Origin of the sequence: Sphingopyxis sp. Geo48 (assembly GCF_949769155.1) — a bacterium.
In the GTDB taxonomy this organism is placed as follows: domain Bacteria; phylum Pseudomonadota; class Alphaproteobacteria; order Sphingomonadales; family Sphingomonadaceae; genus Sphingopyxis.
In genome coordinates this window covers 57,672-142,095 of the sequence record NZ_CATKPA010000006.1, presented here as the reverse complement: position 1 = coordinate 142,095, position 84,424 = coordinate 57,672, and the positions used below count along the sequence as shown (strand labels likewise).

At 63.8% G+C, this 84,424-nt stretch carries 73 protein-coding genes, 1 tRNA gene and 5 pseudogenes (1 of these 79 running past the window's edge); 42 read left to right on the top strand and 37 right to left on the bottom strand.

From position 1 onward, the window contains the following. The 8 genes and pseudogenes from QOL79_RS17400 to QOL79_RS17365 form a co-directional block, all read right to left on the bottom strand. Positions 1 to 270 (bottom strand): annotated as a pseudogene (locus tag QOL79_RS17400) (integrase core domain-containing protein); the annotation flags it as partial. Positions 271 to 282: 12 nt separating this feature from the next. Continuing rightward, positions 283 to 1,800, bottom strand: a complete 1,518-nt coding sequence (gene tnpC, locus QOL79_RS17395) for an IS66 family transposase (protein WP_054588696.1) — start codon at positions 1,798 to 1,800, stop codon at positions 283 to 285. 31 nt (positions 1,801 to 1,831) lie between these two features. Further along, on the bottom strand, positions 1,832 to 2,188 hold the full coding sequence (gene tnpB / locus QOL79_RS17390; RefSeq protein ID WP_039575394.1) for an IS66 family insertion sequence element accessory protein TnpB: 357 nt from the start codon (positions 2,186 to 2,188) through the stop codon (positions 1,832 to 1,834). Next, positions 2,185 to 2,628: an IS66-like element accessory protein TnpA gene (tnpA, locus tag QOL79_RS17385; RefSeq protein ID WP_052208271.1), complete on the bottom strand. Its 444-nt coding sequence runs from the start codon at positions 2,626 to 2,628 to the stop codon at positions 2,185 to 2,187. The genes tnpB and tnpA overlap by 4 nt, the downstream gene beginning before the upstream one ends. 86 nt (positions 2,629 to 2,714) lie before the next feature. Continuing rightward, positions 2,715 to 3,401, bottom strand: a pseudogene (locus QOL79_RS17380) (DDE-type integrase/transposase/recombinase); the annotation flags it as partial. A 98-nt stretch (positions 3,402 to 3,499) separates the two neighbouring features. Beyond that, complete coding sequence (locus QOL79_RS17375) at positions 3,500 to 4,177, bottom strand: TetR/AcrR family transcriptional regulator (RefSeq protein ID WP_039575391.1); 678 nt, start codon at positions 4,175 to 4,177, stop codon at positions 3,500 to 3,502. Between the two features lie 171 nt (positions 4,178 to 4,348). After that, positions 4,349 to 5,962, bottom strand: coding sequence for a long-chain fatty acid--CoA ligase (locus QOL79_RS17370; protein ID WP_137865749.1), 1,614 nt, complete (start codon positions 5,960 to 5,962; stop codon positions 4,349 to 4,351). Between the two features lie 214 nt (positions 5,963 to 6,176). After that, positions 6,177 to 7,190, bottom strand: coding sequence for a serine hydrolase domain-containing protein (locus tag QOL79_RS17365; protein ID WP_052208266.1), 1,014 nt, complete (start codon positions 7,188 to 7,190; stop codon positions 6,177 to 6,179). Between the two features lie 133 nt (positions 7,191 to 7,323). Here QOL79_RS17365 and QOL79_RS17360 point away from each other — a divergent pair, with 133 nt between their 5' ends. The 5 genes from QOL79_RS17360 (at position 7,324) to QOL79_RS17340 (ending at position 14,606) form a co-directional block, all read left to right on the top strand. Beyond that, a complete protein-coding gene (locus QOL79_RS17360) occupies positions 7,324 to 8,064 on the top strand; it encodes a GntR family transcriptional regulator (RefSeq protein ID WP_052208263.1) in 741 nt (246 codons plus the stop codon). Beyond that, complete coding sequence (locus QOL79_RS17355; RefSeq protein ID WP_054588695.1) at positions 8,061 to 9,365, top strand: hypothetical protein; 1,305 nt, start codon at positions 8,061 to 8,063, stop codon at positions 9,363 to 9,365. The genes QOL79_RS17360 and QOL79_RS17355 overlap by 4 nt, the downstream gene beginning before the upstream one ends. A 277-nt stretch (positions 9,366 to 9,642) precedes the next feature. Beyond that, positions 9,643 to 11,709, top strand: a complete 2,067-nt coding sequence (locus QOL79_RS17350; RefSeq protein ID WP_176473446.1) for a TonB-dependent receptor — start codon at positions 9,643 to 9,645, stop codon at positions 11,707 to 11,709. A gap of 55 nt (positions 11,710 to 11,764) precedes the next feature. After that, positions 11,765 to 13,312 (top strand): carboxylesterase/lipase family protein, encoded by a 1,548-nt coding sequence (locus QOL79_RS17345; protein WP_054588693.1) that lies wholly within the window; start codon positions 11,765 to 11,767, stop codon positions 13,310 to 13,312. A gap of 61 nt (positions 13,313 to 13,373) precedes the next feature. Beyond that, on the top strand, positions 13,374 to 14,606 hold the full coding sequence (locus QOL79_RS17340) for a serine hydrolase domain-containing protein (protein WP_136173728.1): 1,233 nt from the start codon (positions 13,374 to 13,376) through the stop codon (positions 14,604 to 14,606). Between the two features lie 285 nt (positions 14,607 to 14,891). Here QOL79_RS17340 and QOL79_RS17335 read toward each other — a convergent pair whose 3' ends face one another. Then, the gene (locus QOL79_RS17335; RefSeq protein WP_054588691.1) at positions 14,892 to 15,302 is read right to left on the bottom strand and encodes a hotdog fold thioesterase; all 411 of its coding nucleotides are present in this window, start codon (positions 15,300 to 15,302) and stop codon (positions 14,892 to 14,894) included. Next, positions 15,299 to 16,177, bottom strand: coding sequence for an alpha/beta fold hydrolase (locus QOL79_RS17330; protein WP_039575377.1), 879 nt, complete (start codon positions 16,175 to 16,177; stop codon positions 15,299 to 15,301). Before QOL79_RS17330 ends, QOL79_RS17335 begins: the two co-directional genes overlap by 4 nt. A gap of 68 nt (positions 16,178 to 16,245) precedes the next feature. On the opposite strand from QOL79_RS17330, the gene QOL79_RS17325 reads away from it, so the two are divergent. Together QOL79_RS17325 and QOL79_RS17320 are read left to right on the top strand one after the other, a co-directional pair. Next, on the top strand, positions 16,246 to 16,746 hold the full coding sequence (locus QOL79_RS17325) for a MarR family winged helix-turn-helix transcriptional regulator (protein WP_223181259.1): 501 nt from the start codon (positions 16,246 to 16,248) through the stop codon (positions 16,744 to 16,746). A 489-nt stretch (positions 16,747 to 17,235) separates the two neighbouring features. Further along, a pseudogene (locus QOL79_RS17320) lies at positions 17,236 to 18,218 on the top strand (helix-turn-helix domain-containing protein); the annotation flags it as partial. A 197-nt stretch (positions 18,219 to 18,415) separates the two neighbouring features. On the opposite strand, the gene QOL79_RS17315 reads toward QOL79_RS17320, so the two are convergent. Together QOL79_RS17315 and QOL79_RS17310 are read right to left on the bottom strand one after the other, a co-directional pair. Then, positions 18,416 to 18,745: a 2Fe-2S iron-sulfur cluster-binding protein gene (locus QOL79_RS17315; RefSeq protein WP_228383639.1), complete on the bottom strand. Its 330-nt coding sequence runs from the start codon at positions 18,743 to 18,745 to the stop codon at positions 18,416 to 18,418. A 26-nt stretch (positions 18,746 to 18,771) separates the two neighbouring features. After that, positions 18,772 to 20,034 carry a cytochrome P450 gene (locus QOL79_RS17310; protein WP_039575372.1) on the bottom strand — a complete coding sequence of 421 codons (1,263 nt, stop codon included), beginning with the start codon at positions 20,032 to 20,034 and terminating at the stop codon, positions 18,772 to 18,774. 190 nt (positions 20,035 to 20,224) lie between these two features. Here QOL79_RS17310 and QOL79_RS17305 point away from each other — a divergent pair, with 190 nt between their 5' ends. From QOL79_RS17305 to QOL79_RS17265, 9 genes are read left to right on the top strand one after another with little or no spacing between them, the layout of a single operon-like run. After that, complete coding sequence (locus QOL79_RS17305) at positions 20,225 to 20,965, top strand: FadR/GntR family transcriptional regulator (protein ID WP_039575369.1); 741 nt, start codon at positions 20,225 to 20,227, stop codon at positions 20,963 to 20,965. Positions 20,966 to 21,009: 44 nt separating this feature from the next. After that, entirely contained in the window at positions 21,010 to 22,152 is a 1,143-nt protein-coding gene (locus QOL79_RS17300) for an NAD(P)H-dependent flavin oxidoreductase (protein ID WP_054588690.1), read from the top strand. A gap of 24 nt (positions 22,153 to 22,176) precedes the next feature. Then, positions 22,177 to 23,367 carry a thiolase C-terminal domain-containing protein gene (locus QOL79_RS17295; RefSeq protein WP_054588689.1) on the top strand — a complete coding sequence of 397 codons (1,191 nt, stop codon included), beginning with the start codon at positions 22,177 to 22,179 and terminating at the stop codon, positions 23,365 to 23,367. Beyond that, positions 23,364 to 23,825 carry a Zn-ribbon domain-containing OB-fold protein gene (locus QOL79_RS17290; RefSeq protein ID WP_054588688.1) on the top strand — a complete coding sequence of 154 codons (462 nt, stop codon included), beginning with the start codon at positions 23,364 to 23,366 and terminating at the stop codon, positions 23,823 to 23,825. The genes QOL79_RS17295 and QOL79_RS17290 overlap by 4 nt, the downstream gene beginning before the upstream one ends. Positions 23,826 to 23,832: 7 nt before the next feature. After that, the gene (locus tag QOL79_RS17285) at positions 23,833 to 25,053 is read left to right on the top strand and encodes an acyl-CoA dehydrogenase family protein (RefSeq protein ID WP_054588687.1); all 1,221 of its coding nucleotides are present in this window, start codon (positions 23,833 to 23,835) and stop codon (positions 25,051 to 25,053) included. After that, positions 25,053 to 26,144: an acyl-CoA dehydrogenase family protein gene (locus QOL79_RS17280; RefSeq protein WP_054588686.1), complete on the top strand. Its 1,092-nt coding sequence runs from the start codon at positions 25,053 to 25,055 to the stop codon at positions 26,142 to 26,144. Before QOL79_RS17285 ends, QOL79_RS17280 begins: the two co-directional genes overlap by 1 nt. A gap of 58 nt (positions 26,145 to 26,202) precedes the next feature. Then, a complete protein-coding gene (locus QOL79_RS17275; RefSeq protein ID WP_054588685.1) occupies positions 26,203 to 27,816 on the top strand; it encodes an acyl-CoA synthetase in 1,614 nt (537 codons plus the stop codon). Continuing rightward, positions 27,813 to 29,447 (top strand): flavin-containing monooxygenase, encoded by a 1,635-nt coding sequence (locus QOL79_RS17270; protein ID WP_283420268.1) that lies wholly within the window; start codon positions 27,813 to 27,815, stop codon positions 29,445 to 29,447. Before QOL79_RS17275 ends, QOL79_RS17270 begins: the two co-directional genes overlap by 4 nt. Further along, positions 29,447 to 30,442, top strand: coding sequence for an alpha/beta fold hydrolase (locus QOL79_RS17265; RefSeq protein WP_039575348.1), 996 nt, complete (start codon positions 29,447 to 29,449; stop codon positions 30,440 to 30,442). The genes QOL79_RS17270 and QOL79_RS17265 overlap by 1 nt, the downstream gene beginning before the upstream one ends. Positions 30,443 to 30,631: 189 nt before the next feature. On the opposite strand, the pseudogene tnpC (QOL79_RS17260) reads toward QOL79_RS17265, so the two are convergent. The 3 genes and pseudogenes from tnpC (QOL79_RS17260) to QOL79_RS17245 form a co-directional block, all read right to left on the bottom strand. Next, positions 30,632 to 31,797 (bottom strand): annotated as a pseudogene (gene tnpC / locus QOL79_RS17260) (IS66 family transposase); the annotation flags it as partial. Positions 31,798 to 31,819: 22 nt separating this feature from the next. After that, a pseudogene (locus QOL79_RS19615) lies at positions 31,820 to 32,377 on the bottom strand (transposase); the annotation flags it as partial. 487 nt (positions 32,378 to 32,864) lie between these two features. Then, a complete protein-coding gene (locus tag QOL79_RS17245) occupies positions 32,865 to 33,086 on the bottom strand; it encodes a hypothetical protein (protein WP_137871680.1) in 222 nt (73 codons plus the stop codon). 162 nt (positions 33,087 to 33,248) lie between these two features. Between QOL79_RS17245 and QOL79_RS17240 the strand changes: the two genes are divergently transcribed. Then, the gene (locus QOL79_RS17240) at positions 33,249 to 34,436 is read left to right on the top strand and encodes a tyrosine-type recombinase/integrase (protein WP_058457234.1); all 1,188 of its coding nucleotides are present in this window, start codon (positions 33,249 to 33,251) and stop codon (positions 34,434 to 34,436) included. Positions 34,437 to 34,643: 207 nt separating this feature from the next. Here QOL79_RS17240 and QOL79_RS17235 read toward each other — a convergent pair whose 3' ends face one another. The 5 genes from QOL79_RS17235 to QOL79_RS17215 all read right to left on the bottom strand — a co-directional run bounded on the left by QOL79_RS17235 (position 34,644) and on the right by QOL79_RS17215 (position 39,559). Beyond that, the gene (locus QOL79_RS17235; protein ID WP_058457235.1) at positions 34,644 to 36,317 is read right to left on the bottom strand and encodes a phage/plasmid primase, P4 family; all 1,674 of its coding nucleotides are present in this window, start codon (positions 36,315 to 36,317) and stop codon (positions 34,644 to 34,646) included. 17 nt (positions 36,318 to 36,334) lie between these two features. Beyond that, positions 36,335 to 37,225 (bottom strand): hypothetical protein, encoded by an 891-nt coding sequence (locus QOL79_RS17230; protein ID WP_058457236.1) that lies wholly within the window; start codon positions 37,223 to 37,225, stop codon positions 36,335 to 36,337. Between the two features lie 46 nt (positions 37,226 to 37,271). Continuing rightward, complete coding sequence (locus QOL79_RS17225; RefSeq protein WP_058457237.1) at positions 37,272 to 37,526, bottom strand: hypothetical protein; 255 nt, start codon at positions 37,524 to 37,526, stop codon at positions 37,272 to 37,274. 1,055 nt (positions 37,527 to 38,581) lie between these two features. After that, entirely contained in the window at positions 38,582 to 38,722 is a 141-nt protein-coding gene (locus QOL79_RS17220) for a hypothetical protein (RefSeq protein WP_156416593.1), read from the bottom strand. A 177-nt stretch (positions 38,723 to 38,899) separates the two neighbouring features. Then, positions 38,900 to 39,559 carry a recombinase family protein gene (locus QOL79_RS17215; RefSeq protein ID WP_058457240.1) on the bottom strand — a complete coding sequence of 220 codons (660 nt, stop codon included), beginning with the start codon at positions 39,557 to 39,559 and terminating at the stop codon, positions 38,900 to 38,902. Positions 39,560 to 39,983: 424 nt separating this feature from the next. On the opposite strand from QOL79_RS17215, the gene QOL79_RS17210 reads away from it, so the two are divergent. The 3 genes from QOL79_RS17210 (at position 39,984) to QOL79_RS17200 (ending at position 40,891) form a co-directional block, all read left to right on the top strand. Beyond that, positions 39,984 to 40,382: a hypothetical protein gene (locus QOL79_RS17210; RefSeq protein WP_058457241.1), complete on the top strand. Its 399-nt coding sequence runs from the start codon at positions 39,984 to 39,986 to the stop codon at positions 40,380 to 40,382. A 55-nt stretch (positions 40,383 to 40,437) separates the two neighbouring features. Continuing rightward, on the top strand, positions 40,438 to 40,698 hold the full coding sequence (locus tag QOL79_RS17205; RefSeq protein WP_156416594.1) for a hypothetical protein: 261 nt from the start codon (positions 40,438 to 40,440) through the stop codon (positions 40,696 to 40,698). A gap of 117 nt (positions 40,699 to 40,815) precedes the next feature. Further along, positions 40,816 to 40,891 (top strand) — tRNA-Thr (locus tag QOL79_RS17200). A gap of 30 nt (positions 40,892 to 40,921) precedes the next feature. Here the strand turns inward: QOL79_RS17200 and QOL79_RS17195 are convergent. The 7 genes from QOL79_RS17195 to QOL79_RS17165 form a co-directional block, all read right to left on the bottom strand. Next, the gene (locus tag QOL79_RS17195) at positions 40,922 to 42,076 is read right to left on the bottom strand and encodes an acyl-CoA dehydrogenase family protein (RefSeq protein ID WP_058457242.1); all 1,155 of its coding nucleotides are present in this window, start codon (positions 42,074 to 42,076) and stop codon (positions 40,922 to 40,924) included. Between the two features lie 13 nt (positions 42,077 to 42,089). Continuing rightward, positions 42,090 to 42,938: an HTD2 family dehydratase gene (locus tag QOL79_RS17190; RefSeq protein ID WP_283420267.1), complete on the bottom strand. Its 849-nt coding sequence runs from the start codon at positions 42,936 to 42,938 to the stop codon at positions 42,090 to 42,092. Continuing rightward, on the bottom strand, positions 42,938 to 44,533 hold the full coding sequence (locus QOL79_RS17185) for an acyl-CoA dehydrogenase family protein (RefSeq protein ID WP_283420266.1): 1,596 nt from the start codon (positions 44,531 to 44,533) through the stop codon (positions 42,938 to 42,940). The genes QOL79_RS17190 and QOL79_RS17185 overlap by 1 nt, the downstream gene beginning before the upstream one ends. 153 nt (positions 44,534 to 44,686) lie before the next feature. Beyond that, positions 44,687 to 45,901, bottom strand: a complete 1,215-nt coding sequence (locus tag QOL79_RS17180) for an acetyl-CoA C-acetyltransferase (protein ID WP_283420265.1) — start codon at positions 45,899 to 45,901, stop codon at positions 44,687 to 44,689. A 150-nt stretch (positions 45,902 to 46,051) separates the two neighbouring features. After that, positions 46,052 to 47,248 carry a CoA transferase gene (locus QOL79_RS17175; protein WP_283420264.1) on the bottom strand — a complete coding sequence of 399 codons (1,197 nt, stop codon included), beginning with the start codon at positions 47,246 to 47,248 and terminating at the stop codon, positions 46,052 to 46,054. A gap of 219 nt (positions 47,249 to 47,467) precedes the next feature. Further along, on the bottom strand, positions 47,468 to 48,634 hold the full coding sequence (locus tag QOL79_RS17170; RefSeq protein ID WP_058457247.1) for an acyl-CoA dehydrogenase family protein: 1,167 nt from the start codon (positions 48,632 to 48,634) through the stop codon (positions 47,468 to 47,470). 10 nt (positions 48,635 to 48,644) lie between these two features. After that, positions 48,645 to 49,562, bottom strand: coding sequence for an SDR family NAD(P)-dependent oxidoreductase (locus tag QOL79_RS17165; RefSeq protein WP_283420263.1), 918 nt, complete (start codon positions 49,560 to 49,562; stop codon positions 48,645 to 48,647). A 106-nt stretch (positions 49,563 to 49,668) separates the two neighbouring features. Here QOL79_RS17165 and QOL79_RS17160 point away from each other — a divergent pair, with 106 nt between their 5' ends. After that, complete coding sequence (locus tag QOL79_RS17160; RefSeq protein ID WP_283420262.1) at positions 49,669 to 50,409, top strand: helix-turn-helix domain-containing protein; 741 nt, start codon at positions 49,669 to 49,671, stop codon at positions 50,407 to 50,409. 76 nt (positions 50,410 to 50,485) lie between these two features. Further along, the gene (locus QOL79_RS17155; protein WP_058457250.1) at positions 50,486 to 51,718 is read left to right on the top strand and encodes an NAD(P)/FAD-dependent oxidoreductase; all 1,233 of its coding nucleotides are present in this window, start codon (positions 50,486 to 50,488) and stop codon (positions 51,716 to 51,718) included. On the opposite strand, the gene QOL79_RS17150 is transcribed toward QOL79_RS17155, so the two are convergent. Continuing rightward, positions 51,715 to 52,347: a DUF4126 domain-containing protein gene (locus QOL79_RS17150; RefSeq protein ID WP_283420261.1), complete on the bottom strand. Its 633-nt coding sequence runs from the start codon at positions 52,345 to 52,347 to the stop codon at positions 51,715 to 51,717. The two genes, QOL79_RS17155 and QOL79_RS17150, sit on opposite strands and share 4 nt — an antisense overlap. 121 nt (positions 52,348 to 52,468) lie before the next feature. On the opposite strand from QOL79_RS17150, the gene QOL79_RS17145 reads away from it, so the two are divergent. After that, positions 52,469 to 53,260 (top strand): NUDIX hydrolase, encoded by a 792-nt coding sequence (locus QOL79_RS17145; RefSeq protein WP_204991621.1) that lies wholly within the window; start codon positions 52,469 to 52,471, stop codon positions 53,258 to 53,260. Positions 53,261 to 53,435: 175 nt separating this feature from the next. Next, entirely contained in the window at positions 53,436 to 53,663 is a 228-nt protein-coding gene (locus QOL79_RS17140) for a hypothetical protein (protein ID WP_058457253.1), read from the top strand. 149 nt (positions 53,664 to 53,812) lie between these two features. Here QOL79_RS17140 and QOL79_RS17135 read toward each other — a convergent pair whose 3' ends face one another. Then, positions 53,813 to 54,670: a carbon-nitrogen hydrolase family protein gene (locus tag QOL79_RS17135; RefSeq protein WP_283420260.1), complete on the bottom strand. Its 858-nt coding sequence runs from the start codon at positions 54,668 to 54,670 to the stop codon at positions 53,813 to 53,815. An 86-nt stretch (positions 54,671 to 54,756) separates the two neighbouring features. On the opposite strand from QOL79_RS17135, the gene QOL79_RS17130 reads away from it, so the two are divergent. Next, complete coding sequence (locus QOL79_RS17130; RefSeq protein ID WP_283420259.1) at positions 54,757 to 57,693, top strand: M16 family metallopeptidase; 2,937 nt, start codon at positions 54,757 to 54,759, stop codon at positions 57,691 to 57,693. Between the two features lie 2 nt (positions 57,694 to 57,695). On the opposite strand, the gene QOL79_RS17125 is transcribed toward QOL79_RS17130, so the two are convergent. After that, a complete protein-coding gene (locus QOL79_RS17125; protein ID WP_283420258.1) occupies positions 57,696 to 59,465 on the bottom strand; it encodes a cation:proton antiporter domain-containing protein in 1,770 nt (589 codons plus the stop codon). A 64-nt stretch (positions 59,466 to 59,529) separates the two neighbouring features. Then, complete coding sequence (locus QOL79_RS17120) at positions 59,530 to 60,744, bottom strand: NADP-dependent isocitrate dehydrogenase (RefSeq protein WP_058457257.1); 1,215 nt, start codon at positions 60,742 to 60,744, stop codon at positions 59,530 to 59,532. Positions 60,745 to 60,906: 162 nt separating this feature from the next. Between QOL79_RS17120 and QOL79_RS17115 the strand changes: the two genes are divergently transcribed. Further along, entirely contained in the window at positions 60,907 to 61,641 is a 735-nt protein-coding gene (locus QOL79_RS17115) for a phosphatidylserine decarboxylase (protein ID WP_058457258.1), read from the top strand. 1 nt (position 61,642) lies between these two features. Continuing rightward, the gene (locus QOL79_RS17110) at positions 61,643 to 62,416 is read left to right on the top strand and encodes a CDP-alcohol phosphatidyltransferase family protein (protein ID WP_231729150.1); all 774 of its coding nucleotides are present in this window, start codon (positions 61,643 to 61,645) and stop codon (positions 62,414 to 62,416) included. Here QOL79_RS17110 and QOL79_RS17105 read toward each other — a convergent pair. Continuing rightward, complete coding sequence (locus QOL79_RS17105; protein WP_058457259.1) at positions 62,400 to 62,648, bottom strand: hypothetical protein; 249 nt, start codon at positions 62,646 to 62,648, stop codon at positions 62,400 to 62,402. The genes QOL79_RS17110 and QOL79_RS17105 overlap by 17 nt on opposite strands. Positions 62,649 to 62,956: 308 nt before the next feature. Here QOL79_RS17105 and rpsB point away from each other — a divergent pair, with 308 nt between their 5' ends. The 12 genes from rpsB to rpmE all read left to right on the top strand — a co-directional run bounded on the left by rpsB (position 62,957) and on the right by rpmE (position 74,443). Continuing rightward, positions 62,957 to 63,805: a 30S ribosomal protein S2 gene (gene rpsB, locus QOL79_RS17100; RefSeq protein ID WP_283420257.1), complete on the top strand. Its 849-nt coding sequence runs from the start codon at positions 62,957 to 62,959 to the stop codon at positions 63,803 to 63,805. A 136-nt stretch (positions 63,806 to 63,941) separates the two neighbouring features. Further along, positions 63,942 to 64,868, top strand: coding sequence for a translation elongation factor Ts (tsf, locus tag QOL79_RS17095; RefSeq protein WP_282949915.1), 927 nt, complete (start codon positions 63,942 to 63,944; stop codon positions 64,866 to 64,868). A gap of 115 nt (positions 64,869 to 64,983) precedes the next feature. Then, positions 64,984 to 65,706, top strand: coding sequence for a UMP kinase (gene pyrH, locus QOL79_RS17090; protein ID WP_058457262.1), 723 nt, complete (start codon positions 64,984 to 64,986; stop codon positions 65,704 to 65,706). Positions 65,707 to 65,729: 23 nt separating this feature from the next. Beyond that, entirely contained in the window at positions 65,730 to 66,284 is a 555-nt protein-coding gene (gene frr, locus QOL79_RS17085; protein WP_283420256.1) for a ribosome recycling factor, read from the top strand. A 147-nt stretch (positions 66,285 to 66,431) separates the two neighbouring features. Beyond that, complete coding sequence (uppS, locus tag QOL79_RS17080) at positions 66,432 to 67,118, top strand: polyprenyl diphosphate synthase (protein ID WP_282949916.1); 687 nt, start codon at positions 66,432 to 66,434, stop codon at positions 67,116 to 67,118. A gap of 3 nt (positions 67,119 to 67,121) precedes the next feature. Continuing rightward, on the top strand, positions 67,122 to 67,796 hold the full coding sequence (locus tag QOL79_RS17075; protein WP_283420255.1) for a phosphatidate cytidylyltransferase: 675 nt from the start codon (positions 67,122 to 67,124) through the stop codon (positions 67,794 to 67,796). A 1-nt stretch (position 67,797) separates the two neighbouring features. Next, positions 67,798 to 68,961 carry a 1-deoxy-D-xylulose-5-phosphate reductoisomerase gene (locus QOL79_RS17070; protein WP_283420254.1) on the top strand — a complete coding sequence of 388 codons (1,164 nt, stop codon included), beginning with the start codon at positions 67,798 to 67,800 and terminating at the stop codon, positions 68,959 to 68,961. After that, complete coding sequence (rseP, locus tag QOL79_RS17065) at positions 68,954 to 70,084, top strand: RIP metalloprotease RseP (RefSeq protein WP_283420253.1); 1,131 nt, start codon at positions 68,954 to 68,956, stop codon at positions 70,082 to 70,084. Before QOL79_RS17070 ends, rseP begins: the two co-directional genes overlap by 8 nt. A gap of 72 nt (positions 70,085 to 70,156) precedes the next feature. Further along, positions 70,157 to 72,838, top strand: a complete 2,682-nt coding sequence (bamA, locus tag QOL79_RS17060; protein WP_282949919.1) for an outer membrane protein assembly factor BamA — start codon at positions 70,157 to 70,159, stop codon at positions 72,836 to 72,838. Beyond that, positions 72,838 to 73,524, top strand: a complete 687-nt coding sequence (locus QOL79_RS17055; RefSeq protein ID WP_058457607.1) for an OmpH family outer membrane protein — start codon at positions 72,838 to 72,840, stop codon at positions 73,522 to 73,524. The genes bamA and QOL79_RS17055 overlap by 1 nt, the downstream gene beginning before the upstream one ends. A 5-nt stretch (positions 73,525 to 73,529) precedes the next feature. After that, entirely contained in the window at positions 73,530 to 74,009 is a 480-nt protein-coding gene (fabZ, locus tag QOL79_RS17050) for a 3-hydroxyacyl-ACP dehydratase FabZ (protein ID WP_283420252.1), read from the top strand. 206 nt (positions 74,010 to 74,215) lie between these two features. Further along, the gene (gene rpmE / locus QOL79_RS17045) at positions 74,216 to 74,443 is read left to right on the top strand and encodes a 50S ribosomal protein L31 (protein ID WP_058457605.1); all 228 of its coding nucleotides are present in this window, start codon (positions 74,216 to 74,218) and stop codon (positions 74,441 to 74,443) included. 9 nt (positions 74,444 to 74,452) lie between these two features. On the opposite strand, the gene QOL79_RS17040 is transcribed toward rpmE, so the two are convergent. Next, on the bottom strand, positions 74,453 to 75,925 hold the full coding sequence (locus QOL79_RS17040) for a glycerol kinase (RefSeq protein ID WP_283420251.1): 1,473 nt from the start codon (positions 75,923 to 75,925) through the stop codon (positions 74,453 to 74,455). 310 nt (positions 75,926 to 76,235) lie between these two features. Here QOL79_RS17040 and QOL79_RS17035 point away from each other — a divergent pair, with 310 nt between their 5' ends. The 3 genes from QOL79_RS17035 to QOL79_RS17025 all read left to right on the top strand — a co-directional run bounded on the left by QOL79_RS17035 (position 76,236) and on the right by QOL79_RS17025 (position 80,561). After that, complete coding sequence (locus QOL79_RS17035; protein ID WP_283420250.1) at positions 76,236 to 77,615, top strand: DEAD/DEAH box helicase; 1,380 nt, start codon at positions 76,236 to 76,238, stop codon at positions 77,613 to 77,615. A gap of 181 nt (positions 77,616 to 77,796) precedes the next feature. Then, complete coding sequence (locus tag QOL79_RS17030; RefSeq protein ID WP_283420249.1) at positions 77,797 to 79,464, top strand: MFS transporter; 1,668 nt, start codon at positions 77,797 to 77,799, stop codon at positions 79,462 to 79,464. Positions 79,465 to 79,520: 56 nt separating this feature from the next. Then, positions 79,521 to 80,561: an alpha/beta fold hydrolase gene (locus QOL79_RS17025; RefSeq protein ID WP_283420248.1), complete on the top strand. Its 1,041-nt coding sequence runs from the start codon at positions 79,521 to 79,523 to the stop codon at positions 80,559 to 80,561. Here the strand turns inward: QOL79_RS17025 and QOL79_RS17020 are convergent. The 4 genes from QOL79_RS17020 to QOL79_RS17005 form a co-directional block, all read right to left on the bottom strand. After that, positions 80,515 to 81,267: an alpha/beta fold hydrolase gene (locus QOL79_RS17020; protein WP_283420247.1), complete on the bottom strand. Its 753-nt coding sequence runs from the start codon at positions 81,265 to 81,267 to the stop codon at positions 80,515 to 80,517. The two genes, QOL79_RS17025 and QOL79_RS17020, sit on opposite strands and share 47 nt — an antisense overlap. A 46-nt stretch (positions 81,268 to 81,313) precedes the next feature. After that, positions 81,314 to 81,553: a hypothetical protein gene (locus QOL79_RS17015; protein ID WP_058457611.1), complete on the bottom strand. Its 240-nt coding sequence runs from the start codon at positions 81,551 to 81,553 to the stop codon at positions 81,314 to 81,316. Positions 81,554 to 82,189: 636 nt separating this feature from the next. Next, complete coding sequence (locus tag QOL79_RS17010) at positions 82,190 to 83,437, bottom strand: N-succinylarginine dihydrolase (protein WP_283420246.1); 1,248 nt, start codon at positions 83,435 to 83,437, stop codon at positions 82,190 to 82,192. 3 nt (positions 83,438 to 83,440) lie between these two features. Continuing rightward, positions 83,441 to 84,424, bottom strand: partial view of an arginine N-succinyltransferase gene (locus QOL79_RS17005; RefSeq protein WP_058457598.1) — the 3' portion only. 18 nt of this gene lie beyond the right edge of the window; 984 of the gene's 1,002 nt are visible here — the last part of the coding sequence; its start codon lies beyond the right edge, outside the window; the stop codon is at positions 83,441 to 83,443.

Here is an 84,424-nt window from a genome sequence, read left to right as displayed (position 1 = left end):
GGTGTTTAGTCCCAGCATGTGATGGTGTGGCTCCATATTGAAGATATCCGGCTTGGATTTCCAGAGTTCTTCGATGGCCTCATAGGGTGTCTTGAAGCGCAGTGCCTTCAACTGCTTGGCAAAGTTGTAAGCGACCAACCAGTCGCGGACATGGCGGCGCAGCTCGTTGATCGACGTGTAATGGAAAGATTTGACGGTGGCCTCCTTGATGGTGCGCACCATCCTTTCGGCCTGACCGTTGGTCCATGGGTGATAGGGTTTGGTGAGGCGTAACCGGTGTTTTCAGGCTACGACGGTCCATGGCATGAGATCACCGACGCTGTTGGCGGGATAACCGTTGGCGAGGCTGGTGAGGGTTTCGGTCAGCCATTGGTGGGGGTTGATGGTGCTGAGCTTGCAACATTCGATGAGCGTGGCGATCACCGCCCAGTTGTCGCCGCCCTCGTCGGAACCGGCAAACAGGGCATTTTTGCGATTGCGAGCCAGCGGCCTGATCGATCGTTCGACGGTATTGGAGTCGAGGTCGATGCGACCGTCATCGATGAAGCGTGAGAGGCCGTCCCAGCGGGTGAGTGCGTAGCGGATCGCTTCGCCGAGCTTGCTCTTGGCGCTGACCTGGCGGCCACGGGCGGCAAGATATTGGTGAAGATCGTCGATGATGACGCGGCTGCGTCCGGCCCGAGCGGCACGACGCTGCTCGGCCGAGAGGCCGCGCACATCGTCCTCGATGGCGTAAAGCAAGGCGATGCGGCGCAGCACCTCGGTAGCGACCGGGGATGTATCAGCCAGTTCGTAGAATTTGCGACGCACATGCGCCCAGCAGAAAGCGAGCCTGATCTGCTGGCGCCGCCGGGGGAGCGCGGCGTAGCCGCCATAGCCATCGACCTGTAGGATGCCCGCAAAATCACCAAGATGGAACTGGGGACGCTCGGCCTTGCGATCTGGCGCATAGACATAGGCGACGATCGGCGGATCGCAGCCGCCCCATGGTCGGTCGTCGCGGGCATAGGCCCAGAGCTGGCCGGTCTTGGTCCGCCCGCGTCCGGGATCGAGCACCGGGGCGGTCGTCTCGTCGGCGAACAGCCGCTCGGATCGTCGTAGCTCGTCGAGAATGTGGTCACGCAAGGGGCGCAGATACCAGGCCGCTCGCCCGACCCAGTCGGCCAAAGTGGATCGGTCGAGCCGGATGCCCTGCCGGGCGTATATCTGGGCCTGCCGGTAAAGCGGCAGGTGATCGGCATACTTGGATACCAGCACCTGGGCGATCAGTGCCTCGGTCGGAATGCCGCCCTCAATGATCCGCGCCGGCGCCGGCGGCTGCACGATCGCGCTCTCGCACGAACGGCAGCCATAACGCGGCCGCCGGGTGACCACGACGCGGAAGGTGGTCGGCACCACATCGAGGCGCTCGGCGACATCCTCGCCGACCTGGTGGAGGGCGCCGCCGCAGCAGGGGCAAGCATTGCTCTCGACGTCAACGATCTGTTCGATCCGCTCGAGATGCGCGGGCAGCGAACCGCGGTTGGTCTTGCGCACAGGATCACTGCGAGGCCGTCCGGCCTTCGCTTCGCTGGCGGCCTCGGCTTCCGCGAGCGCCGTCTCGGCATCCTCAAGGCCCAGCTGCAACTGATCCTGATCGAGCTGCTCGGAACGGCGGCCGAACCGATGACGCCGAAAAGCCTCGATGATCGCCCTCAGGCGTTCGGCTTCCGCGTCGGCACTCTCGAGCTTGCGGGCCTGTTCGAGGACGAGCGCGCGTAACGCGTCAACATCGTCCGGCAGGTCCGCTTCCATGAGCATGGGAGCAGTGAATCAGTCTGGGAACGCCCCGTCAACAGGCAATCTGCGGGGCCTGCGGGCGGCGCCCGCCATGCACCCGGCGCCAATCCAGACCCTCCAGAAGCGCGCCGAGTTGCGCTGAGGTCACACGCATCACGCCGTCCTGGATGCCCGGCCACCGGAAGCCGCCGGACTCCAGCTTCTTGGCCATCAGGCACAGGCCAGTGCCGTCCCACCAGACCAGCTTGATCCGGTCAGCACGCTTTGCCCGGAACACGTAGATCACGCCTGAATATGGGTCGCCGCCATACTCGGCGCCGACCAGCGCGGCCAGGGCGTCAGGTCCCTTGCGAAAATCCACCGGACGCGTCGCCACCATCACGCGCGCGCCAGCGCCAGGTCCGATCATCGCGTTGCCTTGAGTGCTTCAATCACCGCTGCGATCACAGCCGCATCGGCCCCGCGTCCGATCTTCACCGCCACGCCGTCAATCTCCAGCTCGACAGCACTGACTGTGGGACGCCGACGGCGACGGCCGCGCCTGGCGACAGGGGCTGGATCACCCGAAGGGAGCGGTTCGATCACCGCCGGCACGAACGCAGGCGTCGCTGGAAGCGTCAGCCCTTGGTCCTCCAGCTTCTTGCGCAGATCCCGGCGCCAAGCGAATAGTTGCGACGGAGCAAGCCCATGACGGCGCGCCACCGCGCAGGCCGTCTCCTGACCCGAATAGCTCTCCGCGACGATCGACGCCTTTACCTCAGGCGACCACTCCCGACGCTGGCCCGCACCTGTGAAAACCTCAAAACGCCGAACCACGCTGGTGCCAGCATCATCACATGTCATCATCATAGCATCAGCATCCTCCAGCCTGATCGGGCTAGCGAAAATCGACGCCACGCTTCACTCCCGCAAGGTGGCAGGGAAACACCGGTTACGGTGAGGCGATGCTCGATGCCGTTCTGCTCGCAGACACGGCCGAAGATATGGCCGATCCATCCCAGTGTGCCGCCCTGGTCACGCTGCACGAACTGCACGCCGTTGTCGGTCAGGATGGTGTGGATCCTGTAGGGAACCGTCTTGATCAGCACGCGCAGGAAGGCTGCCGCGGCGAGCTTGGTCGCCCGTCGATAGATGCGGGCGAACACCAGCTTCGAGGTGCGGTCCACCGCGACATAGAGGAATCCTTTGCCGCCTTCGTAGCGCAGTTCGGCGATATCGATGTGGAAATAGCCGATCTCGTACTTCTTGAACTTCTTCGGCTTCTCGCGATCCGCCTTCGGCAATCGGCTGATCCCGTGCCGCTGCAGGCAGCGGTGAAGCGACGAGCGCGTCAGGTTCGGGATCACGTCCTTCAACGCGATGAAGACGTCATCGAGCGGCAGCCGGGCCTGCACCCTGAGCGCCACGATCGCGGCTTCTTCCATCGGCGACAGCACGGTGCTGCGCCGTTCCTTCGGCCCCACCGGCATGTCCTCGACCGACGGCCGGCTGCGCCACTTGATCACCGTCTTCTCGTTGATCCCGTACCGCTTCGCGAGCTGCGCGACCGGAGCTTGCGATCGCTGTAGCTCCGCTCGAACGGCGTGCGTGGTCTTGGCGCTGCCGTGTAGAAGCTGGCCCATAATCCCTCCCGCTGTGACGATGACAAGCTTACACCATCACATGCTGGGACTAAACACCTAGTCGTGACAACTGCCCAGCCCGAGATGAAGCGGGAATGTTATGGATGGCTCCCCTTCTGGGAGGGGCGGCAGCCGTACACAAATAGATCCACAGCTTGCCTCATTCGGGCTGAAGAGGTTTCATTGTGACTGGTCACTCCCACTCCAAGAGCGGCCCGACGAAAAGGTGACAAAATGACGCTGGATATAAACTGCTCCGCAGCAAAATTCGCGTCTGACACCCTGATTTCTCCCCTCTCCTCGGCTTTGCGCAAAACCTCTGCCACCAATCTCGTCGTGCGTCCTACGCCGAATTCGTAAAGGTTTCGCGCTAAAGCGGGAAAACGTGCAGCCTCAGCCATTACAACGCGTTCCAACGCGACATGAATGTCGGTAAGCATCCAGGATAGCAGTTCATCGGACAGCTCTTCAAGCTCGGGCCGAACGTCGCCATGTTCGGGAACGTGCTGTTCGAGGAAGGAGAGCCGATCCTCGATTTCCCTGAGTATTACCGCCTCGAAAAGCAGCTTTTTGCTCCCGTAACGGGCGTACAAAGTGCGCTTGGAGATGCCTGCTTTTGCAGCAATCCGTTCCGCCGTTGAACGACCGAATCCGTCGGCAAAGAAGACATCGCGGGCGACACGGAGAATTTTCCTCGAAAGTGCTTGCGAGGCTTGTCGAGTAGGCCTCCCTGTTCGTCCGGAAGCTTGTTCTTTGGTTTTTTGGGTCGACGTCATGCCTCATCTTGGCCATACCTTGTCCGCGCTGCAAGCGTAGAGCGCTTTGCATTGTATAGCCCGCCCCCGCGAGATTGCCCGGGCTTATGCAAGACCCACGAGGCCCGCTGAACTTTGCCTGCCTGAAAGGATCGCTGCCGTTCGCAGGGAATGGACGCAGTGTGATCTCATCTAGGCGAGTTGGTTACGATACGCTTCGCGTAAGGCCTTTTTGTCGATCTTTCCCGTTGCAGTGAGCGGTACTGTCGCGAACAGGATGTCGTCCGGCAGCCACCAACGAACAACCTTCGTCTCCAGATGCGCGCGAATTGCGTCGGCTGTGACGGCTTGACCTTCATGCGTTTCAATCACGAGAAGGGGTCGCTCTTCCCATTTTGGATGATATACGCCAACGACCGCGGCGACCCGGACGCCGGGGTACCCAACCGCCGCATTCTCGATATCAATCGAGCTGATCCATTCGCCCCCGGACTTGATCACGTCTTTCGCGCGGTCGGTCAGCCGGAGAAAGCCGAAGCGATCGATCGTACCTATGTCCCCGGTGTCGAACCAGCCATCGCTCCCGGCGCCCTCAAAATCGGGGAAATAGCGATCGACGACCCACGGTCCGCGGACCTGGAGCGCACCCGCCTGCTCACCGTCCCAGGGGAGCGGCGTGCCATCGCCGTCGATAATGCGCAGTTCGATGCCAAATTGCATGCGACCCTGCTTCGTCAGCAGGAGATCGTTCGCGAAATCCTCGCCTTCGGCCATCAGGAGCGGGGAGGGCGTCGAAATCACGCCGAGAGGATTGGTTTCGGTCATGCCCCAGAGCTGGAGCACAGTGACACCATATTTGGCGCGGAATGTCTCGGCCATCGCCCGCGGGACGGCCGAGCCGCCAATCACGAGGCGCTTGAGATTGCCGACCCCCGTCCCCGTGGTGTCGAGATGAGCGAGGTACATGGTCCAGATCGTGGGCACACCGCCCGAAAAGGTGACGCCCTCTTCGTTGATCAGATCGGCGAGACTGGCACCGTCCATCCTGTCGCAAGGAAGCACTAGCTTGCAGCCGTTAATCGCTGCCGTGAACGGAAGTCCCCATGCCGTCGCATGATACATGGACGAGCAGGGCATGATGACATCAAAAGCGCTGAACCCGAAGGCACTGCTCAGACCGGCCGCCATCCCGTGGAGAACGATTGATCGGTGGCTGTATAGGACGCCCTTGGGGTCGCCCGTCGTCCCCGAAGTGTAGCAAAGAAATGCGGCTGCCTTTTCATCGAAGCTCGGCCAGGTGAGGGCCCCGTCCTGGCGTGCCAGCAACGCTTCATAGTTCAACGCGTCAGCAACATCTGGCGCGGTCGCTCCGCGATCCGCGAGAAGGACATAACGCTCGATACCTGGAAGGAGAGGGCGCAGCCGTGCGACGAGCTCGGCTAGATTGGGCTCGAAGAAGAGAATGCGGCTGCCTGCATGAGCGATAGTAAAGGCGATTTGCTCGTCGCTGAGACGCGGGTTGGCAGTGTGCAATACAGCGCCCATGCCCGGCGCCGCATAGAAGAGTTCGAGGTGGCGGTGCGTGTTCCAGGCGAGCGACGAGACGCGGTCGCCCGTTGCAATCCCGAGGACACCAAGGGCCTGCGCAGCCTGACGCGCACGCTGATCGCAGCGGTGCCAGTCATACCGCCAAACCGGCTCATCGACAGCCTTCGAGACGATCTCCCTCTCGCCGTGCGCGCGCGCGGCATATTCCAATATTCCGCTGATCAGCAGCGGCGCGTCCTGCATCAATCCCCGTAACATGCTGCATCCTTCTTCGCCCCACTGCGGCGTCGCGTGCAAGGTTCCGCCCCTCGGGTATGATTGCCGCGCGGGCTGTCAATAACCGTCATCATTTTGGTCCAGCGGCAAACTCCACGTGCCGCGTTTCCATTCGGCCAGCAATTCTCAATGATCATATTGCAGCGGCACGGCCTAGGTTCGATCGGCCCCGACATGTTTTCGGCCGCGTTTCAAATTAGTCACTCGCCGCTTTCAGCAACAGTGACAGGAACCGCCAATCGGACCAATCGCCTTTTTCCCCCGCCGCCAAAGCCGCCAGATCGAGTTTCGCCTGCCTAACGATTGTAAGCCGAAGCGACGGAATGATATAGAGGCGTTGATCGCCCGCGCCGGCGGCGACGACCATATCCGCCGGGAGTTCGTTGGCATGACTGGTGATATCGGTGGACCGGGTAACAATATCGACAGCCGGCGTGCTACGGGGCAACCACCAGGTGAGACCGTAGGCCGGATTGGCCTGGCTACCCTTGAACAGCTCGGCGAACGCCAGTTCATCGACAAGCGGCTTGCCGTCGAGCTTCCCACCGCCGCGGACGAACTCGCCGATCTTCGCCCACTCGGACGCTGCCAGCACGAGGCCCTGCGGCATGAGCGGTGCGCCATCGGGGCCGCTGCGCCAACTGCCTATGGTAACCCCAAGCGGAGTGAGAATGCGCCGCTCCACATAATGGCGAGCGTTGCCGTCTTGGCCCTTGGCAACGAGCTTGCGCCGCATGATCTCTCCAAAGATTTGCATCGGGGCGGGACCATATTGGAATTTGCTGCCCGGCGCCGCCGTGAGCGGTGCCTTCACCGAGTCCAGATACCCTTGGGCCCTGCCGACGGTCGATGCCTGGCCGCCCGTCATCGACAGCAATTGCCGAAGCGTGATCTGTTCCTTTTTGGGGTCGCCCCTCCATTCAGCGAGTGTCTCCGATGCCCGCTCGTCGAGGGTTAGAAGTCCATCCTGTGCGCCCGCCGCCGCCATCAGCCCGACAAGGCTCTTGGTGCCCGACCAGAGTTCCTGCGGCGTCGCGATGTCTGCCGATCGGCAGCGCACTTTGCCATCTTCAAGTATCAGCAGCGCAACGCCGGAATTAGCCTCAGAATAGGCGATCGCTTCGGCACAGCCGGGAAGAGGGGCGGGTTCGCCTGCCGCGGCTGGCTGTGCCGCAACCGCGGCTGCGAAAAAGAGGATGGTGCGCTTCAAGATCCGACTCCGATTTTCCGATGCTTGTCATTCTCCATATTATCGATAATAAATTCATTCGCAATCATCGATTGCTCGTGTGCGCTGCCCGATTAGGATGGCGCCGCGAGCAGGGAAAGCCGAACGGAGAGACATGGCCGCGACGAAGACCGACGACGACAGCGCGCCGACGCAGGACCGCGTGATCGCGCGCCTTTTGACCGACGACATCGTCGAATGGCGGATTCCGCCCGGATCGTGGCTGCGCGAGCGCGAAATCGCCGCGCGCTTCGGAGTGAGCCATGCGCCGGTGCGCGAGGCGTTCCGGCATCTCGCGCGGATCGGGCTTGTCAAGGTCGTGCCGTGGCGCGGCACCTATGTGATCGATATCGACGAGCATGCTGCGAACGAGGTCTATGAACTGTGGAAATCGCTGTTCGGCGTCGTTTGTCGCCTTGCGGCCGCCGAAATGACCGACCGCGACGGGCGCGAACTGATGCACCGGCTTGTCGAATATAAGGATGTCACCCAGCGCACCGACAATACGTTCGAGCATATCAAGGTCTCGAACCGCATCGGTCGCTTTATCGCCAAACGCAGCAATGCGCCGCTCGCGCTCGAGCTCCTCGATCGGGTCGCGCTGCTCGCGCGCTGGCAGCACAATGTCTATACTGACAGCTATATCGAGACGCATGGCAACGAGGCGGCGAAGCGATCGGCCATCCTCTACGACGCGCTTTGCCGCCATATCGTCGCGCGCGATGGCGATGCCGCCGATGCGGTGGCGCGCGATCTGATCGGGGTTACTCAGAATAGTTTTGGGCGCGCACTCGAGGAATATAAGGCCCGCCACGCAAAGCCTAAGCCCAGCCGCCGCCGCGCAAAAGTGACATGAGCCGTCTCCCGACCGACCGCCGCACCTTGCTTAAGGCGGGCCTCGCGGCGCCGATCGCATTGCAGGTTGACTCCGCTGCCGCTGTATCCCTGGATTTGACCATGTTCGGCCCCGGACGCCTCTTCGCCGACGTCCAAAGCTATGCCGAGGCCGGCAACAAGCAGTCGGGCGGCGCGGGCGATCGCTGGACCGCCGACTGGACAGCGAAGCGGCTGTTCAGTGCCGGATTCGAAGTGGATCGCCAGACGTTTGACGTGCCTTGGTTCGAGGCGTCGCATTGCGAACTTACGCTCGGCGACCACACGATACCGCTCGTCGCACAGCCGCTCGCCGTCGAAACCGGCGAGGCCGGTCTCGCTGCGCCGCTGCGCCTCGCAGAAATCCCTGAACGCCTCGACGGCGCGATCGCCGTCGTGCGCCTGCCTTTCCGCCGCTGGTCGAGCCTCGTAGATCGTGCAGTGCGCGAGCCGCTCGCCGATGCGCTTGCGCGCGGTGCGAACGGGGTCATTCTCATTACGACTGGGCCGACGGGCGAGGCCTTGCTCCTCAATGTCCCGGCCGGTCATCCTGTATCGGACAAGCCACTTGCCTTGCTCGCGCCGCGACTCGCCGCCCCGGTGATTGAAGCCGCGCGCCACGGTGCCGCGGCGAAATTAGCGCTTCGCGGGCGCGGTGGGATTCGGGCAGCGCAGAATATAATCGGGCGACGCGTTCGCTCCGGTCGCCCTTGGCTCGTCGTCTCTACGCCGCGTTCAGGCTGGACCGATTGCGCCGGCGAGCGGGGGCCGGGTATCGCGATGTGGCTCGCGCTTGCCGACTGGATGCCCCGAGCGTTTCCGCAACACAGCCTGCTCTTCCTGTGCAACAGCGGGCATGAATATGAGAATCTCGGTGCGAGCCATATCGCCGACAAGGTGGGTCCAGCCCCCGGCGAGACCGCTTTCTGGTTTCATCTCGGCGCCAATGCGGCAGCACGTGACTATCAGGAAATGCCGGGGCGCTTGCTGCCGCTGCCAAGCGCCGATCCCTATCGTTTTCTCATGACATCGCCCGAATTCGTGACGTGTGCGCGCGAGATATTCAAAGGCCAGCCGGGGTTGGAAATGGCCTATCCTTCGGCGGAAGGCACAGCGGGCGAACTCTCGGAAGTGATAAAGGCCGGCTACGTGCGTCATGCCGGCATCTTTGGCGCACACCGTCATCACCACGCTGTGACCGACGATTTATCGACGGTCACACCTGACCCCCTTGCCGCTACGGCGCGGGGCGTCCGCGACCTGCTGAGCGCCGTCGTCTCTTAGACCAGCGAACCACCTGCAAAGACATTGCGCTTTCCGGCTTGACTTGCCGACGGTTTTGCACAAAATTATCGATAATAATTGCGATAACAAGATGGGGAGAGTGACCATGGGACGCAGAGCGAACCTTCTTTTCTGCACGGCCGCGATTTGGGTAGCCGTCGCTCCGCCTGCTTTCGCTCAAGACGCACCGTCCGAAGCTCTTCCGGACGCGGCTGAAGCGGATGATGATGGCGCCATAGTCGTAACGGCGCGCCGCCGCGAAGAGCGGCTGGCCGATGTGCCGACCGCGGCGTCGGTCATCGATATCACGTCGCTCACCGATCGCGGCGGCGCCACGGGCAGCGGCGAACTCCTCGCCGATCAGCCAAGCGTTCGCTTCAACAATCTGAACTCGTCCGTCACGTCGGAGATCTCGATCCGCGCTTCGTCGACCGCGCGTGCCACCAATGGCGACCCGAGCGTCGGGCTCTATCGCAACGGTGCCTATATCGCCGGCGGTCCGGTGGGCGGTCGCAACTTCACGCGGCTCGACCTGCTCGACATCGGCCGCGTCGAGGTTCTGCGCGGGACGCAGGGCGCGCTGTACGGCCGCAACGCGGTCGGCGGCGCGATCAATATCATCTCGGCCGAGCCCGAATTCGATCTCTCGGGCTGGGCGAGCGCGCGCTATGGCTTCGAGAACAACAGCTTCCAGACGCAGGGCGCGATCAATGTCCCGCTCGCCGATGGCCTGGCGATCCGCATCAGCGGCGATCTCGTCGAGCAGGACAAGGGCTTCTTCTACAATCCCGACAACGACGTCTATTTCGACCAGCAGAAGGGCCACGGACTGCGCGGCCAGATCCGGCTGAAGCGCGGGCCGGTCGACGCGATCATCACGGCCGAGACCCAGCGGCTGACCACGCCGACGATCCATTACCAGATATCCATTCCCGCGGGCACGCCAGGCTTTCCCGGCGGTTATACGCAGGATCGCTTTCGCTACCCCTGGAACACCGCGCCGCGCGCCAGCCAGGACGTGGACGGCCTTCAGGCGCTCGTCCGCGTGGATCTGGGCGGTGCCGACCTGACGTCGACAACCTCCTTTCGCAAGCGCACGTCCGAATATGATCTCGACAATGACGCGATCAGCCCCGCCGAGCTGGCGCGTGCGCGCGCCGCGGGGCAGATCGGCGCTCTCACGCCGCTCGATGCCAGCACCGCGTCCTACGTCGTCGACACGACCGACAATTTTTCGCAGGATATTCATGTCAGCGGGGCGAGCGATCGCTTCACATGGCTGGTCGGCGCCGAAATGCTGTTGCTCGACAGCGATTTCTCGGTGGCGACGACGCGCACGCCGACGCTCGCCAATCCGTCGCCGGGCAATATCGCGCCCGCGCGGCTGCATTTCGAAAGCTATGCGGCCTATGGCTCGCTCGGTTTCGACATCACCGACAGCCTCAACCTGACCGGCGAACTGCGCTATACCCGCGACAGCCGGAGCATCTCGGCGCGGCTTTACGATTTGGGGACTGGCCTGCCCACCGGCGGGCCATCGCGGATCATCGACGACAGCATCAACGCCGACAATCTCTCCTACAATGCGACCCTCTCGTACAAGCTCACGTCGAACATCCTCGCCTATGGCAAGGTCGGCAGCAGCTATCGGGCCGGCGGGTTCAACACGCGCCTCTCCGATCCGCGCGCGCCGAGTCCTGTGCAGGTGCTGTTCGGCAACGAAAACAGCACGTCTTACGAAGTCGGCATCAAGGGCAGTCCGATCCGCCGCGGCTATTTCGCAATCGCGGGCTATTACACCGAGCTTGAAGACCTGATCGCGCAGGTCGACGATGGCTGCGCGCTCACCAATCCGGCGTGCCCGATCGCCGCGGTCGCCTATCTAACCAACGCAGGCGATGCGAAAAGCTGGGGTATCGAGGCCGAATATAGCCAGGGCTTCGATCTCGGCGAAGGCAATGGCCGCCTCGCCTTGAGTGGCTCGCGGCAAGAGGGCAAGGTCAAGAGCGGCCGCTATGACGGGCTGGACCTTGCGCAGGTTCCCGACTGGCTCGCCTCGGCCAACCTCAATCTGCGCTACCCGGTCACCAAGGATGTCGCGCTGACCAGCAATGTCCTGATCAGTGGTCAATGGGGCGGCAAACAGGAGCTGACAGCGACCTCGGTCGACCTCGATGATTATGTCCTCGTCAATCTTCGGGTCGGCGTCGACTTCGGCAAGATCAGCGTCAGCGCGTTCGCGAACAACGTCTTCGACAAGGTTTATTTCGTCGCGCAGGCGCCGACGATCAACCGGTACAGCCAGCCTCGCGTCGTCGGCGTCGAAGGACGCATTTCTTTCTAGGTCGCGCTCCCGTCCGCGGCCTCCAGCCGCTGGTCGGGAAGGGTAGGAGGGCGCAATGCGGCATTTGGTGATGGCAGCACTGTTCGGTGCCGCGATGCTGACCGGATCGGTGTCTGTCGCGGCGGCGGAGACGGCCCCCGCGGCGACAATCGCGCAGGGGCGCCTTGCGGGCGCGCGCACGGGGGACGTCGAGCGCTTCCTTGATATTCCTTTCGCCGCCGCACCGGTCGGCGCTCTTCGCTGGCGGGCGCCGCAGGCACCGCCGCGCTGGCGGGGCGTCCGCGATGCCGCAAAACTCGGCCCGGCTTGTCCGCAGACGGTGCGCCCCGCACTTGTCGCGGGCGGGGTAGCCGAGCATCAGTCTGAGGATTGCCTCCAGCTGAACATCTGGCGCCCGGCGGGGGCGCGAAAGCTGCCAGTGATGGTCTGGATCCATGGCGGCGCCCATGTGGTCGGTTCGGGCACCTTCCCGGTTTTCGACGGCACCGCCTTCGCGCGGCAAGGTGTGGTTTTGGTGACGATCAACTATCGGTTGGGCGCGCTCGGTTATTTCGCCCATCCCGCGCTCAGCGCGGCCAAGCCGCGCGGCGAGGCGCTCGCCAATTACGGCCTGATGGACCAATTGGCCGCCCTGCGGTGGGTGAAGAAAAATATCGCCGCATTTGGTGGCGATCCGCGCCAGATCACCTTGTTCGGCGAATCCGCCGGGGCGATCGGAGTGACGACGATCCTTGCCCAGCCCGAAGCCAAAGGCCTGTTCGCCAAGGCGATCGTTCAGTCGGGCGTTGGTCTCCTCGATCCGCGCCCGCTTGGCGAGCAAGAAGCGCTAGGCGCGGCGTTGGCAGCGCGCGCAGGTGCGCCGCCTTCAGCATCGCTCGACGCGCTTCGCGCGCTGCCCGCCGCCGCGCTCGTTGCCGCTGGCGAGGTCCGGACGCCGGGCGCGATGACCGGCCCCATCCTCGACGGCGACCTGGTACGCGAAGCGCCTTGGCGCGTCTTTGCGCGTAGCGAGCCGATCGACGTTCCGCTCCTCGTCGGCGCGAACAGCAACGAGGCGAGCGTCATCCTTGCCATGGGCGTGCCGCCATCCCCCGCGCTCGCCTATCTAGGGCGCGACCAGGCGGCGGGCCGGGCCGCCTATGGCATGGGGCTGGCCGATGATGAACTGGCGCGCCAGGTGTTGGGCGACGCCTGGTTCGTCGCCCCGGCGCGCTGGCTCGCGGCCCGGACGGCGGGAGGGGCGCCTTCGTATCTCTATCATTTCGACTATGTCGCAGCGGCGCGGCGCGACCGCGCCAAGGGCGCCGCGCACGGGTCTGAAATCCCCTATCTGTTCGGGACGCTCGACTATTTCGCGTCGGTCGCCGGCGCCGTCGGTGACGAGGATCGCCGCTTCGGCGAAGGCATCGCCGCCTGCTGGGTTGGCTTCGCCAAGACGGGCGTTCCTGGCTGCGCACTCGTTCGCGACTGGCCGCGTTACGATGCGGCAAGCGACCGTCTCGCAAAATTTGCGCCCGAGTCTGGCGTCGTCGCCGGCTTTCGCAAGGCGCAGCTCGACCATCTGCTCAATGTTCACTTCGGGAACGGCCAGCCCAGGCCCTAGCCCGTCCGGCCGCGCTAGGCCCTCCGTTTCGACGATGTGCAACGAAGCTGGGAGAGAGAAAATGGCTGGAAGAACGAAATGGATGTGGCTTGCCGCTGGTGCGGCGATGGCTGGGGCTGCGGCCTTTGCGGCGCAGGGCGGGTTCGGGGGCAACGGCGGCGGCGAGGCGCGTCCCATGGTGCAGCTTCCGCCTGCGGCGCCCGCTGCTAAAGCGTCGACGTCGGCGGCATCGGCGCCCGCGGCCGCCAGCCTTTCGGCCACCGTCGGCGGTTATACCTATGACTGGACCGCGTTACAGTCGGCAATCGACGCTGATACCGAGGTCGATAACGGCTATTTCATCGTCGGGAATGCTTCGGATCCCGACTATCTCTTCGCTTACGAGAAGGGCAGCTTTGGTATCGATCGGGTGACCCCGCTTGCGTCGGCCTCCAAATGGTTCGCCGGCGCGCTGGGGATGCGCATGGTGCAGGCTGGCATCGCGACGCTCGACGATCCGATGCGGCCGCCGCTTGCCTTCTGGACCACGATCGGAACGAAGAAGGATGTCCAACTCAAGCATGCGCTGTCGATGACGTCGGGCTTCAATGCGAGCCCGCTCGTTGGCGGCTGTCAGCTGCTTCCGGCCATGACGCTCTACAATTGCGCGAAGAGCATCCACGATTTGCGCTATGATATTTTGCGCCCGGGCAACGCGCCCGGCGCGCAATATAGCTATGGACCGCACGGCCTTCAGGTCGCCGCTGCCTATCTGGAGGCAAAGGATATAAGCATCGCGCCCGGCACGTCACCGGCACGCCAGCGCAATTTTCACGAACTGTTCGCGCAGCATGTGACGACCCCGCTCGGGATGACGAGCACGACCTGGTATGACCCTGCGGGAAGCGCTCCCACCAACCCGTGGGTCGCGGGCGGCGCCTATTCGACGCCGCGCGACTATGCGAAACTTCTGCGTGCCTTCCTTGGCGGCAGCTTTATTACCGATATGACAAGCTTCACCCAGCAACGTACCGCAGGCTTGCCGCGCGTTTTCGTGCCGGCGAGCGCGGGCAATTGGGAATATGCGCTCGGCTCCTTTGTCGAATGCGACACGCCTTCGGCCTGCGCGACGTCCAAGATCAATTCCTCACCGGGTGCCTATGGTTGGACCGGCTGGATCGATCGCGAGACCGGCTATTACGCTTTGATCGCCACCGAAATATCGAGCGGAGGCGACCGGAAAGGCGTCGAGCTCGAACAGGTCATGCAGGATCTGATCGAGGATGCGATCGCGAATCGCACCCCGGCGCCCTGACCTGACCCAGCAGTCTAGTCACGCAGCACAGGAGAACTTGATCTCCATGCGCTGCGTGGCTGGCCTGTCGGACTAGGCAAAGTCGACGGCTCAAAGGCGAGCGGCCAAACCCGCGTGTGACCGGCAGGGAGCCGATTTGACTGAATGGCCGATGCGCGGCCGTCCGGTCGTGGGTTCGGCCTAGGGACACGTCGCCAAAAAGCGTGTCGCTGCCGCCACTGCCTCGGCTCCGAAAGCTGCTGGGCATGCATCTGGCCGCGCAGATTGGCTCGCCTCGGGCGGTTATCAGGCGACGTAGGCCCCTCTACCACTCGCCACCAAGGTTCCGTCTGCGGCTAGGATCCGGGTAGCCGCGACGCTTATCTGCCGCCCTAATTTCACCGGGCTGCCGATCGCGCGAAGCGGCCCCAGCTTGGCCGGTCGGTGAAAATCCACATGGAGGTCCGCCGTCGCCCGCGCAGCACCCCCCATCGCGATGATCGTATAGAGGCCGGTCAGATCGATCAAAGCCGATACGATGCCACCATGCGCCGCGCCGACCGTCGGATTTGAGATGATTTCGTCTCGCCAAGGCATGGAGATCACCAACTCGTTGGCGCCGACCTCAGCGATGCTGAGCCCGAGCCAGCGGTGAAAAGGGGCCAGCGCCAATAGGTCACGTAATTCCTCAAGCCCCGGGACGGCGGGGGCATTCATGATTTCATTTCCGCTTCATGGATGCCGAGCAAAAACTCTAGGATCGATTGCCCGAAAGCGTCGTTCTCGTCCCCCACCACCATATGAGTCGCATTCGCAATGTCGCTATACGCCATATGAGGGACAAGGCCCTGGAAATGCTTGACGGCTTCCAGCGAGACGAGATCGCTTGACCCGCCGCGGATCAGATGCACCGGCAAGGTCAAGCAGGCAGCGGCCGCGCTGAGCTCGGTGCGGCCATGGTCGCTGGAAACGCCGCCGCCCTGCTGCGTCACTCTTTCGATGAAGGCGGGGTCCCAGTGCCAATAGAAGCGTTCATCGTCCTTGCGGCGCAGATAGTGTGCTAGCCCGGCCGAAGCCTTCCGGCTGGGGCGATGGGGCAGATAGTCGGCAATGACCTGTGCGGCCTCTTCCACCGACGCAAAACCATCGCGCGCATGCGCCGCCATGAAACCGACCACGCGGGCGACGCCGCTCGGTTCCATCTGAGGTGTGACGTCGACCAGCGTCAGCGATCCGAAACTTCCCGGTGCGCATTTTCCCTCGGCGATGATCCCGGCCAGGCCACCAAGAGACGCGCCAATCAGCGCCGGTTTGCTCGCCGTCGCCGCAGCGATCTCGACGAGATCGGCCGCAAAATCGGAGATATCATAGGCTCCGTCGCTGGCCCATGCACTCTCGCCGTGCCCGCGCATATCGACTGCGATGGTCCGGAAACCATGGCTCGCGAGCCGGTGGGCTACCGCCCTCCATGCCCTTCGGGTCTGTCCGCCGCCGTGCGCGAGGATTACCGGTAATCCGAGTTCCGGGCCATCAACCGACGCTGCGATTTCATGGCCCGCTTTCCCGGCAAGCGTGATCGACTGATCAATCATTCCACGATCATACTATATCATATCTTACAGTAAAGGGTTTTCAGAATATGATGTTGGCTCTACAGTCCATGACGATGGTTGAACCTCGCAATACAAGCGGCATCTCTCCCGCGAAAAGTCTTCTGACGGCCTCAGACGAGTTTGTCTTTCTCATCGAGGAAGTGCCCCGCAAACTGCGTCGGAAGTTTGATGCCTCAACGGCGCGCTTCGGATTGACGCGAACCCAGTGGCGCGCGCTCGTCTATATCTATCGGACCCCGGGCATGACCCAAACCGACCTCTCCAAATGCCTCGAACTGGAGCGTGCCAGCGTTGGCCATGTTGTCGACCAGCTGGAAAGAATGGTGCTCGCGGAACGGCGCGCTGCCAAGGGCGACCGGCGCGTCTGGGAACTTCATCTTTTGCCCCGAGCGATCGAAATCCTGCCTCAGCTGCGCGCCGAAGCCGACATGATCTACGCGCGACTGCTCCATATGATTTCCCCAACTGAGATACGCGCGATGCGCTCATTGCTGACGAAAATGTCCGGCAATCTCGAAAGCGGATCGGAAGACATGCCTCCTCGATAGGAGCCGTGGAAGATTTGAAATGGCCGACGCCATTCATCGTCAGCAAGCCGATATCCCCAACTGGCACCGCTCGCGTCTGAGGCGGCGCGCCGCGGCCGTTCTGCCCCCGCTGCATCAGGTTGCCAGCACTGACGGCTAACTAATTGCGAATATCGCGGCACGGAGCCCTACCTGCCTCCCGCCGTGTTGCAGAATAGTCCGATCGAGCCGGCAATCGTTCGGCGGTGAGCGCCCTCCCGCGAGGCGGGCCGCTCTTGGCTTCGCGTGCCAGCGCCAATTGACCGACGAGCTATTTCGTGCAACGAGTTGTCTACCAAGAAACGAACCTCTGCGTGGAGACCGACATGGCTCAACCCGAGCGCTTCATGTGAGGGCGGATTGCCGGTGCTGTCCGCCGTCAGCACCAATGGCACAGATTTGAGGTTGTGATTTAAGGAGGATTTGGGCTTCGTCGTAGTGACTAAGGAACGAGGATGAAGCCCATCCTCCTTGAAAAAATCGGCGCCGAAGGCCCCTGCTGAGCGGCTGGTGAAGGACATACGGCGTGCGACGCGCCGGCACTTCTCTGCAGAGGACAAAATCAGGATCGTGCTGGAAGGCCTGCGCGGCGAGGACAGCATCGCCGAGCTGTGCTGCAAGGATGTCATCGCCCAGAGCTTGTATTACACGTGGTCGAAGGAGTTCATGGAGGCGGGCAAGCGGCGCTTGGCGGGCGACACCGCCCGTGCCGCGACCACCGGCGAGGTGCACGACCTGCGCCGCGAAGCCCGTGCCCTTAAGGAATGCGTGGCCAATCTGACGCTGGAAAACCGGTTGCTCAAAAAAAGCATGATCGCGGATAGGGCCGACGACGAATGAGGTAACCCGCATCCGAGAAGCTGGAGATCATTCGGATCGTCGAGCAGTCGCACCTGCCGGCCAAGCGCACGCTGGAGCAGTTGGGCATCCCGCGCCGGACCTTCTAACGCTGGTACGACCGCTACCTCGAGCGCGGGCCGGAGGCGCTGGAGGATCGGCCATCGGCCCCGAGGCGGGTGTGGAACCGCATCTGCGATGATATCCAGCAGCAGATCATCGACATGGCGTTGGATACAACCGACCTGTCACCCCGCGAGCTCGCGGTGCGCTTCACCGACGAGAAGCGCTACTTCGTGTCGGAAGCCACGGTTTACCGTATGTTGAAAGCCCATGACCTGATCGCCAGTCCGGCCTTCATCGTGATCAAGGCCGCCGACGGGTTCCACACCAAGACGACGCGGTCGAACGAGATGTGGCAGACCGACTTCACCTACTTCAAGATCATCGGCTGGGGCTTGGTGTACCTGTCGACCGTGCTCGACGACTTCTCCCGTTATGTCATCCTTTGGAAGCTGTGTACCACCATGCGGGCCGGGGATGTCACCGACACGCTGGAGCTGTCCCTCGAAGCTTCCGGATGCGCGTCGGCCAGGATGATCCACAAGCCGAAGCTGCCAATGGGCCCGGCCAGCATATTGCCCGCGCCCCTTAATTCGTCAGGGAAATGGGCGGCGAGGAATTGCCGCATTTCGGTGCGAAATGCGTCTTCGCTCGTCTAGACATCAGGTTCTAGCTGAGTTGGCACTGAAACCTCCGTTCAAAACTGAATTTGCGACGCCGCACGCGCACGACAGGGCTGCGCTCTGTCTGGTCAGTATTGCTGCTCGGGAACGTGCAAAATCAAACCTTCCACTCCTTCCACCATGGGTATCTGGCAGGCGAGGCGACTGTATTCGTTGGCACCTTCGGCAAATTGCAGAAGCTCTGCCTCCGCTGCCCCTTCGACCAGGCGACCAACCCTGTCGATCCAGGCCGGATCGACATGGACATGGCAGGTCGCACAGGCGCAGACACCGCCGCAATCGCCGTCGATGCCCGGTACATCATTGAAGAGCGCCGCCTCGCGTGCGGTTTCGCCCTCGGCAATTTCGACTTCCCGCCGCGTTCCATCGCTGGATACGAACGTCACTTTGACCATCATACACTCCGTATTTCTGCTTCAGCAAATCAGCGCGCGTGCAGCCGCACCGGCAGATTGGTGATCCCGCGCACAAGGTTTGAGAAAAGGCGCTCGGGCTCGCCGGTCACTTCGACCTTGGCGAACCGCTTGTGAATTTCTTCCCAGATGATCCGCAACTGCAGTTCTGCCAGCCTGTTACCCATGCATCGATGGATGCCATAACCGAATGACAGGTGATGGCGCGGATTCTTGCGGTCGATGATGAACCGGTCAGCCCGGTCGATGACCGTTTCGTCGCGGTTGCCCGACAGGTACCACATCACGACCTTGTCGCCCTTCTTGATCTGCTTGCCGCCAATCTCCCAGTCCTGCAGCGCAGTGCGGCGCATGTGAGTCAGCGGCGTCTGCCAGCGGATGATTTCCGGCACCATGCTGGCGATCAACGAAGGGTCGTCATTCAGTTTGCGATATTCATCGGGGTTCTGATTGAGCGCCAGCACACCGCCGCTTATCGAATTGCGCGTGGTGTCGTTGCCGCCCACGATCAGCAGCAGCAGGTTACCCAGAAATTCGAGGAAGGGCATATCCCGTGTCGCCGGGGAATGCGCCATTATGGAAATCAGATCGTTCTTCGGTTCTTCGTTGATGCGCTGCTCCCACAGTCCTTTGAAATACATCGCGCACTCGATGAGTTCTTCACGCCTCGCTTCGTACGATTCGACGATGCCGGTTTCAGGGGCGGCCGTTGTGACGTCGGACCAGCGCGTGAGCTTGCGGCGTTCCTCCCACGGGAAATCGAATAGGGTAGCAAGGGTCATCGTGGTCAATTCAACTGAGACCTTGTCAACCCAATCAAATTCCTCGCCTATCGGCAGATCATCGAGAATCTGACACGCTCGTTCGCGGATTGTCGGTTCGAGCAACAGCAAGTTGGACGGCGCTACAGCGGGGGTGACGGCCTTGCGTTGCTGGTCGTGCTTTGGAGGATCCATAGCGATGAACATTTCAAGTTCGAGCGCGCCTTCCACCGAATGCATGTCCTGAATGGCGATACCGCCGAGCTTTGCCTCCGACGAAAAGACTTTGTGGTTGGTGTCGACAGCCATGATATCGTCGAACTTGGTGATCGACCAGTAAGGCCCAACATAGCTTTCGCGGCAATAGTGGACCGGCTCCTCTTTGCGCAGCCGGTCGAAATACAGGCCGATCGTGTCCTGCTGAAAAAGACTCGGCCGTGCGACATCAATTTCGTCGATCGGAATGGCTGCAACTTTTCCGGCAGTATCCAGCTCCATCGTGTCGATGCTCATGTCTCGTCCTCCATCCCAGGCAAGCAGACTCACCTTGCTATCAAACAGGTAGATGTTTCGCAGGGTGTGGTCAATAAAGCTTATAAGGATTGTTGCGACATTTGACCGCACTGCAAACTTCATAGACTGATGCTGGACATGCCATCCGATAAACTCTTATAAGGTTTTATCAGAGGAGCGATTCCCAGTGATGCAACCGAAGGTCGATGATTCGAGGAAGGCCAAGCGTGCGCTCACGCTTGCGCAGGACATCGTACGCGATATCGAAGCCGGGGCGCATGTTGCGGGCGACAGGTTGGCGCGCGAGGACGAAATGCTTGCGCGATACGATGTCGCCCGAGCGACCTTGCGCGAAGCGCTTCGCTTCCTTGAACTCCAAGGCGTTATCCATCTTCAACTAGGTCGCGGTGGCGGGCCGGTGGTCGCTCGCCCGCAGACTGGCGATTTCGCAAACAGCCTCTCGCTGATCCTGCATTTCATGGAGGCGGACTTGAGGGGCTTGCTCGAATTGCGCGAAGCGATTGCGGCGGATGTTGCAGCCTATGCCGCCCAGCGCGCGACCACGGGTGATCTGAGCGCACTTGCCGATTGCCTCAAAGAGCTGGAGCGAAACGAAGCGAGCAGCCAGTTCGAGGAACTGAATCGCCGTTTTCACGATATGCTCGGCTGGGCCAGCGGCAATCCGCTTTTCGGCCTTCTGACTTCCGCGTTGCATATGCTTACCCGCGAATTCTCGCTCTCGCTGGGGTATTCGGCGCAAGAGCGTGCGGTCCAGTTGCGTTTCTTGCGCCGCGTCCTTGAAGCTGTGCGCAAGGGCGATGCCGAAGGAGCGCGGCAGGCTATGGCGCGTCTCGTGGCGGGCTCCGCCTCCTATCTCGCACAGAGAAGCCCTGAGCTTGTGTCCCAGAAGGTCAGGTGGGGACAGACGTAAAAAACGGGCGCCGGTGGGTGGCGCTGGATGGAGAGGGTATTACGATGGCACTCAAGAGCCGCATATGCGAAATTCTCGGGATCGAATACCCGATCCTTCTGGCCGGAATGGGCGGGGCGAGTGTCCCCGCGCTCGCGGCCGCAGTATCGAATGCCGGGGGACTTGGCGTTCTTGGCGCTGCGGCCTGCTCGCCAGACCAGTTGCGCAGCTGGATCCGCCAGACCCGCGAACTGACCGATAAGCCATTTGGGGTCGACACCCTTCTGCCTGCCTCCGTCAGGCGCGGTTCGGCACCGCAGAGCGGCGCCTCGCTCGAAAACCCGATGGCACTGCTTGGCGAATATCAGCAGTTCACCCGCGATTTCATGGAACGCGAGGATCTGCCCGAAGTGGATGCCGCAATGGCCATGCGCGCGGCTGGCGCGCCGGAAATGGGCAAGGGCGGTCCGCAGCTGTTCACGCGGGAGTTTTTCGAGGCGCAGATGGAAGTGGTAATCGAGGAAAAGGTGCCAGTCTATGCCGCCGGCCTCGGCAATCCCGGACCGTGGATGGACCGCCTTCATTCCAATGGCACCAGGGTCATGGCGGTGATCGGCAAGGTCAAGCACGCCCAGCAGGTGGTCGATTCCGGCATCGACATGATTGTGGCGCAGGGCCACGATGGCGGCGGGCACAACTCCCCGATCGGAACCTTCTCGCTGATTCCGCAGGTAGTCGACGCGGTGGGCGATCGGGTTCCCGTGATCGGAGCAGGTGGAATCTCCGATGGCCGCGGAGTCGCCGCAGCGATGATGCTGGGCGCTCTGGGCGCGTGGGTCGGAACGGCGTTCCTGGCAACCGAAGAGGCAGGGATTGAACGGTTCCAAAAGGAAGCAATAACCGACGGCGGCGATGCAGATACCGTCGTTAGCCGTTCGTTGACCGGCAAGCCTGCGCGCATGATCCGCAACAAATGGGCCGATGCTTGGGTTGCGGCGGGCAAGGAGCCGCTTCCGATGCCTTACCAGTCGATGATTTCAGGGCCGGTCATGGCTTCGGGCATAAAGGCTCAGCGCAAGGATATCATGCCCGGCTTCGCGGGGCAGGGAATTGGATTGATCCATTCGATCCGTCCAGCGGCAGAGGTCATGCGCGATCTTGTCGAAGGGGCCGAAAGGGCGCTGGCCGATGCCAGATTCTATTCCTGAATTGCGGCAAGACGGGTACGCTGTATGAACGCTTCGCAGACCTTATCCTTTGCCGACAAGGCCGCCATAACCGGTGTGGGCGAAACCGCATTCGTCAAGGGCACCGAACGGACCGCGGTGGACATGATGCTGGAAGCCTCGCGCCGCGCAATCTCAGATGCCGGGCTGAAACCTTGCGACATCGACGGCATGGTGCCGCCGCCGATCTATACGACCTCGGAGGAAATGGCCGCCAATCTCGGCATTGATGTGCTGCGCTATGCGGCCACCGTTCACATGGGCGGCGCCAGCCCGACGACGGCGCTGCAGAACGCGGCAATGGCGATCGCCAGCGGGCTTTGCGATCACGTGCTGGTGACGCTCGGTTGGAACGGCTATTCCGCCCTCAGGCCCAAGCCGGGTGCCCCGCCCACTCGGGCGATGAACATGAACACGCTGACCAATACCATCCAGGGCTATTACATCCCCTATGGTGTGTTCCTGCCGGTGCAGATGTATGCTTGGCTGGCGACCCGTCACTCGAAGCTTTACGGCGTGGGCGCGGATGCGATGGCAGCGGTAGCGCTAGCCTGCCGGCGTCACGCGCAGTTGAATCCGCGCGCCTTTACCTATGGGCGCGAACTCGACGCGGAAACCTATCATTCGGCGCGCTGGATATCCGAGCCCTTCCGCCTTTACGATTGCTGCCTTGAAACCGATGGCGCCTGCGCGGTAGTCATATCGCGAATGGATCGGGCCAGGGATATGCCGCATGTGCCCGTCAGCATCGCCGGTGCCGCGGAAGGCCACCCCTATCCCGCCGACGACATCCCCTCGCGGCCCGATCCCTTCAAGATTGGCCTCAGCTATGCTGCCCCGCGCGCTTTCGACATGGCGGGCGTCAAGCGCGAGGACATGGATTTCCTGCAGATTTACGACTGCTTTACCTATGTCGTTCTGCTGCAACTGGAAGCGATGGGCTATTGCGAACCGGGTGCACAGTTCGAATTCGTCGCCAATGGCCAGATTGAGCTGGGTGGCCGCTATCCGATCAACACCCATGGCGGCTTGCTCAGTGAGGCGCATGTCTGGGGACTCAACCACGTGGTCGAGGCAGTGCGCCAGCTTCGTCACGACTGCGGCGAGCGCCAGGTGCTGGGAGCCCAAACTGGTCTTGTGACCGGCTGGGGTGACCTTGGCGATGGAAGCATTGCCATTCTCAGGAGGTTTGCATGAGCAGCGAGAGCGATCTGCCTCCCAAAATGCGGCCCTCCGCGCAGGTTGCGCCGCCCAAACCGCGACCTCGCCCGCAAGACCCGGTTGAGCAGGAATTCTGGAAGCGGTGCCAAGACGGCAATCTCTATTTCCAGCGCTGCGGCGGCTGCGGCTGCTTCCGCCACCTACCGCGCTATATGTGCGCAAAGTGCGGCTCGCCGGAATTCTCCTGGGAACGCAGCAGTGGCAAGGGCACGCTGTTTTCCTGGACCGTTACCCACCAGGCCCTCCACCCGGCTTTTGCCGACGAAATTCCCTTCGTGGCGGCGGTGGTGGAATTGGAAGAGGGCGTACGCATGGCCACGCGCCTGATTGGTTGCGATCACGAGCGCCTAGCGCTCGACCTTCCGGTGGAAGTGGAATTCGAATTGATCGGTGAGGACTTCCGCCTTCCTGTTTTCCGCCTGCGTGAAAGTTAGAAGCGTCATGGATCTTGATTACGGGCCCGAATACGATGTCTTCCGCAAGCAAGTGCGGGCTTTCATCGAAGCGCACCGCCATCTCGCGCCGCCTTCTGCTGACCGGGCGGCCCGACCTTCGTCCAAGGCAGTCGAATGGCAGAAGCTGTTGATCGAGCATGGGTATACCGCGCGAACGATCCCGCAGGAGTATGGAGGCTATGGAGCGGAGCCGGACATTCTCCAATCGCGCATCATCGCAGAGGAATTTGCGCGGGCCAGGGTGCCGGGCGGGCTTTCTAATCAGGGAATCTCGATGTTCGTGCCGACCCTGCTTGAACTCGGCACCGAGGAACAGAAACGGCGCTGGATCGAACCCACGTTGAAAGGCGATATCGTATGGTGCCAGGGCTATTCCGAACCCGGTGCCGGGTCGGACCTAGCCAACCTCAAGACCAGCGCGCACATCGAAAACGGCGAATTTGTTATCAATGGCCAGAAGATCTGGACCAGCACCGCCAAGCAGGCCGACATGATCTTTTGCCTGGTCAGGACCGAACCTGACGCACCCAAACATGGCGGCATTTCCTACCTGATCTTTTCGATGGACACGCAGGGCATCGAGGTTCGCCCCTTGAAGACGATGACCGGTCACGCCGAGTTCAACGAGACGTTCTTCACCGATGTGCGCGTCCCCATGCACCAGATCGTCGGCCAGCGGGGCCAGGGCTGGTTCGTCGCGAACGCAACCCTAGGCCATGAGCGCGGAATGCTGGGCGATCCCGACGCGCTCGAAAACCGGCTGCAGGCGCTGATCGCACTGATGCAGGAAGAGCGTTTGGGCCAGGGTCGCGCGATCGACAATCCGGTACTGCGCGACCGGCTAGTGGCACTTCAGGCCGAAGTAGCGGCGATGAAATACAATGGGATGCGCATCCTTTCGAACAGCCTTAGGGGAGAGCCGGGCGGCATGGCGAAGCTGATCGTCAAGTTGCAAAGCTGTGAACTCGCTCACCAGATATCCGCGCTGGCAATCGACGCCATGGGCGAACTGGGCATACTCTATCACCACAGCCCGCGTGAGCGGGACGGCGGGGCGTGGCAATGGAACTATATGTTCCAACTCGGTCTCATCATCGGCGGCGGGACCGCTCAGATCCAGAAGAACATCATCGCCGAACGCGGCCTTGAAATGCCACGTGAGCCGAACCCCGCGGACATGGCGCGACAGAAGCAGGGAGCAGACTGATGGACTTTGGACTTTCGCAGGACCAGCAGATGTTGCGCGACGCCGTTTCGCGGTGCCTCGCCGATACCAGCCCGCTCAGTCACGTCCGCGAATGTGCGGAGCGGGACAATCCGTTGAGCGACCAGGTGTTGCGCGCCCTCCACGATCTGGGCGTTGCCGGAATGCTCGTCCCCGAAGAGCATGGCGGGCTCGGCATGACCTTGCTCGACGCGGCGGTGGTGGCGGAACAGCTTGGCTATGCGGTCGCACCGGTGCCGTTTCTCGCCAGTCAGGTTCTCGCACCGATCGCCTTGCGCGAAGCTGGCAACGAGGAGCAAAAGGCCCACTGGCTGCCAAAGATAGCGAGCGGCGAGGCGCGTGTCGGTGTCGCGATTTCCGAGACGATCGAGGTGCGCGACGGCGCGGGAGTTTCCTCTGCCGGCGGGAAGCTCAACGGCACCGCCCTGTTCGCGCTCGATTTCGAAGGAGCTGATGCCTACGTCGTCGCCGATTCCGGTGGCAGGCTGCACCTTGTCGGTGCCAAGGCGTCCGGGCTGGAAGCTATCGCGTTGACGACCATCGATCGCACCCGTAGCGTCGGGGAATTGCGGTTTGACGGGGACGAAGCGGAACCACTGGCTGACGATGGCGGAGCTACAGTGGCCCGGCTGCGCGATGCGGGCCGCGTGATCCTCGCCGCAGACAGCCTTGGCGCAGGTCAGGCCATGATCGAAAGGGCTGTCGATTATGCTGGTCAGCGCGAACAGTTCGGCCGCCTGATCGGTAGTTTCCAGGCCGTAAAGCATATGTGCGCCGAGATGGCCGCGCGGCATGAACCGTGCCGTTCGCTCGTCTGGTACGCCGCCCACGCCTTCGACGCGGTGCCGAATGAGGCATCACTGCTTGCCTGCCATGCCAAATCGCACACGGCCGAGGTCTATCGATTTGTCGCACGCACTTCCACCGAAGTGCACGGCGGAATGGGATTCACCGACCTGCTTGGCCTGCATTACTGGTTCAAACGGATCGGATTCGACCGGCAGGTTCTGGGTGGGCCAGAAGCGGTCCGGGCGGAGGCTGCGGCACTTCAGGGCTGGACCAAAGCTGCGTGATGTTTCTTCCAAGGGAAGTGCGCCAAAGCCGCCACCCCGTTCGGAGAGGGGAACTAATGTGATCGACTGGAATCTCGGCGACATTCTCGACGCTATCGAGCCCGTCATGCCAAAGGATGCGCCGGCCCTGATACACGGCGACCGGATCATCACCTGGCCCGAAATGTCGGGACGTTCGAACAATGTTGCCCGCGCGCTCCGGCAGCGCGGAGCCGGCAATGGGGCCAAGGTTGCCTTTTATATGCGCAACCGACCCGAATATGGCGAGTTGATGGCAGCCTGCTTCAAGGGGCGCCTGATCCATGTGAACATCAATTACCGCTATGTCGCCGAGGAGGTCTTCTATATCTTCGACGATTCCGATAGCGAAGTGATCGTCTACAGCTCGGAATTCCGCGACTGTATCGTCGAGCTCAAGGATCGGCTCGAGAAGGTTCACACCTTTGTGGAAATTGGCGAGGCTTCGCAAATCGCGCCTTTTGCGATCCCTTACGAAACACTCGCGCAAGAAGGCGACGGATCGGCGCTCGGCATAGTGCGCTCTCCCGAAGATCAGCTCTTCATCTATACCGGCGGCACGACGGGCATGCCCAAGGGCGTGATGTGGCATCACGACCAAATGCGCAAAGCACAGCTCGAGGCCCAGAAGCTGCTCGCCCCCGTTCCTCAGACACTCGAAGAACACGTCGCGTTGATCACAAGTCAAGGGCCCGGCAACCGCACCCTGCCATCCTGCCCGATGATGCACGGGACCGGCTTCATCACCGCGATCGGCACACTTATGTCGGGCGGCGCCATCGTTACACTCGCAGACTCGTCCTTCGATGCGACGGAGTTGTGGGAAACAGTTGATAAGCATAAGGTGCAAAGCATCGCAATTGTGGGCGATGCCTTTGCCAAGCCAATGCTGCAGGCGCTGGACCGGAATCCCGGCCGCTGGGATACCAGCAGCCTCGTCACCATCGTTTCATCCGGCGTGATGTGGAGCAAGGAAGTCAAGGCTGGGCTGTGCAAGCATATCCCCCAGGTGGTGCTGATGGACAGCTTCGGCGCTTCCGAAGGGCTCGGCTTCGGCCGCTCCATCACAACCGCGCAAGGGGGCACCAACACCGCGAAATTTGCGATTGGCGAATTCTGTCATGTCTTTGATGAAAACGACCAGAAAGTGACGCCGGGAAGCGGCGTACCGGGATTTATCGCCCTCATGGGTGCGATCCCAGCGGGTTATTACAAGGATCCCGAGAAATCCGCCAAGACCTTCCGCACAATCGATGGGGTCCGCTATTCGATTCCGGGCGACTGGTGCACGGTCGAGGCCGATGGCAGCCTGACCTTGCTGGGCCGTGGCAGCGTTTGCATCAACACTGCTGGCGAGAAAGTTTACCCCGAGGAAGTCGAGGAGATTCTCAAGACCCATCCCGCGATTGGTGACGCGCTGGTCGTGGACGTGCCAAACGAAAAATGGGGTCAGGCCGTCACCGCCGTCGTCCACCTCAGCGGCGACGTTGCGTTCGACGAGCAAGCCGTCAAGGATCATGTGCGGGGGCAGTTGGCAGGCTACAAAACACCGAAGGCCATATATCCAACGAAGATCCCCCTGCGCGCATCGAACGGCAAGGCCGACTATGCAACGGCGAAGGCAATTGCCGAGAGCCTGACTGCCGCTTCATGACGAATCAGACTTCGCCCGATTATGACGCTGTGATCATCGGTGCTGGCTTCAGCGGGATCTACTTGCTCCACAAGTTGCGGGACGCCGGGTTCAACGTGCTGCTGGTCGATGCTGCGACCGATCCGGGCGGCATCTGGCACTGGAATTGCTATCCCGGCGCACGCGTGGATTCGCAGATTCCGCTCTATGAATTCTCGATCCCCGAAGTGTGGCGGACATGGACTTGGAGTGAGCGCTTTCCCGGCTGGGAAGAACTCAGGGCCTATTTCCGCCATGTCAGCGATACGCTGAACCTTTGGCCGCTGATGCGGATGGGATCGAGGGTCGAAAGCGCCGATTTTGATGCAGGGCGGGGACTATGGAATCTACAGCTTGAGGGCGGGCAATCCGTATCGACACGCTTCTTGCTCCCAGCCCTCGGTTTTGCGTCGAAGCCGTATATCCCCGACATTCCGGGCATTGAGGATTTCGAGGGCGAATGGTGCCACACGGCGCGCTGGTCGCAGGAGGGTATTGATCTCGATGGGCGCAAAGTTGCCCTGATCGGAACCGGAGCGAGCGGTGTGCAGGTCGCCCAAGAAGCAGCCAAGCGGGCTGAAGCGCTGATCCTGTTCCAAAGAACCCCGATCCTGGCCCTGCCGATGCGGCAGGAGCGGCTGACGCGGGAGGATCAGGAACGCGAAAAGCACAGCTATCCTGCCCTTTTCGAACAGCGCAGGCAGACGAGCGGAGGATTTGAAAGCCAGTCACTTGAAGTCTCGGCGCTCGAAGTCGACGAGATTGAGCGCAATGCCCACTTCGAAGATTTATGGCAGCGAGGCGGATTGAGGTTCTGGTACCACAACTTCGCCGACTTGCTTACCAATCGCGCAGCCAATCGCCACGCCTACGATTTCTGGCGCGACAAGGTTCGCGCGCGGATCGCCGATCCCGATCTGGCCGAGAAACTCGCCCCATCCGAACCGCCGCATCCGTTCGGCACGAAGCGACCTTCGCTGGAACAGGGATATTACGAGATTTTCGCGCAGGACAATGTTGCGCTGGTTGATCTGAAGGCAAACCCGATCACCCGTGTCGGGCCGCACGCAATCACAACCGCAGACGGCGAGGTCGAATGCGATCTCATCGTTTTCGCCACCGGCTTCGACGCGGGGCGGGGCGGGTTGATCGACATGAACATCACCGGCAGGGGCGGCCTGTTACTGTCGCAAGCTTGGGACAACGGGCTGCGCGCCTATCTGGGAATGGCGGTATCGGGTTTCCCCAACATGCTGTTCGCTTACGGACCCCTGAGCCCCTCGGGTTTTTCCAACGGCCCGACAAGCGCGGAAATGCAGGGCGACTGGATCTGCGATTTCATGGTCTGGCTGCGAAACAACGGTTACGATCTTTTCGACGCCGATCCGCAAGCAGAGGCGGACTGGACCGAAATGGTCGCTCAGGTTGGCGCTATGACGCTCTTTCCCGAAGCGGACTCCTGGTACATGGGCGCAAACATCCCGGGTAAGAAGCGCCAACTCATCAATTTTCCAAGCGTGTCGACCTATGCTGCGATTTGCGGCGATGTGGCACGCGATGCCTACCGCGGCTTTGCCGCCAGCACACCAGCGAACAAGGACAGCGCAACCTGATGAATGAGATGTTCAGAATAAGTGACTTTCCAGTGGACATTGATCCTGTTTGGGCTGGCGACGGCTCACATCTGCCCGAATGGTTCGTGTCGGCGCTCAAGGTGCCCCGCGAAGAAGGTTATGTGGAAATAGATGGGGCCAAGGCGCACTATTTCCGCTGGGGTGACCCCAGCAAGCCCAAGGTATTGATGACCCATGGCTTTCTGGCACATGCGCGCTGCTTTGCCTTCATTGCACCGTTTCTGGCAGAAGATTATGACGTGGTGGCGTTTGATCTGGCCGGCATGGGCGACAGCGACATGCGTGGTCGCGCCGACCTCTTGGCGAGAGGGGGCGAGTTTCGCGAGATTGCCGAGGCGCTGAATATGTTTGCGGATGGCCAAAAGCCGACAATCATCGCGCACAGCTTCGGGTCGGGCGCAGCCCTGACAGCCGTGACCCAGTGGCCCGAGGCCTTTGCCGGAGTGGTGGTTTGCGATCTCATGATCATGCGGCCCGCTCTCCTGGAAGAGTACTGGAACCTCAGGCGGTCAAGCCCTGGTTCCGGCGATCCGGACAAGCCCAGCAAGCGTTATCCTTGCTATGAAACGGCACGTAAGCGGTACATCCTTTCCCCGCCCCAGCCGGTCGGCGAGCCATTCCTTCTGGACTACATGGCCTATCATTCCCTGCGACAGGATGGAGACGAGTGGACGTGGAAGTTTTCAACCGAGGTCTTTCGGAGGAGCAACAAGCCCAACGAATGGCTCACCATGGGCGAGCGTCTGGTGCAGGCACCGGGCCGGAAGGCCATCGTGCACGGCGGTATGAGCCAACTCTTCACCCCGGAATCGGCCGAATACGTCCGCGAGCTGGGTGGAGGTGACATTCCGATCATCGCGGTGCCTGAAGCCCGTCACCATCTGATGCTCGATCAGCCTTTGGCCTTTGTAACCGCACTCCGCAGCATTCTTGCCCTTTGGGATACGCACACTGCACCGCCACTTGCAGCCTGATCCTGGTTGTCCTTCGCCCCGGGTTCCCGCAGGTGCGGTGCTTGCCAGACCTTGCCTGCCGGGAAAGGGAGCTGCCACTCAGCGTTCGCCGGCCATGCCGTTGCGGCGTTCAAGCCATCGTTCGCGCCGCACCAGATAGAACGGGAAGGCGAAACAGTGCCAAGCAGCGAAAGCATGTAACCGGTGTTTTCAGGCCACGGTGGACCATGGCATGAGTTGGGCGAGATTGTTGGCGGGATGACCGTTGGCAAGTTTCACGAGGGTCTGGGTCATCCACCCGTGCGGGTTGACGCCGCTGATCTTGCAGTTTTCGATGAGCGTGGCGATCACCGCCCAGTTGTCGCCGCCTTCGTCGGAACCGGCAAACAGGGCATCTTTGCGATTCAATGCGAGGGGGCGGATCGAGCGTTCGACGGTATTGGAGTCGAGCTCGATGCGGCCGTCGTCGATGAACCGGGACAGTCCATCCCAGCGGGTGAGCGCATAGCGGATCGCCTCGCCGAGCTTGCTCTTGGCGCTGACTTGGCGGCCAGGGGCGGCAAGATATTGATGAAGATCACCGACGATGACGCGGCTGCGTTCGGTCCGAGCGGCACAGCGTTGCTCGGCGGGTGAACCGCGCACCTCGTCCTCGACACCATAGAGCAAGGCAATGCGGCGCAGCACTTCGGTGGCGACCGGCGACGTGTCGGCCAGTTCGTAGAACTTGCGGCGGACGTGCGCCCAGCAGAAAGCGAGCCGGATCTGCTGGCGCCGCCGGGCGAGCGCGGCGTAGCCGCCATAGCCATCGACCTGCAGGATGCCCGCGAAATCACCAAGGTGCGTGTGAGGGCGTTTTGCCTTGCGATCTGGCGCATAGACATAGGCAACGATCGGCGGATCGCAGCCGCCCCATGGTCGATCATCGCGAGCATAGGCCCAGAGCTGTCCTGTCTTGGTCGGCCCGCGCCCGGATCGAGGACCGGGGCGGTTATCTCGTCGGCGAACAACCGCTCGGATCGTCGTAGCTCGTCGAGAATGTGGTCACGCAAGGGGCGCAGATACCAGGCCGCTCGCCCGACCCAGTCGGCCAAAGTGGATCGGTCGAGCCGGATGCCCTGCCGGGCGTATATCTGGGCCTGCCGGTAAAGCGGCAGGTGATCGGCATACTTGGATACCAGCACCTGGGCGATCAGTGCCTCGGTGGGAGTACCGCCCTCGATGATCCGCGCTGGCGCCGGAGCCTGCACGATCGCGCTCTCGCACGAACGGCAGCCATAACGCGGCCGCCGGGTGACCAGGACGCGGAAGGTGGTCGGCACCACATCGAGGCGCTCGGCCACATCCTCGCCGATCTTCCGAATGTGCCGATGGCAGGATCACACCCTCGGCCTCAAGCTGTTTACGCAAATCCCGCCGCCAGGCGTATAGCTGCGAGGGATCCAGCCCATGCCGGCGCGCCACAGGACTGACGCCCTTGCGGCCCGAATAGCACTCCGCGACAATCGAGGCCTCCACCTCGGGCGGCCACTCCCGCCGCTTGCCCGCGCCGATGAACACCTCAAGGCGGCGCGCCAAGCTGGCCGCCGGACGCCCACCCAGCGCCAGCCTAAGGTGATGTACGATAGAATCCAGGCGGGCCGTACGCCGGGCAAATGTTGCAGTCACATCTGGAGGAAAGCGTTCAACGAAGATCCGCGTGGTGCAGCGGGATGTGGCGCAGCGAAAACGCCGGGCGACAAGAGTAATCCGAACCGGTCGGCCATGAGAGAGTAGATCGGCGAGTGTACAGTGATATCGACTGTGGACACGCGCAGATGGGCGGCAGCAGTTCGGGTAAATCGAAACTCGAAATCGGGATCGCCGGGTGATCCGTATCTGATCGGCGGCATACTCGACCTTGTCGATCACCAATCCTGTTGGCGCAATGGCTTCGCGAAAACCTCTCCCATGCATGGCGATCTCCTCCTTCGGGGAAAAACTCGCCACTATCAACGCACTTGCACCAAAAGTGAGTCAGAGCCCCATTCTGGCGCTAATCCACATCCTAACGCGAAGGGCTCGGGCGCTTTAGCGTACGAAAGCCTCTGATGGGGGAACCCGCGTGGGCTCTGGGATTGAGCTATGGGATTTGTTTTGGCCTGGTCGGAAGGGCACCGTACATAGTTGCAAGACGACCCGGGCGACAGCGCGAGGCGCGAACTCGACCGTTATGATCGACGCTCAAAGCCTCCATTTGTCGTCCTTTGGCGGATGTGCGGCAACTCTCTGAGGCGATCGGCGCAAGGCGGCCCGTTGGCCAGCGCCGGGCGCGCGCGGTCGTTCTTGGGAATGGGGGCAATTGCCGCACTGGCCGAACTCGAACGCGTGGTCTCGACCTTATTGGCCTCGTCAACAGGACTGGGCCGCAATAGCTAGCAAGTTGCCAGCTCGAATTCGACGCTCATAAAATGATTACTCGGTCGGCGATTTTTCTGCCGGCGAGCTTGAAAAGCTGCGACTGCGATCGCGAGCGAATTTGCAACCAAAAATCGGCTTCCGATATCGTCCAGCCCTTGCCAAATTTTGTGATGGTTTCTATGATGGTTTCAGCGGTATCTCGTTGTTGATTGCATCGGATTTCCGCCGCTTTGATGCCCAGTTCAGTTCCTCTTCTGGGCACCATTTACCTGTTCGGCGATATGCGCCAACAGTTGAAAAAACCAAGGAAATCTGCGATAAAGTGGCCTGATCTGGCCGCTGTTGTCCGCCTCCATTCGCCCGCAACCGGGCAAAAGTGGGGGCCATGATGGGGGCCAAATCCAAACTAGCTTTTGGAGTGGCCCCCATGCCCCTGAGTGACATTGCAATCCGCGCGGCCAAGCCTGGCCCCAAACCCATCAAGCTATCGGACGAACGCGGGCTGTTCCTGCTGGTGCAGCCGTCCGGCGGCAAACTCTGGCGCTTGAAGTATCGGATTGCGGGCAAGGAAAAGAAGCTCTCGCTTGGCCGCTATCCCGATGTGGCGCTGAAGGAAGCCCGCGAACGCTGCACTGAAGCGCGCAAGCTGATTGCCTCTGGCATCGATCCATCGGAACAAAAGCGCACAGAGCGGCTGGACGCCACGCTACGGGCGGAAAACACGTTCAAAGCAGTGGCCGAAGAATACATCGAAAAGTCGGACAGGGAAGGCCGTGCGGCTGTCACCATTGGCAAAGCGCGCTGGCTGCTATCGTTGCTTGAACCGGCCTTGGGGTCGCGCCCGGTCGATGAAATCAGCCCGGTTGAATTGCTTGGGGCGCTCAAGAAAGTGGAGGCCAAGGGGCATCTGGAGACAGCGCGGCGAATGCGGTCCTTCGCCAGCCGGGTGTTCCGCTATGCCGTGGCCACGGCCCGCGCCAAAGCTGATCCAGCCGCTACATTGCGCGGCGCATTGGTGGCCCCCAAAGTCACGCACCATGCGGCCATCCTTGATGCCAAGGGCGTGGGCGCGTTGCTTCGGGCGATAGATGGCTATGACGGCCAACCCATGACGCAACTGGCGCTGAAGCTCGCTCCCCATGTGTTCGTGCGCCCCGGCGAATTGCGGCAAGCCGAATGGGAGGAAATCGATTTGGAGGCGGGCGTCTGGAAAATCGCAGCGTCCAAGATGAAAATGCGCCAGCCACACATGGTCCCGCTTTCCCGCCAAGCAATTGCTATCCTGCAAGCGGCACAAGCCCTGACAGGCCGTCATCGCTATGTGTTCGCTTCGCTCTATCCCGGTAAACGGCCCATGTCGGAAAACACAATCAACGCGGCACTTCGGCGGCTGGGCTATTCCGGCGATGAAATGACGGCGCACGGTTTCCGCGCAATGGCCAGCACGCTGCTAAACGAAAGCGGCAAGTGGAATCCCGATGCCATTGAACGGGCGCTGGCGCACAAGGCGGCGGATGGCTTGCGCGGTGCCTATCATCGCGGCGCACATTGGGCGGAGCGGGTGGAAATGGCGCAATGGTGGTCCGACTATCTCGACACTTTGCGCGCTGCTTGATGCAAGTTTGGGTCCCTCTGGCGGGGGCATCCGTATGGCGGGGGCGCGGAGCCGCTGATTCAGATTCCACCGGGAATCGGCCATAGGATCACCGAAAATGATTTCAGGGCGCGAAGGGCGCTTCAAGGCTTGTTTCCCGTAACCCTCCCTGAATTGCGTTTTCAGACAAGGTTTTGGCGAACTGCTTTAGTAGCGCCCTTCGTGCCCTCACAAATCGCCGAAACTCACATCGATTCCCAAGAGATAGCTCTTGCCGTTGCTCTTCAGCCGCCGGAACCCCCTCGTGCCCATCATGCGGACGAAGGCGGGGCGCGTCATCGGAGTCATGCCAAGCATGGCGAAGTGATTCTGGTAGGAGGCAAAAATGGTAGCGATGCTGCACCGGGCATCCGGCCTCATATCGCATTCGGTTGCCAGCCAGTCCCCGATAACGTCGGTGTCGTCGCGATACATCGCCGTTTCCTGCAAGATTGACGGCGGCACCTGAAGGCCGATCTTTTGCCAGCGCAGGCAACCGGCAATGCACCAATTCAGAATGCCGCTGCCTTCCGCCTCCAGCAATTGCCGGTCAAGGTCGCGCACCCGTTCATCCGGTGCGAACTGGCGAGCGAATGGCAACAGGATTAGCCGCCGCCACATTCCGTCCCCTGCATCGCGGATGGCAGGGCGATGATTGCCGCGAACCCAAAGCGTATGCGTCGGATAGAAATCGAACGCTTCACCATAAAGGGCACGGGTTGGGATGGCTTCGCGCGAAACGATTTCCTTGATCCGCTGATCGTTGAACGTGTCGGCCTGTCCAACTTCATTGACCAACGCCAGCCGTGCCCCAAGCAAGCGGTGCTTGAAGCGCGAAGCCTCCCCCTCGTTCTTTGTCACTGCCAGCAATTCCGAACCGACTGTAACGGCATATTCGCCAAACACCGCAGCCAGCACGTTCGCCATGACGCTTTTGCCGTTGGCCCCGGCCCCCTGCATGAACAGGAATACCTCTTCATCGACAAGCCCGGTAAGTGAATATCCGGCGAACCGCTGGAGGAAGGCAACCTGTTCCTGATCCGCCAGAATGTCAGACAGGAACGCTTCCCATCGCGGGCAGGTGGCATTCGGATCATAGGCCACGCCAACGCATTTGCTGATCCGGTGCGCGGGCGAAGGGGCCAGCCATTTGCCCGCGCGCAAATCGATGGCCCCGCCTTCGACGCCAAGCAAAAGCGGGTTGCGGTCAAAGGCTGTAGGATCAGCAACAGTCATGCCCTGTTCGGCCTTCGCCATATCGATCATGGCGGCAATGCGGGGCGCGGATCGATGGACCTTCAAGGCCTGGCCATAGTCCGCTTTGCTGCCGTCGCTTGGGTTGGCAGAGAGCTTCGCGCCAGCTTCCCGCAAGTTGGCATCTGCTACCGCTTTGGCGGCGGTCACTTCCTGCCCGGTTTCACACAGTCGCCAGATGCCATTGGCATATTCGCGCCATTTCCCGGTCGCGCGGTCATGGATCAGGCGGCCCCGATTGGCGGCGGCGAAGCGGTGGCCGTTGTCGATATCGCCAAGCGTTTCGGCATAGATGTTGGCGTCGGGGTCAATCCAGCCGTTGCGGGCGGCGGCATAGTAGATGCTCCGAACAGTGCGCCCGCCTTCGCGGCTGGCACTGGCGCTTTTCCAGACGGCGGCAAAAGCCCGTTCGTCCCAAAGATGCGGAGCTGTCATGCTCCATTCGCGGGCGATTTCTTCGGCGCAGCTCCAGCCGGTCGAATGAATGGCCAACAAGACAAGCAGCCAGTCATTGCGCGAACAATCGGCGGAAACGGTTTCCAGCGCGGATTTCAGGCGGGCAATCTCGCTATCGGTTTCGTCCAGCTCCCGTTCGTCGGGTTCCGCCACGGCTGGCTGCACGCGCTTCAGGAAGGCATCGGGTAAATGCGAAAGGAAAAGCGCACTGGAGGGGTCTGCCCCATCCTGCCAGCGATAGCGCCCGCCGCTGTGGTGACGGCTAGCTTCGCAATGCGGTCAGCGGTCGAGGGGGGCGGGACTTCTCGGGCCAGTTCCCTACATTCGGGAGGGTGGGAATTGGCCCGAAGGCTGCTTTCCGGGGGGTCGATTGTGGGACTTTCGGAGTTTCGGGCCAGTTCCCCTATACTATTACATAGTAGGTAAGAGGGGGTGTCCCCCCGCTTTTCCCGCTCCATTCCCGCGAACATGATCTGCAATGCGTCGAGGGGTATCCGCTGCCGCTTCCCGTTCATCGAAAGCCGGACACATTCGCGCCCATAATGGTTTTCGATACGGAACGTCTGGCTGCCGATCGTCAGCATATTCCCGGTGCGCGTCCCGATCCCGGCGAAGGGGATTGCCGCGGGCGCAGCGCGCGCCTTGGCGGCGGCGACGGCCTTTCGGACGGTGGACAGGCTCTTGATGGTGGAGGGGTCCAGATGCGCGCCCTGCTGGGTGAATGTTGCGGCGATCTTTTCCCGGAGGCCTTTCGATACTGCCCGGCTAAAGAAGCGGTCGGGGTCGAAGTCGCTCCCGAGCTTGGCATTGAGGCGCAGCACGTCGTCCCGATTGGTCGAGGCCAAGGCGGCGTCGCTGTTGAACCACAGGATGACTAGGGCGAGGATCGCTGCGTCATATCCCTTTGGCTTTGGCGGATAGGCCACCGGCTCACTGATAACCCGGATGCGCTTCGCTTCGGGATGCTGCGCCTTGTAAGCGTTCACCCCGTCGATACCTTGCCACTTGGCGGCGTTCCGTATCTGCTTGCGGTGATGCTCCATCCGGTCCCGCTGCGTCATCTTCGATAGGTCCGGGCCGTGGCATATGCCGTCCGGGACGAGGGGGTTATCGGATTGCACGAAAGACCTTGGGCGCGCCCTTGCGGTTAGCTTGCATGAAGTCAGCAAGTAAGGCCGGGTCGTCCATGATGTTGCCGATGACGAACAGGATCAGGCTCATATGTTCATCGTCGGACAAGAAGGGGATGCGTTCATCAGCGAAAAGTGTTTGGCCGAATATGATCGGGATAGCCCAATCGAAGAAGGTCTGGCGGTTAGCGTCGATGACAGCACGGTATTTGCAGGCCGGTACGGCGAGCATATTCTATTCTCCTATAGGTAAGGGCGGCAGTCAGCCGATGGCCGGGGTGTACCCCCAGGGATTATTGATGTCGGGATTATCGGCATTGAACCGGGCGAGCATCGCCTTGTGCTCCGACCTTGGGCCGGTGATGTTCCAATGCGCCCAATGCGGGGAGGGTCCACCGACAATGTCAAGCCGATCTAGGGCGAACCGCATAGCCTGTGCGTCCCCGGCTGGGTCGTGGTCGTCCATCTATCGAGCCGAGGGGAAGCGTTCATGCGGGTTGTCCCGGTTGAACATGGCGATCATATCCCTGTGCTGTGCGCCACGTCCGCTAATGTCGCGGAGCGCCCAATCGGGGTACGGAATGCGGAGCAGGTCCAGCATCGCACGGCAAGCAGCCATGCGCGCCCGATTGCGCCGGAAATAGTCGGCAAGGCCGGGGTCGTTCCGCAAAGCATCTAGACCAGCGGCGGAAATGGGCAGGGTGCCCGAATTAGTCATGGTGTCCTTTCGATTGTTTTCATGTGTATCAAAGCCGAGACAGCTATCCCCCGCGCTCGCCTGTGTCCGGCCCGGCTCAATCCGGGGCGCAAGCGCGCCAGCACAGACAGCGCAGACGGGGAGGCCCAAGGCGCGGCCCCTCCCTGCCGCCCACAGGAGAATGTAGGACAGCGGCAGGGAGGGGCCGACGGCCCAAGGAAAATCGCGATGCGCGTTCAACGGAAAAGCCCGCGCGTCGAGACTAAGGATTTAAGTCGGTGAGTGCGCCCGCTTGCGGCCCGGCTGACGCGGTTGCAGCGGAGCGGGGACGGGGACGCCAAGGGCTTCAAGAGCATGGCGCATCCCGGAGCGATAGGACCGCTCGCGGCCTGCGTATCGAGCGACTGCATCGGGGTCTGATAGCTTGCTGGCGTCAATGGTGATGAGCATGGGAAGTCCTCTCGCGGGTGCTGATGTTGTGTCGGTATCAGAATAGGGCAGCCGCAATAGGCCGACGCCTTGCCGGGCGCTGGGCCGCGTTCTCTATGTCAATAGTGGTATCAATCCGACTGACGCATTTCCCCCGGCCCTCAAGAGACCTTAAAGGCCACCAGCGCCGCAAAAAAGATCGGCGGAATGAGGAACGCTATCACCGTGGCGAAAGCCAGCCGGGGCGATCCCCGCTCGTTGAAGGATTTGACGATAGCCACGAGGGCAGACCAGCGTTGCACGGACTTCTCCTTATAAAGGGTCAAATCAATCCGTGCCGGGTGTCGGGGACAATTATGTCCCTAGTTTTCAAGAAAGCCAACCATGAAGAGAGGCCATTTCCACCCGTTTGTCTCGCGCCCGTGTGCCGACCCGTGGACAACTTCAAAAGGGGCGCCCCTATCCAGCCGCGCCAGCCCTCACGCGGCCAGCCGACTAAGCGCCCGATGCAGATTGGCAGGATGCCACTTGCCCCCGGCTGGCGAAGGAATGCCTTCATCGTTCAAGGCTGCGATCATCCGGCGAACGGATAGGCCGCTGTCCTTCATGGCCTGTAGGCGATCAGCAAGAGGCTCTAGGCGCTCCATTGCCGCTGCCTTGTTCGCCGCTGCCAGCGCCTTGCCGTTGGTCCCCAGCACGGTCCCCTTCGCTTTGGCCGCGGCAAGGGCTGCCTTCGTCCGCTGCGATATAATCTCGCCTTCCCGCTCCGCGAGGGCCGCATAGAGATGAAGCTGGAAGCGATCAGCGTTCGGCATGTCCGCCACGGCGAAATCAACCCCGGTCTCCATGAGGCCTGAAATGAAATGGACGTTGCGGGCAAGGCGGTCCAGCTTGGCGAGCACTAGCTTGGCCTTCGTCCGCTTCGCTTCTGTGAGCGCGGCAAGAAGCTGTGGACGCTTGGCGAGGGCATTGCTGCCTTTGCCGGTTTCAATCTCTTGGTACTCCCCGACGATATCCAGCCCCGATGCAGCGGCATAGCGCGCCACGGCTTCACGCTGGGCTTCTAGGCCAAGACCGCTGCGTCCCTGCCGGTCAGTCGATACACGGAGATAGGCAATGGCTTTGCTCGGGGTAGGCATGAAATCGCTCCTAGGCGTTCACAAGTTATCGAACGTTTATGCGTGAACAGTCAGGGATGCAAGAGGGTTTGACGCTGGGCCGCGCCCGATCATCGGCAGGGGATGAAGCCGGGCAATCGCCGGGCGCGCGCTGTATGGAGCCGGGGGCGCCCCCCACGGGGGGTAACTGCCGTGTCTATGGTCAGAGTTGCCCCCTCGCATGAGGATACCGATTTTCGATTTAGGCTAGTTGGCCATTGTTGCGTTCCCGACGGCAAAATAATACCGGCGGTGGATGTTTGAGATATTCTTACCCATGCTTCTCATCGCTTCTCCAGAGGCGCTAGGCCTTAACTCGCTTGTCGCGGAGTATCCCCAGCGCCTTTTTTGCCATGCGGATAGGTTGGCAATGATTATCGAGGCCCTAGCGGCTGGCGACCGATAGATGCCGGATACCAATTTGCTCTCCTTTTTCTTGCTAATGTTGCTGCCCGCAATTTTCCTGTCTGGCTACTTTTTCGGGCGGAGAGCGGGCAGGCGCTGGTTCATGGCTGCGTCGGCAGGAAAGGGCGAAGTCGCATCCCTAACTTACCCCGAAGTCGCATATAGGGTGCGCCGGGTTAACGCCTATTTCTTCAGTTGGATGCGGGCCGCCGAAAAATGCGAGCTTGTGAAGTACGGCAAGATACCGGACGCTGCCTTGCAGCAAAAAGCCCGTTTTATGCTGACCGCGTCTATCGCCGTTGCTGCGAGTAAACTGCACGATGAGGCACTGGCCTGCATGAGGGATCAACAGCCCGAACATGATGATACTGAATTTCGGTTTGGGGACCCCAGAATTTAAGTTGTTGGCAACCCGTCGCTCATACGCGCAACTTGTTTGTAGCTAGGAGGTCGCATTGCGTTGGTTGCTGTTGTTGTCGCCCCTGATCCTGTCCGCCTGTGGCGAACCGCGGTCAGCCGTATTGTTCCGCCAATTCCAAGTTCTCGCCAAGGGAGGGGCAACGCAGCAAGAGCTTTGCGCCAAGGCCAAAGAGGTTGCGGATGCCTATGTGGTCGAGGACAACACCGAGAGCTACGCGACTTGGCGGCAAATAGCGGACATACGTTGTGGCTGGGCTGCACTAGAAAAATGGAAGGCGGAGCAATCAGGCGGATAAGGGGGCTTGCGCTAGGTACTCCATTCGACTAGTCCACCGCCGCAACGTAGCTGACCCAAACCCACGGTTTTCCGCCAGATTTGACTTTTGGCGAAAAATCCTCTTCTGGGCACCAGTGCCGCTTTAGCTCAGTTGGTAGAGCACATCATTCGTAATGATGGGGCCACAGGTTCGAGTCCTGTAAGCGGCACCATAGCTTCCCCAAATTCTCCGCGCGTCCCGCTCAGAAGCTCTTGGGGAGTTTCAGCACATGCGTTGCGACGTGGCTCAGGATCAGGTTCGTGCTGATCGGCGCGACCTGATAGAGGCGCGTTTCGCGGAACTTGCGTTCGATGTCATATTCCTCGGCGAAGCCGAAGCCGCCGTGCGTCTGGATGCACATATCGGCGGCGTACCAGCTTGCCTCCGACGCAAGCATTTTCGCCATGTTGGCTTCGGTGCCGCAAGGCTCGCCCGCCTCGAACATCGCCGCCGCCTTGTCGACCATCGCCGCGGCCGCCGAAATCTGGACGTGCGCACGCGCGATCGGGAACTGGATGCCCTGATTCTCCCCGATGGGGCGCCCGAATACCTCGCGCTCCGAGGCGTAGGCGGCGGCGCGGTCGATAAAGAAGCGGCCGTCGCCGATGCATTCGCTGGCGATCAGGATGCGCTCGGCATTCATGCCGTCGAGAATATAGCGGAAGCCCTTGCCTTCCTCCCCGATCAGGTTTGCGGCGGGAACGCGCAGGTCGTCGAAGAAAAGCTCGGTCGTCGCATGGTTGAGCATCGTGCGGATCGGCCGGATGGTGAGGCCGTTGCCGACCGCCTCGCGCATGTCGACGAGCAGCACGCTCATTCCGTCGGACGATTTCTGGGCCTGATCGCGCGGGGTGGTACGGACGAGCAGGACCATCAGGTCGCTGTGCTCGGCGCGGCTGATCCAGATCTTCTGGCCCGAAACGATATAATCGTCGCCGTCGCGGCGCGCGAAGGTCTTGATCCGCGTCGTGTCGGTGCCGCTCGTCGGTTCGGTGACGCCGAAGGCCTGCAGGCGAAGCGCCCCGCTCGCGATGCCGGGCAGGTAGCGCGCCTTCTGCTCGGGCGAGCCGTGCTTCAGGATCGTCCCCATCGTGTACATCTGCGCGTGGCAGGCGCCGCCGTTGCAGCCCGAACGATGGATCTCCTCGAGGATCGCGGTCGCCGCCGACAGGCCGAGCCCGGCGCCGCCATATTCTTCGGGCACGAGCACCGACAGGAAACCCGCTTCGGTCAGGGTACGGACGAAGTCGGTCGGATAGATGCGATCGCGGTCGAGCGCCTGCCAATAGCTGCCGGGGAATTCGGCGCACAGGCGGCGAACGGATTCGCGAATTTCGGGGTGCAATGGTTCGGACATCGATATTTCTCTTTCAGTTGGCCGTCGCCGCCATCACCTGTCGGCGATCGGCGGCAAAAGCGGCGAGGGCGATGGTGTCGTCGTCGCGACGAAGGACGAGATGGAGCGGATCACCGCAGATCGCGGGGGACAGGCCGCGGAAGGCGAAGCGTTGGAGCATGTTGTCCCCGAGATGTAGCGCCGCAAGGTCGAGCAGGAGCGTCGCGGTGAGTGGGCCGTGGACGACGAGGCCGCGGTAGCCCTCTTCGTGGGTCGCATAGGGCAGGTCATAATGAATGCGGTGGCTGTTGAAGGTCAGCGCCGAGTAACGGAACAGCAGCGCTTCGGACGGGACGAGCATCCGGTGCGCTTCCCAGCCCGATGCGTCGAACTTGCCCTCGCCGGGCGGGGGAGGGGCAGCGGGAGCGCCGGCGGGCGCGGGCTCGCGGAAGACGATCGACTGGATTTCGCGCACCGCGAGGGCGCCGTCCCCACGGGTTTCGTGAGCAATTTCGGCGAAGACGAGCTTGCCCGTGCCGCCCTGCTTTTCGGTGATCGAGGCGACGCGCGAACTGCGCATGATCGACTGGCGGGGGCGCAAGGGCGCGAGGAATTCGACCTTGCTCGCCGCCCACATGCGGCGCGGCAGGGGGATGGGGGGCAGGAAGCTGTCGTCGCTGTCCTCGCGCACCGGATGGCCGTCGGCGCCGAGGGTCGCGGTCGGCGCGTCGGGCAGGCAAAGGCACCAGTGATACGCCTGCGGGACGCTGCCGTCGGCGGGCGCGCTACGGTCGAGCGTCGCTAGCCAGCGCGCGACCGCGGCGGGATCGATATGATCGTGGCGGACATCCTCGCGGCCGATCCAGGCCTGCCAGTCGCTCATCAATTGCGTCCTCCGGTCAGTCCGCGCGCGATCACCTGCGCCTGAATCTCGGCTGCGCCCTCGAAGATGTTGAGGATGCGCGCGTCGCAGAGGATACGGCTGATCTCATACTCAAGGGCATAGCCGTTGCCGCCATGGATCTGCAGCGCGGCATCGGCGTTCGACCAGGCGGCGCGCGCGCCGAGCAGCTTCGCCATGCCCGCCTCGATATCGCAGCGCTTGCCCGAATCCTTCGCGCGCGCGGCTGCGTAGCTCAGCTCGCGCGCGGTTATGAAATCGACGAGGCTCATAGCGAGCTTGTCGGCGACGCGCGGGAAATGGATGATCGCCTTGCCGAACTGCTTGCGGGTCAGTGCATAGTCGAGCCCGAGTTCGAGCGCGCGGCGCGCGACGCCGACGGCGCGCGCGGCGGTCTGGATGCGGGCGCCCTCGAAGGTGCGCATCAGCTGCTTGAAGCCTTGCCCCTCCTCGCCGCCGAGCAGCGCGTCGGCGGGTGCCGTAAGCCCCTCGAACTGCAGCGCATATTCGCGCATCCCGCGATAGCCGAGTACCTCGATCTCGCTGCCGGTCATCCCGGCTGCAGGAAAGGGATCGCTCTCGGTCCCGCGCGGCTTGGGGACGAGCAGCATCGACAGGCCGGCATAGCCCTTCGCATCGGGCAGGGTGCGGGCGAGCAGGGTCATCAGGTCCGAGCGCGCGGCGTGGGTGATCCAGGTCTTCGCGCCGTCGATGATCCAGCGGTCGCCCTCGCGACGCGCCTTGGTTTGCAGCGCGCCGAGGTCGGAGCCGACGTCGGGTTCGGTGAACACCGCCGTCGGCAGGATCTCGCCGCTGGCGATCCGCGGCAGCCATTCGGTCTTTTGCGCGTCGGTGCCGCCCATCGCGATCAATTCGCCCGCAATCTCCGACCGCGTGCCGAGCGACCCGGCGCCGATCCAGCCGCGCGACAGCTCTTCGGTGACGATGCACATGACGAGCTTGCCGAGGCCGAGCCCGCCATATTCCTCGGGAATACAGACACCAAAGGTGCCTAGCTCAGCCATCGCCTGCACCGTTGCATCGGGGACCAGGTCGTTCGCGAGGTGCCAAGCGTGGGCGTGCGGGACGATCGCGGCGTCGGTGAAGCGGCGATATTGTTCGCGGATCGCGTCGAGGTCGGCGTCGTGGAGCGTCTCGCTCGGCCAATGGCCTTCGGCGAGCGCGGCGGCGACGCTGGCGCGGGTCGTGGCGTGGTCGGTATTCAGCAGGTCGGCGCAGGCGTCGGCAAGCGTGCGGGCTGCGGCGGTGAGGCCGAGGTCGGCGGGGCGGAAGATTTCGTTCTGCCCCATCGGCAGGCCGCCGGTCAGCTGGCCGATGCTTTCGGCGAAAGCGAGGGCGGCGATTTTGTCGTCGAGGGGATTGGAGTTCTGGCCGGACTCGTACCACGCGAGCGTTGCTTCGAGCGCAGCAACGGTGGTCGCGACCCATGCGAAGCCGTGCGCGGCGCGTTGTTCGCTGTCGATCGGCCTTGCAGTCAGTCGCTCGGCAAGCGCAGCCTGCGCTGCGCCGCGATAGGCCTGCGCTGCGATCAGAGCGCCGTTCAGATCCGCACGCATCGTCAGAGCCTGCCTCCTATTCCTTCGTCACCCCGGACTTGATCCGGGGTCCATGCCATCGGCGGCGCAATGGACCCCGGATCAAGTCCGGGGTGACGAGGAAGAAGGGCTTGTTCCAATTTGATCGCCTGTTCCTTGCCCATTCACACCTGCTCAGGCGGCGCGCTCGAAGATCGCGGCGATGCCCTGACCACCGCCGATGCACATGGTTTCAAGGCCGTAGCGGCCGTCCCTGCGGACGAGTTCGCGCGTCAGGTTGGCGAGGATGCGGCCGCCCGTCGCACCGATCGGGTGGCCGAGCGAGATGCCCGAGCCGTTGACGTTGAGGATTTCGTTCCGGCTGTCGTCGTCGCTCCAGCCCCAACCCTTGAGCACCGCGAGCACTTGCGGCGCGAAGGCTTCGTTGAGTTCGACGAGGTCGATGTCGCCCCAGCCGAGGCCGTTGCGCGCGAAGAGGCGTTCGACTGCGGGGACGGGGCCGATGCCCATGCGGCTGGGGTCGCAACCCGCGGCGGCCGAGCTGTGGTACCAGGCAATGGGGGTCAGGCCGAGTTCGTCGAGCTTGTCCTCGGCGACGACGAGGCACGCGGCAGCGGCGTCGTTCTGCTGGCTCGCGTTGCCTGCGGTGACGACGCCGCCTTCGAGTGCCTTGAGCTTGCCGAGCGATTCGAGCGTCGCGTCGGCGCGGTAGCCCTCGTCATGCGCGAAGACGACGGGGTCGCCCTTCTTCTGCGGGACCGAGACGGGGACGAGTTCGTCGTCGAACAGGCCCTTCGCCCAGGCGGCGGCAGCGCGCTGGTGGCTGCGGACGGCATAGGCGTCGCATGCTTCGCGGCTGATGCCATAGTCCTTGGCGAGATTTTCGGCGGTCTCGATCATGCCGGTGATGACGCCGAAGCGCTCGACCGGCTGCGACATGACGCGGCCGCGCGTCAGCCGGTCATGGAGGGTGAGGTTGCCCGCGCGAATGCCCTTGCGGACGTCGGTCGTATAATGTTCGACGTTCGACATCGATTCGACGCCGCCCGCGACGACGACGTCGGACATGCCGGTCTGGACCATCATCGCGGCGTTGACGACCGCCTGAAGACCCGAGCCGCAGCGGCGATCGAGCTGGTAACCGGGCACCTCGAGCGGCAGGCCCGCGGCGAGCCACGACCAGTGGCCGATCGCGGGGGCTTCGGCATTGCCGTAGCCTTGCGAAAAGACGACGTCGTCGACGCGCGTGGGATCGATCTTCGTGCGCTCGATCAGCGCCTTCAGGATAACGGCGCCGAGATCGCCGGCGGTGATCGACGAGAGCGAGCCGCCGAACTTGCCGACGGCGGTGCGGATCGGGGCGACGATGGCGGCGCGGCGAAGGGTCATTTGGGGTCTCCGGTTTGGGCGATTAGTTCGGGGATTGGGTTGCGTTTAGCCCCTTCGTCACCCCGGACTTGATCCGGGGTCCAGCTCAGACAGGTTGGAAGGCTGGACCCCGGATCAAGTCCGGGGTGACGAGGAAGGGGAGATGCGAGGTCAGCCGACACCGACAATCCCCGCATCGATCAGGTGGGCGATTTCGCCCGAGGACAGCGAAAGGCGCGAGGACAGTATTTCTTCGCTGTGCTGGCCGTTGAGGGGCGCAGGGCGCGGGGGCTCGCGGTCCGCCTGCGGGATGGTGGCGAAGGCGCCCGCGGCGGGATAGACGAAGCCGCTGGGGTTCGGCGCTGCGCCGAAAATAGGGTTATTCGCCACGAGCGCCGGGTCGTTCGCGGCGTCGTGCATCGTGCGATACGGCGAATGGACGATCCCGCCGGCGTCGAAGGCGGCGGCGAGGTCGGCGTGGTCGCGCGCGGCGATGGCTTGCTCGAACAACGGATAGAGCGCGTCGCGATGGTCGAAGCGGAGGCCATCGTCCCTGGCGAAGGACACGCCGCGCGCGCTTTCGATGCTCGCGATGGCATCGCCGAGGTTCAGCGCCGCCACCAAATTGGCCCACTGGCGCGGGGTGACGACGACGATCATCGTCCGCGCGCCGTCGCGGGTCACGAAGTCGCGGCCGAAGAGGCCATAGACCGCATTGCCGAGCCGCGGGCGATTCTCGCCCGAGTAAAGGACTTCGGCGATACCCCCGAGATTGGCGACGGTGCCAATCGCGACATCGGACAAGGGGATGCGCACCTCGCCGCCCTCTCCGCTGACACTCCGCCGCTGGATCGCCGCGAGCAATGCGAAGGCGGCGTAGGCGCCGGTGAGCAGATCCCAAGCGGGCAGCACATGGTTGACCGGTTCGGGCCCGGCGCCGGTGAGCATCGGATAGCCGACGCTGTTGTTCACGGTGTAGTCGAGCGCGGGCGAGCCGTCGGCCCAGCCCATCACACGGACGGTGATCAGATCGGGGCGGCCCTCGGCGAGCTTGGCGTGCGAGAGGAAGCCGTCGACCGGGAAGTTGGTGATGAACTGGCCCGTCGCGCGGACCAGCTCCTGTAACAATTTGCGCCCCTCGGGCCGGGAAAGATCGAGCGCGACCGACTTTTTCGCGCGGTTGAGGTTTTCCCAATAGAGCGAGTTATTCTCTGCGGTGACCGGCCAGCGACGGAAATCGGGGCCGCCGCCGATCTGGTCGACGCGGATCACCTCGGCGCCGAACTGCGCGCAATAGAGCCCGGCCGTGGGCGAGGCGACGAAGGAGGAGGCTTCGATGACCGAGAGGCCGGAGAGGAGGTTATACATGGACCGGGCCCACCCCCCCTGTGTTCCCCCGCGAAGGCGGGGGTCCATCACCCGAGCTATCGTCTTGCCATCGCCGTCCGCCACATAACGCGAGGGCAGGTGATGGACCAGTATCGGGTTGAACTTGCCCCGCATGTTCAAGGATCGTCCGGGGGACGATCCGACCCGACACTCCTTCGCGGGGGAACACGCTGGAAAGGGATTGGGAGAAAATCACCTTCAAGCCGCCGCGAACTCGCGCAGCATATGCTTGGCGATCTGGAGCTGCAGGATCTGCGTCGTGCCTTCGTAGATGCGATAGATGCGCGCATCGCGGAAGAAGCGTTCGGCGTCATATTCGGCGAGATAGCCGGCGCCGCCATAGACCTGCACGCAGGCGTCGACGACGCGGCCGCACATTTCGCTCGCGAAGACCTTGAACGCCGCGGCCTTGCGCAGGACATTCTCGCCCGCGTCGGCGCGGCGCGTGACATCCTCCATCATGCATTCGGCGGCGTAGATGTCGATCTCGCTCTGCGCGAGCATTTGCTGGATCAGCTGGAAGTTGGCGATCGGTTCGCCGAACGCCTTGCGCTCGGTCGCGTAGCGTACCGCGCTGTCGAGCGCGCGGCGGGCGTAGGCGGTCGCCGCGGCGCCGACCGACATGCGGCCGTTGTCGAGGCTCATCATCGCATAGGCGAAGCCCTTGCCGAGCTCGCCGCCGAGCAGCGCCTCGCCGCCGACGCGGACATCGTCCATCACGACGTCGGCAATATGACTGCCCGACTGGCCCATCTTCTTGTCCGACTTGCCGATCGTGATGCCGGGGACGTCGAAGGGCACGACGAAGGCCGAGACATGCGCGTTCTTCGGCAGATTCTCCTTGCTCGTCCGCGCCATGATCAGGCCGACTTTGGCGAAGGGCGAGTTGGTGATGTAGCGTTTGGTGCCGTTGAGGACCCAGCCGTTGTCGGTCTGCGTCGCGGTGGTCTGGAGCCCCGCCGAATCCGACCCCGATCCGGGTTCGGTCAGCCCGAAGCAGGCGATTTCGCCGGCGGCGACGCGCGGCAGCCATTCGGCCTTCTGCGCTTCGGTGCCGCCATTTTTCAGCGCCGAGGCGAACATGCCGATATTGATCGAGATGATCGAGCGGAACGCCGGCATTGCATAGCTGATCGTGTGGATCGTCTTGATATACTGGCTGACGTTCATTCCCGCGCCGCCATATTCTTCGGGAATCGTCAGGCCGAACAGGCCCATGTCGCGCATTTCGGCGAGGATGTCGTCGGGGATCGCGTCGCTCTCGACGATCTCCTTTTCGGCGGGGAGAAGGCGCTCGCGCACATAGCGCTGAAGCTGTTCGATGAACTGGTCGAAAACATCCGCGTCCATGCCGGGGTTGCTCATGGGCTTTTCCTCAGATCGGGTCGTAGGGGAAGACATGCGCCGAAACCTCGTCGGCGCGTGCAAAGGAGGGGCGGAAGGCCGGGATCAGCTCGTTGGCAATCGCTTCGGCGGTCCAGCCTTCGAGCTTCGCCATCGATCGCACGGGACGCGGTTTCGAAAAGAGCGTGATCTCGTTCTTGCGCACGCTGAATATCTGGTTCGTCACATCTTTCGACAGGTCCGATGCGAGGTAGGCGACGAGCGGAGCGATCTTGTCGGCCGACATTTCCTGGATGCGCTTGACGCGCTCCTGCTCGGCGGGGGTCGTCGCGGGGATCGAGGCGGTCATGCGGCTCCACGCGAAGGGGGCGATGCAGTTGGAGCGCACGCCGGCGCGCGCCATGTCGAGCGCGATCGATTGCGACAGCGCGACGACGCCGAGCTTGGCGGCAGAATAGTTCGCCTGCCCGATGTTGCCAATGAGGCCGCTGGTCGAGGTGAAATGGATGAAGCTGCCCGACTGCTGTTCGCGGAAATAGGGCGTCGCGGCCTTCGAGACGTTGAAGACGCCGGTGAGGTTCACCTCGATAACGCTCTTCCAGTCCTCATAGCTCATCTTGTGCCAGATGGTGTCGCGGAGAATCCCGGCGTTGTTCACCACGGCGTCGATGCGGCCGAACTTTGCGACCGCATCCTCGATGATGCCGGCGGCTTCCTTGGGGTCGGCGACATTGCCGAAGTTGGCGGCGGCCCTGCCGCCTGCGGCGACGATGTCGTTCGCGGTCGTCTCGGCCGGAGCCGCGTCGCCGCCGTCCCCGGTCTGCGCGACACCCGGATCGTTGACGATGACCGCCGCGCCTTGCGCCGCGCAGTGGAGCGCGAGTTCGCGGCCGATACCGCGCCCGGCGCCTGTTATCGCAACGACCTTTCCGTCGAGGCATCCGCTCATCGCCGCTCTCCCGTTCGATTCGTGTTGGTAGCGCGATATGCCGCCCTTCGCATCATTTCAACATTGAGAATTGATTTTTCATCACGTTGAAAATATTTCAGCGAAGATGACCGGCCCCGTACGCTCTGTTTCGCAAGCCTTCGCGATCCTCCGCCTGCTCGGCGAGGCCGGAGCGCTGACACTGTCCGATATCGGCCGGAGCGTCAGCCTGAGCCCGTCGAGCTGCCTCAATCTCTTGAAAACGCTCGTCGCGGAGGGTGCGATCGAGCGGGAGATGGCGGGCAAACGCTATCGCCTGACCGCGCCGTGGCAGGCCGCCGAGGCGCTACGCGACAGCGCGGGCACGCGGCTTGTCGACCGGGCGCTGCCGCGCATGGCGGCGTTCGCGCAAGCAACCGAAGCCGCGGTCGGCCTCTGGAAGATCGTGTCGCGCGACCGGATGCAGCTCGCGGTGCGTGCCGAGAGCGATGCGGGGATGCGACTCAGCCTCGCCGACGACCAGCGCCAGCCGCTCGGCAGCGGCGCGGCGGGACGAGCGATCGCGGCGGTGCAGGGCGTGGGCGAAGGCGAGCTGGCGCGCCGCTATGCGCCGGTCCGCTGGCAGGCCGACCTCCCGTTCGAAACCTATGTGCGGCAGGTCCACGAAGCGGCGGCGCGCGGCTATGCGATCGATCAGGGCTATACGCATCGCGGGGTGTGGACCGTGGCGGCGGGGACGACGGGCATAGCGCCCGGCTTTTGCCTGTCGGCGTCGGTCGTTGCGGGGTCGCAAAGCGATACCGAAATCGCGGCGCTAGGGGCAAAGCTGATCCTGCTGCGCGACGAGCTGATCCTGCAAGCCGCATAGCCATTGTTTCTTGTACGGCTCTGCCGTGCATGTCAGGGACGCGCGTAAATTGGGCGCATGCCGTAGCGGAGGGATTATGAAATTCGACGTGGTGATCGTGGGGGCCGGACACGGCGGCGCGCAGGTGGCGGTGATGCTGCGCACGCAGAAGTTCGAGGGCAGCATCGCGATCATCGGCGACGAACCCGAGCTGCCCTATGAGCGCCCGCCGCTGTCCAAGGAATATTTCGCGGGCGAGAAGGAATTCGAACGCATCCAGCTTCGCCCCGCCAAATATTGGGACGAACGCGAAGTGACGATGCTGCTCGGCAAGCGTGTCGTTTCGGTCGATCCGTCGGCGCACACGGTGACGACGGACGGTGGCGAGACGATCGGTTATGGCAAGCTTGTCTGGGCGACCGGCGGCAGCCCGCGGATGTTGCCGATCCCCGGCGGCGACCTGCCGGGCGTGCAGGGGGTGCGGACCAAGGCCGATGCCGATGCGATGAAGGCGGCGTCGGAAACAGCAGAGCAGATCGTGGTGATCGGCGGCGGCTATATCGGGCTCGAGGCGGCCGCTGTGCTGACCAAGGCGGGTAAGAAGGTCGTGCTTCTGGAAGCGCTCGACCGCGTCCTCGCGCGTGTCGCGGGTGCCGAGCTCTCACGCTTCTACGAGAAGGAACACCGCGACCATGGCGTCGACCTGCGGCTCGGCGTCTGCGTCGATGCGATCGAGGGCGATACGCATGTCACGGGAGTCCGGCTCGCCGACGGCGAGGTCATCCCCGCCGACCTGGTTATCGTCGGTATCGGCATCGTACCCGCGGTCGGACCGTTAATCGCGGCGGGCGCCGAGGGCGCGAGCGGTAGCGGGGGCGTGCTCGTCGACCGGCTCTGCAAGACGAGCCTGCCCGACATCTATGCGATCGGCGACTGCGCGGCGCATGTGAACGATTTTGCCGAAGGCGCGACGATCCGGCTGGAATCGGTCCAGAATGCCAATGACCAGGCGAATGTCGTCGCGAAGGGCATCGTTGGCGACGAGGCGCCCTATCATGCGATCCCGTGGTTCTGGTCGAACCAGTATGACCTCAAACTCCAGACCGCAGGCCTGTCGACCGGGCACGATCGGGCCGTGCTGCGCGGCGATCCGGCGACGCGCAGCTTCTCGATCGTCTATTTGAAGGCCGGCAAGGTCATCGCCCTCGACTGCGTCAATGCGACCAAGGACTATGTCCAGGGCCGGATGATCGTCACCGCCGGTCTTCACGCCACTCCTGAGCAGCTCGCCGACAGCGAAAAGCCGCTCAAGGAATTGCTGCCCTCCTAAAGCGGGGGCAGGGCGGACTCTGCCGGCTCGTCGCCGAGAGCGCGTTTGAGCGTCGCCTTGATCTTGCGGAGCAGGCGGCGCAGCACGATGATCACGATCACCGCAGCGACCAGCAGCAGGATCGCGATCACGATCGCGAGCGGCGGATAGGCGATTGCGAGCGCGAGGAGGCCGGTCGTCGCGACATCCTCCCCGGTCGAGACTGCGGCATTGCTGAAGGGTTCGGGACTGACGTTGACCACCGCGCGCGTCGTCGCCTTGGCGCCGTGGCTGAGCAGCGCGCCGCCGCCGCCGAGCAGGAAGGCGACGACCTGCCAGGCCGGGTCCGAGCTGTCGACGAGCGCCAGCGCGAGCAGCGCACCGCCCAGCGGGCGGACGATGCTGTGGATCGTGTCCCACGCGGTGTCGACCCACGCGACCTTGTCGGCGAGGAATTCGGCGAGTGTCCCGACGCCCGCGATGCCGAACACCCACGGGTTCGCGAGGATCTGCAGCGCCTTCAGATGCTCGGGCAGCGGCAGCCAGCCGAAGTGCATGGCGATCCCGGTCGCGAAAATGGTGAGGTAGAGGCGCCAGCCCGCGAGCAGGCTCAGGCTACCGGCGACACCCAAAATCTCCAATATTCCCATGGCCCTGCTCCCACATCGGCCGGTGCGGATGCGCCGCATCTTGCACGCGGGGAGGGCTCCTCGCAATGGCCTGTCGGTGTCACCAGATGACAAGGCGGCCCGGCACGTTTATCGATTCGGCATGACCGGAATCGCTTCATCATTCGCTCCCGCGCTCCCCGAAGGCGCCATTCCCGCCGCCACGCTCGTGATCATGCGCCCGTCGGCGGGCGGCGGACCCGACGAAATCCTGATGGTCAAGCGATCGAGCAACATGGCCTTTGCGGCGGGTGCGGTGGTGTTTCCCGGCGGTCGTATCGATCCCGACGATTTCACCGTCGCGCAGCGGCACGGATTTGCCGAAGGCGATGCCGATGGCGCCGCGCGGGTCGCCGCGCTCCGCGAAACACTGGAGGAAACGGGGCTTGCGGTCGGCTGGCCGTCGCTTTCCGAGCACGATTCATCGGATGTTCGGAGGGCTCTGCTGGGCGGCGAACTGCTCTCGGACATCCTCGCCGCACGGAACGATCGGGTCGCGCTCGACGCGTTGGTGCCGTTTGCGCGCTGGTGCCCCAATTTCAAGGAAGCGCGAACCTTCGACACGCGCTTTTATGCGGTTTCCGCGCCGCCACACGGCCATGAGCTGACGGTGGAAGAGGCCGAGCACAGCCACATCTTCTGGGCCAGCGCGAAAGGCACGCTGGCGATGGCCGATGCAGGCGAGATTTCGATCATTTTCCCGACCCGCAGGAACCTCGAACGCCTGTCACAAGCCAATGATTTTGAAGAGTTTTCGTTGCATGCCGGGCAGTTCCCGGTCGAGCTGGTAACGCCCTGGATCGAGGAGCGTGACGGCCGCCCCTATCTGTGCATTCCCGACCATCTGGGATACCCCGTGACGAGGGAGGCTTTCGACCGCGTCAGGCGGGGGTAATTTGCCACCAATTTGGTGTTTTTTTACTGATTTAGCAAATTCCTAACATTTGTTGGGCACTGGCAAAACGTCGTTGCAATCGCTGGCGACAATGCATAGAAGAACGATGCTGAATCAGGGTGGCTAGGTCCGCTGTGATTCGAGAATACTAGTTTTCCAGTGGACGGAGAATAAGATGAACCTGCTCAAGAAGGCTGCGATCTCCCTCGCAGCAACGTCGATGATCGCGGCACCGGTTGCTGCTTCGGCTGCCCCGGCGGCTCGTGCGACCACCGATCTCGGTGGCGAAAGCGAACTCGAAGGCAGCACCAGCTGGATCATCGCGATCGTTGCTCTGGCTGCTATCGTTGGTGGCATCATCATCGCGTCGGACAACAACGACGACGCGCCGACCAGCCCGTAATAAGGCTGTTTCGACAGTTACCGAAGGGCCCCGGACCATGGTCCGGGGCCCTTTGTGTTTTTGGGCGATATAAATTCCGGTTAAGTGCGGGCCGCAATCGGGGGTTCGCTTCTTGTGGCTGGCAGACTCGGCGCCTGTCTTGCCTTTGCCTATAGGGTAATCGAGCGAACCGTCCGCGACCGCGCGAGCGGGATCGCCTGACGGGCTTTCGTGACTGCCTCTGCGTCGATTTCGACCGCAATCAGGTCGAAGCCCTGGTCGCCAGCGCCGCTTTTCGCCGCTGCCTCCCCCAGAACGACGCCCCAGGGATCGACCGCCAGGCTGTGGCCATAGGTCGCGCGGCCGTCGGCGTGGACGCCGCATTGCGCCGCGGCGATGACGTGACAGCCGGTCTCGATCGCACGCGCGCGAACGAGCGTATGCCAGTGCGCCTCGCCGGTGGGCACCGTGAAGGCGGCGGGAATGGCGATCACCTCCGCCCCGCCATCGACGAGCGCGCGATAGAGTTCGGGGAAGCGCAAATCATAGCAGATGCTGAGGCCCAAACGGCCGATTGGCGTGTCGACGAGCGCGATCGCTTCGCCGCCGGCGTAGGCGGCCGATTCAGTCCATTTCTCGCCCGTCGGCAGGTCGACGTCGAACATGTGGATCTTGTCGTAGCGCGCGCGGATCCTGCCGTCGGCACCAATCACATGGCTGCGGTTGACGCGCTTGCTGCCATCGTCGGACAGCAGCGGCATCGACCCCGAGTGCAGCCATACGCCATGGCGCCGCGCCATGTCCTGCAATGCAGCCGGCCAGGGACTGTCGGCTTCGCGGACGATATGCGCCGCCGACCGCTGACGATCGCGATCGAGCAGCAGCGACATTTCGGGAAGGAAGGCGATCGCCGCGCCATGTTTCGCGGCCTCGCCCAAAGCGCGGTCGATCGCCCGCAGATTAACGTCGGGGTCGATGCCGCTCGTCATCTGCACGATCGCGGCGAGAGGGGGGAGCTTGGCGTCCATCGCGTCTGGCTAGGCCGAAGCGCGGTGGAGGACAAGCGGCACGAAGTTCAGTGGCCAGCAAGGTTCGAAGGCGATAAGGTGGATGGATGTCCTATTCTCCACGGCTAGTCCCGCTTTCCCCGCTCGCATCGATCCTCATTTCCTGCGCCGCTCTGGCGGGCGTGCTGCTCGCTTCGGTTGCAAGCGCCCAGACCGCACCGGCGCCTTCGCCCGTCGCCTTGGCGAAGAACGAGAGCTGGCTCTATGCCGGCAGCGACATCCCCCGCGATACCGCGTGGCAGTTCGGGGTGCTTCCCAACGGCGTGCGCTATGCGGTGCGGAACAACGGCGTGCCGCCGGGACAGGTGTCGATCCGCGTGCGCATGGATGTCGGTTCGATGTTCGAGAGCGAGAAGGAACTGGGCTTCGCGCATTTGCTCGAGCATCTGACCTTCCGCGGATCGGAGCATATCCCCGACGGCGAGGCGAAGCGCATCTGGCAGCGGTTCGGGGTGACCTTCGGCAGTGATTCCAATGCACAGACGACGCCGACGCAGACGGTCTATCAACTCGACCTGCCGAACGTGAATGCCGCGACCTTGGACGAGAGCATGAAATTGCTCGCCGGGATGGTCCGCGAACCGCGCATTTCGGACACTGCGGTGACTGCAGAGCGCGGCGTCGTCATGTCCGAGCTGCGCGAATCCGACGGGCCGCAAAAGCGGATCGCGGATATCACCAACGCGCATCTGTTCGCCGGACAGCTTCTGGGCAAGCGGCCGCCGATCGGGACGGTCGAATCGCTGGCGGCGGCAAGCGCGCGGGCAGTGCAGGCCTTCCATGATCGCTGGTATCGGCCCGAGCGCGCGGTCGTCGTAATCGTCGGCGACGGCGACCCCGCCGAGTTCGCGCGGCTGATTGCCAAATATTATGGTGACTGGCGCGGCGATGGGACGCCGCCGGCGCAGCCCGAGTTCGGCAAGCCCGACCCCAAGGCGCCGGTTGCGAAAGTGGTGGTCGAACCAAACCAGCCGCTCGCGCTGACGCTGGCGATGATCCGCCCGTGGGTGAAGCGCGTCGATACCGTCGAGAATACGCGGCGGCTCTATCTGGAATTCATCGCGCAGGCGCTCGTCAATCGCCGCCTCGAGAACCGCGCGCGGGCGGGCGGCAGCTATCTCGTCGCGACGGTCGAGCAGCAATATCTGAGCCGCAGCGCCGATGTGACGATGGCGCAGGTCGTGCCGCTCAATGACTGGAAAGCGGCGCTGGCCGATGTGCGCGGGGTGATCGCCGATGCCGTTACGACGCCGCCGTCGCAGGCCGACATCGACCGCGAGGCGAACGAGATCGAGGCCTTCCTCGCCAAAGAGCTTGAAAATGCTCGAAACGAGCCCGGCTCGCGGCTCGCCGACGACATGGTGCGCGCGGTCGACATCAACGAGACGGTGACGAGCCCGCAGGGCCAGGTCGACATGTTCAAGGCGATCCGGGCCTCGGCGACACCGAAGGTGATGCTGGCGACGAGCAAGGCGATTTTCGGCGCGCCGGTGACGCGCGTCGTGCTGACGACGCCGACCCCGACGCGCGGTGGCGACGCCGCGCTCGTCGCCGCGCTCGCGGCGCCCGCGAAGATCCGCGATGACCGGGTCGCGACCGCGGCGGTCGACATGAGCCAGCTTCCCGCGATCGGCAAGCCTGGCACGCTGGTCTCGACCGGCGGCCTACCCGGCCTTCGCGCCGAGCGGCTCGAGTTCGCCAATGGCGTGACCGCGCTTGTCTCGAACAACCGCGTCGAGCCCGGCAAGGTGCGCGTCAACGTCCGCTTCGGCACCGGCAACCGCAGCGTTGCCGCCGATGCGCCGAACCTGCTGTGGACCGGCGACTATGCGCTGATGGCGAGCGGGATCGGGCCGTGGGGGCAGAACGAGCTCGACCAGCTGACCAACGGCCGTCAGATCCAGATGAACTTCTCGATCGACGACGACGCGTTCGAGATCGCGGCGGAGAGCAAGCCCGCCGACCTGGGCGACCAGATGAAGCTCATCGCCGGCAAGCTCGCCTTTCCGCGTTGGGATGCCGCGCCGGTCGATCGGCTGCGCGTCGGTTATCTCACCGGCTATGACCTCAACGACGCGACGCCCAACGCGGTGCTCGACCGCAATATGCGCGGCTGGCTGGCGAACGACGACGCGCGCTGGGCGGCGCCCGACAAGGCGCAGATCGCCGCGCTGACGCCCGCTGCCTTCCGCGCCTTCTGGGAACCGCGCCTCGCGAGCGGACCGATCGAGGTCCAGTTGTTCGGCGATCTGTCGACGGTCGATTACAAGAAGATTCTCGCCGAGACGCTCGGCGCGCTGCCCGCGCGCCCAGCGATTGCTCCCCCGGCCGGGCAGACGGTCGCCTTCGCCAAGCACAATGTCACGCCGGTCGTCGCCTATCATCGTGGCGAGACCGGGCAGGCGGCGGCGATGACCGCCTGGCCGACCAGCGGCGGACGCGCGGCCCCGCGCGACGCGCAGGGGCTCGACGTGCTGGCGGCGATCTTCAACGACCGCCTGTTCGACCGGCTGCGCGCCGAGCAGGGCGCGAGCTACGGTCCCGCAGTCGACAGCCACTGGCCGACGGGGTTCGAGGGCAGCGGCGGCTATCTGCTTGTCGGCAGCCTGCTGGCGCCCAAGGATGTCGATCGTTTCTACGGCATCGCGCGCGATATCGCCGCCGACCTCGTCGCGCGGCCGGTCAGCGCCGACGAGCTGGCGCGCAACGCCGGCCCGATCCGCGAACAGATCGCGCGCGCATCGACGGGCAACGTCTATTGGATGTTCCTGCTCGAAGGCGCGACGCGCGACCCGCGCGTCGCGGCGGCGGCACTGTCGGTAGAGCAGGACGTTTCGGGCATCACCCCGGCCGATATCCAGCGACTCGCGCGCGAATATCTGGTCCCCGCGCGCCAATGGTCGCTCGCGATCCTGCCCAAGGGGATGACGCTCGCCGACGCGGCGGCGCTCGACCGGGCGGCCGCGCCGACGGGCGGCCGCTAGGATCAGCTTCCAGGCGTCCGCAGCTTGCTGATGCGCGGCTCGTGATCGAGGTCGCCCTTGGTCATGATGTCATGGCGCATCTTGGCGCGCACATCGTGGATCGACGCGATCACCGGCCCCATCGCGACGCCGAGGTCGATCAGCACCGCCTCGGCGAGCTGTAGCGAGCTCTCGAGCGTTTCGGGCACGGCGTCGTTGGCGCCGGCCTTGTACAGCGCGGCGGCATGATCGGCATCGCGCGCGCGGCTGATGATCGGCAGATCGGGGTGCTTCTGCTTGAGCTGGCGCGTCATGCGGAGCTGCTGCACCGGATCGTCCATCGTCAGCACGATCGCCTGTGCGCTTTCGATCCCCAGCCTGTCGAGCGCCCCCGGGCGGGCGACATCGGCAAACCGAACGACGAAACCGTCCCGCCTTGCGGCGGCGACGGTGTCGATGTCGGCATCGACCGCGATATAGGGTCGGCCATGTTCGCGCAGCAGCTCGGCAACGGTGCGCCCGACGCGCCCGAAGCCCACGATGACCGTGCGCCCCTCGGGCGTCTCCTCGGCGTGCGTGTCGCCCGTCCGCATCTCGATCCGCCGCGCGATGTCGTGCCCGACGCGCGCGAGCAGGGGCGTGATCGTCAGGCCGATCGCGGTGACGAGCTGCCAGAATTCGGCGGTATCGCGGCTGATCAGCTGCGCCTGCAGCGCGGTGGTGAGGACGATCAAGGTGGTTTCGGACGGGCTCGCCATCAGCAGCCCGACCTCGGCCGCGGTGCCGCGCCGGACCTGCCCCGAAAAGCGCAGCAGCGCGGCAGTGACCGCGGCCTTGATCAGCACGACGCCGACCACGGCCGCGACGAGCTCCGGCCACTGGCTGGCGATGGTCTTGAGGTTGAGCCCCATGCCGACGCTGATCAGGAACACCCCGAGCGCCAGCCCCTTGAACGGCGCAGTGATCGCCTCGACCTCGTTATGATACTCGGTCTCGGCGATCATCAGCCCGGCGAGCAGCGCGCCGACGATCGGCGACAGGCCGACCGCAGCGGTCGCGAGCGCGGCGACGATGACGACGAGCAGGCTCGCGGCGAGAAACAGTTCGGGATCCTTGGCGCGCGCCGCCTGCGCGAAGATTTTCGGCAACAGGAACCAGCCGCCGATCGCAAGCGCCGCAACGACGAGCGCGCCATGCCACAACGTCGTCAGCAGCAGCTCGGCGCTGTCGCCCGATGCGGCCGGCGACAGCGCGGCGAGGATGAAGATGATCGGGACGAGCGCGAGATCCTCGAACAAGAGCATCGAAAAGGAGGCACGCCCAACCGCCGACTTGGTGCCGGCGATCGGCAGCACGAGCGCGGTTGAGGAGAGGGCGAGCGCGATGCCAAGGCCATAGGCGGCGGCAGTCGAATGTTCGCCGAACAGGAGCAAAGCGGTGCCGAGGATCGCGCCGCCGACGAACAGTTCAGCGGCGCCGATGCCGAAGACCAAGGTCCGCAATTGCCAAAGGCGGCGGAACGACAGTTCGAGCCCGATCGAGAAGAGCAGCAGGATGATCCCGAATTCCCCGAACGTCGCGATGTCCTCGACCGAGCCGATGGTGACATGTTTCAGCCATGGATAGTCGGCGGCGAGGGCGCCGAGCCCCGACGGGCCGACGAGCAGGCCGACGAGGATGAAGCCGATGACCGGCGAAATCCGGAACCGCGCGAAGGCCGGAATGACGATGCCCGCGGCGCCCAATACGACCAGCGCGTTGCCGATCGCCGAGGTTTCTGTCTCCGATACCATAAGGGCCGACCTTATGCAGGCCGGCCCCGATTGGCTAGACGTCTATCTCAAGCTTTGTGCTTGTTTATGCGCCCATCTTCTTTTCGAGATTTTCGACGATCGCCTCGAAGAAGCCTTCGGTCGTCAGCCAGTTCTGGTCGGGACCGATCAGCAGCGCGAGATCCTTGGTCATCTTGCCGCTCTCGACCGTTGCGACGCAGACCTTTTCGAGGTCGTCGGCGAATTTGGTCACCTCGGGCGTGCCGTCGAGCTTGCCGCGGTGCTTGAGCCCGCCGGTCCAGGCGAAGATCGACGCGATCGGGTTGGTCGAAGTCGCCTTGCCCTGCTGGTGCATGCGATAGTGGCGCGTGACGGTGCCGTGCGCCGCTTCGGATTCCACCGTCTTGCCGTCGGGGGTCATCAGCACGCTGGTCATCAGGCCGAGCGAACCGAAACCCTGCGCGACCGTGTCCGACTGGACGTCGCCGTCGTAATTCTTGCAGGCCCAGACGAACTTGCCGCTCCACTTGAGCGCCGAGGCGACCATGTCGTCGATCAGGCGATGCTCGTAAACGATGCCGAGCGCGTCGAACTTCGCCTTGAATTCGGCCTGGAACACTTCCTCGAACAGATCCTTGAAGCGGCCGTCATAGGCCTTGAGGATCGTGTTCTTGGTCGACAGATACACCGGCCATTCGCGCGCGAGGCCATAGTTCAGGCTGGCGCGCGCAAAGTCGCGGATCGAATCGTCGAGATTGTACATGCCCATCGCGACGCCCGACGAGGGGAACTGGAACACCTCCTCGTCGATCAGCGTGCCGTCCTCGCCCTCGAACACCAGGCGCAGCTTGCCGGGACCGGGGACGCGGAAGTCGGTCGCCTTATACTGGTCGCCGAAGGCGTGACGACCGACGACGATCGGGTCGGTCCAGCCGGGGACGAGGCGCGGGACATTCTTCATGACGATCGGTTCGCGGAACACGACGCCGCCCAGGATGTTGCGGATCGTGCCGTTCGGCGACTTCCACATCTTCTTGAGGCCGAATTCCTCGACGCGGGCTTCGTCGGGGGTGATCGTCGCGCACTTCACGCCGACACCATGCTTCTTGATCGCATTCGCGGCCTCGACGGTGATCTTGTCGTCGGTGCGGTCGCGTTCCTCGATGCCGAGGTCGTAATAGTGCAGGTCGATGTCGAGATAGGGCAGGATCAGCCGTTCGCGGATCCATTGCCAGATGATCCGGGTCATTTCGTCGCCATCGAGTTCGACGACCGGGTTGGCTACCTTGATCTTGCCCATGCTTTAAGCCTTTTCCTTGGGGAGTCGGAGTTGCAGCGGGCCTTAGGCAAAGCCGCGCGATCGTGCAACTGCCCCGTCGCAGCCGGGCCGGCGGCGATCATGCGGCAATCCTGGTGTCTTATTCCGTTGTCACGGCGGAACCGGCCCCTTAGAAGACTGCCCATGTCCACAACCATTTCCTCGAACCGTCCCGGTGGCGGTATCAAGTGGCGCTGGCCGTCGGTGCATCCCGAAGGCCGCAAGTTCCTGCTGATCGCGGGTATCGTCACCCTCTGTTTCTGGCTTCTCGGCTGGGAGATCCTCGGCTGGCTGATGCTCGGCGTCACCGCCTGGGTCGGGGCGTTCTTCCGCGATCCGGTGCGCGTGACCCCGACGGGCAGCGATGTCGTGATCGCGCCCGCCGACGGGCTGGTGACGCAGATCGCCGAAGTCGCGCCGCCGCCCGAAATCGCCGGACCCGATGGTCTTGCCGATCCGCTGATGCTGCGCGTCTCGATTTTCATGAGCGTGTTCGACGTCCATATCAATCGCACCCCCGTCGCGGGCACGCTGCGCAAGCTCGTCTATATCCCGGGCAAATTCCTGAACGCCGACCTCGACAAGGCGAGCGAGGAGAATGAGCGGCAGCATTTCGTCGTCGAACGCGCCGACGGGGTGCGGATCGGCTTCACCCAGATCGCCGGGCTCGTCGCGCGGCGCATCATGCCCTTCGTGAGCATGGGGACCGAGCTTCAAGTCGGCCAGCGCGTCGGGCTTATCCGTTTCGGTAGCCGCGTCGATGTCTATCTACCGGCGGGTACGACTCCGCAAGTGCTGCTCGGCCAGCGCACGCTGGCGGGGGAAACGGTCGTCGCGCGGATCGGCAAGGCCGAAATCCTCGACGGCGTCGGGCAGTAGCGTGGCCGACGAAGCGCAGGACGGCATCGGCGCGGAAGCGCGTCGGCTCGGCGGAATCCCGCTGCGTGCTTTCGCGCCCAATGCGATCACCGCGCTCGCGCTGTGCTTCGGGCTGACCGGCGTCCGCTTCGCGATTGGCGAGGAGTGGGACAAGGCGCTCGCCGCGATCATCTTCGCCGGCGTGCTCGACGGGATGGACGGACGCATCGCGCGGCTGCTGCGCGCGCAGAGCAAATTCGGCGCCGAGCTCGATTCGCTGTCGGACGTGATCGCCTTCGGCGTCGCGCCGGCGATGATCCTGTTCCTCTGGTCGCTGCAATATGCGCCGAAGTTCGGCTGGACCGCCGCGCTCGCTATCGCCGTGTGCTGCGCGCTCAGGCTCGCTCGGTTCAACTCGCGGATGGATTCGGAGTTTCAGCCGCACAAGTCGGCAGGCTTCCTGACCGGCATTCCGGCGCCGGCCGGGGCGGGGCTCGCCTTCGTTCCCGTCTATCTGTGGCTGGTGACGGGCAGCGACCTGTTCCGCGAATGGTATGTCGTCATGCCGTGGGGGCTCGCCGTCGCGATGCTGATGATTTCGGCGATCCCGACGTACAGCTGGTCGTCGATCCGCCTGCGCCGGTCGTGGCGCTTATTCGCGCTCGCCGGCGTCGGCCTGCTCGGCGCGGCGCTGGTCACCGCGCCCTGGCATACCTTGCTCGCGGTCAGCACCGTCTATGTGGCGCTGATCCCCTTCGGGCTTGCAAGCTACGCGAAGGTCAGGCGGCGCGGCTGAACTGCGGGCGGGCGGTGACGGCGCGCGAGATGTGGTGGCGCGGTGCCGAAGGGCGCAGCTTGATGACGGTCGATGACGGGCCCGGCTGCGGCGCGGATGCATGGGGGAAGGCGCCATCGCCGGCGAGCGCCGACAGGATCGCATCGGCGTTGCTACGGAACATCGCGAGAATGACCGCAACGCCGAGACCGGCGGCAATGGCGAAGAGGAGAGCGGCAGCGACCTGAACCATCTTGTGTCCTTTCGGCTTCGTTTCCCGCGAAACCGCTTCTTGCTACGGCTTCGTTGCGCCTTTCGTTCCATGTTCTTGTTTTGTTCTCAAGCAAAATGCGATGAACGGAGTCACTTTGCCGACGATCCGATATTTCGCGCTGCGACGAACGATGGCTGAAAAGCGCCGCCGCCCCTTGCTTTTTCTGAGAATCGCGTCTAACCGCCCGCCCATTCCACATGGAAGGCGCACATAAACCGGTGCCGGGACCATCCGCTTGCGGAACCCGGTTCTTGCTTTCCAGAGGATCAACCGGAAGGAGAAATACCATGGCGGCACCTGTCGTCACGATGCAGAATCTTATCGAAGCTGGCGCCCACTTCGGCCACCAGACCCACCGTTGGAACCCGCGCATGAAGCCGTACATCTTCGGCGCGCGCAACGGCATCCACATTCTCGACCTGTCGCAGACCGTGCCGCTCTTTGCGCGCGCGCTCGACTTCATCGCCTCGACTTCGGCCGCCGGCGGCAAGGTGCTGTTCGTCGGTACCAAGCGCCAGGCGCAGGGTCCGATCGCCGATGCGGCCCGCGCGTCGGGTCAGCACTTCGTCAACCACCGCTGGCTGGGCGGCATGCTCACGAACTGGAAGACGATCTCGAACTCGATCAAGCGCCTCAAGACGCTCGAAGAGCAGCTCTCGGGCGACACCTCGGGCCTCACCAAGAAGGAAGTGCTCAACCGCACCCGCGAACGCGACAAGCTCGAAATGTCGCTCGGCGGCATCCGCGACATGGGCGGCATTCCCGACGTGATGTTCGTGATCGACGCGAACAAGGAAGAGCTGGCGATCAAGGAAGCCAATGTCCTTGGCATCCCCGTCGTCGCGATCCTCGACTCGAACGTCTCGCCCGACGGCATCGCTTTCCCGGTTCCGGCGAACGATGACGCCGCGCGCGCGATCCGCCTTTACTGCGACGCGGTTGCCCAGGCGGCGACCCGTGGCGGCCAGCAGGCCCGCGCCGATCGCGGCGAAGACCTGGGCGCGGCCGTCGAGCCCGTCGCCGAACCGGCGCTGACCGAAGAAGCGCCGGCGGCCGAAGCTGCCGCTCCGGCGACCGAAGACGAACAGGTTCCCGCCGAAGCGGCTGCCGAAACCGAACGTCAGAGCGACGCATAATCCGCTCTGTGGGTGACGGGACGGTGCGGCGCTCCGCGCGCGCCGTCCCGGTCATCACTTTGACTTATCCCGCCGCCATGCGCGCGGCGGACGGCGGATCGAACAAGCGTCCGCCGCTTTTGGAAAGGAATATCCCATGGCTGAGATTACGGCCGCTCTCGTCAAGGAACTGCGCGACCGCACCGGCGCCGGCATGATGGACTGCAAAAAGGCGCTCGCCGAAAATGGCGGCGACATCGAAGCGTCGATCGACTGGCTGCGCACCAAGGGCCTCGCCGCCGCCGCCAAGAAGGCCGGCCGCGTCGCCGCCGAAGGCCTTGTCGGCTTCGCCACCGACGGCACCAAGGGCGCGCTCGTCGAAGTGAACAGCGAGACCGACTTCGTCGGCAAGAACGAGCAGTTCCAGGAATTCGTCCGCGAAGTGACGCAGGTCGCACTTCAGAACAACATCACCGACATCGAAACGCTGGGTAGCGCGGCCTATCCGACCGGCGGCACCGTCGGCGAGAAGCTGACCAGCAACATCGCGACGATCGGTGAAAACCAGTCGCTGCGCCGCGCCGCCATCCTGTCGGTGAATTCGGGCGTCGTCACGGGCTATGTCCACAACGCGGCGGCGCCCGGCATGGGCAAGATCGGCGTGCTGATCGCGCTCGAATCGACCGCCGGCGCCGACGTTCTCGAACCGCTCGGCAAGCAGCTGGCGATGCATGTCGCCGCCGCCTTCCCGCTGGCGCTGAACGGCGACGACCTCGACGCCGACCTCGTCGCGCGCGAGCGCGCGATCGCGGAGGAAAAGGCTGCCCAGTCGGGCAAGCCCGCCGACATCGTCGCGAAGATGGTCGACGGCTCGATCGCCAAGTTCCGCAAGGAAAACGCGCTGCTGTCGCAGCTGTTCGTGATCGACGGCAAGACCCCGGTCGCCGAAGTCGTCGCCGCCGCCGGCAAGGATGTCGGCGCGACGATCACGCTCAAGGGCTTCGTCCGCTTCCAGCTCGGTGAAGGCATCGAGAAGGAAGAAAGCGACTTCGCGGCGGAAGTCGCGGCGGCCGCTGGCGTTTAAAAACAGAATCGGATTGCTGCGCCAAGGACGTGGCAGTCCGCTTGGCAATGGCGCGTACTCTGACTAGGGTGCGCGCCATTCGCATATCCGAAGAATATAAGAGGTCCCCCCGCACATGGCTTTGCCCGGCATGAAACGCATCCTGCTCAAACTGTCGGGCGAGGCGCTGATGGGCTCGACCCCGTTCGGCATCGATCCCGAAACGGTCGCGAGCATGGCGGCCGAGGTGAAGGCGGCGAAGGATCGCGGGCTCGAAATCTGCCTCGTGATCGGTGGCGGCAACATCTTCCGCGGCATGGCGGGGGCCGCCAAGGGCATGGACCGCGCGCAGGCCGACTATATGGGGATGCTCGCGACGGTGATGAACGCGCTCGCAATGCAGAATGCGCTCGAACAGCTTGGTGTCGAAACCCGCGTCCAGTCGGCGATCGAGATGGACAAGGTGTGCGAGCCGGTGATCCGCCGCCGCGCCGAACGCCACCTCGACAAGGGCCGAGTCGTGATCTTCGCGGCGGGTGTCGGGGCGCCTTATTTCACCACCGACAGCGGCGCCGCGCTGCGGGCCGCGGAGATGAAGTGCGACGCGCTCTTGAAGGGCACCAGCGTCGACGGCGTCTATAATGCCGACCCCAAGAAGGATCCGAATGCGGTCCGCTACGACAGCCTCAGCTATGACCGCGTGCTCGCCGACAATTTGAAGGTGATGGACGCGAGCGCGGTGGCGCTATGCCGCGATAACAATATCCCGATCGTCGTGTTCAACATTCGCGAGGCCGGCAATCTGGCGCGCGTGCTGACGGGCGAGGGCGTTGCCACGGTCGTCCGCGCCGACGACTGACAGAATCAAGAGAGGAAAGACAGATGCCGAAATATGACAAGGCCGACCTCGAACGCCGGATGCACGGCGCGGTCGAATCGCTGAAGCACGACCTTGCGGGCCTGCGCACCGGCCGCGCCAACACGGCGCTGCTCGATCCGATCACGGTCGAAGTTTATGGCAGCCACATGCCGCTGAACCAGGTGGCGTCGGTCAGCGTCCCCGAGCCGCGGATGCTTGCGGTGCAGGTGTGGGACAAGGCGAACGTCGGCCCGGTCGACAAGGCGATCCGTTCGGCGGGCCTCGGGCTCAACCCGATCGTCGACGGCCAGTTGCTCCGCCTGCCGATCCCCGAAATGACGCAGGAGCGCCGCAAGGAGCTGTCGAAGCTCGCAGGGCAATATGCCGAAAAGGCGCGCGTCGCAGTCCGCAACGTCCGCCGCGACGGCATGGACAATCTGAAGACCGACGAGAACAAGAAGGAAATCAGCGAGGACGAGCGTAAGCGGTCGGAAACCGACGTCCAGAAGCTCACCGACAGCACGATTGCAGAGATCGATGCGGCGGCGGCGGCGAAGGAAAAGGAAATCCTGGGCTAGTGCCTGTTCGCGCGACGTTTTGGTCAAAAGCTTCCGTATCCCCGCGCGAAGACGAGGGGCTATGCCGAGCGAAGTCGAGGCCCCTGCTTGGCGTCGGGTCCCGCGGCGCTCGAACGAGCCCCTCGCCATCGCTTGGGGAATTGGCCCGTGTCTGATCCCCGTCACGGCGCGCGCCATGTTGCCATCATCATGGACGGCAACGGCCGCTGGGCCAAGAAGCGCTTTCTGCCGCGCGTCGCCGGGCACAAGGCCGGTGTCGAGGCGGTGCGCACGATCGTGCGCGCCGCTGGCGAAATGGGGCTGGAGGCGATGACGCTCTACGCCTTCAGTTCCGAGAACTGGAAACGGCCCGAGGAAGAGGTCAGCGACCTGATGGGGCTGATGAAGCGCTTCATCCTCTCCGACCTCGACGAATTCGCCGCGAATGACGTGCGACTGAAGATCATCGGCAACTGGCGTGCGCTGGCACCCGATGTCGTCGAACTGATCGAAGGCGCGCTCGAACGCACGGCGGGCAACAGCCGCACGACGCTGGCGGTCGCGCTCAACTATGGCGCGCAGGACGAGCTGGTGCGCGCGGCGAACGCCGCCGCGGCCGACGGCCCGATCACGGCCGAGGCGATCGAGGCGCATCTCGACACCGCCGACCTGCCGCCGCTCGATCTCCTCATCCGCACCTCGGGCGAAGTGCGGCTGTCGAACTTCCTGCTCTGGCAGTCGGCCTATGCCGAGCTCTATTTCACCGACAAATTGTGGCCGGATTTCAAGCCCGCCGACCTGCAGGCGGCGCTCGATCATTTTGCACGGCGCGAGCGCCGCTACGGGGGGCTTTAGGATATGGCTGCTGCTAGGTCGGACCTTTTGACGCGGGTGGGTTCGGCGATCGTGCTGTTCGCGATCGCGGGCATCGCGCTGTGGTTGGGTGGTATCGCATTCGGGCTGCTGCTCCTCGTCGGCGGCGCGCTCGTCGTGGTCGAATGGCTCGCTCTCGTGCGCGCGATGGGGCTCGGCGGCGGGGCAAAGGCGGCGCTGACGGCGCTTGGCCCGGTCGCGATCCTCGGCGCGATGGCGGGACTCTGGTTCATCCGCGAGCAGCTGGGCATGACCGCCGCGCTCTGGGTCTTCGGCATGGTCTGGGCGACCGATATCGGCGCCTATTTCGCCGGCCGCGCCTTCGGCGGTGCGCGCCTCGCGCCGAAGATCAGCCCGTCAAAGACCTGGTCGGGGCTGATCGGCGGCATGATTGCCGCGCTCGTTGCCAGCGCGACGATCGGCGACCGCGGCGGCATCGTCGGCGTGCCGCTGTGGATCGGCCTGTTCATGGGGCTGCTCGCACAACTCGGCGACCTCGGCGAAAGCTGGATGAAACGCCGCGCCGGGGTCAAGGATTCGGGCAAGCTCATCCCCGGACATGGCGGCCTGTTCGACCGCGTCGACGGGCTGCTGCCCGTGGCGCTGCTGCTCGGGGCGCTGGCGTTCGCGGGGCACATCGCGGTGCGGGCGGCCGGCTGAGATGACGCGCCGCCTTTCCTTGTTCGGCGCCACGGGATCGGTCGGGCAATCGACCCTCGATCTCGTCCGCCGCGATCGCGAGGCGTGGCGGGTCGATGTGCTGACCGCGAACAGCGACGTGGACGAACTCGCGCGGCTGGCGCTCGAATTCCGTCCCGAGTTTGTCGTCATCGCCGACGAGGGTCGATACGATGCGCTGAAGCAGGCCCTCGCCGGCACGAATATCGGCGTCGCGGCGGGGGCGGCGGCGTTGACCGAAGCGGCGACCCGGCCGACCGATCTGGTTCTCGCGGCGATCGTCGGCACGGCGGGGCTCGCCCCGACGATGGCCGCGCTGGAAGCGGGCCATGACGTCGCGCTTGCCAACAAGGAATCTTTGGTGTCGGCGGGCGAACTGATGATCGCGGCAGCGCGCAAAGCGGGCGCGACGATCCTGCCGATCGACAGCGAGCATAATGCGATCTTCCAGTGCCTTGCGGGCGGCCGCATCGAGCAGGTGCGCCGGATCATCCTGACCGCGAGCGGCGGACCCTTCCGCACCAGGAGCGCCGAGGAGATGCGGACCGTCACCCCGGCGCAGGCGGTCGCGCATCCCAACTGGTCGATGGGCGCGAAGATCAGCGTCGATTCGGCGACGATGATGAACAAGGGGCTCGAACTGATCGAGGCGCATCATCTTTTCCCCGTCGGACTCGACCGCATCGAAATCCTCGTCCATCCGCAGTCGGTGATCCACAGTCTCGTCGAATATGTCGATTGCTCGACCCTTGCGCAGCTCGGGTCGCCCGATATGCGGATACCGATCGCAAGCGCGCTCGCCTGGCCGCAGCGGATGGCGACGCCATGCGCGCCGCTCGACCTTGCCAGCCTCGCGCGGCTCGACTTCGAGGCGCCCGACGAGGAGCGTTTTCCCGCGACCGCACTGTGCCGCGCGGCAATCGCAGAGGGCGGCGCCCGCCCGGCGCAGCTCAACGCCGCCAACGAAGTCGCGGTCGCGGCGTTCCTTGCCGGACGCATCTCCTTCCCCGCGATCGTCGATACGGTGCGCCGGGTGATCGATGCAGACGCGCCCGCAGTGCCGGCTTCGCTTCAGGACATATTCAGCGTCGATGCCGCATCTCGCGCGGCTGCGCAGCATTTTGTGGACCATTACGAACATGCATGATGTGCCGGTCTGGCTCTATTTCGTCGGTTTCCTGCTTGTCCTCGGGCCGCTCGTCTTCGTCCACGAATATGGGCATTATATCGTCGGCCGCTGGTGCGGGGTGAAGGCCGATACCTTCTCGATCGGCTTCGGACGAAAGATCCTCGGCTGGACCGACAAGCGCGGGACCGAGTGGAAGATCGGCTGGCTGCCGCTCGGCGGCTACGTCCAGTTCGCAGGCGACCGCGACGCGGTGAGCCAGCCCGATGCCGAATGGCAATCGCTCCCCGCCGCCGAACGCTCGCATACCTTTCCGGCACAGCCGGTCTGGAAGCGCGCGCTGATCGTGGCAGCGGGTCCGGTCACCAACTTCCTGTTCGCGATCCTGATCTTCGCGGCCTTCAACATGGCCTATGGTGTGCCGCAGACTCCGCCGGTCATCGGCAGCATCGCCCCGAACAGCGCAGGCGCCGAAGCGAAGTTGCAGGTCGGCGACCGCATTGTCGCGATCAACGGCAGAACAATGGAGAGTTTCGAAGATATCCGGATGGCGGTCAGTTACGATCTCGGCAAGCCGGCGCGTCTCGACATCCAGCGCGGTCGGGATCGCTTCGACGTGACGCTGCGGCCGCAGATCGTCACCGAAACGGACCCGTTCGGAAACAAGTACGAACGCGCGATTATCGGTATCCTGCCGACCAATCCGGTCGACACGACCGTCGGACCGGTCGCCGCGGTGCAGGCAGCGACCAGCCAGACTTGGGGGCTGGTGCGAATAACCGGGCACATTCTCGGCCAGTTCGTGACAGGTCAGCGCTCGGTCAAAGAAATGGGCGGCCCGTTGCGGATTGCCAAGCAATCGGGCGAGATGGCCAGCCTCGGGCCAGAGACGCTGATCTTCTTCATCGCCTTCGTCTCCATCAATCTGGGGTTCATAAATCTCTTGCCATTGCCGATGCTCGATGGCGGCCATTTGCTTTTCTATGCCTATGAGGCGATCAGACGCCGGCCCGCGCCCGCACAGGCGCAGGAATGGGCGTTTCGATTCGGCTTTGCCGCGATCGTATCGCTGATGCTGGTCGTAACTTTCAATGATTTGGGCTCATTCGGCCTTTGGGACCGGATCGCGCGCTTGATTGGATAGCCGGACTGGGGCAGGGAGTGCGCGCCAACCTGCGGGGAAGCGGGTTGGTCGCTTTTGAGTTAGTTTTGCGGGATGAACAGCGTGGCATCACAGAATTTCAAGCGCCGGGCGCAGCGGTCGGCGTTGTTTATGGCGGGAACCATGCTGGCATGGCCTGTTGCCGCCGCCGCCCAGGTCGCACCGCCCACCGTCCCCGCATCGAGCGTGCCCGCGCCTTCGGGTGAAGCCGCGCCGACCGCCGCGACGATCAAGTCGATCAATATCGTCGGCAACCAGCGCCTCGAGGCGCAGACGATCCTGTCGTACCTGCGCCTGCGCGTCGGCCAGAACTATGACCGTTCGGTGCTCGACCAGGCGCTGAAGGATCTCGCCGCGACCGAGCTGTTCAAGGATTATCAGATCAGCGACGACAATGGCGCGCTGACGATCCAGGTCGCCGAAAACCCGGTGATCAACCGCGTCATCCTGGAAGGCAACAAGCGCCTGAAGGAAGACAAGATCCGGCCCGAGATCAAGCTTGCGCCGCGCCAGATCTTCACCCGCTCGAAGGTCCGCGCCGACGTTGCGCGCATCATCGAGCTCTACAAGCGGCAGGGCCGCTTTGCAGCGACCGTCGATCCGAAGATGGTCCAGCTCGACCAGAACCGCGTCGACGTGGTGTTCGAGATCAACGAGGGGCCGAAGTCGAAGGTCCGCCAGATCAACATCATCGGCAATGAGAAGTTCAGCGACGGCGATCTCAAGGACGAGATGGCGACCAAGGAGTCGGGGCTGCTCACGATCCTGTCGTCGAACACCAGCTACGACCCCGATCGCCTCGCCTACGACCAGCAGAAGCTGCGTCTCTTCTACCTGCAGAACGGCTATGCCGACTTCCGCGTCATCTCGGCGGTCGCCGAGCTGACGAGCAACAAGCAGGACTTCATCATCACCTATGTGGTCGAGGAAGGCGAACGCTACAAGTTCGGCAAGGTCGACGTGAAGAGCGACCTGCGCGACTTCAAGCCGGAGATGTTGCAGAAACTGCTGCCGATGAAGACCGGCGACTGGTACAATGCGAAGCAGGTCGAGGATACGGTCGAAAGCCTCAGCGAGACGGCCGGCCTGTTCGGCTATGCCTTCGCGGACATCAATCCCGATTTTCGCCGCGATCCCGAAGCGCGCACGATGGACATCACCTTCGATGTCGGCGAAAGCCCGCGCACCTATGTCGAACGGATCGACGTCAACGGCAACACATTGACCCACGACAAGGTGGTGCGCCGCGAATTCCGCCTCAACGAAGGCGACGCCTTCAACAGCTTCGGCGTCAAGCGCACCGAGAACCGCATCAACAGCCTCGGCTATTTCCAGGAGAATCTGGAGATCGAGCGCAAGGAAGGGACGACCCCCGACCGCATCATCCTCGAAACCAATGTCGAGGAAAAGCCGACCGGCGAGCTGTCGCTGTCGGCGGGCTTCTCGTCGATCGAAAGCTTCCTGCTCCAGGCCTCGATCCGCCAGCGCAACTTCCGCGGCCTCGGCCAGCAGCTGCAGGCGTCGGTCAACTATTCGAGCTATTCGAAATCGATCGAGCTCGGCTTTACCGAGCCCTATCTGTTCGACCGCAATATCTCGATCGGCGGCAGCGTCTATCGCCGCGATCTCAACTCGTTCAACTTCATCAACAACGACCGCGAAACGACGTTCGAGCAGACGACGACGGGTTTCCAGGTCAACGTCGGCGTGCCGCTGACCGAGTTCATGTCCTTCTTCGGGCGCTACAGCCTGAACTATGACGATGTGACGCTCGACAAGAATCTCTACTATTTCGGCGGTCAGTGCGATCCGCTCGTCGCGGGCCGCTATCTGTGCGACGCGATCGGTACGCGGACGACCTCGCTCGTCGGCTTCACGCTCGCCTATGACGACCGCGACAACCGGCTGCGCCCGACGCGCGGCCAGTCGCTGTCGCTCAGCCAGGATTTCGCCGGCCTCGGCGGCAGCGTCAAATATGTCCGCACGCGTCTGTCGGGATCGAAGCACTTCAACCTTGGCAGCCGCTTCATCCTGAACATCTCGGCCGAGGGTGGCTATATCTATCCGTTCGGCAATGCCCCGAGCCCGACGAGCGACAAGGTCCGCCTGACCGACCGCTTCTTCCTCGGCGAACCGCAGATGCGCGGCTTCGACATCCGCGGCATCGGTCCGCGCGTGATCCGCTTCACCGACGTCGACCTGGCCGACCCGGCCAACCCGGTGCTCAACGACGACCTCGGCAACCGCAACAACCTGATCGACGACGCCCTCGGCGGCCGCGCCTATTATCAGGGCCGGATCGAGATGGACATTCCGCTGGGGACCGGCGCCAAGGAACTCGGGCTGCGTCCGTCGGTGTTCCTCGACGTCGGGTCGGTGTGGAGCGTGAAGCGCCCGACGCTGACGACGCTCGCCGATTTCAAGGATCCGTCGGACGGCCTGACCAAGTGGAAATGCCGTAACTCGACAACTGGCCAGACGACCTTCGCGACCCTGACGGCCGGCAGCACGACGCCGCTCTATTCGACCTGCGACGTTGCGAACGGCTTCTCGCCGCTGCCGCCGTTCGAAGAACGTTTTTACGGTAACACCTGGATGCCGCGCGTGGCGATCGGCGCCGGGGTCAACTGGAACTCGCCGTTCGGGCCCTTCCGCATCGACTTCGCTTACGCCCTCCGCAAAGAAGAGGGTGACGATACCAAACGCTTCTCATTCAACGTAGGAACCCAATTCTGATGAAGAAAATTTTCACCGCCTCGGCGCTCGCCATTGCCGCGCTGTCGGTTTCGCCCATCGTCGCCGTTCCCGCCGCGGCGCAGGCGAAGGCCGTCGCCGTCGCCGACCTTCGCGCCGCCGCCGCCAGGTCGAACGCCTTCACCGTCGCCTCGCAGCAGATCCAGACGACCTACAAGGCGCAGATCGACCAGCAGGAAACCCGCGGCCAGACGCTGCAGGCAGAACTCAACGTCCTCGTCGCCAAATATAACGAAGAAGCGAAGAAGACCCCGCAGAACCAGGCCGCGCTCCAGGCCGCCGCGAAGGCCGTGCAGGACAAGCGCCAGGCCGCGACGGCCGAATTGCAGCGCATCAGCGCGCCGATCGACCTGGCCGTCGCCTATGTCGAGGACCAGATCAGCGTTCGCATGAACGAAGCGATCAAGGCCGCGATGACCGCGAAGAAGGTCGACCTGCTGGTCAACCCCGAAGCCGTCCTCGCGCGCGAAAACAACGTCGACATCACCGACGCTGTCGTCGCCGAAATCAACCGCCTGCTGCCGAACGTGTCGATCACGGTTCCCGCCGGCTACCAGCCCGGCCAGCTCGTCCAGCAGCGCAACCAGCAGCTGATGGACGCCGCGCGCAACGCGCAGCCGGGCGCAGCTCCTGCGGCGCCGACCGGCAGCGCGCCGACGACCCGCTAAGTCAAATGGCGGACGGGGAAAACGCGGGCGAAACTCTGGGTCCGGCGGATATCCGCCGGATCCTGAGCCTGCTCCCGCATCGGTATCCGATGCTGCTCGTCGACCGGGTGGTTTCGATGGTGAAGGACACCTCGATCCACGCGGTCAAGGCGGTGACGATGAACGAGCCCTTTTTCCAGGGGCATTTTCCCGGCCGGCCGATCATGCCCGGCGTCCTCATCGTCGAGGCGCTGGCGCAGGCGGGCGGCGTGCTCGCGATCGAATCGCTCGGCCTCGCGGGATCGGGCAAGCTCGTCTATTTCATGGGCATCGACGGAGTGAAATTCCGCAAACCCGTGGAGCCGGGGCATTTGCTCGACCTGCACGTCACCATCCTTCAGGCGAAGCGCAACATCTGCAAGTTCGAGGGCAAGGCGATACTGGACGGCAGCCTCGCGACCGAATGCCAGTTCACCGCGATGATCGCCGATCCGCCGAGCGACTGAGCGATACCTCCTTTCGCCACCCCGGACTTGATCCGCGGTCCACAACTTCAACGCCTGCGATGGATCCCGGATCAGGTCGGGGATGACGAGCGTAGGTGTTGCAATTTCCAAGATTCGCCGTTAGGGGACGCCGCTTCGCGGGCCCCGTGACGGGGACAGCATCGACTCAGTCGCCGGTCGGTAACCGGCGGCACAGGAGCCAGGACATGAAAAAAGACATTCACCCCGACTATCACATGATCACGGTCAAGATGACCGATGGCACCGAATATCAGACGCGCTCGACCTGGGGCAAAGAGGGCGACGTGATGACGCTCGAAATCGACCCGACGGCGCATCCGGCGTGGACCGGCGGCACGGGCCGTATGCTCGACGCGGGCGGCCAGGTTGCGAAGTTCAACAAGCGCTTCGGTGGCCTCACCCTCAAGCGTTAATTCGCTTCCTCAGCCGAGGACTTTTGCAAGCGCGCTTTGCCAGCCGGCAAGGCGCGTTTTGCGTTTGTCGGCCTCCAGCGCGGGCGTGAAGCGCGTCGCGGTGCCGCGCATCGCGGCGGCGGCACTGGCAAGGTCGGGATAGAGCCCCGCGCCGGTTGCCGCCAGCATCGCCGCGCCCAGCGCGGTGCTTTCGACGAAGCCGGGCCGCTCTACCACGAGGTCCAGAATGTCGGCCAGGTCCTGCGCCATCCAGTCGTTCGCCGCCATACCGCCATCGATCCGCAACTCGGCCCAGTCGACCCCGTCGGCGGCGAAGGCCGATTTCAGGTCATAAGCCTGATACGCCTGCGCCTCGAGCGCGGCGCGAGCGACATGCGCCTTGGTGCTCGCAAAGCTGAGCCCCGACAGCGCCGCCAGCGCATCGGGCCGCCAGTGCGGCGCGCCGAGACCGGAGAGGGCGGGAACCAGATAAACTCCGCCATTGTCGAGAACCGACCGCGCGAGCCCCTCGCTCTCGCCCGCGCTCGCGAGCAGGCCGAGCCCGTCGCGCAACCATTTGATCAGGCTCCCCGCGACGAACACCGATCCCTCGAGCGCATAGGAGCGCGCGTCGCCCTCCTGCACCAATATCGTGGCGAGCAGGCGGTTCGTCGACACCGGCCGCTCGCGCCCGCTGGCCGACAGGATGAAGGCGCCGGTGCCGAAGGTCGCCTTGGTCTGCCCCGGCGACAGGCACGCCTGCCCGATCGTCGCCGCCTGCTGGTCGCCCGCCATGCCGCTGATTGCGATCGGGCCGCCGAACAGGTCGGGGTCGGTCGTCCCGACGGCGGTGGTGCAGCCGGCGATTTCGGGAAGCAGGCCCATTGGCACGCCGAGCAGGCCGCACAGATCGGCGTCCCAGCCGCCCGCGCCGTTGATGTCCATCAACAGCGTGCGCGAGGCGTTCGTCGCGTCGGTGACGTGGATGCCGCCGGTCAGCCGGAAGACGAGGTAGGATTCGATCGTCCCGACCGCGAGCCGGTCGCCGGCATCGCGAAGCTGCGGCCAATGCTTCAGCGCCCAGCCGATCTTGCTGCCCGAAAAATAGGGATCGAGCAGCAGGCCGCTCTTCGCCTGCACCGCCGCCTCGTGCCCCGCTTCCTTCAGCGCTGCACAGTCGGTGGCGGTGCGACGGTCCTGCCAGACGATCGCCGGGGCGAGCGGTTCGCCGGTCTTGCGGTCCCAGAACACCACGGTCTCGCGCTGGTTGGTGATACCGATCGCGGCCACTTGATGCGCCCCGCCCGCCTGCTCGACGATGTCGCGCGTGCAGTCGAGCGTGGCAGTCCAGATTTCGGCCGCATCATGCTCGACCAGGCCGGGGCCGGGATAATGCTGGCGAAACTCGCGCTGCGCGCTGCCGAGCGGGGTGCCATCGGCATCGAACAGCATGGTGCGGGTCGAGGTCGTGCCCTCGTCGATGACGATGATCTTTTCGGCCATATCGCTCTCCCTCCATCGCGTTTGATGACGAAAGAAAAGGGCGGCGACAAGGCGTAGCGACACTAACATTCGTAACCGGCTTGCAAAATTGCGCACGCTATGCCATATGTTGTGCAGCGCAGCATGGCGGGTTTCCCCGCCGCAACCACCGGCAGCGTGATTTCCCGTCCATTTTCAGGCGCGGGCGAGCCGGATCAGCGCTTTGTCCCCTTGAGGCACCCTTTCACGCGGGTCGTTTCGAACCCGCGGCCGTGCGCCGTCCGTTCGATGCGAACGGATGCGCCTGCGCGTCGCCCTATGTGAGTATTTTATGACGACTTTCAACGACTTTGGCCTGCACGCCGACATCAATCGCGCGCTTGCCGCCAAGGATTATACCGTCCCGACCCCGATCCAGACGCAGGCGATCCCGCCGCTGATGAAGGGCCGCGACCTCTGCGGTATCGCGCAGACCGGCACCGGCAAGACCGCCGGCTTCTCGCTGCCGTCGATCCATCATCTGCTGACCTATCCGCACCGTGCCAATCCGCGCAGCTGCCGGATGCTCGTCCTCGCGCCGACGCGCGAGCTCGCTGCCCAGATCGCGCAGAGCTGCCGCGACTATGGTCGCTTCACCAAGCTGCGCGTCTCGACCGTGTTCGGCGGCGTGCCGATCAACAAGCAGATCCGCGACCTGGCGCAGGGCGTCGACATCCTCGTCGCCACCCCGGGCCGTCTGCTCGATCTGATCGACCAGCGCGCGCTGCGCCTCGACGATGTCGAAATCTTCGTTCTCGACGAAGCCGACCAGATGATGGACATGGGTTTCATCCACTCGCTGCGCCGTATCGCCAAGCTGCTGCCCTCGCGCCGCCAGAACCTGTTCTTCTCGGCAACGATGCCGAAGGAGATCGCGCACCTCGCCGAACAGTTCCTCGAGGATCCGGTCACCGTATCGGTGACGCCGGCCGCGACCACGGTCGAAAAGATCAGCCAATATTCGACCTTCGTCGAGCAGAAGGAAAAGCAGGCGCTGCTGCATTCGGTCATCGCCCGCGAAGACATCGACCGCGCGCTGATCTTTACCCGGACCAAGCATGGCGCCGACCGCGTCGTGCGCCACCTCTCGGGCGCGGGCATCAAGGCGATGGCAATCCATGGCAACAAAAGCCAGTCGCAGCGCACCCATGCGCTGCAGGCCTTCCGCTCGGGCGACATCAAGCTGCTAGTCGCGACCGACATCGCCGCGCGCGGTATCGACGTGTCGGGGGTCAGCCATGTGATCAACTTCGAGATCCCCAACGTGCCCGAACAATATGTCCATCGCATCGGCCGCACCGCGCGCGCCGGCGCCGAAGGCAAGGCGATCAGCTTCATTGCCCCCGACGAGCGTCCGTACATGCGCGACATCGAGCGCGTCACGCGGTCGAAGTCCGAGCCGATGCCGCTGCCCGAGAATTTCAACGAGCTGGTACGCAACCTGCCCAAGCCGGCGCAGCCGCCGCGCGACACCGGCAGCCAGGGCCGCAACCCGCAGCGTCAGCGCGACGAAGCCTTGCGGGGTCGCGACGCGAACAAGCCCCGTGGTGATCGCGGTCCGCGCCGTGACGGTGCCACCGCCGAGGGCGCCGATGGCCAGCGCAAGCGCCGCTTCCGCCCGCGCAACAAGAGTGTCGGTGCGCACAAGGGCGCGGTTAAGCGCGTCGGTTGATACGAAAACCCTCGTCATTGCGAGGAGCGTAGCGACGAAGCAATCCAGGGTGGGCTAAACCGCTCTGGATTGCTTCGCTTCGCTCGCAATGACGAAGTTGTGGGGGTTGGTGCATCTGCGCCATTGACCGAAGTCCGCCACCGGGTACCCTTCGCGCCGTAACTGGGCCAGGGGGTAGCGAATGACGGACGCAGGGGTAGCATCACCCATCGATAGCGGCCAGAGCGAGCGCAAGGTCATCCTTGCCTCATCGCTCGGTACGATCTTCGAATGGTATGATTTCTACCTCTACGGCCTGCTCGCGACGATCATCTCGGCGAAATTTTTTTCGGGCGTCAACGAGACGACCGGCTTCATTTTCGCGCTCGCGGCGTTCGCGGCGGGTTTCGCCGTAAGACCGTTCGGCGCGCTCGTCTTCGGGCGCATCGGCGACCTCGTCGGGCGCAAGAACACCTTTCTCGTCACCATGGGCCTGATGGGCCTCTCGACCTTTCTCGTCGGCTTGCTGCCAACCTATGCCTCGATCGGTACCGCGGCCCCGGCGATGCTCGTCGGCCTCCGCCTGCTCCAGGGGCTCGCGCTCGGCGGCGAATATGGCGGCGCCGCCACCTATGTCGCCGAGCACGCGCCCGAGGGGAAACGCGGGCTCTTCACCAGCTTCATCCAGACGACAGCGACGCTCGGCCTGTTCGCGGCGCTGCTCGTCGTCATCGCGGCGCGCTCGGCGATGGGCGAACAGGCGTTTGCCGACTGGGGCTGGCGCATTCCCTTCCTGATCTCGATCGTGCTGCTCGGCGTCTCGCTCTGGATCCGCCTCCAACTCGAGGAAAGCCCGGTCTTCAGGCAGATGAAGGAGGAAGGGACGACGTCGAAGGCGCCGCTGACCGAAGCCTTCGGCCGCTGGGCGAACCTCAAATGGGTGCTCGTCGCGCTGTTCGGCGCGGTCGCGGGGCAGGCCGTGGTCTGGTACGCGGGGCAATTCTATGCGCTCTTCTTCCTCGAAAAGACGCTGAAGGTCGACGGTGCGATGGCGAACATCCTGATCGCCATCGCGCTGGCGCTCGGCACCCCCTTCTTCATCCTGTTCGGCTGGCTGAGCGACCGGATCGGACGCAAGCCGATTATCCTCGCGGGCTGCGCGCTTGCCGCACTCACCTATTTTCCCGCCTTCCAGCTTCTCACCACCGCCGCCAATCCGGCGATGGCAAAGGCGCAGGAGGCCGCGGCGGTAACCGTCACCGCCGATCCCGGCTCGTGCGCCTTCCAGTTCGATCCCGTCGGCAAGAACAAGTTCGAAAGCACCGGCTGCGACATCGCCAAATCGGCGCTGGCGAGGGCGGGGGTGAGCTACACAAGCGTGACGCGCGCGCAGATCACGGGCGAGGGCGCCGACGTCTGGGTCGGCAAGAAAATCCTGATCGCGCCGGATCCCTGGCGCCTTGCCGAGGAGGATCGCGCGGGCGCGGCCGAGGCGTTCCGCAAGGAGCTCGCCGCCGCGACCGCCGCCGCGGGCTACCCCGAAAAGGCCGCTCCCGCCGCGATGAACAAGCCGCTCGTCGTCGCAATTCTCTTCTGGCTCGTGCTGCTGGTGACGATGGTTTACGGCCCGATCGCGGCGCTTCTGGTCGAGCTCTTTCCCAGCCGCATCCGCTATACCGCGATGTCGCTGCCCTATCATATCGGCAATGGCTGGTTCGGCGGCTTTCTGCCGACGACCGCCTTCGCGATGGTCGCGGCGACGGGCAATGTCTATTACGGCCTCTGGTATCCGGTCATCGTCGCGGCATCGACCGTCGTCGTCGGCCTGTTGTTCCTTCCCGAAACCTTCCGCCGACCGATTCACCAATAGGGTGGATTGACGGGACGGGCATCGGAGCTAGGGTCCGCATGCTCGGAGGGGGGCATATGCAGACGATCGACGAGGATGATTTCGAACCGTTGCCGCCGCGGCGTCCGCTGTTCCGTCGCAAGCGCGTCCTGATCCCGCTCGGCCTGCTGCTCGCGATCGTCGTCGCCTTCCTCGTTCTGCGTACCCCCGACACCGACCGCGATGCGATGATCGCCAAATATGGCGGGCCGGGCGCCGCCTTCGCTGCGGGGCCGGCGGGACAGCGCGTCCACTACCGCGATCAGGGCAAGCGCGACGGGCCGGTGCTGCTGCTGCTCCACGGCTCGAACGCCAGCCTTCAGACGTGGGAGCCGCTGGTGAAGCGGCTTGGAGGCACCTACCGCATCGTGACGCTCGACCTGCCGGGGCATGGGCTCACCGGCGCCACCCCCGACACCGATTACAGCGCCGACGGCATGATGGCGGCGGTCGACGTCGTGATGGCGAAGCTGGCGCTGGACCATTTCAGCGTCGGCGGCAATTCGATGGGCGGCTGGGTCGCATGGCGCTATGCGCTGGCGCGGCCCGAGCGGATCGACGCGCTACTGCTGATCGACGCCGCAGGAATGCCGCTGCGCAAGGGCGAAAAGGCGCCGCCGTCGAACGTCGGCTTCCGCGTCCTCCAATATCCCATCGGCCGCTGGCTCGCGACACAGATCACGCCGCGTTCGCTCGTCGAGGAATCGCTGCGCGGATCGATCGAGAAGCAGGACATCGTCGATGACGCGATGATCGATCGCTATTGGGAGTTGCTCCGCTTCCCCGGCAACCGCGAGGCGACGGTGCTGCGTGCGCGGATGGACCGCCAGCCCGCGATGGCGAGCCAGGTGAGCGCGATCACCGCGCCGACATTGATCCTGTTCGGCAAGAAGGACCGGCTGATCAACCCGACCGCCGCAGAGACCTTCCACGAACGCATCGCGGGGTCGGAGGTCGTGCTGCTGGACGGCATCGGTCATCTGCCGATGGAGGAAGCGCCCGACGAAACCGCCGCGGCGATCGACGATTTCCTCAAGCGGCGGCTTGTGCCGCGTCCGGCCGATCCAGAAACTCGCTGATCCGCGTCGCGATCTTCGCGGCGTGGGTGAAGGGGAAGAGGTGCGATCCCGGCACCACTTCCAGCACCGCACCGTCGATCAGGTCGGCGATCGCCTGCCCATGGCCCGCGGGGACGACGCCGTCGCGTTCGCCCATCAGGATGAGGACGGGCGTGTTCTTGAGGTGCGGCAGCATCGCCGCGCTCGTCCAGCCCGCCATCGCCATGGTCTGATAGGTGAGGCCCAGCGGGGTCGCGGTCGGCAGCTTCAGCCCGCTTGCGAGCATATCGTCGTCGAGCAGCGCCGCCCAGCCGATGCCGGGCGCGCCGACCGACGGCGTCGTCGCCATCAGGACCATCCGCCGGATACGGCCCGGAAACTGCACCGCGATTTGCTGGGCCAGCGCGCCGCCCCAACTGAATCCCGCAAGGTCGATCTGTGCTTGATCGAACCGGTCGGCGATCTCCATCACGATCGCCGCCATCGTCGGCGCGCTATAGGGCAGGATCGCGTCGGGCGACCCACCGACCCCCGGCATGTCGAGCGTCCACACCTCGCGGCCGTGAATCTGCGCGAGCAGCGGTGCGGCGGCGGCGATGTCGGCGCCGATGCCGTTGAGGAACAGCAGCGGCGTTCCGGACGCACCCGCCCGCCAGCGCGCGACGCGCAGCGTAAGGCCATAGACATGTTGGGTGCTGATTTCGGGACGCCCGCCGATCCTGCTCATGCGATCGGCCTTGGCACAAACTGGTGACGGACGAAAGTCCGCCGCCTCAATCGGCCACCTTCGCCGCCTCGGCCGCCTTTTCGTAGCGCAGGCAGTCGAAGATCTTCCCGCCGGCAAGGAAGACCGAGCCGGTGCAGGCGAGCAGCAGCAGCTTGCCGCCGACCCCCGGATAATGGTCGATATACGCCATGCCGCGTGCCATGGCGCCGACGGCAAGGGCATAAATGATCAGGCACGCTTCGAAGCGGGTCTTGATGACGAACAGGCGACCGATTTTTTTCAGCATCACCATCTCCCGAAGCAAGGGATGTGCCAGTGGCGCAAATCCTTGAGTCGGCGCGCCGGGCTTATGGTAAACTGTAAATTAACCCGACAGAGGAGGGAAGGGGCGGTTCGGATTGGAATGGGAAGCTGTCCTGCGTTCGTTCGTCATCGTGTCGAGGATTCCAAAGTTCAGGAAAGTTCAGCCCATTGCGACCTCGCCTTTGGACTGGAGGATTGCCGAGTGCATCCCGCACACCTTGCGGCGGTCGCATCCGCAAGCTGAGCCGCGACCGCTTTTATCCACCAGATGAAAGAGCCGGAATCAACGCTGGCATAGCCGGATAATGTAGGAAAGGGCCTATTTGCGGGTGATGGCGGCTTTGGGGTGGATTCCAGACATTCGTCACCCCGGACTTGATCCGGGGTCCACGACTTCAACGCCGCGCTGGATCCCGGATCAAGTCCGGGATGACGAAGAGGGGATGTCTAAATTGGGGTGGGGAGCGGTCGCCCCAAGCTCGTCATGCTGAACTTGTTTCAGCATCCATGACCGGGCCTTGCATCCGGCGCCGCGTCCAAGGAAACGGCAGACCATGGACCCTGAAACAAGTTCAGGGTGACGATGAAAGATAGGTCAGCTTCCGGTCGATACCTGCCCTCAGATCAATTCCTCCAGCCCCAGCGCCTCCAGCAACGCCGAACGCGCGCGCTGGACGTCACGGACCAGCGCCGTCGAGGCGAGGTTGCCGGGCGCGATTGCTTCGGGCCAATGCGCGGCGACGACGTCGGCGATCCGGTCGAGCTTCGCGGGGTCGGCCAGGAAGCGCGGGTCGACGGTCGACGGGTCGGCGACAACGCGCAGGCGCAGGCAGGCGGGGCCGCCGCCGTTCGCCATCGACTGGCGGACATCGACCGGCAGCAGGCGGCGGATCGGTCCGTTGCCCGCGACATGCGCCTCCAGCCAGGTCCAGACCGCGGGCGTCTCGCGCGCTTCGGTGGGGAGGACGAGCCCCATGCCGCCATCGGGCAGGCTGACGAGCTGGGCGTTGAACAGATAGGATTTGATCGCCTCGGGCAGGCTGACCGCGCCCGCGGGCACCTCGACGATCTCGACATCGGGGAAGGCGGCGCGGATTTGCGCGTGCGCGCCTTCGCGATCCTCGAAGGCGGTTTCGTGCGTGAACAGCACATGCTCGTTCGCGACCGCGACGACGTCGTTGTGGAAGGCGCCGCCCTGGATCGCGGTGTCCGACTGGCGGATGAACAGCGTGCGCGCCGGATCGAGCTTGTGCTTGCGCGCGATCGCCTTCGACGCGTCGATATGCTGGCGCGCGGGGAAGCGGCCGCCGCTCAACCCGTAAACGAAGATTTCGACGCCGGCCGATCCGTGCCCCGAACAGAGCCGCATATGGTTCGCCGCGCCCTCGTCGCCGAACGGCGCGGGAACCGGACCATGCACCGCGAACGCCGGATTGGCGAAGGCGATGCGCAGCTGCGCCAGCGTCCCCGGCCATTCATGGCTGCGGTGCGGCATGGTGACGAGGTTGGCGACGGTGAGGTGGCATTTGCCGTCGCCGCTATCGGGCGCGGGCGAGACGGTCGCGGCGTTCGCGGCCCACATCGACGAGGCTGACCACGCCTGCGCGCGCAGGTGCGGCTCGGCGGTATCGAGCGAGGTGCACAGCATTTCGAGCCACGGCGCGTCGGGCCGGTCGAGCGGCATGAAGAAGCCTTGGCGAAGCCCGAGCGCGATATTGTGGCGCATCTTCTCGATGCCCTGCAACGCCGCCGCACGCGGCTGCGACACATCGCCCGCGTTTGACGCCGATGCGATATTGCCGCGGCTGAGCCCCGCATAATTGTGCGTCGGGCCGATGATGCCGTCGAAATTGATTTCGGTGAGCATGGCTTACCTCCCGATCCAGCTGATCGGATCGCCGGCCCCGACCCCCAGCACCTCTGCCGCATGGGGATCGATCGTCCCACCCGCGCCGACCGTGCCGAAACAGCAGCGGAAATCGCGCAGCTGACCGGTCGCGATCAGCGCGTCCTCGCCGCCCTCGGCAATGCCGCTCACTTCGACATGCTTCGCATCGCGGATGCTCGCGACCTGATCGGTGCGCGCGGTCATCGTCGGGCCGCCGTCGAAAATGTCGACATAATTTTCGAAGGCGAAGCCCTCATTCTCCAGCATCCGCATCGCCGCACGTCCGGTCGGGTGCGGGACGCCGATCACCGCGCGCGCGGTTTCGGGCAGCATCGCGATATAGACGGGGTGTTTGGGCATCAGGTCGGCGATGAACTGGTTGCCATGGACCGCGTTGAACTGGTCCGCCTCCTGGAAACTCATCCCGAAGAATTTGCCCGCGACCCCGTCCCAGAAGGGCGATCCGCCCGCTTCGTCGATCACCCCGCGCAGCTCGGCGAGGATGCGGTCGCCGAAGCGCGCGCGGTGCCGTGCGATGAACAGATAGCGCGAGCGGGCGAGCAGCAGCCCGAGCCCGCCGGCGCGCGCCGCGGGGTGGAGGAACAGTCCGCCGACCTCGCTCGACCCGTTGAGGTCGTTGCTCAGCATCAGTACCTGCGCGTGGAAGGTGCGGCCGAGCTGTTCGCTATGCTTGCTGTCGGTGCCGATGCGATACGAATAAAAGGGCCAGCGCTGGCCAACCTGCCCGAAAATCTGGCAGGTGCCGCGCACCTCGCCGCTGTCCAGATCCTCGAGCACCATCAGGTACAGCTCGTCGGCCGGATATTCCTTTTCCGACGCGAATCCGGCCTCGGCGCGCTCCAGCTTCGCACGCAGCGCCTTCTTGTCGGGGGGGAGGTTGGTGAAGCCGCCTCCGGTCAGCTTCGCCATCTCGTAAATGCTCTGCAGGTCGCCCGGCTTGGCCGC

Bases quoted from the DNA above. Each gene is read 5' to 3' on its own strand.
- QOL79_RS17375 (WP_039575391.1), bottom strand. From the start codon at position 4,177: ATGACGTCGACCCAAAAAACCAAAGAACAAGCTTCCGGACGAACAGGG.
- QOL79_RS17055 (WP_058457607.1), top strand. From the start codon at position 72,838: ATGAAGAAAATTTTCACCGCCTCGGCGCTCGCCATTGCCGCGCTGTCG.
- QOL79_RS17285 (WP_054588687.1), top strand. From the start codon at position 23,833: ATGGATCTTGATTACGGGCCCGAATACGATGTCTTCCGCAAGCAAGTG.
- QOL79_RS17355 (WP_054588695.1), top strand. From the start codon at position 8,061: ATGAGCCGTCTCCCGACCGACCGCCGCACCTTGCTTAAGGCGGGCCTC.
- QOL79_RS17300 (WP_054588690.1), top strand. From the start codon at position 21,010: ATGGCACTCAAGAGCCGCATATGCGAAATTCTCGGGATCGAATACCCG.
- QOL79_RS17135 (WP_283420260.1), bottom strand. From the start codon at position 54,670: ATGGACGCCAAGCTCCCCCCTCTCGCCGCGATCGTGCAGATGACGAGC.
- fabZ (WP_283420252.1), top strand. From the start codon at position 73,530: ATGGCGGACGGGGAAAACGCGGGCGAAACTCTGGGTCCGGCGGATATC.
- QOL79_RS17340 (WP_136173728.1), top strand. From the start codon at position 13,374: ATGGCTGGAAGAACGAAATGGATGTGGCTTGCCGCTGGTGCGGCGATG.
- QOL79_RS17225 (WP_058457237.1), bottom strand. From the start codon at position 37,526: ATGCTCGCCGTACCGGCCTGCAAATACCGTGCTGTCATCGACGCTAAC.
- QOL79_RS17165 (WP_283420263.1), bottom strand. From the start codon at position 49,562: ATGAGCGGATGCCTCGACGGAAAGGTCGTTGCGATAACAGGCGCCGGG.
- tnpC (WP_054588696.1), bottom strand. From the start codon at position 1,800: ATGCTCATGGAAGCGGACCTGCCGGACGATGTTGACGCGTTACGCGCG.
- QOL79_RS17160 (WP_283420262.1), top strand. From the start codon at position 49,669: ATGACCGGCCCCGTACGCTCTGTTTCGCAAGCCTTCGCGATCCTCCGC.
- QOL79_RS17215 (WP_058457240.1), bottom strand. From the start codon at position 39,559: ATGCCTACCCCGAGCAAAGCCATTGCCTATCTCCGTGTATCGACTGAC.
- QOL79_RS17265 (WP_039575348.1), top strand. From the start codon at position 29,447: ATGAATGAGATGTTCAGAATAAGTGACTTTCCAGTGGACATTGATCCT.
- QOL79_RS17125 (WP_283420258.1), bottom strand. From the start codon at position 59,465: ATGGTATCGGAGACAGAAACCTCGGCGATCGGCAACGCGCTGGTCGTA.
- QOL79_RS17040 (WP_283420251.1), bottom strand. From the start codon at position 75,925: ATGGCCGAAAAGATCATCGTCATCGACGAGGGCACGACCTCGACCCGC.
- QOL79_RS17185 (WP_283420266.1), bottom strand. From the start codon at position 44,533: ATGCGTGCGGATCTGAACGGCGCTCTGATCGCAGCGCAGGCCTATCGC.
- QOL79_RS17150 (WP_283420261.1), bottom strand. From the start codon at position 52,347: ATGGGAATATTGGAGATTTTGGGTGTCGCCGGTAGCCTGAGCCTGCTC.
- rseP (WP_283420253.1), top strand. From the start codon at position 68,954: ATGCATGATGTGCCGGTCTGGCTCTATTTCGTCGGTTTCCTGCTTGTC.
- QOL79_RS17310 (WP_039575372.1), bottom strand. From the start codon at position 20,034: ATGAGCATCGACACGATGGAGCTGGATACTGCCGGAAAAGTTGCAGCC.
- rpmE (WP_058457605.1), top strand. From the start codon at position 74,216: ATGAAAAAAGACATTCACCCCGACTATCACATGATCACGGTCAAGATG.
- QOL79_RS17240 (WP_058457234.1), top strand. From the start codon at position 33,249: ATGCCCCTGAGTGACATTGCAATCCGCGCGGCCAAGCCTGGCCCCAAA.
- QOL79_RS17280 (WP_054588686.1), top strand. From the start codon at position 25,053: ATGGACTTTGGACTTTCGCAGGACCAGCAGATGTTGCGCGACGCCGTT.
- QOL79_RS17130 (WP_283420259.1), top strand. From the start codon at position 54,757: ATGTCCTATTCTCCACGGCTAGTCCCGCTTTCCCCGCTCGCATCGATC.
- rpsB (WP_283420257.1), top strand. From the start codon at position 62,957: ATGGCGGCACCTGTCGTCACGATGCAGAATCTTATCGAAGCTGGCGCC.
- QOL79_RS17015 (WP_058457611.1), bottom strand. From the start codon at position 81,553: ATGCTGAAAAAAATCGGTCGCCTGTTCGTCATCAAGACCCGCTTCGAA.
- QOL79_RS17105 (WP_058457259.1), bottom strand. From the start codon at position 62,648: ATGGTTCAGGTCGCTGCCGCTCTCCTCTTCGCCATTGCCGCCGGTCTC.
- QOL79_RS17210 (WP_058457241.1), top strand. From the start codon at position 39,984: ATGCCGGATACCAATTTGCTCTCCTTTTTCTTGCTAATGTTGCTGCCC.
- QOL79_RS17295 (WP_054588689.1), top strand. From the start codon at position 22,177: ATGAACGCTTCGCAGACCTTATCCTTTGCCGACAAGGCCGCCATAACC.
- QOL79_RS17020 (WP_283420247.1), bottom strand. From the start codon at position 81,267: ATGAGCAGGATCGGCGGGCGTCCCGAAATCAGCACCCAACATGTCTAT.
- QOL79_RS17325 (WP_223181259.1), top strand. From the start codon at position 16,246: ATGACGATGGTTGAACCTCGCAATACAAGCGGCATCTCTCCCGCGAAA.
- QOL79_RS17010 (WP_283420246.1), bottom strand. From the start codon at position 83,437: ATGCTCACCGAAATCAATTTCGACGGCATCATCGGCCCGACGCACAAT.
- QOL79_RS17305 (WP_039575369.1), top strand. From the start codon at position 20,225: ATGCAACCGAAGGTCGATGATTCGAGGAAGGCCAAGCGTGCGCTCACG.
- QOL79_RS17070 (WP_283420254.1), top strand. From the start codon at position 67,798: ATGACGCGCCGCCTTTCCTTGTTCGGCGCCACGGGATCGGTCGGGCAA.
- QOL79_RS17025 (WP_283420248.1), top strand. From the start codon at position 79,521: ATGCAGACGATCGACGAGGATGATTTCGAACCGTTGCCGCCGCGGCGT.
- pyrH (WP_058457262.1), top strand. From the start codon at position 64,984: ATGGCTTTGCCCGGCATGAAACGCATCCTGCTCAAACTGTCGGGCGAG.
- QOL79_RS17195 (WP_058457242.1), bottom strand. From the start codon at position 42,076: ATGTCCGAACCATTGCACCCCGAAATTCGCGAATCCGTTCGCCGCCTG.
- QOL79_RS17270 (WP_283420268.1), top strand. From the start codon at position 27,813: ATGACGAATCAGACTTCGCCCGATTATGACGCTGTGATCATCGGTGCT.
- QOL79_RS17335 (WP_054588691.1), bottom strand. From the start codon at position 15,302: ATGAATGCCCCCGCCGTCCCGGGGCTTGAGGAATTACGTGACCTATTG.
- QOL79_RS17075 (WP_283420255.1), top strand. From the start codon at position 67,122: ATGGCTGCTGCTAGGTCGGACCTTTTGACGCGGGTGGGTTCGGCGATC.
- QOL79_RS17140 (WP_058457253.1), top strand. From the start codon at position 53,436: ATGAACCTGCTCAAGAAGGCTGCGATCTCCCTCGCAGCAACGTCGATG.
- tsf (WP_282949915.1), top strand. From the start codon at position 63,942: ATGGCTGAGATTACGGCCGCTCTCGTCAAGGAACTGCGCGACCGCACC.
- tnpB (WP_039575394.1), bottom strand. From the start codon at position 2,188: ATGATCGGACCTGGCGCTGGCGCGCGCGTGATGGTGGCGACGCGTCCG.
- QOL79_RS17035 (WP_283420250.1), top strand. From the start codon at position 76,236: ATGACGACTTTCAACGACTTTGGCCTGCACGCCGACATCAATCGCGCG.
- QOL79_RS17175 (WP_283420264.1), bottom strand. From the start codon at position 47,248: ATGTATAACCTCCTCTCCGGCCTCTCGGTCATCGAAGCCTCCTCCTTC.
- QOL79_RS17230 (WP_058457236.1), bottom strand. From the start codon at position 37,225: ATGACGCAGCGGGACCGGATGGAGCATCACCGCAAGCAGATACGGAAC.
- bamA (WP_282949919.1), top strand. From the start codon at position 70,157: ATGAACAGCGTGGCATCACAGAATTTCAAGCGCCGGGCGCAGCGGTCG.
- frr (WP_283420256.1), top strand. From the start codon at position 65,730: ATGCCGAAATATGACAAGGCCGACCTCGAACGCCGGATGCACGGCGCG.
- QOL79_RS17370 (WP_137865749.1), bottom strand. From the start codon at position 5,962: ATGTTACGGGGATTGATGCAGGACGCGCCGCTGCTGATCAGCGGAATA.
- QOL79_RS17180 (WP_283420265.1), bottom strand. From the start codon at position 45,901: ATGACCCTTCGCCGCGCCGCCATCGTCGCCCCGATCCGCACCGCCGTC.
- QOL79_RS17330 (WP_039575377.1), bottom strand. From the start codon at position 16,177: ATGATTGATCAGTCGATCACGCTTGCCGGGAAAGCGGGCCATGAAATC.
- QOL79_RS17145 (WP_204991621.1), top strand. From the start codon at position 52,469: ATGACCGGAATCGCTTCATCATTCGCTCCCGCGCTCCCCGAAGGCGCC.
- QOL79_RS17115 (WP_058457258.1), top strand. From the start codon at position 60,907: ATGTCCACAACCATTTCCTCGAACCGTCCCGGTGGCGGTATCAAGTGG.
- QOL79_RS17345 (WP_054588693.1), top strand. From the start codon at position 11,765: ATGCGGCATTTGGTGATGGCAGCACTGTTCGGTGCCGCGATGCTGACC.
- QOL79_RS17190 (WP_283420267.1), bottom strand. From the start codon at position 42,938: ATGAGCGACTGGCAGGCCTGGATCGGCCGCGAGGATGTCCGCCACGAT.
- QOL79_RS17315 (WP_228383639.1), bottom strand. From the start codon at position 18,745: ATGATGGTCAAAGTGACGTTCGTATCCAGCGATGGAACGCGGCGGGAA.
- QOL79_RS17245 (WP_137871680.1), bottom strand. From the start codon at position 33,086: ATGGTGCCCAGAAGAGGAACTGAACTGGGCATCAAAGCGGCGGAAATC.
- QOL79_RS17170 (WP_058457247.1), bottom strand. From the start codon at position 48,634: ATGAGCAACCCCGGCATGGACGCGGATGTTTTCGACCAGTTCATCGAA.
- tnpA (WP_052208271.1), bottom strand. From the start codon at position 2,628: ATGATGATGACATGTGATGATGCTGGCACCAGCGTGGTTCGGCGTTTT.
- QOL79_RS17155 (WP_058457250.1), top strand. From the start codon at position 50,486: ATGAAATTCGACGTGGTGATCGTGGGGGCCGGACACGGCGGCGCGCAG.
- QOL79_RS17120 (WP_058457257.1), bottom strand. From the start codon at position 60,744: ATGGGCAAGATCAAGGTAGCCAACCCGGTCGTCGAACTCGATGGCGAC.
- QOL79_RS17360 (WP_052208263.1), top strand. From the start codon at position 7,324: ATGGCCGCGACGAAGACCGACGACGACAGCGCGCCGACGCAGGACCGC.
- QOL79_RS17290 (WP_054588688.1), top strand. From the start codon at position 23,364: ATGAGCAGCGAGAGCGATCTGCCTCCCAAAATGCGGCCCTCCGCGCAG.
- QOL79_RS17030 (WP_283420249.1), top strand. From the start codon at position 77,797: ATGACGGACGCAGGGGTAGCATCACCCATCGATAGCGGCCAGAGCGAG.